This window comes from Streptomyces sp. NPDC102274 (assembly GCF_044766385.1).
Lineage (GTDB): Bacteria > Actinomycetota > Actinomycetes > Streptomycetales > Streptomycetaceae > Streptomyces.
This window is the reverse complement of record NZ_JBIWLW010000037.1, coordinates 1-83,392: the sequence shown is the minus strand read 5'-3', so window position 1 is coordinate 83,392 and position 83,392 is coordinate 1. Positions and strand designations below refer to the sequence as shown.

Here is an 83,392-nt window from a genome sequence, read left to right as displayed (position 1 = left end):
TCCGCGATCCTGGAGGCCGCCGAGGAGCACCGGGCGGATGTCATCGGCATGTCCGGTCTGCTGGTGAAGTCGACCGTGATCATGAAGGAGAACCTGGAAGAGCTCAATCAGCGGCAGATGGCCGCCGACTACCCGGTGATCCTCGGTGGCGCGGCGCTGACCCGGGCCTATGTCGAGCAGGATCTGCACGAGATCTACGAGGGCGAAGTCCGCTACGCGCGCGACGCGTTCGAGGGTCTGCGGCTGATGGACGCCCTGATCTCCGTCAAGCGCGGCGTCCCCGGCGCCGTCCTGCCCGAGCTGAAGCAGCGCCGGGTCAAGGCCAGGCCCCGGACCGAGGTCGAGGAGCGGCCGGAGGAGGGCGCGGCCCGCTCGGACGTCGCCGTCGACAACCCCGTCCCGACGCCGCCGTTCTGGGGCACGCGCGTGGTCAAGGGCATCCAGCTCAAGGAGTACGCCTCCTGGCTGGACGAGGGTGCGCTCTTCAAGGGCCAGTGGGGGCTGAAGGAGGCCCGCAAGGGCGGCCCCAGCTACGAGGAGCTGGTGGAGAGCGAGGGCCGGCCCCGGCTGCGCGGCTGGCTGGAGCAGCTGCACACCCAGAACATGCTGGAAGCCGCCGTCGTTTACGGCTACTTCCCCTGCGTGTCCAAGGGCGACGATCTGATCCTGCTGAACGACGACGGTTCCGAGCGCACCCGCTTCACCTTCCCCCGCCAGCGCCGCGGCCGCCGTCTCTGCCTGGCGGACTTCTTCCGCCCGGAGGATTCCGGCGAGACGGATGTGGTCGGCCTCCAGGTCGTCACCGTCGGCTCGAAGATCGGTGAGGCGACCGCGGAGCTCTTCGAGGCCAACGCCTACCGCGACTATCTGGAGCTGCACGGGCTCTCCGTCCAGCTCGCCGAAGCGCTCGCCGAGTACTGGCACGCCCGGGTCCGCTCCGAGCTGGGCTTCGCCGGCGAGGACCCGGCCGAGGTCGAGGACATGTTCGCCCTGAAGTACCGGGGCGCCCGCTTCTCGCTCGGCTACGGCGCCTGCCCGGATCTGGAGGACCGCGCGAAGATCGCGGAGCTGCTGGAGCCGGAGCGGATCGGTGTCCAGCTCTCCGAGGAGTTCCAGCTCCACCCCGAGCAGTCCACCGACGCCATCGTGATCCACCACCCCGAGGCGAAGTACTTCAACGCGCGCTGAGGCCCCGGGCGCCGCGGCCCGCGCCGGGCCCCCGGATCCCCTCCGGGGGAACCGACCGGCGCGAGCGGCGGACGAGTCGTACACTTATCGGTCCAGTGCAGGCCGGTCGCCTGTCCCGGAGGGGCAACCCCGCGGGCAAGGTGACCGGCCTTCTCGTCCCTCATGGAGGTGTGCCGGATGACCAGTACGGTCCCCGCGTCCCTGACCCGAACGGCCGAAGGCTCCGCGCTTCAGGCCGTCCTTCTCGACATGGACGGCACCCTGGTCGACACCGAGGGATTCTGGTGGGAAGCCGAGGTGGAGGTCTTCAAGGCCCTCGGCCACGTCCTCGACGAGACCTGGCGCGAAGTGGTGGTCGGCGGGCCCATGACCCGCAGCGCGAGCTTCCTCATCGAGGCGACCGGCGCCGCCATCACCCTCAGCGAGCTCACCGTGCTGCTCAATGACAGCTTCGAGGACCGGATCGGGCGCGATCTGCCCCTGATGCCCGGCGCGACCCGGCTGCTCACCGAGCTGGCCGCCCACGAGGTGCCCACCGCCCTGGTCTCGGCCTCGCACCGGCGCATCATCGACCGGGTGCTGGCCTCCCTCGGGCCCGAGAATTTCGGGCTCACCGTGGCGGGCGACGAGGTGCCCCGTACCAAGCCGCACCCCGACCCGTATCTGCTCGCCGCGCGGGGCCTGGGCGCCGATCCGGCGCGCTGCGCCGTCATCGAGGACACGGCCACCGGTGTGGCCGCCGCCGAGGCCGCCGGATGCCGGGTGGTCGCCGTACCCTCCGTCGCACCGATCGCCCCGGCGGCCGGCCGCACGATCGTCGGCTCGCTCGAAGAGGTCGATCTGGTATTTCTGCGCGGTTTGATGACACAGGGGCACTGAAGCGCGTACTGAGAGTGGTGCCGAAATACCGAACGGAAACTCTCGGCATTGGCGCGGATATTTTCCGTGACCTTCGCCGACCGCGATCCGGGCACCCTCAAACACCGTGGAAGTGACCTTTATCACTCGCCTGTGCGTCGACAGGGGAGGGTGAGGGTGATCCATGCCGGTCTGAGGTGGGACTGCCTGTGACCTTGTGTCCCGGTTTATGGGTCGGTGTGTGAATCATTCCGCGGCCCGGATATCCACGCGCCGCTATTTCCGATCACTGTGTGATTACGTTTCAGATCGGGCCCGGTCCGGCATTCCCGGAGCCTCCGACTAATCTCATCGCGAGCACTTCGCCGCTTCAACGACGTGTCCCGACGACCCACCAAGTCGCCATGCACACAGGACCGATCGCCCTGTATCCCGGCCCGATCGCCTCTGCCCCGAACGGGTGGGCGCGGCGGAGTCTCCCATGTGCACCGCTGTATCTCAGTGCCGGATGAGGGAGTACGTCCAGGATGAACCGCAAGACTTTGGCGCTGTCGGCCGTGATCGGCCTGCTTGCGCCCGTGCTCGCCGGTTGCGGTGGCTCGGACGGTGGCTCCGGCGGCGAGGCCATTGTCGTGGGCACCACGGACCAGTACATCGCGACGAAAGAGGCCATCGCCCCGCTGGACCCGGCCGCCGCGTACGACACCGGTTCCTGGAATGTCCTGCGTCAGACCATCCAGACGCTGACGCACGTCCCGCGCGGTGGCGGCAAGCCGGTCCCGGACGCCGCCTCCAACTGCACGTTCACGGACCGGGCGAACGAGAGCTACCGCTGCACCCTGCGCGAGGGGCTGAAGTTCGCCGGCGGCGACCCCATCACGGCCGATGATGTGAAGTACTCCTTCGAGCGGGTCCTGAAGATCAACGACCCCAGCGGTGTGGCCGGTCTGCTGACCAACATCGACACGATGGAGAGCGACGGCGCCCGCGAGATCATTTTCCATCTCAAGACGCCCGACGCGACCTTCCCGTACAAGCTGTCCACGCCGCCGGCCGGCATCGTCAGCAAGAAGGACTACGAGCCGACGAAGCTCCGCAAGGGCTTCGACGTGTCCGGCTCCGGCCCGTACATCTTCAAGCCGGAGATCAAGGGCGACACCGTCACCAAGGCGACCTTCACCAAGAACCCCGATTACAAGGGCGATCTGCACATCCAGAACGACAAGGTCGAGCTGCGGCCCTTCACGGACGCGGACGACATGGGCAAGGCCCTCGACAGCGGCGACATCGATGTGATGACCCGCGCGATGACGCCCGAGCAGGTGCAGGCGATGGTCGAGAAGCCCAAGGAGGGCATCCAGCTCACCGAGATGCCGGGTCTGGAGATCCGTTACCTCGGCTTCGACACCGACGCCCCGACCGTCAAGGAGAAGGCGGTGCGCCAGGCGATGGCGTACACCATCGACCGCGGCGACCTGGTCAGCAAGGTGTACGGCGCGATGGCCGAGCCGCTGTACTCGCTCATCCCGTCGAGCATCGCCACGCACACCAACTCGTTCTTCAACAAGTACGGCGACCGCAACCTGACCAAGGCCGCCGCCCTGCTGGAGGGTGCCGGGATCGACACCCCCGTGAAGCTTGAGCTGAACTACACCACCGACCACTACGGCGAGGCGACGGCCAAGGAGTTCGAGACCCTCAAGGCCCAGCTCAACAGCAGCAAGCTCTTCGACGTCTCCATCAAGGGCACGGAGTGGAAGACCTTCCGCCCGAACCAGATCAAGGGTGACTACTCGGTCTACGGCATGGGCTGGTTCCCCGACTTCCCGGACCCGGACAGCTATGTCGCGCCGTTCCTGGACAAGGACAACTTCCTCAACACGCCCTACGACAACGCCAAACTGCGTGGCGAGCTGATCCCGCAGTCGCGCCGCGAGGCCGACCGCAGCGCCGCCACGCAGACCTTCAGTCAGATCCAGGACATCGTCGCCGACGACGTACCGGTGCTGCCGCTCTGGCAGGGCAAGCAGTACGTCGCCTCGCACGATGACATCGCGGGCGTGGAGTGGGCGGTCAACTCCTCGGCGGAACTGCTCCTCTGGGAGCTGCGCCGCGGCCCCGGAGCGTCCTGACCCTTCCGTACCCCCGGGAGACTCCCGGAACTTCCTGAACAGCGGTCCGGCCGCGTGGGCGAGGCCCACGCGGCCGGACATGTCCGGGGCGGCGATCCGCCGTCGTCACTGGGCGCCGGGGCGCACCAGCCCGCTCTCGTACGCGTACACCGCGGCCTGTACCCGGTCGCGCAGCCCCAGCTTGGTCAGCACATGGCCCACATGCGTCTTGACCGTGGTCTCACTGACGAAGAGGTCCGCCGCGATCTCCGCGTTGGACAGCCCCCGGGCGACCAGCTTGAGCACCTCGACCTCGCGCTCGGTCAGCGTGTGCAGCGTGTCGGGCATCGGCTCCTCGCCGGACGGCAGATGATCCGCGTACTTGTCGAGCAGCCGGCGCGTGATGCTCGGCGCCAGCATCGCCTCGCCCGCCGCGACCACCCGGATCGCCTGCACCAGCTCATTGGCGGGCGCGTCCTTGAGCAGAAAGCCGCTGGCCCCCGCGCGCAGCGCCTCCACCACGTACTCGTCGAGATCGAAGGTCGTCAGGACCAGCACCTTCGCCGGACCGTCCCGGCCGGGGCCGGTGATCTGGCGGGTCGCCTCCACCCCGTCCATCCGGGGCATCCGGATGTCCATCAGCACCACATCGGGCTGCAGGGCGCGGACCTGGTCGATGGCCTGGAGGCCGTCCCCGGCCTCGCCGACGACCGCGATGTCCTGTTCGGCCTCCAGGATCATCCGGAAGCCGGTGCGCAGCAGCGGCTGGTCATCGACCAGTAGGACGCGGACAGTCACAGGGAACTCCTTCACTAGACCGGCCCCATTCTGCCCTGACCACCCCACCGCGACTCCGCCGGGCGCGGCGGGTGCCTACACGCTCCCCGGCACGCCGACCGTCAGCGGATAGACGGGAGGCGTACCGCCGAATTCCGGACAGACCGCCTGGTGGTCGCACCAGCCGCACAGCTTCGTGGGGCGCGGCCGCCAGTCACCCGTCTCGGTGGCCAGTCTGATCGCCTGCCACAGCGCGAGCAGTTTGCGCTCCACCCGCTCCAGATCGGCCTCCACCGGGTCGTACGTGACGACCTCCCCGCTGCCCAGATACACCAGTTGGAGCCGGCGCGGCACCACCCGCTTCAGCCGCCAGATCACCAGCGCGTAGAACGACATCTGGAACCGCGCCCCGTCCGCGTACTCGGGACGGGGGGCCTTGCCCGTCTTGTAGTCGACGATCCGCACCTCGCCCGTGGGCGCCACATCGACGCGGTCGATCACCCCGCGCAGCCGCAGCCCCGACTCCAGCTCGGTCTCGACGAACAGCTCCCGCTCGGCCGGTTCCAGCCGGGTCGGGTCCTCCAGCGAGAACCACCGCTCGACCAGTTGCTCCGCCTCCGCCAGCCAGCGCGCCAACCGCTCGCCGTCCGCGTCCTCCGCGAACAGCGCGGCCAACTCGGGACGGGACTCCAGCAGCCGGTCCCACTGGCCGGGGACCAGCGCCTTCGCCCGGGGCGCCGTACGCTCCACGGCCGGCGCGTCGAAGAGCCGCTCCAGCACCGCGTGGACGAGCGTGCCGCGGGTCGCCGCCTCGCTGGGCTTCTCCGGCAGCTTGTCGATCACCCGGAACCGGTACAGCAGAGGGCACTGCATGAAGTCGCTCGCACGCGACGGCGACAGCGACGTCGGAGGCCCGCTCGGAGACGCGACGGGCGTCGGGACCGGAGAAGTGGGCGGCAGGCTCGTACTCATGACGCAGACCCTATGACCCGACACTGACAGCGATCCGAATACCATCGACTACAGAGCCTCTCGCACTGCATGATCGAGCGAGCGACGCTGCCGACGAAGGGAACCCGTGAAAGAGGACGACGAGCGCGGCGAGAGCAAGCCGTCGCAGCCCGGCAAGGGGGATACGGGCCCCGGCGACAAGCCACCGCGCCGCGAAGACCCAGGCGGTGGCATTCTCATGGGCCGCCCCTTCGGCGTGCCGGTCTACGTCGCCCCGAGCTGGTTCCTGGTGGCCGCGCTCATCACCTGGATCTTCGGAGGCCAGCTGGAGCGGGTCCTCCCGCAGCTGGGCGGTCTCCGCTATCTGCTGGCGCTCTTCTTCGCCGTCGCCTTCTACGCCTCCGTACTCGTCCATGAACTGGCCCACACGGTCGCCGCGCTGCGCTTCAAGCTGCCGGTGCGCCGGATCCAGCTCCAGTTCTTCGGCGGCGTCTCCGAGATCGAGAAGGAGTCCGAGACCCCGGGCCGTGAATTCGTCCTGGCCTTTGTCGGGCCGCTGCTCTCGCTGGTGCTCTCCGGGATCTTCTACCTCGGCCTGCTGGCCGTCGAGCCCGGTACGGTCCCGGGTGTCCTGCTCGCGGGGCTGATGGTCTCCAATCTGATCGTCGCCGCCTTCAACCTGCTTCCCGGTCTTCCGCTGGACGGCGGCCGGATGCTGCGCGCGGTCGTCTGGAAGATCACCGGCAAGCCGATGAGCGGCACCGTCGCCGCCGCCTGGGTCGGCCGGGCGCTCGCCGTCGCCGTGCTGATCGGCCTGCCGCTCCTCACCCGTACGGGCGCCCTGGGTACCTCGGCGAGGAACGTCAGCGGCATGGAGACCGTCACCGACGCGCTGCTCGCCGCCATCCTCGCCGCGATCATCTGGACCGGCGCCGGCAACAGCCTGCGGATGGCCAGGCTCCGCGAACACCTCCCCGAACTCCAGGCCCGCACCCTCACCCGGCGCGCGGTGCCGGTCGAGTCCTCCACCCCGCTCTCCGAGGCGCTGCGCCGGGCCAACGAGGCGGGCGCCCGTGCCCTGGTCGTCGTCGACGGCCACGGCGACCCGACGGCCCTGGTCAGGGAATCCGCGATCGTCGGCGTACCGCAGCACCGCCGCCCCTGGGTCGCGGTCAGCGGCCTCGCCCAGGACCTCACGGAAGGTATGAAGGTCCCCGCGGACCTTGCGGGCGAGGCCCTGCTCGAGCGGCTCAGGGCCAGCCCCGCGACGGAGTACCTGGTGCTGGAGGAGACGGGCGAGATCTACGGGGTCCTGTCGACCGCCGATGTCGAGCGCGCCTTTGTCGCGGCGATGGCCCGCCCGCAGGGGGACTGAGCGCCGCGAGGGGCCGCCCACCGGGCGAACCGAGCCCCCGGAAAAAGCGGCTAAGCTTCAAACATGTCCGAACCGACCGGTGCCGCCCGTCGTCGCGGCCCCTTCAAGGTCGGGGACCAGGTTCAGCTCACCGACCCCAAGGGACGCCACTACACCTTCACGCTCGAAGCCGGGAAGAATTTCCACACCCACAAAGGGTCCTTCCCGCACGACGAGCTGATCGGTGCTCCCGAGGGCAGTGTTGTCCGTACCACGGGAAACGTCGCCTATCTCGCGCTGCGCCCCCTGCTCCCCGACTATGTCCTGTCCATGCCCCGCGGCGCCGCGGTGGTCTACCCGAAGGACGCCGGCCAGATCCTGGCCTTCGCCGACATCTTTCCCGGCGCACGCGTTGTCGAGGCGGGCGTGGGCTCCGGCTCGCTCAGCAGTTTCCTGCTGCGCGTCATCGGGGACCAGGGCATGCTGCACTCCTACGAGCGCCGTCAGGACTTCGCCGACATCGCCCGGCAGAACGTGGAGCGCTACTTCGGCGAACCGCACCCCGCCTGGCAGCTGACGGTCGGTGACCTTCAGGACAATCTGTCCGACACGGACGTCGACCGCGTGATCCTCGACATGCTCGCCCCCTGGGAGTGCGTCGAGGCCGTCTCCAAGGCGCTGGTGCCCGGCGGCATCCTCTGCGCGTATGTCGCGACGACCACTCAACTCGCCCGTACCGTCGAGACGATCAGGGAGTTCGGCACGTTCAACGAGCCGGCCGCCTGGGAGTCGATGATCCGCAACTGGCACGTCGAGGGCCTCGCCGTACGCCCGGACCACCGGATGATCGGCCACACCGGCTTCCTGGTGACCGCCCGGCGGCTCGCGGACGGCGTCGAGCCGCCGCTGCGCCGCCGCCGTCCCGCCAAGGGCGCGTACGGCGACGACTACGACGGCCCCGGCAGCGGCTCGCGCGGCTGACCGGACGACCGGGGCTCCTTCTCGCCACGGAGACCGTCAACACGGCGACAGCGCCGCCGAGTTCCCGTCAGGAACGGGAGAACTCGGCGGCGCTTCCTTTACGTTGATCTTACGGACCCCGCTGTTCCGCCGCACTGTGACGTGTGGCACGATGCTGTCTCCCTCACACCGTTGGTTATTCGCCGGCACCGCCTTCACAGGAGACACTCCGCGTGCAGCTCTCCGACGTCCCGGACCTCGCGCACACCCGGCCGCGCCCCGTGCACTGGCTCGCGACGGCCACCGCGATGGCCGCTGTCGTGGCCCTGGCGGGCCTGCTCCAGCCCGGCGCCGCCACGGCGTCCCAGTCGGGCTCGGGATCCCCGAAGGCCGCGGCCCCCGGCCGAGCACCGCTGCCCGCCCCCGACCCTTCAGGCGTGGACTTCCCGCTGGAATGCGGGGGAGTGGGCACGACCGTCGCGAAGAAGTCCTCGGGCGACCTCGACGGGGACGGCAACCCCGAAACCGTGGCGGTCGTACGCTGCGCGGCCGGCTCGGGCACCCCGCCCAACGGCGTGTACGTACTGACCAGGACCGGCGGCGAGGTCGAGCGGGCCAGGATCGTGGCGACGCTGGTGGACCCCAAGGACAAGCTCACCGTCGGCCCCGACTTCGCGGTACGCGACGGGGAGATCATCGCGACCCTGCTCGGCTACTCGGGACCCGCGGTCCCCAGCTGCTGTCCCGACGAGGAAGAGCGGGTCTCCTGGCGGTGGCGGAACGGCGCGTTCGTACGCGGTGAGCGGCGGCCCGTCGCGCGAAGTGTGTGAAAGATCACCACTGATGGCGCCATGCGACGGGCCGTGACAGGGAGTTACGCCGCGTCGGGGCCGTAGACCTCGACACGGTCCGTCACGCGGCGTACATGAATGCAGTCACCGGGACACTCCTTGGCGGAGTCCACCACATCGCGCAGCAGCGGCAGCGGTACGCGCGTGGTCGCGCCCGGGGCCTGCAGCAGTTCGTCGTCCGGGCTCTTCACATAGGCCAGGCCGTCGATGTCCAGCTCGAACACATCAGGGGCGTACTGCGCACAGATCCCGTCCCCGGTGCAGAGGTCCTGGTCGATCCAGACCTCCAGCGGCTCACCGGTCTCGGTGACGCCTTCGGTGGGAGCCTCCTGCTGCACGGTCATCTCTCCTGCCGTTTACTGTGCCGGGCAGCGCATTATGGAGTAAGTCGCGGCGGCCCTGACGGGTGTTGAACGCCTCGACGATACAACCGACAGCTTTCCGATGTTCCTGGGTGGGTATTCCCCTGGCGTGAGGGAGGGCGCAAGGGTGAAGATCGGAACTACCCCGACAGTCTTTGTGATCTAGGGGTTTCAATCATCACCCACCCAGGTAGGGTCAGGAAGCGTCCAGCTCCCCTTGGAGGAGGTGAGGACCGTGGCAGCCCACGACGACGACATCAACCGCGGCATCCGGCCCGGGCGGGGGTCCGAAGACCCAGCCGGCCAGGTTGCCTATCTCGAGCAGGAAATCGCCGTCCTGCGACGTAAGCTCGCCGACTCTCCGCGGCACACGAGGATTCTCGAAGAGCGGATCGTCGAGTTGCAGACGAATCTTGCGGGTGTGTCCGCACAGAACGAGCGGCTCGCCAATACGCTGCGTGAGGCCCGCGATCAGATCGTGGCCCTCAAGGAGGAGGTCGACCGGCTCGCACAGCCGCCGGCCGGCTTCGGTGTCTTTCTGCAGGCCAATGAGGACGGTACGGCCGATATCTTCACCGGGGGCCGCAAGCTCCGGGTGAATGTCAGCCCCGGCGTCGAGCTCGACGAGCTCAGGCGCGGCCAGGAAGTCATGCTCAATGAAGCGCTGAATGTGGTCGAGGCCATGGAGTACGAGCGCGCCGGGGACATCGTCACCCTCAAGGAGATCCTTGAGGACGGCGAGCGCGCCCTGGTGATCGGGCACACCGACGAGGAACGGGTGGTGCGGCTCGCCGAGCCGCTGCTGGACATCACCGTCCGTCCCGGCGACGCCCTCCTGCTCGAACCCCGCTCCGGCTATGTCTACGAAGTGGTTCCCAAGAGCGAGGTCGAGGAGCTTGTCCTCGAAGAGGTTCCGGACGTCGATTACAACAAGATCGGCGGTCTGGGCGGCCAGATCGAGATGATCCGCGACGCGGTCGAGCTTCCGTACCTCCACCCGGACCTCTTCAAGGAGCACGAGCTGCGACCGCCGAAGGGCATCCTGCTCTACGGCCCTCCCGGCTGCGGCAAGACACTGATCGCCAAGGCCGTGGCGAACTCCCTCGCCAAGAAGGTCGCCGAGGCGACCGGCCGGCCCGCGGGGAAGAGCTACTTCCTCAACATCAAGGGTCCCGAGCTCCTCAACAAGTACGTCGGTGAGACCGAGCGCCACATTCGCCTGGTCTTCCAGCGTGCCCGGGAGAAGGCGAGCGAGGGCACGCCCGTCATCGTCTTCTTCGACGAGATGGAATCCCTCTTCCGCACCCGCGGATCCGGTGTCAGCTCGGACGTGGAGAACACCATCGTCCCCCAGCTGCTCGCCGAGATCGACGGTGTGGAGGGCCTGGAGAACGTCATCGTCATCGGCGCCTCCAACCGCGAGGACATGATCGACCCCGCGATCCTGCGGCCCGGCCGCCTCGATGTGAAGATCAAGATCGAGCGTCCGGACGCGGAGGCGGCGAAGGACATCTTCGCGAAGTATCTGACGTCCTCGCTGCCGCTGCACGTGGACGACGTCTCCGAGCACAACGGCTCCAAGGAGGCCGCGGCCCACGGGATGATCCAGTCCGTCGTGGAGCAGATGTACGCGGAGTCCGAGGAGAACCGCTTCCTTGAGGTCACGTACGCGAACGGCGACAAAGAAGTCCTGTATTTCAAGGACTTCAACTCCGGCGCGATGATCCAGAACATTGTCGACCGGGCCAAGAAGATGGCCATCAAGGCATTCCTCGACCATGACCAGAAGGGCCTTCGGGTCTCCCATCTCCTCCAGGCTTGCGTGGATGAGTTCAAGGAGAACGAGGACCTGCCGAACACCACGAACCCGGACGACTGGGCCCGTATCTCCGGTAAGAAGGGCGAGCGGATTGTCTTCATCCGTACCCTGGTGACCGGAAAGCAGGGCGCCGACACCGGACGCTCCATCGACACGGTGGCGAACACCGGTCAGTACCTGTAGAGCGCGGACCGGCTGCGGATGTCCGGAAGGGCATCCGCAGCCGGTTGCTTTCCATGTACCTTCCACCACACCAGGCCAATGACGGAAATGATCTCCCCACCGGCGCAGAGGCGTTCTAGGCTCTTTCGTACCGCCGCGTCGCGCAGTGCGGGGCCGGGCACCGCACACGCATACGCGACGGAGAGAGAGCGGTACTTGAGCGGCGCTTCCGGAGGGGAGCGCCGCCGGGCAAGGAGGGCCGCATGACCGTACGGCGAGTAATGGGCATCGAGACGGAGTACGGCATCTCCGTTCCGGGCCACCCGAACGCCAATGCCATGCTCACCTCGTCCCAGATCGTCAACGCTTACGCGGCGGCGATGCACCGGGCGCGACGTGCCCGCTGGGATTTCGAGGAGGAGAATCCGCTGCGGGACGCCCGTGGCTTCGACCTCGCCCGCGAGACGGCCGATTCCAGCCAGCTCACGGACGAGGACATCGGGCTGGCCAATGTGATTCTCACGAATGGCGCGCGGCTGTACGTCGACCACGCTCACCCGGAATACAGCTCTCCCGAGATCACCAATCCGCGCGACGCCGTTCTCTGGGACAAGGCGGGCGAGCGCATCATGGCCGAGGCCGCGGAACGCGCGGCACAGTTGCCGGGCGCCCAGCCGATCCATCTGTACAAGAACAACACCGACAACAAGGGCGCGTCCTACGGCACGCACGAGAACTATCTGATGAAGCGCGAGACTCCGTTCTCGGACATCGTGCGCCATCTGACGCCGTTCTTCGTCTCCCGGCAGGTCGTCACCGGTGCGGGCCGGGTCGGCATCGGCCAGGACGGGCACGAGCACGGCTTCCAGATCAGCCAGCGCGCGGACTATTTCGAGGTCGAGGTCGGCCTGGAGACCACGCTCAAGCGCCCCATCATCAATACCCGTGACGAACCGCATTCCGACGCGGAGAAATACCGCCGGCTGCATGTGATCATCGGCGACGCGAATCTGTCGGAGATCTCGACCTATCTCAAGCTCGGCACGACCTCGCTCGTTCTCTCCATGATCGAGGACGGCTTCATCAACGTCGATCTCGCTGTCGACCAGCCGGTCCGCACTCTGCACCAGGTCTCGCACGACCCGGACCTGGGCCGGCTGGTCACGCTCCGCAGCGGACGGACACTCACGGCTGTCCAGCTCCAGATGGAGTACTACGAGCTGGCCAGGAAGTACGTGGAGGAGCGCTACGGCGTCGACGCCGACGAGCAGACCAAGGACGTCCTGGGCCGCTGGGAGGACACTCTCAACCGGCTGGAGAACAATCCGATGAGCCTGTCGGGAGAGCTCGACTGGATCACCAAGCGGGAGATCCTGGAGGGCTACCGGCGCCGGGACAACCTGGACTGGGACGCGGCCCGGCTGCACCTCGTGGACCTCCAGTACGCCGACGTACGCCCCGCCAAGGGCCTCTACAACCGTCTGGTGGCCCGCGGCAAGATGCAGCGTCTCCTGGACGACCAGGACGTCGAGCGGGCCAGGACGAAGCCCCCGGAGGACACCAGGGCGTATTTCCGGGGACGGTGCCTGGAGCAGTACGCGGAGGACGTGGCGGCCGCCTCGTGGGATTCGGTCATCTTCGACCTGCCCGGCCGCGACTCGCTCCAGCGCGTACCCACCCTGGAGCCGCTGCGGGGCACCCGGAACCACGTCAAGGAGCTGCTCGACCGGTGCCGTACGGCGGAGGAGCTGGTCCGGGTGCTGTCCGGAGGCTGAAATGGTCCCTGTCCGGGAATGATCGAGGTGGTGCCCGGACGTTGTCACAAGTGCGGGGCCGATGTCGGACCCTCCTTGTAGGGTCTGATCTTGTAGGTCACATCGAGCGGGGCGAACCGAGCGGGGTGAGGGTTATGGCGACCAAGGACACCGGCGGCGGACAGCAGAAGGCGACGCGTTCCACCGAGGAGACCGAGGAGCAGGCGCAGGAGGCGCAGGCGTCCGAGGACCTCAAGGAACGCCAGGAGAAATTGTCCGACGACGTGGACTCCGTCCTGGACGAGATCGACGACGTCCTTGAGGAGAACGCCGAGGACTTCGTGCGCTCCTTCGTCCAAAAGGGCGGCCAGTAGCAGCGGTTGTCCGTTCCGGTGCGCCGGTGAAAGCCGGTCGCACCGGGACGGATGACACGCGGCGGCGCGGGTAAGGTCCGTGCACAGTTCTTAAGATCGGCCCGGCGCGAGCGGCGGGCCGCCGCCCATCCGGAAGGAAACGCGTGGAAGCCAACCCTCGTAGCACCGGGCGTCTGCCGGCGGCCTTCCTGACGCCCGGCTCGTCCTCGTTCATGGACTTCCTGTCCCACCAATCGCCGGACATGCTGCCCGGCAAGCGCTCGCTGCCGCCCCTCCAGGGCGCCATCGAGGCGCCGCACGGGACGACGATCGTCGCGGTCAGCTTCCCCGGTGGCGTGGTGCTCGCCGGTGACCGGCGCGCGACGATGGGCAACATGATCGCCCAGCGCGACATCGAGAAGGTCTTCCCGGCCGACGAGTACTCGGCCGTCGGCATCGCCGGCACTGCGGGTCTCGCCGTGGAGATGGTCAAGCTCTTCCAGCTGGAGCTGGAGCACTTCGAGAAGGTCGAAGGAGCGCAGCTCTCCCTTGAGGGCAAGGCCAACCGGCTCTCCACGATGATCCGCAGCAATCTGGCCATGGCCATGCAGGGCCTGGCCGTCGTCCCGCTCTTCGCGGGCTGGGACGTGGAGCGCGAGAAGGGCCGCATCTTCTCGTACGACGTGACGGGTGGCCGTTCCGAGGAGGTGGGCTTCGCGTCCACCGGCTCCGGCTCGATCTTCGCCCGTGGCGCGATGAAGAAGCTCTATCGCGAGGATCTGACCGAGGAGCAGGCCACCACCCTGGTCATCCAGGCGCTCTACGACGCCGCGGACGACGACTCGGCGACCGGCGGCCCGGATGTAGCCCGCCGGATCTATCCGATCGTCACCGTCATCACCGAACAGGGCTTCCGGAAGCTGACCGACGCGGAATCCGCCGAGATCGCCCGCTCGATCCTGGAGCACCGGCTGGAGCAGCCCGACGGCCCGCGCGCCGCGCTGCTCTGATGCCGCTCTCTTCTGAATAAACATGCCACTGACAGAAAGGGACGGATAGCCGGTGTCGACGCCGTTCTATGTCTCACCCCAGCAGGCCATGGCCGACCGGGCGGAATACGCCCGCAAGGGCATCGCACGCGGTCGCAGCCTGGTCGTGCTGCAGTACGCCGACGGCATTGTCTTCGTCGGCGAGAACCCGTCCCGCGCACTCCACAAGTTCAGCGAGATCTACGACCGGATCGGCTTCGCGGCCGCCGGCAAGTACAACGAGTACGAGAATCTGCGCATCGGCGGGGTGCGCTACGCGGATCTGCGCGGATATACCTACGACCGCGACGATGTGACCGCCCGCGGTCTCGCGAATGTCTATGCCCAGACGCTCGGCACGATCTTCTCCAGCGCCGGTGAGAAGCCGTACGAGGTGGAATTGGTGGTCGCCGAGGTGGGCGCCACACCGGACGGCGACCAGATCTACCGCCTGCCCCACGACGGCTCGATCGTGGACGAGCACGGCTCGGTCGCGGTCGGCGGCAGCTCGGAGCAGATCAGCTCCTATCTGGACCAGCGGCACCGCGACGGCATGTCGCTCGCCGAGGCCCTGAAGCTGGCCGTGCAGGCGCTCTCCAGGGACACCAACGGCGGCGAGCGGGAGATCCCCGCCGAGCGGCTGGAGGTGGCGGTCCTGGACCGTACGCGACCGCAGCAGCGCAAGTTCAAGCGGATCGTCGGCCGCCAGCTCTCCCGGCTGCTGGAGGCGGACGGCGCGGCCTCCACGCCCACGGACGCGCCCTCGGACACCGAGGAGCCGGACGGCGCGTCGTCCGCCCCGGCCGAGACGCCCTCGGAGACCCCTGAGGCGTCGGAGACCACCGAGAAGCCGGAGTCCAAGGGCTCTGACGGCGAGGACAGCGGCTCGGCGGACGAGAAGGACACCGACAAGTAGCCCCGGCGGAAACGTCTCGGCATGCCCCGGCGCGCTCGCACGCGCCGGGGCATCGTCATGTCACCGGTCGTGTCACTCGGTCGTGCCGCCTGGTCGTGTCACAGGGCGGGGCGTGCGGGCGGCGGGGGGCGCCGTGGAGCCCCGGACCACCAGCGTGACCGGGAGGTCGCCGGTCTCCGGCCGGCGACCGTCCAGGACCGCAAGCAGGGCCGACATCCCGCGCTCGCCCACCCGTTCGGCGGGCAGCCGTACCGTCGTCAGCTCCGGCTCGACCGCCGTCGCGAGCGCCAGATCGTCGAAGCCGCTGACCGAGATGTCCTCCGGCACCCGCAGACCGAGCCGCCGTACGGCCTTGCAGGCGCCCGCGGCCAGGATGTCGTCGTCGCACACCAGCGCCGTCGGCCGGGGCCCGGGGCGGGTGAGGGCGCGCTCGGTGGCCACCCGCGCGGCGTCCACCTCCAGCGGCGCGGAGACCGTGCCCAGGACGGCGTCGGGCACCTCCCGTACCGTCTCGGCCAGTGCCGCGGCCCTTACGTCGAAGGTCCAGGAGGCGACGGCGGAGGAGAGATGGACCAGCCGCCGGTGGCCAAGGGCCAGCAGATGCCCGGCGATCTGCCGCATGCCGTCGGCGATGTCGAGATTCACCCGAGCGGCGGCTCCGGGCGCCGCCGGATCGCTGTCGAGCATCACCAGCGGCAGATCCGAGCCGTCCGAGCCGCGGATCGCGTCCAGCGCGCCGGTCGCCATCGAGGAGGCGATCACCCCGTCCAGCGCGGCCCGTGCCGAGGCGAAGGGGTCCTTGGCGGGGCCGACCCCGGCCGGTGAGGGGTAGAGGACGACTCCGAAACCGTGCTCCGCCGCGACCCCGGCCGCTCCCGTGTAGACACGGGCGAAGAACTCGTTGGTGAGCGCGGGAACGACCAGGAGCGCGGTTCTGGTGGTGCCGAGCCGCAGATTGCGGGCCGCGAGATTGGGCCGATAGCCCAGGGCGCGCGCGGCGTCCCGCACCAGCCCGGCGGTCCGCTCCGAGACCCTGCCCCGCCACTTGTCGCCGAGGACGAGGGAGACCGTGGCCTGGGACACGCCCGCGGCGCGCGCCACGTCCTTGCTGGTGGGCCTGGCGGACTGCTCTGTCATGACTGCCGTTCTCCGTCGCGCGGTAAGGATCGCGGTGGACCCGCGGACTGCGCACATGGTACGTATGGCGCTGCACGTTATACGTAAAACCCCGGACGGGACCGGAACGGACCGGCGCCGCGCGGTACGGGGACGAGCTGAGGGAATGAGGGGGCGACATGGCCACGGGGTATCTCGACATACTCAAGGCACCGCACGCCGCACGGCTGCTCACCGGCACGCTGGTGGGCCGCCTGCCGAACGCCACGGGCCATATCGCGATCGTCCTGTTCATCCGCGCAGAGGGCGGCAGCTACACCCTGGCCGGGGTGTTCGCGGCGCTCTACGGCATCGCCACGGCTGTCGGCCAGCCCTTGCTGGGCCGGGCCGTGGACCTGTTCGGCCAGCCCCGCGTACAGCTCCCCGCGGCGCTGGTCTCTGCCCTCGGCATGGTGCTCTTCGCGGCCGTCGGAACGGGCGCGCCGGCCCTCGCGTACCCGGCCGTGGCGATCGCGGGCCTCTTCACCCCGCCGCTGGAGGGCGGGCTCAGGGCGCTGTGGCCGAGTGTGCTGGGCAGCGAGGACCGGGTGCACCGGGCGTACGCCATGGACGCCGTGGCCCAGGAGGTCATGTTCACGATCGGCCCGCTCTTCGTCACCCTGCTGGTCGCGCTCTGGTCCCCGGGCGCCGCGCTGCTCGTCATCAACGTCATCGGCGTGCTCGGCGCGCTCTGCGTCGTCCTGTCCGAGCCCTCCCGGGCCTGGCGCTCCGCGCCCCGTGAGGCGCACTGGCTCGGCGCCCTGCGCTCGCCGGGGCTGCTCGCCCTGCTCGGCGCGTTCCTCTTCATCGGCATGGCCCTCGGCTCCATCACCGTCGCGGGCGTCGCCTACGCCGACGACCACGGCGACGAGTCCGTGTACGGCTGGCTGATGGCCGCTCTCGGTCTCGGGGCGCTGATCGGTGGCGCGGTGTACGGATCGCGGCAGTGGGCCGGGGTCCACGAGCGCCGTCTGCGGGGCATCGTCGCCCTGCTGGCCCTCTGCTATCTGCCGCTGACGCTCACCCCCGGTGTGGTCGCGATGACCGCGCTGTCCGCCCTCGCCGGTGTCTTTCTGGCGCCGGCGCTGGCCTGTGCCTTCATGGTCGTCGACCGGCACGCCCCGCGCGGCACGGTCACCGAGGCGTTCTCCTGGCTCGTCACCACGTTCGGCGTCGGCGCCGCGCTCGGCACCGCCGCCGCGGGCCCCGCCGTGGAGCTCGGCGGCACCGCGGCGGGCTTCGCCGTGGCGGGTGCCGGCGGCATCGCAGCGCTACTGGTACTGCTGGCCACCCAGCGGGTCCTCAAGGCTCCCACCGGCCCTTCGGATGCCACCATCCGGACGGAAAATGATCGAAGCGGTGCGGTCCAACCCGGTTTCAGCTCTGGCCATCAGGCGTAATGTTCAGACATGGACCGCCGCATTTTCGGGCTGGAGAACGAGTACGGCGTCACGTGCACGTTCAGGGGACAGCGCCGACTGTCACCTGACGAAGTGGCGCGCTACCTCTTCCGCCGTGTTGTCTCATGGGGCCGCAGCAGCAATGTCTTCCTGCGGAACGGCGCCCGTCTCTACCTCGACGTGGGTTCGCATCCGGAATACGCAACTCCCGAATGCGACAACATCTCCGAGCTGGTCACGCACGACAAGGCGGGCGAGCGCATTCTGGAGGGGCTGCTCGTCGACGCCGAACGCCGCCTGCACGAGGAGGGAATCGCGGGCGACGTCTATCTCTTCAAGAACAACACCGATTCTGCGGGAAACTCCTACGGCTGCCACGAGAACTATCTCGTCGCCCGCCACGGGGAGTTCTCCCGGCTCGCGGACATCCTCATCCCCTTCCTCGTCACCCGTCAGCTGCTCTGCGGCGCCGGCAAGGTACTCCAGACCCCGCGGGGTGCGGTCTACTGCGTCAGCCAGCGCGCCGAGCACATCTGGGAGGGTGTCAGCTCCGCCACCACCCGTTCCCGTCCGATCATCAACACCCGTGACGAACCGCACGCGGACGCGGAGCGCTACCGCAGGCTCCATGTCATCGTCGGCGACTCGAACATGTCCGAGACGACCATGCTGCTCAAGGTCGGTGCCACCGATCTCGTGCTGCGCATGATCGAGGCGGGCACGGTGATGCGCGATCTGACCCTGGAGAACCCGATCCGGGCGATCCGTGAGGTCAGCCATGACCTCACCGGCCAGCGCAAGGTACGCCTGGCGAGCGGTCGCGAGGCCTCCGCCCTGGAGGTCCAGCGCGAGTACTACGAGAAGGCCGTCGACTTCGTGGAGCGCCGGGGCATCCGCACCGGCACCGTCGAGCAGGTCCTGGAACTCTGGGGCCGCACGCTCGACGCGATCGAGGCCGAGGATCTCGACCGTATCGGCACCGAGATCGACTGGGTCATGAAGTACCAGCTCATCGAGCGGTACCGGGCCAAGCACAATATGACGATGTCGCATCCGAGGGTCGCTCAGATAGACCTCGCCTATCACGACATCCACCGCCGCCGTGGTCTCTACTACCTGCTGGAGAAGAGGGGCCAGGCCGCCCGTATCTGCAACGACATGAAGATCTTCGAGGGCAAGTCGGTGCCCCCGCAGACCACCAGGGCGCGGCTGCGCGGCGACTTCATCCGCCGTGCCCAGGAACAGCGCAGGGACTTCACCGTCGACTGGGTGCATCTCAAGCTCAATGACCAGGCACAGCGCACGGTGCTCTGCAAAGACCCGTTCCGCTCGGTGGACGAGCGTGTGGAGAAACTGATCGCCGGTATGTGAGCGGGCCGGGGACACACGCATTGGTGGAATGCGCGGAAGGCCTCGTACGTATCGCGTACGGGGCCCTCGGCACGCCCTAAGGGCTGTCCCGTAATCCCTGGCGGGCTCGCGACGACGGATGCGGCACCTCGCCGCGTTGTCGGAACGCCCCCATACGCCCAGTATGGGGACGCTCCTCCGCCTTGCGATGTACCGCATCCGACGCCGCTCGCTGACCCGCCACGGATTACGGGACAGCCCTTAGAGTGGCGGGCAACTACTGTGCCGTCTGAGATCTGAGGAACACGTGCGCCGACTTGCCGGCCTCATCGTCGTCCCGTTGCTGCTGTTGTCGACAGCGGCCTGTGGCAGCGATGGAGGCTCCGACTCCACCTCGTCCAAGAACGGGCTTCCCGCGATCAGCTCGGGTGCCAAGTTCGGTCAGAAGCCGACCCTCGACAAGGGGGAGGGCACGCCGCCCAAGGAGCTGAAGACCGATGTCCTCAGCAAGGGTGACGGAGCGACGGTCAAAAAGGGCGATGCGATCCAGGTCAACTATCTGGGCCAGAGCTGGGACTCCGACAAGCCGTTCGACAACAGCTTCGACCGTAAGCAGCCGTTCGATCTGACCGTCGGGGCCGGCATGGTCATCAAGGGCTGGGACCAGGGTCTGGAAGGCCAGAAGGTCGGCAGCCGTGTCGAACTGAGCATCCCGCCGGAGCTGGGCTACGGCGCCCAGGGCCAGGGCGACATCAAGCCCAACTCCACGCTGGTCTTCGTCGTCGACATCCTGAAGGCCACCCAGGTCCCGGTCTCCGCCAAGGGGACCGCGGTCGCGCAGGACAACATCGACCTGCCCAAGGTCGGGACGAACGACAACGGCAAGGAGCCGACCGTCACCGTCCCGAAGAGCGACCCGCCCAAGAAGCTGGTCTCCAATTACGTGCTGGAGAGCGACGGCGAGGCCGTCAAGGACTCGGACACCGTCGTGCTGAACTACGCGGCGTACATCTGGAAGGACCGCAAGCAGTTCGACAGCACGTACAAGACCGGCCGCACGCAGACCTTCCCGCTGCCGCAGCTCACGCTGAAGGGCCTCAAGACGGGCATCGTCGGCAAGAAGGTGGGCAGCCGGGTCCTCATCGTGATCCCGCCGGACCAGGCCTTCGGCAACCAGGAGCAGCAGGGCATCCCGAAGAACTCCACGCTGGTCTTCGCGGTGGACATCCTGGCGAAGGTGTAAGACTGTCCCGGTTGCCCCGTTCATCATTTAGAGGAGCAGTTCAGTGAGCATCGACAAGCCCGAGGTCGACTTCCCGGGTGGCGAGCCGCCGGCCGATCTGGAGATCAAGGACATCATCGAAGGCGACGGCGCGGTGGCCAAGGCGGGCGACTCCGTGTCCGTCCACTACGTGGGTGTGGCGTTCTCCACCGGTGAGGAGTTCGACTCCTCGTGGAACCGCGGTACCCCGCTCCAGTTCCAGCTCGGCGCCGGCCAGGTCATCAAGGGCTGGGACGAGGGCGTGCAGGGCATGAAGGTCGGCGGCCGTCGCCAGCTGATCATCCCCTCGCACCTGGCGTACGGCGAGCGCGGCGCCGGCGGCGGCCGTATCGCCCCCGGTGAGGCGCTGATCTTCGTCTGCGACCTGGTCGCTGTCTGATCACATCCGGACACCCGAGGGCCCATGCTGTCCGGCATGGGCCCTCGGCTTTTACCGCGACACCCTGGGGCGGTACGGTCAGCGGGGTGAGCGCGACACGATCAAAGCGCGGCACGATCAAGAGGGGTGCGAGGCGTCGATGGCCATTGCCAAGGCCGAGCGGCTGATGAATCTGGCGCTGTGTCTGCTCGGGACCCGGCGTCCGCTCAGCAAGCGTGAGCTGAGGGGCTCCATCGAGGCCTATCTGGAGGCCGGTACCGACGACTCGTTCAACCGGATGTTCGAGCGGGACAAGGACGATCTGCGCGAACTCGGACTGGTCATCGAGACGGTGGAGAACCTCGACGGCGACACCGGCTATCTCGCCCGGCGAGACAGCAACCGGCTGCCCGCCATCACCCTCGACGCCGAGGAGGCCGCCGCCCTCGGTCTCGCCGCCAAGGTCTGGCAGCAGGCGCGGCTGGCCGGCGCGGCGAGCGGCGCCCTGCAGAAGCTGCGCGCCGCCGGGATGCCGGAGGCGGAGGACACCTACGAGGCGCACCACGGCGCGCTCGAACCGCGTATCCCCGTCCACGAGGCCGCCTTCGAACCGCTGATGCTCGCCTGCCGGGACCGGCGTCCCGTCGCCTTCGACTACCGCAAGGCCACCGCCGCCCGCCCGGAGCAGCGCCAGGTCGAGCCATGGACGCTGGAGTGCTGGCGCGGCCACTGGTATCTGGCCGGCTGGGACCGGGACCGCGGCGCCGAGCGGGTCTTCCGGCTCTCCCGGATCACCGGCCGGGTCCGCTCCCGCGCGGGCGTCTTCAGCGCGCCCGTACCGGATGTCGTCACCGTACGGGAGACCGTCGAGACCTGGGCGGGGGAGACCGCGACCCGCTCCGCGCTGATCAAGCTGCGCTCCGGGTGCGGCTATCCGCTGCGCGCCAAGGCGCTGTCGTCACGGGAACTGGGCGACGGCTGGGACGAACTGGAGGTCCCGTACGGGCACGGGCTGGACGCCTGGCTGGTGGAGTTCGGCCCGGACGTGGTCGTACTGGAGCCCGCGGATCTGCGGGCCGACGTCCTGGACCGGCTGCGCGCCGTGGCCAAGGGCTGAGGGGGACTCGTACAACCATGGCAGCCAACGCCATCGACCAGACCCGGCGGATGCTCTCGCTGGTGACCTATCTGCGGGAGCGCCCCGGCGCGCATGTCAGCGATGTCGCGCGCGCCTTCGGCATCACCGAGGACGAGCTGATCTCCGACCTCGATGTGCTGCCCATGTGCGGCACCAGCTTCCGCGGCGGCGATCTGCTCGACATCGACACCGACGGCGACCGCATCTGGTGGCACAACCCCGACGATGTCGCCGAGCCGCTGCGGCTCGCCGCCGACGAGGCGACGGCGCTGCTCGTCGCCGCCCGCGCCGTCGCCACCCTCCCGGGGCTGCGCGAGGGCGACCGGCAGGCGCTGCTGCGCGCCACCGCCAAGCTGGAGACCGCCGCCGGTGAGGTCGCGGGGGCCAGCTCCCGGCTCTCGGTGACCTTCGAGTCCGAGGGCGGGGTGTTCGCCGAGGTCGACCGGGCCATCTCGGAGCGTCGCCGGCTGTGGCTGCGCTACTACTCCCCGGCGCGTGACGAGCTGACGGAGCGCGAGGTCGACCCGATCCGGCTGTTCGCCGTGGGGCACACCTATATGGAGGCATGGTGCCGGCTCTCCGAGGCGCGGCGTACGTTCCGCCTCGACCGGGTCGCCGAGATCAAACTGCTCGACGCGCCGGCCGCGCCTCCGGAGCTGGAGCTGAGGGATCTGTCGGAAGGGCTGGTGCAGCCCGCGGCCGAGGACCCCGAGGTGGTGATCGAGGTCGGGCCCGGCGGCCGGTGGGTGGCGGAGTACTACCCGCACGACAGCGCGGTCGAACTCCCCGACGGCGGGCTGCGGATCACTCTGCGTACCCCCGCTCCCGCCTCGCTCAGACGGCTGGCGCTGCGGCTCGGCGGGGACGGACGGATCGTCTCCCCGCGGGAGCTGGCGGACAGCGCGCGGCTGGCGGCGGGCGAGGCCCTCGCGGCCTACGACGACCACCGGTGAACGGCTGAGGACGAGGACAAGGAGAACCACGCGCAATGTCGACCATAGCTGGGCTGTCCGGACTTTCGACGGTCGTTCCGGTCCTCTTCAGGGCGGCCTGTCCCGAGTGCCGCGCCCGCTTCGAACTCTCCGCGGGCGCCCTGCGCCTGGCGATCGGCGCCAGCGCGAAGACCACCTTCTACTCCTTCACCTGCCCCGAATGCGAGGCCATGGTGCGCAAGCCCGCCGGGGAGCGCATCGTGGAACTCCTCACCGGCGGCGGGGTACGCACCCTTCGCCTCCACTCCACTCCCTGAATCGCCCCCGCATCACTCCCCTGAACCCACTTCCTGGAACGGTCTAGGCTCTGCCCATGTTCTGGCCCATGCTCGCCATCGCCCTGGGTTTCTGTGGTATTGCCGTGCTCGGTGTGCTGGCCGTCCGCGTCTTCGTGGAAGCCCAGCGGCTCGGCCGCCAGGTCGCCGCCACCACGGAGACGATCAACCGGGCCGCCGAGGATCTGGAGCGCGCGGCCACCCGGCTGGCCGCCACAGGTGAGACCTTGAGGTAGCGACGGAGGTGGTGACGCCCCCTGCTCACCAGCGAAATAGCGGGGTACGCTGCTGAGCGCGGCCCTGGCAGCGAGGCGCGGGCCGCCGACGGAAGTACGCACAGGGATTGCCCCGTGTTCACCCCTGCGCGTTACGATCGCTGCGCAACCACGTCGGACACACGTCCGGCCGAATCTGCGCAGGCCCCTCCCATGCCGCCTCGGTGAGAAGGTAAAAGCTTATGTTCGGAAGGCTCGGTCCCACCGAGATCATTCTCATCCTCGTCGTGATCGTCCTGCTGTTCGGCGCGAAGAAGCTTCCGGACATGGCGCGTTCGCTCGGCAAGTCGGCGCGCATCCTCAAGAGCGAGGCCAAGGCGATGAAGTCAGAGGGCCAGCAGACGGCCCCGGCGGAGCCGAAGGGCGACGAGACCGCCCAGGACCACGTCGTGCCGCGTACGATCCAGGCCGCGCCCGGTGACGTGACCAGCGCGCGTCCGGTGACCGAGCCGACGGACTCGACCACCAAGCGCTGAGACCTGGGCCGAAGCGGGTGCCGCTGCCGCGGGCCGCCCGCCGCACGAGATGAGGACGTGGGTTGCTTAAGTCTGCCCGCAAGAAGGAGACCGATCCCGAGGGGCGGATGCCTCTGGTGGAGCACCTGCGTGAGCTGCGCAACCGGCTCGCCAAGGCGCTGGTGGCGATCGTCGTCGTGACGCTCGTCTCCGCGTTCTTCTACAAGGACATCATCGAGTTCTTCACCGACCCCATCCTGAAGTCGGTCGGTTGCGAAGCGAGCTTCACGGATCTAGCCAAGCAGCAGGGCGGCCCCTGTGCCCGCATTGTCCTGAACGGTCTGCTGACGCCCTTCACCCTCGCGCTCAAGGTCTCCTTGACGGCCGGTGTCGTGGTCTCCTCACCGATCTGGCTCTACCAGCTGTGGGCCTTCGTCGCCCCGGGGCTGCACAAGGCGGAGAAGAAGTACTCGCTCGCCTTCGTGGCGGCGGGCTTCCCGCTCTTCCTGGCCGGCGGCTTCTTCGCGTACAAGACGCTGCCGACGATGGCGGTCGTCCTGCTGGACTTCTCGCCCGCCAACCTGGACAACCAGCTTCCGCTCGACGACCTGCTCGATCTGATCACCCGCATGGTCGTCGTCTTCGGTCTCGCCTTCGAGCTGCCCCTGCTGCTGGTGATGCTCAACCTCGGCGGGGTCATCACCGGCAAGCGGATGGCCGGCTGGTGGCGCGGCATGATCATGGGCATCACGGTCTTCGCCGCGGTGGCCACGCCCAGCACCGACCCGCTGACCATGATGGGCCTGGCCGTGCCGATCTGGGTGCTGTACTTCGTCGCCACGGCGATCTCGCTCCTGAACGACCGCCGCAAGACGCGGCGCGACGCCATGGGACCCTCCGACGACGAGGCCTCGGATCTGGATCTGACCCCGGAGGCCGTCGGGGAGATCGAACCCGTCACGACGCCGCCCGCTCTTCCCGGACAGTCGGACAGCGGCGGTACGAAGCGACTGAACGGTTACGACGACGTCACCTGACCTCGCGGGGTCCGCCGGGCGAGCGGCGAGATCACCCCGCTCGTTCAATCCCACCGCGGCGAGCGGCCGGGGCGCGCATACCGCGCGGCCGGCCGCTTCCGCGTTCCTGGACACGGGAGCGCGACCGCGCCATCCCCGGGTGCCCGCGCTCCCTATGGCGCGGATCACGCACGCCCTGTCGGGGCTGTCCAAGGGCGATTAAAGATCGGGCTGACTGTCAGAGGTGGCGGGTAGGCTCGACTTCAAGATGACTGAGGACCTCTCACCAGCCGAGCGCTACGCCGCTTCCCGGATCCGCGCCGTCGAGCAGGCCACGGCGCTCGCTCCCTTCCGCGAGATGTACGACTTCGGTCTGGATCCTTTCCAGATCGAGGCATGCCAGGCCCTGGAGGCGGGAAAGGGCGTGCTGGTCGCCGCGCCCACCGGCTCGGGCAAGACGATCGTCGGCGAGTTCGCCGTGCACCTGGCTCTGGCCGAGGGCCGCAAGTGCTTCTACACCACGCCCATCAAGGCGCTCTCCAACCAGAAGTACGCCGATCTGGCCAAGCGCTACGGCGCCGCCAAGGTCGGCCTGCTGACCGGGGACAACAGCGTCAACGCGGACGCTCCGGTGGTTGTCATGACCACCGAGGTGCTGCGCAACATGCTCTACGCGGGCTCCCAGGCCCTCACCGGGCTCGGCTATGTGGTGATGGACGAGGTGCACTACCTCTCCGACCGCTTCCGGGGCGCCGTCTGGGAAGAGGTGATCATCCATCTCCCCGAGTCGGTCACGCTGGTCTCGCTCTCGGCGACGGTCTCCAACGCCGAGGAGTTCGGTGACTGGCTGGACACCGTCCGTGGTGACACGGAAGTGATCGTCTCCGAGCACCGGCCCGTGCCGCTCTGGCAGCATGTGATGGCCGGGCGCCGGTTGTACGACCTCTTCGAGGAGGAGACCGACCACGGCGGCCGTGGCGCGGGCAAGCGCGAGGTCAGCCCGGATCTGGTCCGGCTGGCCCGGATGGAGAACCAGCGCACGTACAACCCGCGTGAACGCCGGCGCGGGAAGATGATCCGCGAGGCGGACCGGGAGCGCGAGCGCCGCCAGCGCTCCCGGATCTGGACGCCCGGCAGACCCGAGGTCATCGAGCGCCTCGATGCCGAGGGGCTGCTGCCCGCGATCACCTTCATCTTCAGCCGGGCCGGCTGCGAGGCCGCCGTACAGCAGTGCATGTACGCGGGGCTGCGGCTCAACAACGACGAGGCGCGGCGGCGGGTCCGCGAGATCGTCGAGGAGCGCACGGCCTCGATCCCCGGTGAGGACCTCCATGTCCTCGGCTACTACGAGTGGCTGGAGGGCCTGGAGCGTGGCATCGCCGCGCACCACGCCGGGATGCTGCCGACCTTCAAGGAGGTCGTGGAGGAGCTGTTCGTCCGCGGTCTGGTCAAGGCGGTCTTCGCCACCGAGACCCTGGCGCTCGGCATCAATATGCCGGCCAGGTCCGTGGTGCTGGAGAAGCTCGTCAAGTGGAACGGCGAGCAGCACGCCGACATCACCCCCGGTGAGTACACGCAGCTGACCGGGCGGGCGGGGCGGCGCGGGATCGATATCGAGGGCCACGCCGTGGTGCTCTGGCAGCGAGGTATGGACCCGGGCGCGCTGGCCGGGCTCGCCGGGACGCGGACCTATCCGCTGCGCTCCAGCTTCCGGCCCTCGTACAACATGGCCGTCAATCTCGTGCAGCAGTTCGGCAGGCACCGCTCGCGCGAGCTGCTGGAGACGTCCTTCGCCCAGTTCCAGGCCGACAAGTCGGTCGTCGGCATCTCCCGGCAGGTCCAGCGCAACGAGGAGGGGCTCGACGGCTACCGGGAGGGCATGACCTGCCATCTCGGGGACTTCGAGGAGTACGCGCGCATGCGGCGCGACCTCAAGGACCGTGAGACCGAGCTGGCCAAGCAGGGGGCCGCGCAGCGCCGGGCCGCCGCCGCCTCGTCGCTGGAGAAGCTCAAGCCGGGCGATGTCATTCATGTGCCGACCGGGAAGTTCTCCGGTCTCGCGCTGGTGCTCGACCCCGGGCTGCCGGCCGGACGCGCCAACGGCCACCGCGGGCTGGAATATCAGGACGGGCCACGTCCGCTCGTGCTGACCGCCGAGCGGCAGGTCAAGCGGCTGGCCTCGATGGACTTCCCGGTTCCGGTGGAGGCGCTGGAACGGATGCGCATCCCGAAGTCGTTCAACGCGCGCTCCCAGCAGTCGCGGCGCGATCTGGCGTCCGCGCTGCGTACGAAGGCCGGGCACATCGTGCCCGAGCGGCACCGCAAGCAGCGCGCCGCCGCCGCGGACGACCGGGAGATCGCCCGGCTCCGTACGGAGCTGCGCGCCCACCCCTGCCATGGCTGCGACGAGCGGGAGGACCACGCCCGCTGGGCCGAGCGCTACCACCGGCTCCAGCGGGACACCCGGCAGCTGGAGCGCAGGATCGAGGGTCGGACGAACACCATCGCCCGTACCTTCGACCGGATCGTCGCGCTCCTCACCGAGCTGGACTATCTGCGCGGGGACGAGGTCACGCAGCACGGAAGGCGGCTGGCCAGGCTCTACGGCGAGCTCGATCTCCTGGCGAGCGAGTGCCTGCGCGACCAGGTGTGGGAAGGGCTCTCCCCGGCCGAGCTGGCCGCCTGCGTCTCGGCGCTGGTGTACGAGGCCAGGCAGTCGGACGACGCGGTGGCGCCCAAGGTCCCCTCGGGCGCGGCGAAGGCCGCGCTGGGCGAGATGGTCCGTATCTGGGGCCGGCTCGACGCACTGGAGGAGGACCTGAAGATCAGTCAGGCGGAGGGCGTCGGACAGCGCGAGCCCGATCTCGGCTTCGCCTGGGCGGTCTATATGTGGGCCTCGGGCAAGGGGCTGGACGAGGTGCTGCGCGAGGCGGAGATGCCGGCCGGTGACTTCGTGCGCTGGTGCAAGCAGGTCATCGACGTGCTCGGCCAGATCGCGGCCGCCGCGCCGCGCGAGAACAGCACGGTCGCGAAGAACGCCCGCAAGGCGGTCGAGTCGGTGCTGCGCGGGGTGGTGGCGTACAGCTCGGTCGGCTGACGGCACACTGACGGCGGCATGCGTATGGGCCCCGCCAGGATCCCGGCGGGGCCCGTACGCGTTCGGGTCAGCGGGCCAGGTAGGCGCGCCAGCCGCCGTACGCGGTGATGTCGACGGCGTCCTCCAGGGCGGCCGGCTCACAGAGGAAGCCCGCGGCGGTGGTGGAGTCGGCCAACTCCACCCGTCCGATCCCCATGGGGCGGGGGAGCGCGGCGGCGAGCGCCCCGAGCCCCTCGGCCGGCAGCTCCCAGAGCTCGGCCTCGATCGCGGCCCCCGCCCGGCCGGGAGGCACACGGACGAGACCCGGTTTGGGCGGATCGGTGCGCAGGGCGTACAGGCGGTAGACCGGGGCGGTGGTGGTCGTACGGAGCAGCCTGGCCCCCAGCGCCAGTAGCCGCGGGTTGAGCGGCTCCCCGTCCAGATGCGCCCCGACGACGACCAGCGTGTGTCCGGCGGGGGCCGTGAGCAGTCCGGCGACGGCGGCCAGCCGGTCGTCCGTACCGGCTGGGCCGACGAGCATGACGCCGAAGGGGCGCCCGTCCACCTCGTCGCCGGGGACCGCGACAGCGGCCAGATCGAAGAGATTGGTGGAGTTGGTGAACCGGCCGAGCCGGGCATTGGCGCCCAGCGGATCGGCCGCCACCTCCGCGAGCGTCGGGTGGCCGGGAGCCGTGGGCAGAAGCAGCGCGTCCGCGTCCCCCAGCGCGGACATCGCAGCCGCGCGCAGGGCCGTGAGGCGCGCCTGGTCGGCGTAGAGCCGATGGGCCGGGATGTCACGGGCCCGGCGGATGATCCCGGCGACCGTGGGATCGAGACCGGCTTCGGTGTCGGCGTCAGGAGCCAGCTTGTCGATAAAGCTACCGACGGCGGTGTAGCGCTCGGCGACGAAGGCCCCCTCGTACAGCATGGGGGCGGCTTCCAGGAACGGCGTCGGATCGATGGGCACCAGCCGCGCCCCCGCCGCTTTGAGCCGGGCCGCCGCCGCCTCGTACGCCTTCGCCCAGCCGTCGTCCAGCGGACCGAGGTACGCGAGCGGCGGGACCGCCACCCGCCACGGGCCCGGCGTACGGTGCGGTGCCTCACGGCCGGGCGGTACGGACATGAGCGCGAGGGCGGAGCGGGCCTCGGGGAGCGTACGGGCGAAGACGCTGACGCAGTCGAGGCTCGCGCAGGCGGGCACCACCCCGGCGGTGGGCACCAGCCCCCGGGACGGCTTCAGCCCGACGATGCCGTTGAAGGCGGCGGGCACCCGGCCGGAGCCCGCGGTGTCCGTGCCCAGCGCCAGATCCACGAGTCCGAGCGCGACGGCGACGGCGGAACCGGAACTGGATCCTCCGGAGATCCGCTCAGGATCCCGGGCTCCCCGTACCGCACCGTACGGGGAGCGGGTCCCGACCAGACCCGTGGCGAACTGGTCCATGTTGGTCGTGCCGAGGACCAGCGCGCCGGCCTCCCTGAGCCGCGCCACGACGGGCGCGTCCCGCTCGGGGAAGTAGGCGTACGAAGGACAGCCGGCCGTGGTGGGAAGCCCGGCCACATCGATATTGCCCTTGACGGCCAGCAGCCTGCCGGCGAGCGGAAGCGGTTCCTCCGCGGAGGCGCGGCGCGCGTCGAGGGCGTGGGCCTCGGCCTCCACCTCGGCCTGTGGGCGCAGCGTGATCCAGATCTCGGGGCGGTCCACCCGCGCGATCCGCCGGTAGGCGGCGCGTACCCGGTCGACCGCGGAGAAGGAGGAGGACGGAGGGGACGAAGGAGATGGAGGGGACGGAGGGGACGAAGGGGACGGAGGGGATGTGGGCGAGGGGGACATCGGGGTCGGGGCTCCTTACGCCGGGGACAACGCCGGGGACAGCACCAGCAGCGGAGTGCCCGCTTCGACCTGGGCGCCGGGGGACGTCAGGATCTCGGTCACCACCCCGTCCGCCGGTGCGTGGACCCGTGATTCCATCTTCATCGCCTCCAGCGCGAGCAGCGGCTGCCCCGCGCGCACCGTATCGCCGGGAACCACGTTCAACTGCCAGACCGAGGCCGCGAACTCGGCTTCCAGCAGCCGCCCGCCCGGCGGGACGGTGATCTCGGCGCGCGGTACGGCGGGCGCGGCCACGGCCTCCGCGCGGGCGAACTCGCCCCCCGCCTCCCAGGCCGCGCGCTCGGCGCCGAACGCCGCCGTCTGCCGCGCCCTGAAGGACGCGATCGACGCCGCGTTCCCGGCGAGGAAGCGCTCATGGTCGGCGAGCGAGAAGGTGCCCTCCTCGACACGCGGTACGAAGCGGCCCGCCGCCATGTCGGCGCGCAGCGCGAGCAGTTCGTCCGCCTCGACCGGATACCACTTGATCCGGTCGAAGAAGCGCAGCAGCCACGGTTTGCCCTCCTCGAACGCGCCGCGCTGCTGCCAGCCCGACCACACCTGGGTCGTACGGCCCACGAACTGATAGCCGCCGGGTCCCTCCATCCCGTAGATACAGAGATATGCGCCGCCGATTCCTACGGAGTTCTCGGCGGTCCAGGTGCGGGCCGGGTTGTATTTGGTGGTGACCAGCCGGTGCCGGGGGTCCAGCGGGGTGGCGACCGGCGCGCCCAGATAGACATCGCCCAGGCCCAGGACCAGATACTCGGCGTCGAAGACCGTGCGGTAGACGTCGTCCGGCGAGTCCAGGCCATTGATCCGGCGGATGAACTCGATGTTCCACGGGCACCAGGGCGCGTCGTCCCGTACCCCCGCCATATAGCGGGCGATGGCCTCGCGGGTGGCCGGATCGTCCCAGGACAGCGGCAGATGGACGGTACGGGACGGGACCACCAGCTCGTCCGTGGGCGGCAGTCCGGCCTCGATCCGGGTGAGGGCGGCAAGCAGCGCTTCCTGGGAGAGAACGTCCGGGTTCAGCTGGATCTGGAGCGAGCGGATGCCCGGCGTGAGATCGGTGATGCCCGGCAGGCCCCCGGCGGTGACCGCCTCGGCGAGCGCGTGGACGCGCATCCGCAGCGCCAGATCGAGCCGCATCTCGCCGTACTCGATCAGTACGTTGTCGTCCCCGGCGCGGCGGTAGGTGACGGACGGGCCGCGTCCCAGGACCCCGCCGTCGCGGACGACGGGACGGTCCGCGACCGGCGCGGTGGCGGGGGAGCGGCGCAGGGCGGCCGCCGCGCCGGTCGTCACCGGGACGAAGCGGACCGTGTCGCCGGGGCGCAGCTGGCCGAGTTTCCAGCGCTGGCCCACGACGACCGTCGCCGGGCAGACGAACCCGCCGAGCGAGGGCCCGTCGGGGCCGAGCAGCACGGGCATGTCGCCGGTGTAGTCGACGGCGCCGACCGCGTACGGCGTGTCATGGATGTTGGAGGGGTGGAGTCCCGCCTCCCCGCCGTCCGTTCGGGCCCAGCGGGGCTTGGGGCCGATCAGCCGTACGCCGGTGCGCGCCGAGTTGAAGTGGACCTTCCACTCCGCCTCGTAGAACGCGTGGATGTCCTCCTCGGTGAAGAACTCCGGTGCCGCGTGCGGCCCTTCGCTGACACCCACCCGCCAGCTCCGGGGGAAGTCGGGCCGTTCGCCGTGGGGGACGGGCGTTCCCGCGCCGGAAGCGGTCCCGCTGTCGCGGGAGACCGTTCCGCCGTGCAGGACATCGCCGGTGCGCAGTGCCCGCCCGCCATGGCCGCCGAAGCGGCCGAGGGTGAAGGTGGCCGCGCTGCCCAGGAAGCCGGGGACGTCCAGGCCGCCGCCCGCGAACAGGACGTACGTACGCAGCCCGTGCGCGGCCGGCGCGCCGACGGCGAGGGTCGCTCCGGCCGGGACGGTGAAGGGCTCCCACTGCGGGACCGGCGCGCCGTCCACGGTCACCGGCGCGGGGGCGCCCGTTACACAGAGCGTGGTGGCACGGCTGAACCGGAGCGTGGGGCCCTGGAGGGTGCACTCCAGGCCGGGGGCGCCCTCGTCGTTGCCGAGCGCCCGGTTGCCCAGCCGGAAGGAGAGGCTGTCCATCGGCCCCGACGGCGGGACCCCCACCTGCCAGTAGCCCGTGCGGCCGGGCCAGTCCTGCACGGTGGTGAGCGTGCCGCCGGAGGTCACCTCGATGCGCGGCGTCGGATCGGTGACGGTCGCGAGCGTGGCCGTCGAGTGCGTGGCGGCGGCGACCGCCGGGGCGCGCAGCGCGGCGCGCAGCAGCCCGAGATTGGTCTCGATGCCGTCGATACGGGTGGCGGCGAGGGCCCGGTCGAGCGCGGCGAGCGCCTGCGCGCGGTCCTCGCCGTGCGCGATGACCTTGGCCAGCATCGGATCGTAGGACGTGGTCACTTCCGTGCCCGTCTCGATCCAGGAGTCGACGCGTATGCCCCCTGCCTCCGCGGCCCCCTCCATGGCCCGCTGCGGAGGAAACGAGACATGGGTCAGCAGCCCGGCGCCGGGGCGGTGGTCCCGGGTGGGGTCCTCGGCGTACACGCGCGCCTCGACGGCATGGCCGCGCGGCGCGTCCGGTGCCCGTACGACGGACGTCTCGCCCTGGGCGAGGCGCAGCATCCACTCGACGAGATCGACGCCGTAGATCGCTTCGGTGACCGGGTGTTCCACCTGGAGACGGGTGTTGACCTCCAGGAACGACGCCTCCTCGCGGGCGGCGTCGTACACGAACTCGACCGTACCGGCGGAGCGGTAGCCGACCGAGGCGCACAAATCCCGTGCGGATTCGGCCAGCTGGCGCCGTACGGGGTCCGGGAGGCCGGGCGCGGGGGCCTCTTCGAGCACCTTCTGATTGCGGCGCTGGAGCGAGCAGTCGCGGTCGCCGAAGGTGACCACCCGGCCCTCGCCGTCGCCGAAGACCTGCACCTCGACATGGCGTGCCCGCTCGATCAGGCGCTCCAGGAAGACCCCGGCGGAGGAGAAGGAGGCCGCGGCCACACGCTGCACCGCCTCCCAGGCGTCCGCGAGTCCGGCGGCGTCGTACACCGCCCGCATCCCGATTCCGCCACCGCCGCCCGTCGCCTTGAGTATCACCGGGTAGCCGATCCGCTCCGCCGCCTCCAGCGCGGTGGCGAGATCCGGCAGCAGTCCGGTGCCGGGGGCGAGCGGGACGCCCGCGGCCTCCGCGGCGGCGCGCGCGGTGTGTTTGGCGCCGAAGACTTCGAGCTGTCCGGGGGTCGGGCCGACGAAGACGATCCCGGCCTCTTCGCAGCGCCGCGCGAACCCCGCGTCCTCGGAGAGAAAGCCGTAACCGGGGTGGATCGCGCCCGCTCCGGTGTCCTTGGCCGCTCTCAGGATCAGCTCGGCGTCGAGATAGGACTCCTTGGCGGGCGCCGGGCCGAGCCGTACCGCCTCGTCCGCGAGCCGCACATGCGGAGCCGGACGGTCCGGATCCGAGAAGACCGCGACGGTACGGAGCCCGAGCCGGCGGGCCGTGCGGATGATCCGTACGGCGATCTCGCCCCGGTTGGCGACGAGCAGCGTGTCGTACGTCATGCGCCCGTCCCGTCGGTGAGCGTCGCCTCGACGGCGGTGGGGTCGAAGCCGTTGCAGGGGTTGTTGATCTGGGGGCAGTTGGAGATCAGGACCAGGACATCGGTCTCGGCGCGGAGCGTGACCCGCAGGCCGGGGGCGGACAGGCCGTCGACGATGCCCAGCGTGCCGTCCTTCTCCACCGGCACGTTCATGTACCAGTTGATGTTGGGGACCAGATCGCGCGGGCCGAGGCCGTAACGGGCCCCCTCGATCAGGAAGTTGTCCATGCACGCGTGCTGCGACCAGGTGTGATGGCCGTAGCGCAGGGTGTTGGACTCCTTCGAGCAGGCGCCGCCCAGGGTGTCGTGCCGGCCGCAGGTGTCCTCGGTGACGGTCATCAGCGGTGTGTACTCGTTCGACATCAGCACACTGCCGGTGGTGAGGAAGACATTGCCCTGGGCGTGGATCGTGTCGGGGGCGCTGTAGCGGACGGCGGTGTCGTGCGCGTCGTACACCAGGAAGTCCACGGCCTGATTGCCGTGCAGATCGGTCAGCGTGAGCGACTCGCCCTCGTGGACGACGGCGGACCACGGGGCGCGGGCGGGGACAGCGACGGTGACGGAGGTCATCGGATCCCCCTCGCCGCGAGGAACTCGGCGGTGTTGAGGAAGGCGCGGCGGCCCTCCGGGGTGGCCTCCCTGAGCGGATCGTCCGGGGCCGTGGGGTCCGCGGTCCAGGCCAGTACCTCCAGCGGGGTGCTGGTGTACGCGGGGCGCGGATCGAGCGGATGCGGCACGTTCGCCAGCAGTACGGTCAGATCCCGCTCGGCCCGGAGGGTCACGGAGCCGCCCGGACCGACGGAGCCGGTGAACGCCAGGGCCCCGTCCTCCCGTACCTCCACCCCCTGGAAGAAGGAGACGGAGGGCGGCAGATCGCGCGGCTCCAGCCCGTTCTTGAGCGCGGCGAGCTTCAGCAGCTCGCGGCCGGCGGGGGAGGCGGAGTGCGGGGCGCCGTCGCCGTAGCGCGCGGTGTTCCTGGCGAGGGTGGAGGTGCCGCAGAGGGCATCGTGGCGGCCGTCGGTCGTATCGGTGACGAGGGTGGCGAGAACGCGCCCCTGGCCGGACAGCAGCAGCCGGCCCGTCCCGAGATAGGCGTTCCACTGGACCTTGACCGTGTCGGCCGTGTTCAGCCGCTCCCAGGAGCGGCCGTCGGCGTAGAGCAGCAGATGGGCGCAGGCGTCGCCATGGGGGTCCGTGAGCCGGATCTCGGTGCCGCGGGCCACGGCCCGGTGGGTGTAGCCACCGCCGGCCACGGTCTCCGCCCACACCAACTGCCCGGCCTCGCAGGGCGGGTCCGGCCAGTCGGTGGCGGGCACCACGGGCATGGCCTCGGCCTTCGCGCCCGCCTGGGCGCGGGCGTGGTCCCTGGCCCCGTATGTCGTCGCTGTCGCCATGGCCCGACCTCCGGATCCTCGATTTCTGTCGCTCGACAGAAATTAAGGGCGGGGGGCTTCCGGGCCGTTGCCCGTCGGTTGCGCGAGGGTTACCGGATGCTCACGGCGCTCGGCGGGCGCTCGGCGCGCTCGGGTGGGGCACTCATCGGGCACTCGCGGGGATCGCGGGGATCGCGGAGATCGCGGCGGTCGGGGCGGTCGGGGCCGTCGCGCGGTGTGCGACGATCGGGCGCATGGGCACCACGGGACGACGGGTCGGACGGCCGCGGGCCGATCGGCGGCCGGACAGCGGCCTGTCCGCGCGGGACGAACTGCTGTGCGCGGCGGCCGAGTTGTTCACCACGCTGGGGTACGCGGCGACCACCACGCGCGCGGTGGCCGAGCGCGCGGGGATGCGGCAGGCCACGATGTACCACTACTTCGGCGGCAAGGAGGACCTGCTCGCCGAGCTGCTCGAATCGACCGTGGCGCCCTCGCTGGCCCTCGCCCGTGAGCTGCTCGCCGACGAGGAGAGGCCGGCCGAGACGCTGCTGTGGGAGCTGTGCCGCTCGGACGTCGAGCTGCTCTGCGGGGGACCGCGCAATCTGGGCGTGCTGTATCTGCTGCCCGAGGTCGGGGCGGAGCGGTTCGCGGGCTTCCGGACGGTACGGGCGGAGCTGAAGGACGCGTACGGGACGCTGCTCGCCGCGACGGGGCCGGGCGCGGAGCTGGACAAGGCCGAACTCGCGCTCCGTACGGACCTGGTGTTCGGGCTGATCGAGGGCGTGATCCTGGTCCATCGGTCCGACCCGGACCGGCCGGTGGAGGCGTTCGCGGGGGCGACGGCGGATGCGGCGCTGCGGATCGTGGGGGTGGGCGGCGGCTGAGGCGGTGCGGTGTCCTCAACCGCCGGACTGGCTGCCCGCCACGCGACGAGCTGACACACCGTCGTGCGCGGCCGATGGAGAAGGCGTGTCCCCCCCGTGCCGGCGCGCCCCGCACGTCGTACGGGGTCGAGCGGCTCAACCCCGGTCGTGGATCGGCTCTCTGACGGGCCATTGTCAGTGGCATGGTCTAACTTCAACGCGCTGGCTGGGAATCACTCATCACGGGTGATCACTCATCCGTTCACCCGCGCAGAGAGGTAACAGGATTTGCGTACTCGAAGAGTCACCGCTCGCACGGCCCTGGCGGCCGTGATCTGTACCGTCGCGCTGATCGGCGGCACAACCACTCCGGCCTCGGCGGCCAGCGGCACCGCGCTGCCCAGCGCCTCATACCGGGACCTCGTGGTCGACGACGTACACGACCGCGTGTTCATCAGCGATCCGTCCGGAAGCAGCGTCGTCGTGACCGACTACGCGGGACAGGTCCTGAAGCAGATCACCTTGGAGAACGGGGCAGCGGGACTCGCGATCTCGCCCGACTCCAGCACGGTGTACGTCGCCCTCTCGTCGGCCGACGCGATATCCGCGATCGACACCGGCACGCTGACCGAGACCAACCGCTACCAGACGGGCGCGGGCACATCACCCCAGAGCCTGGCGCTTGCCGACGGCAAGATCTGGTTCAGCCATGGGGCGACCGGCCAAGCGGGGATCGGCTCACTGGAGCTCTCCGGATCCGGCCCGGTGATCACACTCAACCAGTCCTCCGGCTGGTACTACGCCCCGGCGCTCGCATCGTCGCCGGCCGATCCGAACATGCTGGTGGCGGGAGACCATGGCCTCAGCCCGGCCACCCTCGCGGTGTATGACGCGAATGCGGATGGTCTGCAGCAGCGGGTCCAGCGTACGTTCTACGACGCTCCGTCCATGTCGGATCTGAACGACTTCGCCGTGACTCCTGATGGCCGGAACATCGTCACGGCGAACGGGACCCCCTACCGTCACCAGGTCGTCAGCACTTCCGACCTGACGGAGAACGGCAGCTACCCCACCGACGCCTACCCCAACGCGGTAGCCATCGCCCCCGACGGCACGGTCGCGGCAGGCGGCAACGGCTCGCTGTTGTACGTTTTCCGCGCCGGCGCCAGTGCACCACTGCGGACCTACTCCCCGGGGCTCCAGTTCGCCGCCGGACTCGCCTGGGCGGCGGACGACAACCTGCTGTTCGCCGTCACCGGCGACTACCTCGGCGCCCAGCCGACCCTGCATGTGCTGGTAGACGCGGGCAAGGCGCAGAGCGCCCTCACCCTCCAGGCGCCGTCGACGGCCGTCAAGGGCAACCCCTTGCACGTTACGGGCACGCTGAGCGCCAACGACCCGTTCGGGAGTGGCACCACCGTGGAGGTGACGGCCACCGACGCCCGCACACCGGGCGGCGTGTCCATCGGCAGCTTCCCCGTCGCGGCGGACGGCACCTTCCAGTTCACCGCACGGCCTCGGGTCACCGGTCAGGTGACGTACACCGTCCGCTACACGGGCGATGACCAGCACACCGGCGCGACCGCCCAGGTCACTGTCGAGGTCACCAAGTAGGGCCCCCGCCCGGCCAATTCGGGCCCCAAGGCCGGAGGCCCCGAGGCGCGTGGAGCGCCCCGGGGTCTCCGTTGCCCGGCCCCCAGATCCCGTGGCCGGTCCATGGCCGTGGAGCGGCCGACCCGCTCGGCGGCGGGCGCCGAAGTTCGCGATCATGTCGCGGCCGGGAACGTTTTCCACCGGATCCTCCGCCGGACCACCGCCGATACCCGGCAGCGCGTCGTCGGCCGGAACAACACCTACGCGGCAGAGAGCGCCCGCCGAACCCAATAATTCATAGTTTCCTGAATTCAGGATTCGATGTACTCTCGCGGAGTGCTGACTCTCGCTGCTGACATCGAGGTGCTGGCGCGGTTCGGCCGCGCCCTCGCCGACCCCATCCGCTGCCGTGTCCTGCTCGCCCTGCGCCGGGCCCCGGCCTACCCGGCCGACCTCGCCGACTCCCTGGAGATCTCTCGCACCCGGCTGTCGAACCATCTGGCGTGCCTGCGCGACTGCGGCCTGGTCGTCACCGTGCCCGACGGTCGGCGCACCCGCTACGAGCTCGCCGACGAACGCCTCGGCCACGCGCTGGACGCCCTGCGCACGGCCGTGGTCGCCGTCGAGGCGGACAAGACCTGCCCGGACGCGGATGAGCGGGGGTGCTGCTGAATGGCCGCGATATCCCTCGGACCGAGCCCTGCCCGCCGTGACGCGCTGACCCGGCGCGTACGTCTGCTGGTCGCCGCCACGATCATCTACAACGTCATCGAGGCGGTGGCCGCGATCACCGCCGGTGCCCTCGCGTCCTCCACCGCGCTGGTCGGCTTCGGACTCGACTCCGTGATCGAGGTGTCCTCCGCCGCGGCGGTCGCCTGGCAGTTCTCCGCCCGGGACCACGCCACTCGCGAGGCCCGCGAGAAGAGGACGCTGCGGATCATCGCCGTCTCCTTCTACACCCTCGCGTTCTACGTCGTCGTGGACTCCGTCCGCGCGCTGACCGGATCCGGCGAAGCCCACCACTCGGTGCCCGGGATCGTACTCGCCGCGCTCTCGCTGGTGATCATGCCCTTCCTGTCGACCGCCCAGCGCCGAGCCGGCCGCGAACTCGGCTCCGCCTCCGCCGTCGCCGACTCCAAGCAGACCCTGCTCTGCACCTACCTCTCCGCCGTCCTCCTGATCGGCCTGCTGGCCAACCTGCTGCTCGGCTGGTCCTGGGCCGACTCCATCGCCGCCCTCGTCATCGCCGCCCTCGCGGTCAAGGAAGGCCGCGACGCCTGGCAGGGCGAGGGCTGCTGCGCGGCCCACGCCGCCGCGGCGACGGCGCCCGGCAGCGAGGCGGAGACGAGCGGTTGCCGGCCCGGATGCGGCTGAGGCTGCCGCACCTGATCCTGATCCCCGCGTCCGAGTTCCGATGAGAGCGATCCTGGAGACATGAACATCGAGCTGCTGGTCGTGCCCGACTGCCCGAACGCCGAGCCCGCGACCGAACGACTGCGTCAGGCGCTCGCCGACCTGGGCCTGCACGACGTCACGGTCACCACGCGCGTGATCGCCGACCAGGCCGAGGCCGAGCGGACAGGATTCACCGGCTCGCCGACCATCCTGATCGACGGACATGACCCCTTCGCCCGGCCAGGCCAAGCGCCCGGACTGACGTGCCGGGTTTACCCGACCCCGCACGGCCCGGCCGGTGCCCCCGGAGCCGACCAGCTGCGGCAGGCCCTGGTCAGCTCCCTTTTAGGCTGTCCGGGCTGTCCGGCGCCTGTGGCCGGTGGACGTGGACAGAACGGCGGCGGCTAGCGAGCCGATTCCGGGAGAGCCGGAGCCGCGGCCGGAACAGGATCACTGGCTATGTGTCCTCGATGTGCCCTCCACGCCTGGTACAGGCCCCCGAGCCCAAGGGTGGCGAGGAGAAAGAGCACCGTGAACCACTGGAAATACCAGTGCCCGCCGGCCGGGTCGTAGACGGCCGCCCGCGGCCAGGCCAGGTTGACCGTCATCGCCGCGCCGTACACGCAGGCCAGGACGTTGACGGGCAGACCCCAGCGACCCAGTGAGAACAGGGGCTCGCCCGTCTCGTCGACGCTCTCCGACGTGGCGTAGCGGCCGCGCAGCCTGCGGATCAGCATCGGGCCCGTGACCATCACGTACGCGAGATAGAGCATCGCGATACAGGTCGTACCGATCGCCAGAAAGGCTTCCGGAGAGGCCAGGTTGAGCAGGCAGAGCGCCGCTGCCGCCGCGCCCACCACCAGTGCGGGACCGGCCGGCATGCCCGTACGCGGGGAGACCTTCGCGAGGGGGCGCGAGGCGGGCAGGACGCCGTCGCGTGCCATCGAGAAGAGCATGCGCGAACCCGAGGTCTGGATGGCGAGCGTGGCCACGGCGATGGCGAGCGCCACATCGGCGAGCAGCGCCCGGCCCACACCGTCGCCGAGTGTGCTGGTCAGTACGTACGAGAGACCCTCCGTGCCGAGCCGGCCGTCGGTGAGGCTCGGCGCGGCCAGGATGCCGCCGAGCAGCAGCAGTCCGCCGAGGACCCCGGCGGCGGCGAGGGCGAGCAGGATCGTGCGCGGTGCGGTGCGCCGGGGGCTGTGGGTCTCCTCGCTCAGTTCACCGGCGCTGTCGAATCCGATCAGTACGTACGCCGCGGTGAAGGAGCCCACCAGCAGCGCGCCGATCGCGCCGCCCTGGCCACCATTGTGCAGCGTGATGCCGGGACCGCGTTCGGCGTGGGTGAACAGCAGGACCACGATCAGTACGGCGCCGATGATCTCGGCGGTGACACCGACGCGGTTGACCAGGGACATCACGCGGTTGTCGACGAGGTTCACGGCCGTGGTCAGGACCAGCAGGATGACGGCGAGCAGAGCCGCGTTGGCCGCGCCGCTCGCGGTGGTGGGCGCCGGATCGCCGCCGACCAGCTGGAACCCGCTCCAGATCGCGGGCAGTACGACCTGGAGCGCGAGCGCCGCCGCGGCCACCACGACCATCTGCCCGATGACCATGATCCAGCCGGCGAACCAGCCGAAGACCGGGGTGCTGAGCCGTGTCGACCACTGGTAGATCGCCCCGGACAGCGGGTAGCGGGCGGCGAGTTCGGCGAAGCAGGCGGCTACCAGCAGCTGTCCGAGGAGCACCGCGGGCCAGGTCCAGAAGAAGGCGGCGCCGCCGAAGGAGAAGCCGAACGCGAAGAACTGGAACACGGTGGTGAGGACGGAGATGAAGGAGAACCCGGCGGCGAACGACGCGTACCGCCCCATGCTGCGGTGCAGCTCCTGCCGATAGCCGAAACCGGCCAAGGCGACCGAGTCGCGCGGGCCGGTCCCGGCCGGTTCCTGCCGTACGTCCGTGGATGCGGTGGCGGTCATGGCGGCCCCTGTCGCTGATTCCTGTCGATTGACAGAAATTAAGGAGAGGCTGTTTCACCGGCGTGACGCGTCCGTGTCCGTGCGGCGCCCGATTCCTCACCCCGCGGGGCGTCACGGCGGTACAGCCGCCGTTACGGGACAGCCCGCCGCCGTTACTGGACAGCCCTCAGACGAGACCCCGGGCCCGGAAGAAGCGGTCCCGGCCCTCGGCGAGATCCACGATCGGGTCCGGATAGCCGAGCCGGGCCCGGTCCCGGGCGTCGAGAAGCCACGGCTGGTGGACGGCGGACCCGTCCACCCCGGCCAACTCCGGTACCCAGCGCCGTACGTAGTCGCCGTGGGGATCGAACCGCCTGGCCTGGGTGAGCGGATTGAGGACGCGGTGCGGCCGGGTGTCCGTGCCGGTGCCCGCCGTCCACTGCCAGTTGAGCTGGTTGTTGGCGAGATCGCCGTCCACCAGCAGATCCAGGAAGTGCCGCGCGCCGACGCGCCAGTCCGCGTACAGCGTCTTGGTCAGGAAGCTCGCCACCAGCAGCCGCCCACGATTGTGCATCCAGCCCTCGTACGACAGTTGGCGCATGGCCGCGTCGACGACCGGGCAGCCGGTGCGGCCCTCCCGCCAGGCACAGATCTCCCGCTCGTCCGTGCGCCAGTGATCCCCGCGCGGCCGGTAGTCCGACCACGCCGACGCGGGGCGCGCCGCCAGTACCTGGTGGTGGAAGTCCCGCCAGGCCAGCTGCCGTACGAAGGCCGCCGCCCCCGCGCCGCGCTCGCACCGTGCCCGGTGCACCAGCTCCACCGGTGAGAGACAGCCGAAGTGGAGGTATGGCGAGAGCCGGGAGGTCGCGTCGCCGGCCAGGTCGTCGTGGCGGTCCTCGTACGACTCGATCCCGTCGGCCAGCCAGGCCGCCAGCCGCTTGCGCGCCACCTCCTCGCCGCCCTCGGCCAGACCGGGCGAGACCCCCTCGACCGCACCGCGTGCGGGCAGCGGTTCGCCGCCGACCCGTGGCACCCGTACGCTCCTGGGCGCGTCCGTCACCGCGCGCCGGCCCGTCTCGTCCCAGCGGCGGAAGTACGGGGTGAAGACCGCGAAATGGTCCCTGCCCGCCGGGGTGATCTGTCCCGGCGGCACGGCCGTGACCACCGCGTCGTGCACGGTCAGGCCGGCTCCGGCGGTCGGCAGCTCCCTACGCAACCGCTCCTCCCGGCGCGCCGCGTACCGGCTCACCCCGCCCGCCACATGGACCTGCACGGCGCCGCTCTCGCGCACCACCCGGCAGACCTGCTCGACGGGATCGCCCGAACGGATGACCAGCCGGCCGCCGCGCTCGCGCAGGGCGGTGTCCAGCGAGGCCAGGCAGTCGGCCAGGAAGGCGCGGCGGTTGGGGGCGTCGAAGCCCGCCGCCGCCATCCCCGGATCGCGGACGAAGAGCGGTACCACCTCCTCGGCGCCGTCCACGGCGGCGCGGAGCACCGGCTGGTCGTGCACCCGCAGATCGGAGGTGAAGAGCACCACCGCGACGCTCATGTCCCTGTCCCTCGCTGCCTCTCGTCCACTTCGCTCACCGTCCGTTCGCGAGCGCCCTGTCTGTGCTGTCTACGTGCTCTACGCGCCTTACCTGTCTACGTGCTCTGCGAGCCCTACGCAGCCGGGAAGTTCAACAGATTCCTTGATTTACGATGTATCGCGATTGACGACCTCAGGGAATTCACGATATGTTCGCAGCCGAGTATTTGGGATGGAGTAATGGAGAACGGGGTGGTCGCGATGGGGGCGAAGCGGCGCAAGCTGAGCAATCCGCTGGCGCTCGCGGTGATGGCGCTGCTCTCGGAGCGGCCGATGCACCCGTATCAGATCGCGCAGACGCTGCGGCAGCGCGGCAAGGAGAACAGCGTCAAGATCAACTTCGGATCGCTCTACACCGTCGTCCAGAACCTGGAGAAGCACGGCTTCGTCGAGGTGGCGGAGGTGCAGCGGCAGGGCAACCGGCCTGAGCGCACGCTGTACGGCCTCACCTCCGCCGGGCACGAGGAGATGCTGGAGTGGATGGCGGATCTGCTGGCCGTCCCCGCCCGTGAGTTCCCGCTGTTCGAGACGGGCCTCTCCCTGATGGGTGTCCTGCCGCCGGACGAGGTGACCTCGCTGCTGGAGGACCGGGTCTCGGCGCTGCGCGTCCGGGCCGCCGGTATGCGGGGCGTGCTGGAGCAGCTCTACGAGACGCTGCCGCGGCTCTTCGTCGTGGAGACCGAGTTCCAGCTGCACATGATCGAGGCCGAGGAGGCCTGGATCCAGGGGTTCCTCAAGGAGATCGGCGAGGGATCGCTCTCCGGTCTCGACGGCTGGCGGACCCTGCACGAAACCGGCCGGACGCCGCCGGAGTGGCAGGAGCTGGAACATGAACGGCCGTCGGACACCGCGGGGGAGGAGGACCGCTCCCCGAATCCCTGACCCGGCCGACTCCGGCCCTCAACGGAAACGACCCCGGCGGTCGCTGTTGCAGCAGCTCCCACCGGGGTCTCTCACCCCGGACCGGACCACCGTGAAGGCGCCCCGGCGATCGAGGCGCGGCATGCCCAGGATAGCCCGGCGCTCTTCGCGTGGACCGGCTCGGCCAACCCCGAGCAACCCGCTCATCCACAGGAGAGCTCAGCCATGAGTACCCGAACCATGAGGACCGGATCGCCGAACACCGGGTCGCCGAATACCGGATCGACGAGTACCGGAACGCCCGTCGTACGGGCGGACGATCTGGTCAAGACCTATCCCGGCGGAGTCACCGCCCTGAACGGCCTGGGCCTCACCGTCGAGGCCGGCACCGTCCTCGGACTGCTCGGCCCCAACGGCGCCGGCAAGTCCACCACCGTCAAGATCCTCACCACCCTCGCCCGCCCCGACAGCGGCACGGCCACGGTCGCCGGCCACGATGTGCTGCGCCACCCCGGCCGCGTACGCCGCGCGATCGGTGTCGTCGCCCAGAAGTCCGGCGCCGATCCCGCCGCCACCGGCCGCGAGAACCTCGTCCTCCAGGGCAGGCTGTACGGCCTGAGGGGGACGGAACTGAACCGGCGCGTCGATGAACTGCTGGACCGGTTCGCTCTCACCGATGCCGCGCGGCGGCTGGTCAAGGGGTACTCCGGCGGTATGCGGCGGCGGCTCGATGTGGCGCTCGGCCTGGTCCACAGGCCCGAGGTGCTCTTCCTGGACGAGCCGACGACCGGACTCGACCCGGAGGCCCGTACCGCCATGTGGGACGAGATCACCCGTCTCGCCGGTGACGAGGGTCTGACCATCCTGCTCACCACGCACTATCTGGAGGAGGCCGACCGGCTCGCCGAACGCATCGCGATCGTCGACCGCGGCCGGATCGTGGTCGAGGGCACCCCCGACGCGCTCAAGGGTGAACTGCGCGGCGACGCCGTCCATCTGGAGCTGCGTGCCGACGGCGACCGGGCGGCCCTCACCGCCGTACTCGCCGGGCTGGCCGGTCTGCACGATCTGGCGGTCGACGGCCACCGGGTCAGCGTCCGCGCCGACGACGGCGCCGCCGCCGTGCCCGTGCTGCTCGCCGCGCTGGAGCGCGCCGGAGCCGCCGTGGCCGCCGCCACTGTGGCCCGCCCCTCCCTGGACGATGTCTATCTGCGGTACGCGGGGCGCCGGTTCTCCGAGGCCGAGGCCGAGGCTGACGGCGCCGGTGCGGGCACACCCGTCCAGGCCACCGCCGGAGGTGCCCGGTGAGTACCGAAACCCTCGCCCACACCTGGTATATGACGCAGCGTCAGCTGATGGTGATCGTGCGCCAGCCCGTCTTTCTGCTGATCTCGCTGATCCAGCCGGTGATCTGGCTGTTCCTCTTCGGCAATCTCTTCAAGAGAGTCGTCGAACTGGGCGGCTTCGGCACCACGACCTATCTGGACTATCTGGTCCCGGGCATCGTCGTGATGAGCGCGCTCGGCTCCAGCATGTGGGCCGGGATGGGGACGCTGGAGGAGATCGAACGCGGCACACTCAACCGCTTCCTGACCACCCCGGTGAGCCGCAGCGCCCTGATGCACGCCAATGTCGTGCAGAACGGCATCAGCACGGCCGGTCAGTCGGTGATCATCGTGCTGCTCGGTCTGCTCGGCGGGGCCCGCTACCCGGGCGGCGCGGGTGGGCTGATCGTGCTGGTCGCCGCCTCGATCCTGCTCGGTACGGTCTTCGGGGCGCTCTCCAACGCGCTGGGCATGCTGGTGCGCGAGCGAGAGTCGATCATCGGCATCAACACGTTTCTGCTGCTGCCGCTGACGTTTCTCTCCTCAGCCTTCATGGCGCCCGCCCAGATGCCGTCCTGGATGGCCACGATCGCGGACTTCAATCCGGTCAACTGGGCGATGGTCGCGGGACGTTCCGCGCTGGCGGCCGAGCCCGACTGGGGCGACGTACTGACCAGGGGCGGCGCGCTGCTGGCTCTGGCGGTGGTGGCGGTCTGGCTGTCAACCCGTACGTTCCGCTCGTACCAGAAGTCCGTTTAGAGCCCTGGGGCCTGTCTTCAAAGGTTCAAAGTCCCGCCTGCCCGGCGGGCGGACGGCGCTACATTGAAGACAGGCCCCAGCCTGGCCCTTCCCCTCGGTCCCTGTTCGCACGCGCGGCGTTGGTCGAGGGCCGAGGGCCGAGGGCCGGGGGCGCGCTCAGGCGGCCGGGGTCTCCTGCTCGCGCTCCACCCGCTCGTTCCACTCGCGCTTGACCGCCCGCCAGGCCTCGTCCGTCTGGCCGAGCCGCCAGTACCCCGAGACCGAAAGCCGCTCGCGCGGGACGTTCCGCTCCAGCCGCAGATGGCGGCGCAGCTCCTTCACGAAGCCCGCCTCGCCGTGTACGAACGCGTGGACGTCCCCGGCGGGGAAGTCGAGGCCGCGGACGGCGGCGATCAGCGCCTCGCCCACCGGACGCTCCCCGCGGTGCAGCCAGGTGATGCCGGTCCCGTCGGGCGTCGTGATCTTCTGCTCCTCCTCGGCGCCCGGGACCTCGACGAAGGCATGGACGAGAGCGCCGACCGGTACCCGCTCCATCGACGCGGCGATCGCGGGCAGGGTGCTCTCGTCCCCCACCAGCAGATGCCAGCCCGCCGCCGGGTCCGGTACGTAGAGACCGCCGGGGCCGAGGAAACGTACCGTCTCGCCCGGCCGCACGCGCGCGGCCCACGGCCCCGCCAGCCCCTCGTCGCCGTGCACGACGAAGTCGATGGCCATCTCGCGCGCCGCCGGGTCCCAACTGCGCACCGTATACGTGCGGTTGGTGGGCCACTGGTCGCGCGGGAACTCCGCGCGGATGCGCTCCATGTCGAACGGCTCGGGGTAGTTCACCCCCTCGGGGGTGAACAGCACCTTGACGTAGTGGTCGCTGAATTCGCCGCACTCCAGCGCGGCCAGCCCGTCACCGCCCACGACCACGCGCACCATGTGCGGGGTGAGCCACTCGGTGCGTACGACCTGCCCCTCATGGGCCTTCGGCGACGTGCGGGCCGGCTTTTCTGCCACGGCGGTCTCCCTGACGGTTGTGCTGCTTAGGTTTACCTAAGCTAACACTCACGGCTGGAGGGTGGCGAGCAGTCGCCGCAGCGCGCCACCCAGCCCCCACCGGGTGGCGAGCGCGTCGACCATGGCCGGATCGCGCGGACCGGCGGGCAGCGCCGGGTCGAACTCCGGCAGCGGTACGTCGCCGGCCACCCGGACCACCGTGGGCGCGACCGCCACATAGTCCCGGGCTTCGTCCAGCCGCTTGCGCTGGGACGGGGTGAGCTTCGAACGCGGATCGTCGACCGCCGCCATGATCCCGGCCAGATCACCGAAGGCGTCGAGCAGCTTGGCCGCGGTCTTCTCGCCGATCCCCGGCACCCCGGGCAGTCCGTCGCTCGGGTCCCCGCGCAGCAGCGCCAGATCGACATAACCGGGGCCGTCGACCCCGTACTTCTCCCGCAGCGCCGCCTCGTCCGTGAGGTGCAGCGACCCCACGCCCTTGAGGGGGTAGAGCACCCGCACACCGCGCTTGTCGTCGATCAGCTGATAGAGATCGCGGTCGCCCGTGACGATGTCCACCGGGCCCGTCGCCCGGCCGGCGAGCGTGCCGATCACATCGTCCGCCTCGTATCCCGCGACGCCCACCCTGGCGATGCCGAGCGCGTCGAGCACCGCCTCGATGATCGGGACCTGTGGCGCCAGCGTGTCCGGGGTGTCTTCCTCGTCGGGCCCCTCCTCATGCGGCCGGGCCACGCGGTGGGCCTTGTAGGAGGGGATCAGCTCCACCCGCCACGCGGGCCGCCAGTCGGCGTCCATGCAGGCCACCAGCTCGTCCGGGCGGTGGTCCTGGACCAGGCGGCCGATGAAGTCGAGCAGACCGCGCACCGCGTTGACCGGGGTGCCGTCGGGGGCCCGTACGGAGTCGGGGACCCCGAAGTAGGCCCGGTAGTAGAGGGAGGCGGTGTCGAGGAGCATCAGGCGTCGCGTCACACCCCGATGATGCCCCAGCCCACTGACAACGCCGCCGTACGGAGCTCCGGTCACCCCACGCGGGCGGATGGGCGCCCACGGTGACCGGCGGTGATCAGGAGGTCTCGGAAAGGGCCTTTCACGCCGAAGTGTTCCCTCATGGGAGTGACCTGGGACACTTTTCTGTTTGGTCCGTGTAAGTGCGGGCAGGCGCGCCCCCGGAGCGAACCAGATCGCAATTTCACACGCTGCGTCCGGTAAGCGGACGGAATCCGCCCGCTCCACGGCCCGCCCGCGGGGGTGACGGGCCGTTTTCCGTTCGACGCGTGAGGTGTATGTGTCCAGGCTGCAAGCCGAACACCTGTACAAGGTATTCGGCAGACGACCAGACGAAGCCGTGACGAAGCTCGAAAGCGGTACGGACCGCGACGAGCTTCGCGCCGACGGTACGACCGCGGCGGTGATCGACGCCTCGTTCTCGGTCGAGCCCGGCCAGATATTCGTCGTGATGGGTCTCTCCGGATCCGGCAAGTCCACGCTGCTGCGCATGCTCAACGGACTGCTGGACCCCACTTCGGGCCGGGTGCTCTTCGACGGCCAGGACCTGACCGCCCTGAGCCCGCAGGAGCTGCGCCGCGTCCGCTCCACCAAGATCAGCATGGTCTTCCAGCACTTCGCGCTCTTCCCGCACCGCAGCGTTCTGGAGAACGCCGGGTACGGCCTCGAAGTGCAGGGCGTGCCCCGGGCGGAACGCGAGAAACGCGCCGCCGAGGCGCTGGAACTCACCGGCCTGGGCGGCTGGGAGGCGTCCTGGCCCGATGAGCTCTCCGGCGGTATGCAGCAGCGCGTCGGCCTCGCCCGCGCGCTCGCCACCGACGCCGATCTGCTGCTGATGGACGAGTCCTTCAGCGCTCTCGACCCGCTGATCCGCCGCGATATGCAGGATCAGCTGCTCCAGCTCCAGAAGCGGCTCAAGAAGACCATCGTGTTCATCACCCACGACCTCAACGAGGCCATGCGCCTCGGCGACCGGATCGCGGTCATGCGCGACGGCGAGATCGTCCAGCTGGGCAGCGCCGAGGACATCCTCGTCACCCCGGCCAACGACTATGTCGCCTCCTTCACCCAAGACGTCGACCGCTCCCGGGTGCTCACCGCCGGTGCGATCATGGCCGACCCGGAGACCGCCTTCGGCGCCCGTACGGACGGTGGCAAGGAGCTGCGTACCGCGCGGGAGGTGCTCGACGCGGCGCCCGCCAGCGTGGTCGAGTCCACCCCGATCATCGAGCTGTTCACGCCCTGCTCCACCAGCGCGATCCCCGTCGCCGTCACCGACGGCACGGGCAAGCTCGTCGGAGTCGTCCCGCGCGCCAGGCTGCTGGCCGTCCTCGGTGAGCCGATGACGCCCTCGGTCCCCCTGGACGCGCCCGCCGCGACCGTGGTCCCGAAGGCCACGACCGACAAGGCGGTAGCCAGTGCCTAGGCTCCCTCTCGGCGACTGGGTCAACGACGCGGTCGACTTTCTCCAGAATCACCTCGCCTGGCTGTTCGATGCGATCGGCTCGGTCGTCTCGGGCATGTACGACGGCATCAACGCGGTGCTCTCCGCCCCTGAGCCGCTGCTTCTCGCGGGCATTCTGGCCGTGCTCGCGTGGTGGCTGCGCAGCCTGGTCGCGGGTGTTCTCACCTTCGCGGGTTTCGCGCTGATCGACTCGATCGAGCTGTGGAACGAGTCGATGGAGACTCTCTCGCTGGTGCTCGTGGCGACCATCGTGGTGCTGGTCATCTCGATACCGCTGGGCATCTGGGCCGCGCGCTCCAAGACGATCAGCTCTATCATCCGGCCGGTGCTCGACCTGATGCAGACCATGCCCGCCATGGTCTATCTGATCCCGGGCGTCGTCTTCTTCGGGATCGGCGTGGTGCCCGGCATCATCGCCACGATCATCTTCGCCCTGCCGCCCGGCGTCCGGATGACCGAGCTGGGTATCCGGCAGGTCGACGGGGAACTGGTCGAGGCCGCGGAGGCGTTCGGCACCACCCCCCGTAACACCCTGCTGCGGGTCCAGCTGCCGCTGGCCCTCCAGACGATCATGGCGGGTATCAACCAGGTCATCATGCTGGGCCTGTCCATGGTGGTCATCGCCGGCATGGTCGGCGGCGGCGGCCTCGGTGGCGCCGTCTACCGCGCGCTGGGCAACATCGACATCGGTCTCGGCTTCGAGGCGGGTCTCTCCGTCGTCATCCTGGCCGTGTACCTGGACCGGATCACCGGCTCGCTCAGCCTCCAGGTCTCCCCGGTCGGCCGCCGCGCACTGGCCAAGGCGAAGGAACTGACCGGCGGACTGAAGATCTGGAACCACCGCCCCCAGCCCGTCGTCGCGATCGCCGGTGTGGTCGTCCTCGCGCTCGTCGCGGGCGGCATCGGCCTGTTCGGCGGCTCCACGTCCGGCAGCACCACCGTCGACGCGAAGAACGTCGGCCAGGGCAAGAAGATCAGCATGGGGTACATCCCCTGGGACGAGGGCATCGCCTCCACCTTCCTCTGGAAGGAGCTGCTGGAGCAGCGCGGTTACGAGGTCGACGCGCGGCAGTACGAGGCCGGCTCGCTCTACACCGGCCAGGCGGCCGGTCAGATCGACATCCAGACCGACTCCTGGCTGCCGACCACTCACGCCACCTACTGGGCCAAGTACAAGGACAAGCTGGAGGACCTCGGGTCCTGGTACGACAAGACCTCCCTGGAGATCTCCGTGCCCTCGTACGTCAAGGGCATCAACTCCCTGGCCGATCTGAAGGGCAAGTCCTCCACCTTCAAGGGCCGGATCGTCGGCATCGAGCCCAGCGCGGGCGAGATGGGCCTGCTCAAGGACAAGGTTCTCAAGGCGTACGGCCTCGACACCGAGTACAAGCTCATCGACGGCTCCACGTCCGGCATGCTCGCCGAGCTGAAGCGGGCGTACGCGAAGAAGGAGCCGATCGCGGTCGTGCTCTGGTCCCCCCACTGGGCCTACAACGACTACGAGCTGACCAAGCTGGCGGACCCCAGGAAGTCCTTCGGAGCGGAGAGCGACGGCGTCCACACCCTGGCCCGCAAGGGGTTCTCGACCGACAACCCACAGGTGGCCAAGTGGCTCGAGGACTTCTCGATGAGCGAGAAGCAGCTCACCAGCCTGGAGGCCAAGATCCAGGTCACCGGCAAGGGTAAGGAGCAGGAGGCCGTCCGCGCCTGGCTCAAGGAGAACCCGGGCGTCGCCGACAAGTGGACCCCGGTCGCCCAGGCCGGGAACGCCGCCAAGGCCGCGAACGGCAAGGACGAACGCGAGCGTCCGCTGCAGGTCGCGTGGTTCCCGTGGGAGGAGGACATCGCCGCCACCTATCTGTGGAAGGCGGTCCTGGAGGAGCGCGGGTACACGATGAACCTCAAGCAGTTCGAGGTCGGTCCGATGTACGCGGCGATGTCCCGCGGCCAGATCGATGTCCAGTTCGACGGCTGGCTGCCCAACACGCAGAAGAGATACTGGGACAAGTACCACGACAGTCTGCACAACCTCGGCTCCTGGTACGGTCCGACGTCGTTGGAGATCGCCGTCCCCTCGTATGTCAAGGGTGTCGATTCCCTCGATGACCTCAAGGGCCGCGAGGACGAGTTCAAGGGCCGTATCGTCGGGATCGAGGCCGGCACGGAGACCATGAACATCCTCAAGGACAAGGTCCTGCCGGAGTACGGGCTCGACAAGTCCTACGAGGTCGTCGACAGCTCCACGCCCAGCATGCTCGCCGAGCTGAAGCGGGCGTACGCGAAGAAGGAGCCGATCGCGGTCATGCTCTGGACCCCGCACTGGGCCTACAACGAGTACGACCTGACCAAGCTGAAGGACCCGAAGAAGGCCTTCGGCGAGGGCGACCAGCTCACCACCGTCACCAACAAGGACTTCCCCGAGAACTACCCGCAGCTGACCAAGTGGTTCAAGGACTTCAAGCTGAGCGAGCAGCAGCTCGCCGGGCTGGAGAACGAGATCCAGAAGCGCGGCACGGGACACGAGGAAGAGGCCGTCAGGGCCTGGATGGCGGATAATCCGGGAATCGCGGAAACTATGGCCCCGCAGTAGCGGGAACGGTTCGCGGGGACGTGTATACGGAACCGCGCTCGTAGGACTCGTAGGAGGGGTGGGCGTCGCCCGGTGCGAAGCCCACCCCTTCCGCACGTTTCGGTTCGGCCCGCTCGCGCGCATCATTGATCCAGGGGCAACACGTCCCTTTTCGCTCGTGTGTACGCCACGGACGGCGGATTCGCCGGGTCCGGCACCGGGTGAGGCAGGACAGCTCTTGTCCGGGCGTCAACTCTGAGAGGATGACGATCCGGGCGGGAGGGAGCCAGTCATGGACGACAAGGAAGCGCTCAGGGTGGGCGCGGCCGTCCGCAGGAGGCGCAGGTCCCTGGGCCTGACGCTGGCGGCGGTCGCCGGCCGAAGCGGACTGTCCGTGCCGTTCCTCAGCCAGATCGAGAATGAGCGCGCCAGGCCGAGTACCCGCTCACTGGAGCGGGTGGCGGACGCCCTGGAGACGACCCCCGCCCAGCTGCACGCCGCCGCCGACTCGGCCCGTACCGTCGATGTCGTACGAGCCGCACCCGGACCCGGGGTCCGCCGCGTGGTGCGCGGCGGCCACCAGCTGAACGCCAAGGAATTCACCGGAGAGCAGGACACCGGCAGGGAGTACCAGCACCGCAACGACGAGGTGATGTACATCGCCGACGGCGCCGCGGAGGTCGAGGCCGAGGGCCGGGCGTACCGGCTGGAGCGCGGTGACACGCTGTATCTGTCCGGTGGCGTACGGCACCGCTGGCGCGCCACCGAACCCGGCACCCGCATCCTGGTCGTCGCCGTCGCGGAACACATCGACGCGACCATCGACCCGCCACGCTGAGGGACAGGGCGTGTCCGCCGGACGCGAGCGCGGTCCGCGCGTCGTCTCGCTCGTCCCCTCGCTCACCGAAGCGATCGCCGTCAGCGCGCCCGGTCCGCTGGTGGGTGCCACCGACTGGTGCCACCTCACGTGGTACGGGCCCTCGCCGGCTGGGGCGCCCGCGGCGCTGCGGGCAGCGCTCCGCTGAACACCCCGCGCAGCGTGTACCACCCGGCCGCGCACCAGGCCGCCACCAGCAGCGCGAACAGCGCCACCGTCAGCCACTCCAGGGCCACCAGACCGGTGTGCCGGCTCAGCCCCGCCGCGCCCGTCACGCACGTACCGAGCGGGAAGGTGAAGGCCCACCATGTCATCGTGAACCGCATCCCGCACCGGGCGGCCCGCACCACCAGTGCCGCCGACAGCGCCAGCCACAGCAGGGCGAACCCCATCACCGGCACCCCGTACACCACGGCGAAGGCGCCCAGCGCACCCGCGTACGGAGCGCCGATCGCCCCGGGCGCCACATCGGCCAGCTGGTTGACCGCGGTGGTCGACTGCCCCAGCGGGCCGAGCACCAGAAAGAGCAGCGGGGTCAGCGCGAGCGGGAGCAGACCGTGCGCCACCAGCCGGCCGAAGATCAGCGGCAGGATCGTCAGCGTCGCGAGCAGACTCATCCCGAACAGCGCGTAGCAGCCGAGCACCAGCGCCTCGCGTGCCTGGCCCGCCGCCAGATGCGGCACCAGCAGCGGGCCGACCGCCGCCGAGACCATGGGGGACACCACCGGCAGCAGCCAGGCGGGCGAGGCGTCCGCCGGGCCGATGCGATGGCGTACGACCATCAGATACGGGATCGCCACGGCGATCACGAGACCGAGCAGCGTCCCCGCGCCGAACAGCACCGCGTCCACGGCGACCGCCGCCCGCTCCCCCAGCACATCGCGCCCCACCAGCAGCGTGGCGCCGCCGACGGCCAGCAGCGCCATGGCCGCGCAGCCGTAGAACGGCGCCACGGCCGGATCGAGCAGCTCGGCCCGCGCCTGGTCGCGGTGGTACAGCCAGTGCCCGGCGCGGGCGGCCAGGACCACGGCGAGCAGCACCGCCGACAGCGCCCACACCACGACACAGGCGGCCCGCAGCCCCGGTATCTCCAGCGGGAGCCCGGCACCCGCGCTCGCCACGATCGCCGTGCCCATCACCGTCGCGTACCAATTGGGCCCGAGATACCGGAGCGCCGTCAGCCGTACGCGCGCGGAGGCGCGGGCGGCGGGTGCCGCGGGGTGCGTGAGAGTGGTCATGGCTTCCACCCTCGCGGTCGTGTACGGCCCCCACCAGCCCCTTTCTCTCTATGAGGCCATAACCTGGGCTTATGGCCGATGTACCGCTCGCCGACCCTTCCCCCGAACCGACCCCCGCGCTCTCGCCCGCCGCTCGGCTCGCGCACCGGGTGCCCGATCTCGGTGCGCTGGAACTGCTGCTCGCCGTCGCCAGGCTCGGCAGTCTGGGCCGGGCCGGCCGCGAGCTCGGGATCTCCCAGCCCGCCGCCAGCAGCCGGATCCGGGCCATGGAGCGGCTGCTCGGGGTCGCGCTGGTGGACCGTTCACCGCGCGGTTCCCGGCTCACCGACGCCGGCACTCTCGTCACCGACTGGGCCCGGCGCGTGGTGGAGGCCGCCGAGGCCTTCGACGCGGGGGCGCAGGCGCTGCGCGGTCGCCGGGACTCACGGCTGCGTGTCGCCGCCTCCATGACGATCGCGGAGTATCTGCTGCCCGGCTGGCTGATAGCGCTCCGCCGGGCCTGGCCCGACACCGCCGTCTCGCTGCACGCGGGCAACTCCGTCGCGGTCGCCGAGCGGCTGCTCAGCCATGAGGCGGACCTCGGTTTCGTCGAGGGCGTGGCCGCGCCGGAGGGGCTCGACTCCGCCGTCATCGGCCATGACCGGCTGCTGGTGGTCGCGGCACCCGGCCATCCCTGGGCCCGCCGCCGTACCCCGCTCGACCCGGCGGAGCTGGCCGCGACCCCGCTGATCTTGCGCGAACCGGGCTCGGGCACCCGGCAGGTGCTGGACGTCGGGCTCAGCGCGTACGGCGGTCCCGCCGAGCCGCTGCTCGAACTGGCCTCCACCACCGCGCTGAAGGCCGCCGCGGTGAGCGGGGCCGGTCCCTGCGTGCTGAGCGAACTCGCGGTCGGCGAGGAACTGGCGGCCCGCCGGCTCGTCAGGGTGCCGGTCGAGGGCATCCGGCTCCGCCGCGATCTGCGCGCGGTCTGGCCGGTCGGCAACCGTCCGACGGGACCGGCCCGCGATCTGCTGTCCCTGACGCGCGGAGCTACGGACTGACGGGCTGACGGAGAGACGGGCTGACCGGCTGACGGGCCGGTCCTCCTGCCGCTGCCGTCAGGAGATGCCGTCAGGAGCCGGCGCCCGCGCCCGGGGCGCCCGCCGCTTCGACCAGCGCGGTCATGACGCGGGTGTCCTCGGCCATCTCGGGATGCCACTGAACGCCCAGGACCCAGCGCGGACCGGGCAGTTCGACGGCCTCGACCGTGCCGTCCGCCGCGACCGCCGAGACGGTCAGTCCCTCCCCGAGCCGGTCCACCGTCTGGTGATGGTGGGCCGGTACGGCGAACTCCTCCGGCACCAGGAACGCGTAGCGGGTGCCCGCCACCGGCGTCACCGGATGCTCGCCGAAGGTGCCGGCCAGCGGTGAGGTATGGCCGTCCACATGCTGACGGAGCGTCCCGCCGAGCGCCACATTGAGCAGCTGCATCCCCCGGCAGATCCCCAGCAGGGGGGTGTCGGAGGCCAGCGCCGCCTCGATCAGGGCCAGTTCCCAGGCGTCCCGCTCCCGGGCGGGCGGTCCGGTACGAGGATCCGGCTCGGCTCCGTACCGTACGGGCTCCACATCAGGACCGCCCGCGATCACCACCCCGTCGAGCCGCGCCACCATCCGGGCCGCGGTCGACGGATCGTCCGGCGGCAGCATCGCGGCCAGTCCGCCCGCGCGCTGGACGAGCCGGGGATACCCGGCCGGCAGCAGCGCCGCGGGCAGGTCCCAGACGCCCCACGAGGCGGACTCCTCCAGATAGGTGCTCACGCCGATGAGCGGCTTCATGGATCCGGCCTCCGTCGTTCGTCTCTTTCGTACGCGCCTTTTCGTACGCGTTCGTGTACACGCCCGAGTACACGCCCGAGTTCAGTCTCGTTCGAGCTCGGCCTCGGCCGCGGCCAGCGCCGCGAACTCCTCTTCCGGGGCCGCGGCGACCAGCCGGTGCCGACTGTAGAAGGTGAAGTAGGCGAGGGCGACGACATAGACGCCCAGCGCGATGAACGCCGCGTCCTTGTCCACCAGGAACGTCGCGACCAGCGCCGACAGCGCGAGGACGAAGGCGACACCGGAGGTGAGCATGCCGCCGGGCGTGCTGTACGGGCGGGGCAGCTCCGGCTCGCGACGGCGCAGCACGAGATGGGACAGCGCCATCAGCGCGTACGAGATCGTCGCGCCGAACACCGCGACATTGAGCATCCGGCCGCCGTCGCCGGTGCCCGCCGCGAGGGCGAAACCGATCGCGCCCGGGATCAGCAGACCCAGATAGGGGGCTTTGCGGCCGCTCGTGAGGGACAGGAAACGGGGCAGATAGCCCGCGCGGGAGAGCGCGAACAGCTGCCGGGACCCGGCGTAGATGAGGGAGAAGAAGGAGGCGACGAGACCCGCGAGACCCGCGTAGTTGACGAACCGGCTCAACGCGGTCGGATCCCCGTCCCCCTGGAGCGCCACCACCAGCGGATTGCCCGCGTCCTGGACGGCGGCCGAACCGCGGGCACCCGTCGCCGCGAAGAAGGTGATCAGCGCGAGAAGTACGAGCACACCCATGGCGATCGACAGTGCCTTCGGCATCGACCGGACCGGATCCTTGGCCTCCTCGGCGGCCAGCGGTACGCCCTCCACCCCCAGGAAGAACCACATACCGAAGGGGAAGGCCGCCCAGATACCCAGGACTCCGTACGGCAGCCAGGAGCCGGAGCCGAACGCGTTCCGGTCGACGGGGATGTCATTGAGACCACTGGCGTCGAATTCGGCGAAGGCCCCCACCGCGAAGATCAGCAGCGCGGCCACCGCGATGGCCGTCACCACCAGGCTGAAGCGCAGCGCCTCGCCCACACCCCAGAGATGGATTCCGATGAAGATCACGAAGCAGGCGAGATAGACCGGCCAGCCGGCCGTCAGACCGAAGAGATTGAGGGACTCGACGTATTCGCCGATGAAGATGGAGATGGCGGCCGGCGCGAGAATGTACTCGATGAGGATGGCCGTACCGGTCAGGAACCCGCCCCAGGTGCCGAGCGCGCGCCGGGCGAAGCCATAACCGCCGCCCGCGGTGGGCAGGATGGCGGACAGTTCGGCGAGCGAGAAGACCAGACAGGCATACATCACCCCCATCAGCAGCGTGGCGATCGCGAGACCGCCGAAGCCCCCCTCGGAGAGTCCGATGTTCCACCCCGAGAAGTCCCCGGAGACGACATAGGCGACCCCGAGGCCGGTGAGCAGCAGCCAGCCCGCGCTGCCCCGGCGCAGTGTGCGCCGTCGCAGATACTCGGCGTCCCCCTGGGGCGTGTCCCGCTCGGCGGCGCCGTCGGCCGCGGCGGCCGGTGGGACGCGCGAGTCCGTGCCTTCGGACATGATCCGCTCCTGCCTCGGAGTAATGGTGTGGGGCCATACCATTGCTCTATGAGCGGCCCGGCGCAAGACCCGTGCGTTAAACGGCTGTTACGGATCGGGAAAGCCCCCGGCGCCGGTCGGCGGGCTCCAGGCCCCGGGCGGCGGGCCGCCGGTTCAGGCCAGGAAGCCGCGCAGCAGTGCCGCCGTGCCGCCGCAGTGCTCGCGCGCGATCTCGCGCGCCCCGTCCGGGTCGCCGTCGAGCACCGCCTCGACCAGCGCCGTGTGCTGCTGCTGCGAGTGCTCCAGATTCCTCACCAGCAGCGGGATGCAGTCCAGCAGATCATTCACCGTCGCCCGCACGGCGGCGTACTGCGCGGTCAGGGTCGCGGAGCCGGACAGCTCGGCGAGCGCGAGATGCAGCATCGTGTCCAGCCTGCGGTACTCCGTCAGCGGCGCGTCCCGCGTCGCGGCCAGCGCGGAGCGCAGTCGCTCCGGCTGTTCGCCGGTGAGTCCGTGCGCCGCGCACAGCCCCGCCGCGCCGACCTCAAGCACCTCACGGAAGCGCAGTACGTCCTCGATGTCCACGCCCGCCACCCGGCGCCGCAGCTCCTCCTCCGCCCCTTGGGCCGGTGCGTCGGGCCGGTGCCGTACGAACGTGCCGCCGTATCTGCCGCGCCGGCTCTCCAGCAGCCCCTGGTCCTGGAGAACCTTGAGAACATCGCGCAGGGTGACCCGGCTGATCCGCAGCCGCTCCGCCAGTTCCCGCTCGGCGGGCAGCCGTTCACCACCCGCCACCAGCCCGAGCCGCACCACCTGGAGGATCTGCTCCAGCGCCTCCTCGAAACCGTTCCCCGCCCGCACGGGCCGCAGCACCGGTGTCAACGGGTCCGCGTCCGGCGGGTCCATCGGCTCGTTCGTCTTCGCCACGTGGCCGCTTCCCCTTCCCAACCAAAGGTCTACAGGAATACCTTATGGCTTCCGGCTGACCGAAGGAGGAGTAATCCCGTGGCAGACCGCACACCCCCGCTCCGCGTCGAGGAGCTGCGCGTCCTCGTGGAGGGCGGCGAGATCGACACGGTCGTCCTGGCCTTCCCCGATATGCAGGGCCGACTCCAGGGAAAGCGGTTCGCCGCACGGTTCTTCCTTGACGACGTCCTGGAGCACGGCACCGAGGGCTGCAACTATCTCCTCGCCGTCGACACCGAGATGAACACCGTCGACGGATACGCGATGTCCTCCTGGGACCGCGGCTACGGTGACTTCGCGATGCGCCCCGACCTCTCCACCCTGCGCCGCGTGCCCTGGAACGAGGGCACGGCCATGGTCATCGCCGACCTCACCTGGAACGACGGCACACCCGTCGTCGCCGCGCCCCGCCAGATCCTCCGCCGCCAGCTGGAGCGCCTCGCCGGACACGGTTTCACCGCCCACGCCGGCACGGAACTGGAGTTCATCGTCTTCAAGGACACCTACGAGCAGGCCTGGGACAGCCACTACCGCGGACTGACCCCCGTCAACCAGTACAACGTCGACTACTCCGTCCTCGGCACCGGACGCGTCGAACCGCTGCTGCGCCGGATCCGCAAGGAGATGGCCGCGGCCGGACTGACCGTCGAGTCCGCCAAGGGCGAGTGCAACCCCGGCCAGCACGAGATCACCTTCAAGTACGACGAAGCCCTCGTCACCTGCGACCAGCACGCCATCTACAAGAACGGCGCCAAGGAGATCGCCTCCCAGGAGGGTGTCTCGCTCACCTTCATGGCCAAGTACAACGAGCGCGAGGGCAACTCCTGCCATATCCATCTCTCGCTCCAGGACGAGCACGGCACCAATGTCATGGCCGGGGACGGACCGGGCGGGATGTCGCCCGTGATGCGCCACTTCCTGGCGGGCCAGCTCGCCGCGCTCCGGGACTTCTCCCTGCTGTACGCGCCCACCATCAACGCCTACAAGCGCTTCCAGCCGGGATCATTCGCCCCCACCGCCGTCGCCTGGGGCTATGACAACCGCACCTGTTCGCTGCGGGTAGTCGGCCATGGCCGGTCCCTGCGCTTCGAGAACCGGCTCCCCGGTGGCGACGTCAATCCGCATCTCGCCGTCGCGGGCCTGGTCGCCGCCGGTCTGTACGGCATCGAGAACGAGCTGGAACTCCCCGAACCCTGCGCGGGCAACGCCTACGCGTCCGCCTACGCACAGGTCCCGACCACCCTGCGCGAAGCCGCCGAGCTCTGGGAGAACAGCCCCATCGCCCGCGCGGCCTTCGGCGAGGAGGTCGTGGCGCACTACCGCAACATGGCGCGTGTCGAGGTCGAGGCCTTCGACGCCGCGGTGACCGACTGGGAGCTTCGCCGCTCCTTCGAACGTCTGTGAGGAACGACGTGCACGAACATCACGCCGCCGGACATCAGATCCTCAACCCCGCCACCGGCGAGACCATCGCCACGGTCGCCGCGACGACCGCCGCGGAGGTCGACACGGCGGTACGCCGGGCCGCGGCGGCCCGACGCGGCTGGGCGGCGACCGCCCCCGCCGACCGCGCGCGGCTGCTGCGCCGCTTCGCCGTCGTCGTCGACGAACACAACGAGGAACTGGCCCGGCTGGAGGTCCGCGAGGCGGGCCACACCCTCGGCAACGCCCGCTGGGAGGCGGGCAACGTCCGCGATCTCCTGGACTACTGCGCCGGGGGAGTGGAGCGGCTGACCGGCCGGCAGATCCCGGTCGCCGGCGGACTCGACATCACCCTCCTGGAACCCCTCGGCGTCGTCGGCGTGATCGCCCCGTGGAACTTCCCCATGCCGATCGCCGCCTGGGGCACCGCCCCCGCACTCGCGGCCGGTAACGCGGTGCTGCTCAAGCCCGCCGAGACCACCCCGCTCACCGCGCTGCGGCTGGCCGAACTCGCCCTGGAAGCAGGGCTTCCCGAGCATCTCTTCCAGGTACTGCCCGGAGCGGGCGACATCGCGGGCAACGCGCTGGTCGAACATCCTGGCGTCGCCAAGATCGTCTTCACCGGATCCACCCGCGTCGGCAAGCAGATCATGGCGAAGGGCAGCGCGCTGCTGAAGCGTGTGACCCTCGAACTCGGCGGCAAGAGCCCCAATATCGTCTTCGCCGACTCCGATCTGGACCGGGCCGCCGCGACCGCCCCGATGGCCTTCCTGGACAACTCCGGACAGGACTGCTGCGCCCGCACCCGCATCCTCGTCCAGCGCGAGGTCCACGACCGGTTCCTGGAACTGCTCGCCCCCGCCATCGAGTCGGTCGTCGTCGGCGACCCGTCCGACGAGAAGACCCAGATGGGCCCGCTGATCTCGGCGGTCCAGCTGGAGCGCGTACGGTCGTATGTCCCCGACGTCGCGAAGGGCATCCGCGGCACCGCGCCCGAGGGACCCGGGTTCTGGTACGCGCCGACCGTCCTCACCGATGCCACCGCCGACTCCCCGGTGGCCACGGAGGAGGTCTTCGGCCCGGTCGCGGTCGTCCTGCCCTTCGAGGACGAGGAGGACGCCGTCCGGCTCGCCAACGCCACCGACTACGGGCTCGCCGGGTCGATCTGGACCCGCGACGTGGGCCGCGCCCTGCGAGTCTCGCGCGCCGTCGCCGCCGGCAATCTCTCCGTCAACTCGCACAGCGCCGTCCGGTACGGGACACCGTTCGGCGGCTACAAACAGTCCGGACTCGGCCGCGAACTGGGCCCCGACGCCCTGGCCGCCTTCACCGAAACCAAGAACGTCTTCATCAGCACGGAGGCCTGAGCCATCATGACCGCCCCCACCCATGACGCCATCTGCCGCCGGCTTGTCGGCCGCACCGCCGTGATCACCGGAGCCGGCAGCGGCATCGGCCTGGCCACCGCCCGCCGACTCGCCGCCGAGGGCGCGCATATCGTCTGCGGCGACATCGACGAGACCGCGGGCAAGGCCGCGGCCGAACAGGTCGACGGCACCTTCGTACGCGTCGATGTGACCAACGCCGACGAGGTCGATGCCCTGTTCCGGATCGCCCACGAGACCTACGGCAGCGTCGACATCGCCTTCAACAACGCGGGCATCTCGCCCCCCGAGGACGACTCGATCCTCACCACCGGCCTGGACGCCTGGCGGAAGGTCCAGGAGGTCAACCTCACCTCCGTATATCTGTGCTGCAAGGCGGCCATCCCCTATATGCGGCGGCAGGGCCGGGGCTCGATCATCAACACCGCCTCCTTTGTGGCGCGCATGGGCGCGGCGACCTCCCAGATCTCGTACACCGCGTCCAAGGGAGGGGTGCTCGCGATGTCCCGTGAGCTGGGCGTGCAGTTCGCCCGCGAGGGGATCCGGGTGAACGCGCTGTGCCCGGGGCCCGTCAACACCCCGCTGCTGCAGGAGCTGTTCGCCAAGGACCCGGAGCGTGCCGCACGCCGGCTCGTGCACATTCCGGTCGGCCGGTTCGCCGAGGCCGACGAGATCGCGGCGGCCGTCGCCTTCCTCGCCAGTGACGACTCCTCGTTCGTGAACGCCACGGACTTCCTCGTCGACGGAGGTATCTCGGGGGCGTACGTCACACCCGTCTGAGGCGTGTCCTCAAAGCAGCGCCGGGCGTCGCCGGGCAGGCGGGACTTTGAAGACACGCCCTGGGACATGTGGCGAAAGTCCCGGCTGCCCCACGACGCCCTTCGGGCGGACGGCGCTCCTTTCGCCGCACGCCCTAAGGTGGACGGATGAGCATGACAACCCCGCCGGGCTGGTATCCCGATCCAGGTGGCCCCACCACCGAACGCTGGTGGGACGGGACTTCCTGGACCGGGCATACCCGACCGCTCGGCGTCGGCGGCCCGGCTGACGGCGGCGGCGTCGGAAGTGCCGGCGTCGGAAGTGCCGGGACCGGAAGTGGCGGAGCCGGAAGCGGCGCCCCGCGTGGTAGTGGCGGGCGGGGCGGCCTCGTGGCCGTCCTCGTCGCGGGGGTCGTCCTCGTGGTGGCCGTCGCCGCCGGAGTCGTCCTGCTCGGCGACGACGAACAGGCGGCCCGGCCGCAGGCCACGGGTGGCGGCACGCCCGAGCCCTCCACGACGCGGGCGAAGAGCAGCGACACCCCCGACCCGACACCCAGTGCGGACCCCAGGGTCCTGGTCGACCAGCTGAACGGCATCACACTGCCGATCCCGGAGGGCTGGGAGCGGCCCGAGTCCACGGTCGACGACGCCGTCACCATGACGACCGTGGACACGTACGACTGCCCGCACGACTCAGGGCCGTTCTGCCACTGGGGCACGGTCACATCCCACACCACCAATGAGAGCGATGGCCTCTCCGCCGAAGCCCTGGCCAAGAGGGACATCTCCAGGGCGGCCGACGCCACCTATGAGGAGACCTCCGTCGGCGAGCGCCACTACGGCGGTATCACCTCCCACAAGGTGCTCGCGTCCGAGTCCGCCGTGGTCGCGGGACGCACCGGATATCTGGTGCGGTGGCAGGTCACCACCGGCGCGGGCCCCGGTGGCTACGTCCAGTCGCTGGCCTTTCCGTCGACCACCGGGACCGAGTCCCTGATCGTGGTGCGCTTCGCCTTCGACAAGGGCGCGCAGGGGCCGCCGCTCGCCCTGATGGACACGATCACCGGGGGGATCCGCCCGATCGGAGATGCCTCGGGCGGCGTGGGCAGCTCCATCGGCCCCTGACGTGTGCCCTGGGGGGCGCACCTTCATGAGGAGCATCCTCAGAGGAACGTGCGGCCCTCACCCCGGTATGTCGGCACGGACGCCACCACCTGGTCGCCCTCCACCAGCCGCAAGGTGTCGAAGCGCTCGCACAGTTCACCCGCCTTGGCATGCCGGAACCACACCTTGTCGCCGAGCAGCAGATCGTCGGCGGCCGGTCCGAGCAGCGGGGTCTGCACCTCGCCGGCCCCTTCCTGCCCGTCGTAGCGCAGCCCTTCGGGCAGATACGGCACGGGCAGCCGGTCCGCACCCGGCGCCCCCGACGCCGGATAGCCGCCGCCGAGCACGGTCACCACTCCGACACCCGGCCTGCGCACCACGGGCTGGGCGAAGAGCGCCGCCGGACGGCCCGTGAACGATGTGTAGTTGTCAAAGAGCCGTGGTACATAGAGCCCCGAGCCCGCGGCGATCTCCGTCACCGCCTCTTCGGCTGCCGTGTGCTGGACGCTGCCCGTGCCGCCGCCGTTGACGAACTCCAGCTCCGGCGCGACGGCCCGCACCGCGCGCACCACCGCGGCGCGCCGCTCCGCCAGCTCCTTGCGGGCCGCGGACTGCATCAGCCGGATCGCTCGCGACCGCAGCGGCCGTCCTGCCAGGGCGTCCCCTACCCCGGCCACATGTCCTTCGTATGCCATGAGCCCGACCAGCCGGAATCCGGGGCGTCGGGCTATCGATCTGGCGAACTCGGCCAGTTGGGCCGGCTCGCGCAGCGGGGAGCGCAGTGCGCCAATCCTGACCCGCCCGCCGAACAGCCGCAAGGCCGTGTCCAGTTCAAGACAGATCCGGAATTCCTCACGTCCGCCGTCCCGCGCCGCGTCGATGAGGTCCAGCTGAGCCGGGTCGTCGATCATCACGGTGACGGCCGCGGCGAGCTTGGGATCGGCGGCCAGCTCCGCGTAGGCGGCGCGGTCCGCCGACGGATAGGCGAGGAGCACGTCCTCGAACCCGGACCGCGCCAGCCACAGCGACTCGGCCAGCGTGAACGACATGATCCCCGCGAAGCCGTCGCGCCCCAGCGCACGTTCCAGCAGCGCCCTGCAGCGCACCGACTTGCTCGCCACGCGGATCGGCTTGCCCGCCGCCCGCCGGACGAGATCGTCCGCGTTGGCGTCGAACGCTTCGAGATCGACGAGGGCGAGCGGGGCGTCGAGATGAGCGGTGGCACGGTCGTACCGTGCCCGGTCAGTGGCGCGCGGAGTCATGGACCGAGCCTGCCAGACGGGATTACCGCACGGTAGGGGGATGATCTGGGCAGATCACCACGGGCCTTCGCGGTCATTCCCGCCGGGCCCGCCGCACCCCGTAGAGTGGCGCACACGCCGCGTCGAACGGGCCCGTCCCGTACGGCGATCGGCATGCGGTGGGACCGGTCTGCACAGCTGGCACAGGGGGACGGATGAGTACTGAAGCGCGACGCGCTCCCGTACCGCCCCGCCCGGCGACACCACCGCCCGCGCCGGAGGCCGAGGCGGCAAAGACCGGGGAGGACGCGTCGGCCGACGCCCCACGCACGCCGAGATCGCGGATCTCCGACGCGCTGCTGCCCCCGCCCGAGCCGGTGCGGATACCACCACCGCCGTCCCGGCCCCCCGCTCCACCCGCGGCCAAGTCCCCTGCCCCGGCGGCGAGTCCGGCCCCGGTCGCGGCCGGCCCCCCGCCGCCGACGGTGGCCCCGGCCCCGCCGCCACAGCCGACGGCGGCCCCGGCTCCGCCCACCGCCACAGCCCCCACTCCCGTGGAGATCACCACCCGCCTCCGGCCGGTGCCCCCGGCCCCCGCCGGAGCGGTGCCGCGCGTGCCGCCCCCGCCCTCCGCGCCGCCGACGCCGCCCGTACCCGCCGGGCCACCCCCGCGCCCGCCCGGCTCCCTGCCCCCGCCGCCGTACCCCCGCCCCTGGGGCGGGCAGCGTCCCGAGACGCCGCAGGAGACCACCACCCGGCTGCGCCCCGTGCCCTCCCGGCAGCATCCCTTCAGGGTCGCCGCAGCCCTGGCCTGCGTCGTGCTCGGGCTCGGGCTGATCGGCGGCGCCGCCACCGGGAGCTGGCTGACCGGGGACTCGGCCGCCGAGCCCGCCGCCCGGGACACCTTCGCCACCGCGCGCGGCCTCTGGCACAACGTGCCCGTCGACACCCTCTTCCCCCGCACCCTCGCGGGGGACGGCGCGGGGCCCGGCGGAGCGGACCGTGACTGGACCAGGATCGGCGTCGCTCCCGACAGCGGCTGTACCGGCACCCTCGACCCGCTGCTGCTCGGAGCGCTGCGTCCGGTCGGCTGCGTGCGCGTGCTGCGTGCCACCTACGTCGACGCCACGTCCAGCAGTGTCACGACCGTCGGTCTGGTCTTCACCCAGGCCGACGCCCTCGCGATGGACACCCTGCGCACCCGGTTCCGTGACGAGCGCCTCGCTGAACGCGCCGATCTGATGCCCCGTACGTTCCCCGTCGAGGGCACCGTCGCGGGCGGGTTCGGTGACGCCCAGCGCGCGAGCTGGACGGTGAATGTGCTCACCGAGGCGCCTGTCGTCGTGTTCGCGGTCTCCGGCTTCACCGACGGACGGCAGGTCACCGCTCCCCAGCCCGTCGACAAGGCCATGGCAAAGGGCGCCACGACCGCACCCGCGCAGGCCGGTCTCGGCCACGAGGCCAAGGGCATCGCGGACCGGACAGAACGAGGGCTGCGCAAGACCGTCAGCGCCCGAACGGCGGTTCCTCAATGACCCCGAGCCCTCCCGGCCCCTCGAAGCCCTCCGGCCGTCCGGCGCGCCGCCACCGCCTCGCCGCCACCCTCGCCGCCGCGTCCGTCCTGCTGATCGTCGCCGCCCCTCCGGCGCACGCCGACGCGATCCGGGCGCAGCAGTGGGGCCTCGACGCCATGCACACCGAGGAGGCGTGGCGCACCTCGCAGGGCAAGGGCATCACCGTCGCCGTCCTGGACACCGGCGTCGACGGCACCCATCCCGACCTGGAAGGCCAGGTGCTGCCCGGCCGGGATCTGATCGGTTTCGGGGCGCGCAGCGGCGACCGCGCCTGGGCCCGTCACGGCACCGCCATGGGCGGCATCATCGCCGGACACGGCCATGGCCCCGACCGCTCGGAGGGGGTCCTCGGGATCGCGCCCGAGGCGAAGATCCTCCCGGTCCGCGTCATCCTCGAAGGCACCGACCCCGCCCGCGCCAAGGCCCGTTCCTCCAAGGGCGGGGCCCTCGCCGAAGGCATCCGCTGGGCCGCCGATCACGGCGCCGACGTCATCAATCTCTCCCTCGGTGACGACAGCGAGTCCGCCCATCCGGAACCGGGGGAGGACGCGGCCGTCCAGTACGCCCTGGCCAAGGGCGCCGTCGTCGTCGCCTCGGCGGGCAACGGAGGCGAGAAGGGCGACCACGTCTCGTACCCCGCGGCCTATCCAGGGGTGATCGCGGTGACGGCCGTGGACGAGTACGGGACGCGCGCCGCGTTCTCCACCCGCAGCTGGTACGCCACCGTCAGCGCGCCCGGCGTCAATGTGGTCATCGCCGATCCGGACCGCCGCTACTACGAGGGCTGGGGCACCAGCGCCGCCGCCGCGTTCGTCTCCGGCGCCGTCGCGCTCGTACGCTCCGCCCACCCCGATCTCACCCCGGCGCAGGTCAAGAAGCTCCTCGCGGACACCGCCCGGGACGCGCCGAAGGACGGCCATGACGACGCCCGTGGGCACGGTCTCGTCGATCCCGCCGCCGCGATCAAGGCCGGGGCGAAGCTGACCCGTACGGATCTGAAGAGCGAGGCCGCGGGCGCCGGCGGGTACGACAAGCAGTACTTCGGCGGCGGCCCCGACGCCCCGCACGCGGACTCGGAACCCGCCGCCTGGCTCGCCCCCCTGGTGGGCGGGGCCGGGGCCCTGCTGCTGGCCTGCGCGGTCCTGCTGTGGCGCGGCGGCCTCAGACGAATCGGTGTACGGCGCTGACGGCAGCCTCCTCGACCCGCGCGATCCCCGCGTCCTTTGTCGTATGCCCGTCGGACAGTACGGCGACCAGACAGTCCCGTACCCGCCCGACCGAGTGGATGACCCAGAGACCGCTGTCGCCTCGCGGCAGCCAGCCGTTCTTCAGCGCCCAGTCGCCGTCCGTCGCCGCCGCGGAGACGCCCCAGTCCTGTCCGGGCACCACCCGCCCCATCAGCCTCGCCAGATAGAGGCGCGATCTGTCGTCCAGCCCAGCGGGCGCCGCCGGGTCCGCGCCGGCGAACACCGCCTTCAGAAGCGTCAGCTGATCGCGCGCGGTGGTGTGGGTGAGCCCCCAGGCGGGCGCCGCCGACGTCCGGGCCATCCCGAGCCGGGCATGCGCCGCGTCCAGTCCCGCCACACCCCCGGCCGCCGCCCGCAGCGCCGTCGCCGCCTCGTTGTCGCTGCGCTCGATCATGGCCTCCGCGAGGCTCTCCTCGCCGGCCGTCAGCCACCGCCCCGAGTCCCGCGCCCGCAGCAGCAGCGCCGCCAGGACCGCGACCTTGACCACGCTCGCCGTGACATACGTCCGGTCCTCGCCGGACGTCCACTCGCCTCCGCCCGCGAGGTCGTACACCGCGACCGAGAGATCCACCCGACGACCGTACGTCCCGCCGGGCCCCTTAGGCTCTTCCCGTGGCCCTCAAGAACATCCCCGACTCCGGTTTCTCCGACGACGACGGCACCGCCGCGCCCGAGCTGACGGCCGCCCTCGCAGCCTGGGCCGGGGACCGGTCGGCGGAACCGCGCGTCCTGGCGGCGCTCAAGGCCGCCCGGCTGCTGGTTCCCGTGGTCGCCATGCTCGGAGAGACGGAGGAGGACGAGGAGACCGGCCTGCGCCGCGAGAAGACCAGTGACATGGCCGTCCCGACGCTTCAGGCGGGCGACCGCCGCGCGCTGCCCGCCTTCACCTCCGTCGCGGCGCTGGCCCGCTGGAATCCGGAGGCCCGGCCCGTCGCCGTACCGCTGCACCAGGCGCTCCAGGCAGCCGCGCACGAGCGGGCGGACACGGTGGTGATCGACCTCGCGGGCCCCGTCACGTACCAGCTCACCGGACCCGCGCTGCTCGCTCTCGCCGAGGGCCGCACCAGTACCGACCCGCTCGCCGATCCGGCCGTCGGCGCGGCGGTACGGTCCGTCGTCGCCGCCGAGCCCGCCGTGCTCCGCGCGCATCTCGGCCCCGGCAGCGCGGATGGCACGCTCGCGCTCGTGCTGGACCCGTCCGCGCGTCCGGCCGAGGCCGCCCGCAGGGTCGCCGAGGCGCTCGCGGCCGATGACGTACTGAGGGCCCGCCTGGTACGGGGGCTCGACCTGGCCCTGCTGCCGGCCGAGGCCACACCACCCGGCGAACCCCTCTTCGTGCGCGCGTGAATCTTCGTACGCGCGTGAAGCGGCCGAGCCGCGTGTGAAGCGACGGAGCCGGATCAGCCGTAGACCGGACCCGTGTACTTCTCGCCGGGGCCCTTGCCCGCCTCGTCCGGCACGAAAGACGCCTCGCGGAACGCCAGCTGGAGCGACTTCAGCCCGTCACGCAGCGGAGCCGCGTGGAAGGAGCTGATCTCCGTCGCGCTCGCGTCCATCAGCCCGGCCAGCGCGTGGACCAGCTTGCGCGCCTCGTCCAGGTCCTTGTGCTCGTCGCCCTCCTCGGTCAGACCGAGCTTGACCGCGGCCGCGCTCATCAGATTCACGGCGACCGTGACGATCACCTCGACGGCGGGGACTTCCGCGATGTCGCGGGCCATGGCGTCATAGCCGGGGGTTTCCTGGGAAGAGGTCTCGTCGCTCATGGCCCACACGATAGGCGTACGTCTCAGTGGCCCCGGCCGCGGGAGCGGAGCGGTACACGGGGTTCGCACCACACCCGAGGAGCTGCTAACCTTGTGTAACGACCGGTCGGACACGTGTGTGCCCGGCCCACAAGTGGAGGCTCCGATCTCCCACCTGGCTGCTCCTCAGGAGCGGCGGGTCACCGGTCAGGTGGTGCCCATCGTTCCGTACGGACGATGGAACCGCCCGATGCGCCCCGTGGCATACGCGCGGCGGTGCTCCGGTATTCGAGGAGCTCCTGCCTGTGTGCCGTCCGGGGCATTTTTGATGTTCCGCCGCGGTTGGTCCGCATACACAGACGTAACGCGTCTGTCTGCCAGACAGTCGTGTGGTGCTACCGAGGAGGATCCATCAGCGCCGAGCCCCGCATCAACGACCGGATTCGCGTTCCCGAAGTGCGACTTGTCGGTCCCAGTGGCGAGCAGGTGGGAATCGTCCCGCTCGCCAAGGCCCTAGAGCTTGCGCAGGAGTACGACCTGGACCTGGTCGAGGTCGCGGCGAACGCCCGTCCGCCCGTGTGCAAGCTCATGGACTACGGGAAGTTCAAGTACGAGTCGGCCATGAAGGCCCGTGAGGCGCGCAAGAACCAGGCGCACACGGTCATCAAGGAGATGAAGCTCCGGCCGAAGATCGACCCGCACGACTATGACACCAAGAAGGGTCACGTCGTCCGGTTTCTCAAGCAGGGTGACAAGGTCAAGATCACGATCATGTTCCGTGGTCGTGAGCAGTCCCGCCCCGAGCTGGGCTTCAGGCTGCTCCAGCGTCTCGCTTCGGATGTCGAGGAGCTCGGCTTCATCGAGTCGAACCCGAAGCAGGACGGCCGGAACATGATCATGGTTCTTGGCCCGCACAAGAAGAAGACCGAGGCCATGGCCGAGGCCCGTGAGGCGCAGGCCGCCCGCAAGGCGGAGCGCCAGGGGTACGCGAACGAGGATTCCGCGGACACCGCGGCCGAGGCTCCGGCCGAGGCACCTTCCGAAGCGTGATCCGGGGGGCGCCGACAGGCGGCGCCTCGGATCCGGTCCGGAACCACACACCAGAGATATGACGCTCCCGAGCGCCGGCCGACCGGCCGGCTGGGAGCGCCACTGACGAGGAGAGAGCGGCGCCATGCCGAAGAACAAGACGCACAGCGGTGCAAAGAAGCGCTTCCGCGTGACCGGCTCGGGCAAGGTGCTTCGGCAGCGCGCCGGCCGTCGCCACTACCTGGAGCACAAGCCCTCGACGCTGACGCGCCGCCTCGCCGGCACCGTCGAGCTCGCGCCGGGCGACGCCGCCAAGGCGAAGAAGCTTCTCGGCCTGTAGTCCGCGCGTCCTGCCGCAGCGCGGGGCCGGGACACCTACAGGAACCATGCCGTTCTTGGGTCACGCCACCACCCGTGACCCAGCTACAAGGAGTTAACACGTGGCACGCGTCAAGCGGGCAGTCAACGCCCACAAGAAGCGCCGGGCAATCCTCGAGGCGGCCAGCGGTTACCGCGGCCAGCGCTCGCGTCTGTACCGGAAGGCGAAGGAGCAGGTCACTCACTCCCTCGTTTACAACTACAACGACCGCAAGAAGCGCAAGGGCGACTTCCGTCAGCTGTGGATCCAGCGGATCAACGCCGCTGCCCGCGCCAACGGCATCACCTACAACCGCTTCATCCAGGGTCTGAAGGCCGCCAACGTCGAGGTGGACCGCAAGATCCTCGCCGAGCTGGCCGTCAACGACTCCCGCGCGTTCGCGGCGCTTGTCGAGGTCGCCCAGAAGGCCCTCCCGAGCGACGTCAACGCCCCGAAGGCCGCCGCCTGATCCCGTCAGGCCGCCGTACTTCCCGCCGGACCCGTAGGCATCGCGCCTGCGGGTCCGGCGCGTTCCGCGGCCACCCCGTGCCCGCACGTACCGCCGTGTCCGCACGTACGTACCCCCGTGTCCGCACGTCCCCATACGAGAAGTGAGAACCGCCGTCCATGGGCACCCCCGAGCTGATCTCCCCGCGTTCCCCGCGCGTCACGGCCGCCAGGAGACTCGCCAAGCGCGCCTTCCGCGGCAAGGAACGCCGGTTCATCGCCGAGGGGCCGCAGGCCGTACGGGAAGCGGTGGCCCATCGCGGTGACGGCGGGGAGCCCACGCTCATCGAGCTGTTCACCACCGTCGAGGCCGCCGAGCGGTACGCCGATATCGTCGGCGACGCCCGCGCCACCGGGGCCCGGGTGCACTTCGCGCCGGACGCGGTGCTCGCCGAGGTGTCCCAGACCGTCACCCCGCAGGGACTGCTCGGGGTGTGCCGGTTCCTCGACTCGCCCTTCGAGGCGATCCTGGACGCCAGGCCCCGGCTCGTCGCCGTACTGGCGCATGTCCGCGACCCCGGGAACGCGGGTACGGTGCTGCGCTGCGCCGACGCGGCAGGCGCCGACGCCGTGGTCCTCACCGACGCCTCCGTCGACCTCTACAACCCCAAATCGGTCCGGGCGTCCGTCGGCTCGCTCTTCCACCTGCCCGTCGCCGTCGGCGTCCCCGTCGAGCAGGCCGTCCAGGGGCTGCGGGACGCGGGCGTACGGATCCTCGCCGCCGACGGCGCGGGCGAGAACGACCTGGACGACGAGTTGGACGCGGGCACTATGGGCGGGCCCACCGCCTGGATCTTCGGCAACGAGGCCTGGGGGCTGCCGGCCGAGACCCGCGCCCTCGCGGACGCGGTGGTACGGGTGCCGATCCATGGAAAGGCCGAGAGTCTGAACCTCGCGACGGCCGCGGCCGTATGTCTCTATGCCTCGGCGCGCGCCCAGCGCGCGCGCGGTACGTGCTGAGGGGGTCCCGCTCCGTCACGTTCAGCTAGTACTGTTGCGCTTTCTGGGGCCCACTGAACTACGCGGAAGAGGTGGGATGCGGAGATGAGTGTCGGGGCGAGCGGACCCGCCGCGGTCCAGGGAGCCTTACCGCCCCCGTACGGGACCGGCGCGGGTGAGCCACCCGGCGCGGACGGGCGGACCGGTGGGGATGAGCAGCCGGGCCGGGATGAGCGGATCGGCACGGGCGACGGGGGGATCCACCCCGACGAGCTGCCGGACGGGCTGGTCGTCGCCGACGAGACCGGACGGGTGATCTGCTTCAATGCCGCCGCCGCCCGGATCACCGCCGTCCCGTGTGCCGACGCTCTCGGCCGCCCGCTGGAACGGGCGCTGCCGCTGGAGGATCTGAAGGGCCGCCGCTGGTGGGCGCTGACCGATCCGTACGGCGGGCTCGCGACCCGAGTCGGCCAGCCCGAGCGGAATCTGCTGCTGCCGGGCGGCCGGGAGGTCCTGGTCGCCGCCCGCTACGTACGCGCGTACCCGACCGGACCCGTACGCCGGCTGGTCATCTCGATCCGGGGCACGGAGGCGCGGCGCCGTACCGAACTGAGCCACGCCGAACTGATCGCGACCGTCGCCCATGAACTGCGCTCCCCGCTCACCTCCGTGAAGGGGTTCACGGCGACGCTGCTCGCCAAGTGGGAGCGGTTCACCGACGACCAGAAGCGGCTGATGCTGGAGACCGTCGACGCCGACGCCAACCGGGTCACCCGGCTGATCGCGGAGCTGCTGGACATCTCCAGGATCGATTCGGGCCGGCTGGAGGTGCGCCGCCAGCCGGTGGACATCGGCGCGGCCGTGGGGCGCCATGTCCAGTCGCACACCGCCGCGGGCCAGTCTCCGGACCGGTTCCTCGTACGGATACAGCAGCCGCTGCCCGACCTGTGGGCGGACCCCGACAAGATCGATCAGGTGCTCGGCAATCTGCTGGAAAACGCGGTGCGCCACGGGGAGGGAACCGTCACCATCGAGGTGGCCGCCGCGACGCTCAGCCACGCGGCGCGACCGGAAACCGCGACGGACGCGGAGAAGGGAACGGCCGTCACCGTGTGCGACGAGGGCCCCGGTATCCCCGAGGAGTCGATGGGCCGTGTCTTCACCCGCTTCTGGCGGGGGAGCAAGCGCGGCGGGACCGGCCTGGGCCTGTATATCGTCAAGGGCATCGTCGAGGCGCACGGCGGGACGATCACCGTCGGCCGCGGACCCGGCGGCGGTGCCAAGTTCCGATTTATCCTGCCCGTCGGCGCTCCGGCCTACCTGTCCTGAGCGGCCACGGGCTTCTTCACCTTCGTACGACCTTTAGACTCGACTTTTGGCACCTTCGCGCCTTCGCGCTCCCCAGTGATCGAGCAGGGTCGTTTCGCCAGCCAAACGGAAGTACGGAAGAGATGTCGGCACCCAACAAGTCGTACGACCCAGTCGAGGTCGAGGCACTGAAACCGGAAGAGATCGAGCGGATGCGGGACGAGGCGCTCGCCGCCTTCGCCGCCGCCGGTGATCTCGACGCGCTCGCCCACGCGAAGACCGCGCACACCGGAGGTACCTCACCGCTTTCCCTCGCCAACCGGGAGATCGGCGCCCTGCCCCCACAGGCCAAGGCCGAGGCGGGCAAGCGCGTGGGCCAGGCCCGCAGCGCCGTCAACAAAGCCCTGGCCGCCCGCCAGAGCGAGCTGGAGGCGGAGCGGGACGCCAGGGTGCTGGTCGAGGAGGCGGTGGATGTCACGCTGCCGTACGACCGCACCCCGCCCGGCGCCCGCCACCCGCTGACCGGCTTCATGGAACGGGTCGCGGATGTCTTCGTGGCCATGGGCTACGAGGTCGCCGAGGGCCCCGAGGCCGAGGCGGAGTGGTTCAACTTCGACGCGCTCAACTTCGTGCCCGACCACCCGGCGCGCCAGATGCAGGACACCTTCTTCGTCCAGGGCCCCGAAGCTGTCTCCGACAGCGGCTCCGCCGCGGGCTCGGGCGATGAATCGGGTGTGGTGCTCCGCACCCACACCTCCCCGGTCCAGGCGCGTGCTCTGCTCGACCGCGAGCCGCCCGTGTACGTCGTCTGCCCGGGGCGGGTCTACCGCACCGACGAGCTGGACGCCACGCACACCCCGGTCTTCCACCAGATCGAGCTGCTCGCCGTCGACGAGGGCCTGACCATGGCCGACCTCAAGGGCACCCTGGACCACATGGTCCAGGCGCTCTTCGGCGCGGACATGAAGACCCGGCTGCGCCCGAACTACTTCCCCTTCACCGAGCCGTCCGCCGAGATGGACATGGTCTGTTACGTGTGCCGGGGCGCCTCGGTCGGCAACCCCGACCGGCCCTGCCGCACGTGTGGCAGCGAGGGCTGGATCGAGCTGGGCGGCTGCGGCATGGTCAACCCCAAGGTGCTCATCGCCTGCGGCGTCGACCCCGAGAAGTACAGCGGATTCGCCTTCGGGTTCGGGATCGAACGGATGCTGATGTTCCGCCACAACGTCGAAGACATGCGAGACATGGTCGAGGGTGACGTCCGGTTCACCCGGCCGTTCGGGATGGAGATCTGATGCGCGTCCCGCTTTCCTGGCTGCGGGAGTACGTCGACCTGCCGGCGACGGAGACCGGCCGTGACGTTCAGGCCAAGCTCGTCTCCGCGGGTCTGGAGGTCGAGACCGTCGATCAGCTCGGCGCGGGCCTCAAGGGCCCCCTCGTCGTCGGCAAGGTGCTCACGATCGAGGAGCTGGAGGGCTTCAAGAAGCCCATCCGCTTCTGCACGGTGGATGTCGGCACGGCCAACGGCACCGGCGAGCCGCAGGAGATCGTCTGCGGCGCGCGGAACTTCTCCGTCGGCGACAAGGTCGTCGTGGTCCTCCCCGGCGCCGTCCTCCCCGGTGACTTCGCGATCTCCGCGCGCACGACATACGGCAGGAACTCGCACGGAATGATCTGTTCCGCCGACGAGCTGGGCATGGGCGGCAATTCTGGCTGGGGCGAGGACGGCATCGTGGTGCTCCCGCCCGAGTACGAGGTCGGCACCGACGCCATCGCGCTCCTGGAGCTGGTCGACGAGGTCCTCGACATCGCCGTCACCCCCGACCGCGGCTACTGCCTCTCGCTGCGCGGAGTCGCCCGCGAGACCGCCATCGCGTACGGACTGACCCTGCGCGACCCCGCGCTGCTCGACGTGCCCGCGCCGAACTCGTACGGCCACTCCGTGAAGATCGCCGACCCGAGGGGCTGCGACCGCTTCACGGCCCGTACGGTCACCGGCCTCGACCCGGAGGCGCACAGCCCCATCTGGCTGCGCCGTCGGCTCCAGAAGGCCGGGATGCGGCCGATCTCGCTCGCGGTCGACATCACCAACTACGTGATGCTGGAGCTCGGCCAGCCGCTGCACGCGTACGACCGCTCCCGGCTGGAGGGCGCGATCGGCGTCCGCCGTGCCCACGCCGGGGAGAAGATCACCACGCTCGACGGCGTCCAGCGGGTGCTGGACGCCCAGGACCTGGTCATCATCGACGACCGCGGGCCCATCGGCCTCGCGGGCGTGATGGGCGGCGCGCACACCGAGATCGCCGACACCACGCCCGCTGTGTCCGATTCCCTCGGGTCGACGGGCGAGGCCCAGGGCACCACCGACGTGGTGATCGAGGCCGCGCACTTCGACGCGATCTCCATCGCCCGTACCGCGCGCCGCCACAAGCTGGCCTCCGAGGCGTCCAAGCGCTTCGAGCGCGGGGTCGATCCGGAGGCCGCGTCCGCCGCCGCGCAGCGGTCCGTGGACCTGCTGGTGCTCCTCGCCGGCGGCTCCGCCGGGGCCGGCGTCACGGAGATCATCGCGCCCTCGGCGCCGCACACCATCGCCATGCCCGCCGACCACCCCGACCGGGTCGCCGGTGTCGAGTACGGCAGGGAGACGGTCGTACGGCGGCTCCAGCAGATCGGCTGCGACGTCTACGGCCAGGACGAGCTGGTCGTCACCGTCCCGTCCTGGCGCCCCGACCTCGGCGAGCCCAATGACCTCGCCGAGGAGGTCATCCGGCTGGAGGGGTACGAGAACCTCCCGTCGACGCTGCCCACCCCGCCGTCCGGCCGCGGTCTCACCGAGCGCCAGCGGCTGCACCGCCGTGTCGGGCGCGCCCTGGCCGGCGCCGGTTATGTCGAGGCGCTGAACTACCCGTTCGTCGGCGACGCGGTGCTCGACGCCCTCGGGCTGTCGGCCGACGACGACCGGCGCCGTACGGTCACACTCGTCAACCCGCTGTCCGACGAGGAGCCCGCGCTGCGCACCACGCTGCTGGCGGGCCTGCTCACGGCGCTGCGGCGCAACGACGGCCGGGGCTCGCACGATCTGGCGCTCTTCGAGACCGGACTGGTCTTCCTGCCCACCGGCCACGAGAGCGTGCCGGTACGGCTGCCCGTCGACCGGCGGCCGACCGACGAGGAAGTGGCCACGCTCGACGCCGCGCTGCCGCGCCAGCCGCGGCACGCCGCCGTCGTGCTGGCCGGGGCGCGCGAGCAGGCCGGCTGGTGGGGTGAGGGACGTCCCGCGGAGTGGGCGGACGCCGTCGAGGCGGCCCGTACCGTCGCCCGCGAGGCCGGGGCCGAACTGACCGTACGGGCCGAGCAGTACGAGCCGTGGCACCCCGGCCGCTGCGCGGCGCTGTTCGCCGCCGTGGACGGTGAGGAGACGCTCCTCGGGCACGCCGGAGAGCTGCATCCGCGCGTCGTGAAGGCGCTCGGGCTGCCGGAGCGGACCTGCGCCATGGAGATCGATCTCGATCTGCTGGAGCGCGCGGGCACCGGCGTGATCGAGGCGCCGCGGATTTCCACCTATCCGGTGGCCACGCAGGATGTTGCGCTTGTCGTACCGAGCGAGGTCCCGGCCGCGGAGGTGGAGCGGGCGCTGCGCGAGGGCGCCGGGGAACTCCTGGAGTCGCTGCGGCTGTTCGATGTCTTCGCCGGCGAGCAGATCGGCGAGGGACACAAGTCCCTTGCCTACGCCCTGCGTTTCCGCGCCGCCGACCGCACACTGACGGTCGACGAGGCCACGGCGGCCCGTGACGCGGCCGTCGCGCTCGCCGCCGAACGGACCGGGGCGGTCCTGCGCGGCGCGTGACCACCCTGCCGCGCGCCGTCGTTGTACTGGCTCTCGGCCTGTGAGGGGCGCATCCGGATCACCGGATGCGCCCCTCACTCATTCGGGTGAGAAGTCCTGGCGTGTCACGTCATGGGGCTTCCGTGATCGACACAATCGATCCGGCCGAGACGGTCGATGTACGCCCCACGGCTTAGCGGCCGGGCGGCCGAGGGAGGCCGACGGATGAATCGGACCAAGGCAACAGAGGACGCGCAGGCGGAAGCGTCGGCCTCCTGGGGCCTTGTCGAATGCGCGATCCCGGGCGGTCTGCTCACAGCGGTGATCACCTGGGAGCTGACCCGCCCGGCGGCGGACCGCGACGACCTGCTCTCGCGCATCGTGACCTGTGTCGTCTTCCTGCTGGTGGTGGCGTATCTGCTGATCCGCGTACGGCGGCGGGCGGCGCGGGAGCTGCGGGAGGTCAAGGCCGTGGCGCGGGCCGCCCAGGAGGTGCTGATCAGGACCCTGCCGCCCCGGCTGGACGGTCTCGCGCTCTCCGCACGCCAGCTCTCCGCCTCGCGCGGCGCCGATGTCGGCGGCGATCTGTACGAGGCGGTGGCCACGGCCTACGGGGTGCGGGTCGTCATCGGGGATGTGCGCGGCCACGGACTGCCCGCCATCGGGGCGGTGGCCGCGGTCCTCGGCAGCTTCCGGGAAGCGGCCCACGACGAGGCCGAGCTCGACGGCGTCCTGCGCCGGCTCGACCGGGCCCACCAGCGCCATCTGCGGGACCTGGCGCGTCAGGAGCCGCCCACCGCCGCGGGCCAGGAGCCGGACTCCCTGTCGGCGGAGGAGTTCGTCACCGTACTGCTGCTGGAGATCGGGGCGGACGCGGAGGTACGGGCCCTCAACTGCGGCCATCCCTGGCCCTATCGGCTCGGCCGGGGCGCCGCCCGGCTGGCCTCCGGCGAGCCGCTGCCGCCGCTGGGCGCCTTTCCGCTGCCCGTCGATCTGCTGCCGTATCACTGCGGTCCGCTGCTGCCCGGTGAGGCGCTGTTCCTGCACACCGACGGGGCGGAGGACGCCAGGGACTCCGCGGGGCGGTTCTTCGCACTGGAGGAAGCGCTGGCGGAGACCGCCGCGGGCCCGCCCCTGGCGCCCGCCGTCGTGGTGCGCCAGGTCCACGCGGCGCTGCTGCGGCACACCGGCGGGCGGATCGCCGACGACATGGCGCTGCTCGTGCTGCGCAACGACCGCCCACCGGTGGGCGATTCCTCACGCGTTCCGGCGCAGCCCGGCGGACCGGGCCTGTGCCGTACGTGGGTCCCCGCGAGGGAACCCACCACCCACGCACCCGGCCCGAGATGACCGGCGACCACCCCCCGTCGAACGACCCCTGCCGGAGGGCCCCGACGGATGCCCGGCTTCCCCGCCTCGTACACGTGCCGTCCGCCCTGCCGCGGAGTGTCGGGCAGGTCGACAGGGCGGACGGCGCGGTTGCGGGCCACCGCACTGTACGAGGGGGAGCCGGCGGCCCGGCGCCTCTTTTGCGAGGCGATTCAGTCAACCGGTCACGCGATCCCGGTGGGAGGGTGCACGGGGCCCGTTTCCGGGCATTACGTTCACACCCCGTGCGTTTCCCGTTCCATTACGCTGGTTCGGCCGAGCCACCGGAGGGGCACTCATGCACCCCAATTCTCTGCTCGATTCTCTGCTCGACGAGGCGGGTATCTCCCATGCCGGTCTCGCCGCCCGGGTCAACCAGGCGGGCCGGGCCAGAGGTCTCGCCCTGCGCTACGAACACACCGCCGTCTCACGGTGGCTGAAAGGACAGCGGCCACGCGGCCAAGTGCCCGACCTGATCTGCGCGGTGCTGGGCGAGCGGCTGCACCGCTCGCTCACGCTGGACGACATCGGGCTCGGGGTGACGGGGGAGTCGCTCGTACCGCACGGCACGCCGCTCTCCGGTTTCGTGGAGCGGGCCACCGCGCTGTGGCGCTGCGACGAACAGCAACGTCCGCACATAGTGGGCGCCCCCACCGTCACCGGCACGCCCGCCGTGATGCCCGTCTGGGAGTGGGAGAATCCTCCCGAGGACGCCGATGTCTCCCGCAGTGGCCGCAACAAGGTCGGCCCGGCCGACATCAAGCTGCTGCGGTCGGCCAGGGCGCACTACGAGCTGATGTACCGGCGGGCGGGCGGAGTCGCCACCCGCGCCAGGATCGTCCGCTTCCTCAACGCCGAGACCGCTCCGCTGCTGCGCGGCGGGTACAGCGACGAGCTGGGACGCCAACTGCACCGCGCCACCGGCGGTCTGGTCGCGGTGGCCGGTATCTGCGCCTACGACTCGGACGCCCATGGGCTCGCCCAGCGCTACTTCCATCAGGCGCTGCGGCTGGCCAAGGCGAGTGGCGACCGGGGCCTCGGCGCGTATGTGATCGCGCTGTTGGTCAACCAGTCGCTGCACATGGGGGAGTACCGCCAGGCCGTGGCGTTCGCCGAGGCGGCGCTGCGGACGGCCGGGCGCCAGATCACCCCGGCGCTCGCCGCCGATCTGCACGCGATGCAGGCCAAGTCGTATGCGCATCTCGGTGACAGCAGCGGGGCGCTCGGCTGTATCCGGCGCGCCGAGACGGAGGCGGAGCGCATCCGGCCGGGCCACGAGCCGGACGAGACGGGCTACGTACAGCCGGGCCTGGTGAATGTACAGGTGGCGGAGGCGCTGCTCAGCCTCGGGGATCTGGCGGCCGCGCGGGCGCACGCGGCGGCGGCCGTGGACACCCCGGCGCACGATCGCGGCCGGGTCCACCGGCTCGCGATGCTCAGCCATATCGAGTTACGGCAGGGCGAGGCCGACCGCGCCGCCAGAACAGCGGCCGAAATGGCCGAGCGCGCACGGGGGATGGAGTCCCAGCGCCTGCGAGACCGGTTGCGCGCCGTACGGGAACAGTTGGTGGCCAGCGGATCCACGGACGCGGAGGAGACGGCGGAACTCATCGAAGGCGCGCTGCGCGTTCCTCTGTGAGCCCCTTTATGAGCCCCCAGCACGTTCCCGTTCGCCGAGACTGCTGCTGCGATATTGCCATCAACTTGTCGGAAGGTGGCAGAAACGTGCAGTGGACGAAACTTAGCGAACAGACCGTCTACGAGAACCGCTGGTTCCGCGTCAATCTCGCGGACGTCGAACTCCCTGACGGCCGGCATCTGGACCACTTCCTCATCCGGCTCCGCCCGGTCGCCGTGGCGACCGCGGTCAACTCCGCCAACGAGGTGCTGATGCTCTGGCGGCACCGCTTCATCACCGACAGCTGGGGCTGGGAGCTGGCCGCGGGGGTCGTCGAGGACGGCGAGGACATCGAGACCGCGGCCGCCAGGGAGATGGAGGAGGAGACCGGGTGGCGCCCGGGACCGCTCCGGCATCTGCTCACGGTCGAGCCGTCCAACGGTCTGTCCGACGCCAGGCACCATCTCTACTGGGCGGAGGACGCCACGTACATCGGGCATCCCGAGGACGACTTCGAGTCCTCGCGCCGGGAGTGGATCCCGCTCAAGCTGGTGCCCGACATGATCGCCCGGGGTGAGATCCCGGCCGCCAATATGACGGCCGGGCTGCTGATGCTCCATCACTTGAGGCTGGGGTAGGTGTTCTGTGCCTGCCTTCACGCCCTAGGGTCCTAGCGGCCCAGGAGCTGCCAGACCGCCACCGCCAGCGCTCCGAGCGAGCAGAGCGCCGCCACGGCGGGCAGCGGCCACCTGGCGTGCTCCAGGGCCGCGACGCGCGCGGCCAGATCGGTCACATCCTTGTCGGTCTGGTCGTTGCGCTGGGCCAGTAACGCCAGCCTGCCGTCGGTTCTGGCGAGACCGACGTCGAGGCTGCGCCGTAACTCGGCGCACTCTTCGCCGACCACGGAGTGGTCAGAGGAGGTGGTCACGAATCCGCTCCTGTTCGGGAAAGTCGTGCAACGGTTCTTCGCCCGGTCCCGGCGATGCCGGGACCAAGCGGAACCGAGTCAACTCCCCTTGTGCGCGGGGCAGCAGGGTGTGTGAATCGCATATGCGAGCACCCTTCGCACACGCCGTGCGAATTTCGCCACCCTCCGTAACCGTCACCCGTAGGAGTAGAAGCCCGCGCCCGTCTTGCGGCCCAGCCTGCCCGCGTCCACCATGCGCTGGAGCAGCGGGGACGCCGCGTACAGCGGCTCCTTGAACTCCGCGTACATCGAATCGGCGACCGACGCGACGGTGTCCAGACCGATCAGATCCGAGAGTTTGAGCGGGCCCATCGGATGGGCACAGCCCAGCTCCATCCCGTTGTCGATGTCCTCGCGGCTCGCGATCCCCGATTCGAACATCCGGATCGCGGCGAGGAGATACGGAATCAGCAGCGCGTTCACCACGAACCCCGAGCGGTCCTGGGCGCGGATCGCGTGCTTCCCCAGCACCCCCTGGACCACACTCTCGGCGCGCTTGATCGTCTCGTCGGAGGTCGTGAGCGCGGGGATCAGCTCCACCAGCTTCTGCACCGGCGCCGGGTTGAAGAAGTGGATGCCGATGACCTGGTCGGGACGTGAGGTCGCGACGGCCAGCTTGACCAGCGGAATGGAGGAGGTGTTGGAGGCCAGGATCGCGTCGGGACGCGTCACGACCTGATCGAGCACCTGGAAGATCTCCGTCTTGACCTGCTCGTTCTCGACGACGGCCTCGATGACGAGATCGCGGTCGGCGAACTCCCCGAGGTCCGTGGTGAAGCTGAGCCTGCCGAGCGCCTCGTCCCGCTCCGCCTCGGTGATCTTGCCGCGTTCCGCGGCCTTCGAGAGGGAGTTCTGCAGCCGGGTACGGCCGATCTCCAGGGCCTCGCCGGTGGTCTCGGCGACCTTGACCTCCAGGCCGCTGCGCGCGGCGACCTCCGCGATGCCTGCGCCCATCTGGCCGCAGCCCACCACTCCGACGCGGGCGATATCGGTCAGGGTGTCGGTCACATCGTGCCTTTCGCTGGTCTCCGTGTCCCGGCAGGTCCCCCGTGCGATTCCGGCGCCCGCCTCGGGACAGGACGTTACTCCGCCGGAGTGTGTGGACGGGGTGCCGGGGCGGGCATGCTGAGCCCGTACGGCGGGCCGGGTTCGGGTGCCCCGGCCGCGCGGACCGGACGCAGGGGACGGCGCATGGGGCAGATCGGCAGAAGAGAGTTCGTGGCGGCGGCCACGGGGGTGGTGACCTCCCTGGTCGCGGCCGGGGACGTGGCGGCCGTCGCCGCGTCCGTACCGCGGCGGCACGCTCCGCGCCGGGAGCTGCGCGGGATGTGGATCGCGACCGTCGTCAACCGCGACTGGCCCTCCGTGCCGGGGCTCACCGCCGACCGGCAGAAGGCCGAGCTGCTCCGGCATCTGGACACGGCGGTCGCCCGCGGACTGAACGCCGTGGTCTTTCAGGTACGGCCCACGGCGGACGCGCTGTGGCCCTCGCCGTACGAGCCCTGGGCGCAGTACCTCACCGGCACCCAGGGCAAGGATCCCGGCTGGGACCCGCTGGGCACGGCGGTACGGGAGGCACACGCGCGCGGACTGGAGCTGCACGCCTGGTTCAACCCGTACCGGGTCGCCAACCACACCGACCCCTCGCGGCTCATCGCGACACATCCGGCCCGGGTCCACCCGGACTGGGTGCTGCCGTACGGCGGGAAGCTCTACTACAACCCCGGGCTGCCCGAGGTCAGGACGTTCGTCCAGGACGCGATGCTCGACGCGGTCAGCCGGTACGACATCGACGCCGTGCACTGGGACGACTACTTCTATCCGTATCCCGTCGCCGGACAGGTCTTCGAGGACGACGCGGAGTACGAGCGGTACGGCGCCGGCTTCCCGGACAAGGCGGCCTGGCGGCGGGACAACACCGACCGACTGGTGCGGGAGACGGCCGGGCGGATCAAGAAGATCAAGAAGCGGGTGCGGTTCGGGATCAGCCCGTTCGGGGTGTGGCGCAACGCCGCCACGGACCCGCTCGGCTCCGACACCCGGGCCGGGGTGCAGACGTACGACGATCTGCACGCCGACACCCGAGGTTGGGTCAAGAAGGGCTGGATCGACTACATCGTCCCGCAGCTCTACTGGTTGGCGCAACCGCTTGACCTGCAGGTTCCTGCGAACTACACGGTCTTGGTCGACTGGTGGGCGGACGTTGTGAGGGGTACGGGCGTCGACCTCTACGTGGGCGAAGCGCTCTACAAGGTGGGCGATCCAGCGCAGCCAAAGGGCTGGCAGAACCCTACCGAACTATCCCGACACCTCGACATCTGCATGAAGTACCCAGAGGTGAAGGGAAATATCTACTTCTCGGCGACGGAGATCGCTAACGATCCTCTGGGGGCAGTGGCCATAATTGCTGAGCGCTACCGGCGAGAGGGATAACGGGGTGACGACGGCTCAGATCCAATGAGATCCGATGGTGGCTGATGACAGGGTTTGCTGACAGCTAGGGTCGAATGCGACCACCGACACGGGGAGCGGCATGGCCAACCTGGTCTACAAGGGGGTGTCGACCGACCAGCAGTCGACCGACCGTCAGAACCTCGTCCTGGACGAGGCCGGGATCGAGGACCCGGTCGTCTTCGAGGAGGAGCCCGGCACCTCCAGCCGCCTCCACCCGCTCCAGCGCCCGAAGTTCGCCGAGCTGCTGACGTACGCGCGGCCGGGCGACGCCGTGGACATCTCCGAGATGTTCCGCCTCGTACGCGGCACCCAGCACATCCTTGACGTGCTCGACGTCCTGCACCGCGACCGTCTCGCCCTGCGCATCCACGACGGCGCGTTCTCCGCGATCCCAAGTCCGTGGTTGCACCAGGGAGACATGATCACCCCGGCAGATTCCACGTAACTTTTAAGAAGATCATGAGGCAGCTCTACGGCCGAGCAGGATTCGAACTTCTACCTGTTGACTGAACTACTTGGGGTATTTCCGCAGTCAGTGACCTGATGGCGGATTCGTCGTTGGGCTGGCCGTGGAAGCGTCTAGAGACCTGGCGTCGCTGTCTGTGCCCCTGGCCGGCGAGCTTGTGG

At 70.4% G+C, this 83,392-nt stretch carries 72 protein-coding genes and 3 pseudogenes; 54 read left to right on the top strand and 21 right to left on the bottom strand.

What is annotated here, in order from left to right:
- From ACIRQP_RS34825 to ACIRQP_RS34815, 3 genes are all read left to right on the top strand, one after another.
- Positions 1 to 1,188, top strand: a 1,188-nt coding sequence (locus ACIRQP_RS34825) for a vitamin B12 dependent-methionine synthase activation domain-containing protein (protein WP_403897594.1), incomplete at its 5' end; no start/stop codon positions are given.
- 177 nt (positions 1,189 to 1,365) lie between these two features.
- Positions 1,366 to 2,067 carry an HAD family hydrolase gene (locus ACIRQP_RS34820; RefSeq protein ID WP_403897591.1) on the top strand — a complete coding sequence of 234 codons (702 nt, stop codon included), beginning with the start codon at positions 1,366 to 1,368 and terminating at the stop codon, positions 2,065 to 2,067.
- A 506-nt stretch (positions 2,068 to 2,573) separates the two neighbouring features.
- Positions 2,574 to 4,178, top strand: coding sequence for an ABC transporter substrate-binding protein (locus tag ACIRQP_RS34815; RefSeq protein ID WP_403897589.1), 1,605 nt, complete (start codon positions 2,574 to 2,576; stop codon positions 4,176 to 4,178).
- A gap of 105 nt (positions 4,179 to 4,283) precedes the next feature.
- On the opposite strand, the gene ACIRQP_RS34810 is transcribed toward ACIRQP_RS34815, so the two are convergent.
- Together ACIRQP_RS34810 and ACIRQP_RS34805 are read right to left on the bottom strand one after the other, a co-directional pair.
- On the bottom strand, positions 4,284 to 4,955 hold the full coding sequence (locus ACIRQP_RS34810) for a response regulator (protein WP_401883508.1): 672 nt from the start codon (positions 4,953 to 4,955) through the stop codon (positions 4,284 to 4,286).
- 75 nt (positions 4,956 to 5,030) lie between these two features.
- Complete coding sequence (locus ACIRQP_RS34805) at positions 5,031 to 5,906, bottom strand: RecB family exonuclease (RefSeq protein WP_403897586.1); 876 nt, start codon at positions 5,904 to 5,906, stop codon at positions 5,031 to 5,033.
- 106 nt (positions 5,907 to 6,012) lie between these two features.
- On the opposite strand from ACIRQP_RS34805, the gene ACIRQP_RS34800 reads away from it, so the two are divergent.
- The 3 genes from ACIRQP_RS34800 (at position 6,013) to ACIRQP_RS34790 (ending at position 9,029) form a co-directional block, all read left to right on the top strand.
- On the top strand, positions 6,013 to 7,260 hold the full coding sequence (locus ACIRQP_RS34800; RefSeq protein ID WP_403897583.1) for a site-2 protease family protein: 1,248 nt from the start codon (positions 6,013 to 6,015) through the stop codon (positions 7,258 to 7,260).
- 63 nt (positions 7,261 to 7,323) lie between these two features.
- Entirely contained in the window at positions 7,324 to 8,220 is an 897-nt protein-coding gene (locus tag ACIRQP_RS34795; protein WP_403897581.1) for a tRNA (adenine-N1)-methyltransferase, read from the top strand.
- A gap of 212 nt (positions 8,221 to 8,432) precedes the next feature.
- On the top strand, positions 8,433 to 9,029 hold the full coding sequence (locus ACIRQP_RS34790; RefSeq protein ID WP_403897578.1) for a hypothetical protein: 597 nt from the start codon (positions 8,433 to 8,435) through the stop codon (positions 9,027 to 9,029).
- Positions 9,030 to 9,073: 44 nt separating this feature from the next.
- On the opposite strand, the gene ACIRQP_RS34785 is transcribed toward ACIRQP_RS34790, so the two are convergent.
- Positions 9,074 to 9,394, bottom strand: coding sequence for a ferredoxin (locus ACIRQP_RS34785; RefSeq protein ID WP_403897576.1), 321 nt, complete (start codon positions 9,392 to 9,394; stop codon positions 9,074 to 9,076).
- A gap of 253 nt (positions 9,395 to 9,647) precedes the next feature.
- Here ACIRQP_RS34785 and arc point away from each other — a divergent pair, with 253 nt between their 5' ends.
- The 5 genes from arc to prcA all read left to right on the top strand — a co-directional run bounded on the left by arc (position 9,648) and on the right by prcA (position 15,444).
- Positions 9,648 to 11,414 (top strand): proteasome ATPase, encoded by a 1,767-nt coding sequence (arc, locus tag ACIRQP_RS34780; protein ID WP_403897573.1) that lies wholly within the window; start codon positions 9,648 to 9,650, stop codon positions 11,412 to 11,414.
- 242 nt (positions 11,415 to 11,656) lie between these two features.
- Positions 11,657 to 13,168, top strand: coding sequence for a depupylase/deamidase Dop (gene dop / locus ACIRQP_RS34775; protein WP_403897570.1), 1,512 nt, complete (start codon positions 11,657 to 11,659; stop codon positions 13,166 to 13,168).
- Positions 13,169 to 13,302: 134 nt separating this feature from the next.
- On the top strand, positions 13,303 to 13,521 hold the full coding sequence (locus tag ACIRQP_RS34770) for a ubiquitin-like protein Pup (protein ID WP_030754525.1): 219 nt from the start codon (positions 13,303 to 13,305) through the stop codon (positions 13,519 to 13,521).
- Between the two features lie 143 nt (positions 13,522 to 13,664).
- Positions 13,665 to 14,510, top strand: a complete 846-nt coding sequence (gene prcB / locus ACIRQP_RS34765; RefSeq protein ID WP_403897567.1) for a proteasome subunit beta — start codon at positions 13,665 to 13,667, stop codon at positions 14,508 to 14,510.
- A gap of 52 nt (positions 14,511 to 14,562) precedes the next feature.
- A complete protein-coding gene (gene prcA / locus ACIRQP_RS34760) occupies positions 14,563 to 15,444 on the top strand; it encodes a proteasome subunit alpha (RefSeq protein ID WP_403897564.1) in 882 nt (293 codons plus the stop codon).
- Between the two features lie 72 nt (positions 15,445 to 15,516).
- On the opposite strand, the gene ACIRQP_RS34755 is transcribed toward prcA, so the two are convergent.
- The gene (locus ACIRQP_RS34755) at positions 15,517 to 16,581 is read right to left on the bottom strand and encodes a LacI family DNA-binding transcriptional regulator (protein WP_403897561.1); all 1,065 of its coding nucleotides are present in this window, start codon (positions 16,579 to 16,581) and stop codon (positions 15,517 to 15,519) included.
- Between the two features lie 158 nt (positions 16,582 to 16,739).
- Here ACIRQP_RS34755 and ACIRQP_RS34750 point away from each other — a divergent pair, with 158 nt between their 5' ends.
- The 11 genes from ACIRQP_RS34750 (at position 16,740) to ACIRQP_RS34700 (ending at position 28,237) form a co-directional block, all read left to right on the top strand.
- On the top strand, positions 16,740 to 17,999 hold the full coding sequence (locus ACIRQP_RS34750; RefSeq protein ID WP_403897558.1) for an MFS transporter: 1,260 nt from the start codon (positions 16,740 to 16,742) through the stop codon (positions 17,997 to 17,999).
- 9 nt (positions 18,000 to 18,008) lie between these two features.
- A complete protein-coding gene (pafA, locus tag ACIRQP_RS34745; RefSeq protein WP_403897556.1) occupies positions 18,009 to 19,370 on the top strand; it encodes a Pup--protein ligase in 1,362 nt (453 codons plus the stop codon).
- Between the two features lie 286 nt (positions 19,371 to 19,656).
- Entirely contained in the window at positions 19,657 to 20,592 is a 936-nt protein-coding gene (locus ACIRQP_RS34740; RefSeq protein WP_403897553.1) for an FKBP-type peptidyl-prolyl cis-trans isomerase, read from the top strand.
- 43 nt (positions 20,593 to 20,635) lie between these two features.
- Complete coding sequence (locus ACIRQP_RS34735; RefSeq protein WP_403897550.1) at positions 20,636 to 21,010, top strand: FKBP-type peptidyl-prolyl cis-trans isomerase; 375 nt, start codon at positions 20,636 to 20,638, stop codon at positions 21,008 to 21,010.
- A gap of 139 nt (positions 21,011 to 21,149) precedes the next feature.
- A complete protein-coding gene (locus ACIRQP_RS34730) occupies positions 21,150 to 22,106 on the top strand; it encodes a helix-turn-helix transcriptional regulator (RefSeq protein ID WP_403897549.1) in 957 nt (318 codons plus the stop codon).
- Positions 22,107 to 22,123: 17 nt separating this feature from the next.
- Entirely contained in the window at positions 22,124 to 23,080 is a 957-nt protein-coding gene (locus ACIRQP_RS34725; RefSeq protein ID WP_403897547.1) for a helix-turn-helix transcriptional regulator, read from the top strand.
- A 35-nt stretch (positions 23,081 to 23,115) separates the two neighbouring features.
- On the top strand, positions 23,116 to 23,376 hold the full coding sequence (locus ACIRQP_RS34720; RefSeq protein ID WP_403897544.1) for a hypothetical protein: 261 nt from the start codon (positions 23,116 to 23,118) through the stop codon (positions 23,374 to 23,376).
- A 56-nt stretch (positions 23,377 to 23,432) separates the two neighbouring features.
- Positions 23,433 to 23,630, top strand: a complete 198-nt coding sequence (locus ACIRQP_RS34715) for a hypothetical protein (RefSeq protein ID WP_382520040.1) — start codon at positions 23,433 to 23,435, stop codon at positions 23,628 to 23,630.
- 221 nt (positions 23,631 to 23,851) lie between these two features.
- The gene (gene tatA, locus ACIRQP_RS34710; protein WP_129772623.1) at positions 23,852 to 24,145 is read left to right on the top strand and encodes a Sec-independent protein translocase subunit TatA; all 294 of its coding nucleotides are present in this window, start codon (positions 23,852 to 23,854) and stop codon (positions 24,143 to 24,145) included.
- 62 nt (positions 24,146 to 24,207) lie between these two features.
- Positions 24,208 to 25,161 (top strand): twin-arginine translocase subunit TatC, encoded by a 954-nt coding sequence (gene tatC / locus ACIRQP_RS34705; protein ID WP_403897541.1) that lies wholly within the window; start codon positions 24,208 to 24,210, stop codon positions 25,159 to 25,161.
- A 247-nt stretch (positions 25,162 to 25,408) separates the two neighbouring features.
- Positions 25,409 to 28,237 carry a DEAD/DEAH box helicase gene (locus ACIRQP_RS34700; RefSeq protein ID WP_403897538.1) on the top strand — a complete coding sequence of 943 codons (2,829 nt, stop codon included), beginning with the start codon at positions 25,409 to 25,411 and terminating at the stop codon, positions 28,235 to 28,237.
- A gap of 67 nt (positions 28,238 to 28,304) precedes the next feature.
- Here ACIRQP_RS34700 and atzF read toward each other — a convergent pair.
- The 4 genes and pseudogenes from atzF to ACIRQP_RS34680 all read right to left on the bottom strand — a co-directional run.
- Positions 28,305 to 29,957, bottom strand: a pseudogene (gene atzF, locus ACIRQP_RS34695) (allophanate hydrolase); the annotation flags it as partial.
- 105 nt (positions 29,958 to 30,062) lie between these two features.
- Positions 30,063 to 33,680, bottom strand: coding sequence for an urea carboxylase (gene uca, locus ACIRQP_RS34690; protein WP_403897535.1), 3,618 nt, complete (start codon positions 33,678 to 33,680; stop codon positions 30,063 to 30,065).
- Complete coding sequence (locus ACIRQP_RS34685) at positions 33,677 to 34,288, bottom strand: urea amidolyase associated protein UAAP2 (protein ID WP_403897533.1); 612 nt, start codon at positions 34,286 to 34,288, stop codon at positions 33,677 to 33,679. Before ACIRQP_RS34685 ends, uca begins: the two co-directional genes overlap by 4 nt.
- Positions 34,285 to 35,112: an urea amidolyase associated protein UAAP1 gene (locus ACIRQP_RS34680; RefSeq protein WP_403897531.1), complete on the bottom strand. Its 828-nt coding sequence runs from the start codon at positions 35,110 to 35,112 to the stop codon at positions 34,285 to 34,287. The genes ACIRQP_RS34685 and ACIRQP_RS34680 overlap by 4 nt, the downstream gene beginning before the upstream one ends.
- Positions 35,113 to 35,345: 233 nt before the next feature.
- Here ACIRQP_RS34680 and ACIRQP_RS34675 point away from each other — a divergent pair, with 233 nt between their 5' ends.
- The 5 genes from ACIRQP_RS34675 (at position 35,346) to ACIRQP_RS34655 (ending at position 39,353) form a co-directional block, all read left to right on the top strand.
- Positions 35,346 to 35,978, top strand: a complete 633-nt coding sequence (locus ACIRQP_RS34675) for a TetR/AcrR family transcriptional regulator (protein ID WP_403897528.1) — start codon at positions 35,346 to 35,348, stop codon at positions 35,976 to 35,978.
- A 267-nt stretch (positions 35,979 to 36,245) separates the two neighbouring features.
- A complete protein-coding gene (locus tag ACIRQP_RS34670) occupies positions 36,246 to 37,571 on the top strand; it encodes a YncE family protein (RefSeq protein ID WP_403897526.1) in 1,326 nt (441 codons plus the stop codon).
- A 315-nt stretch (positions 37,572 to 37,886) separates the two neighbouring features.
- A complete protein-coding gene (locus ACIRQP_RS34665) occupies positions 37,887 to 38,222 on the top strand; it encodes an ArsR/SmtB family transcription factor (protein ID WP_403897523.1) in 336 nt (111 codons plus the stop codon).
- Positions 38,223 to 38,924 (top strand): cation transporter, encoded by a 702-nt coding sequence (locus ACIRQP_RS34660; RefSeq protein WP_403897520.1) that lies wholly within the window; start codon positions 38,223 to 38,225, stop codon positions 38,922 to 38,924. It begins immediately after the preceding gene.
- Between the two features lie 60 nt (positions 38,925 to 38,984).
- Positions 38,985 to 39,353, top strand: a complete 369-nt coding sequence (locus ACIRQP_RS34655; protein ID WP_403897518.1) for a DsbA family protein — start codon at positions 38,985 to 38,987, stop codon at positions 39,351 to 39,353.
- Here ACIRQP_RS34655 and ACIRQP_RS34650 read toward each other — a convergent pair.
- Both ACIRQP_RS34650 and ACIRQP_RS34645 read right to left on the bottom strand, forming a co-directional pair.
- Entirely contained in the window at positions 39,350 to 40,924 is a 1,575-nt protein-coding gene (locus ACIRQP_RS34650) for an amino acid permease (RefSeq protein ID WP_403897515.1), read from the bottom strand. The two genes, ACIRQP_RS34655 and ACIRQP_RS34650, sit on opposite strands and share 4 nt — an antisense overlap.
- A 166-nt stretch (positions 40,925 to 41,090) precedes the next feature.
- Positions 41,091 to 42,452 (bottom strand): cryptochrome/photolyase family protein, encoded by a 1,362-nt coding sequence (locus ACIRQP_RS34645; protein WP_403897512.1) that lies wholly within the window; start codon positions 42,450 to 42,452, stop codon positions 41,091 to 41,093.
- Between the two features lie 240 nt (positions 42,453 to 42,692).
- On the opposite strand from ACIRQP_RS34645, the gene ACIRQP_RS34640 reads away from it, so the two are divergent.
- The 3 genes from ACIRQP_RS34640 (at position 42,693) to ACIRQP_RS34630 (ending at position 45,436) form a co-directional block, all read left to right on the top strand.
- On the top strand, positions 42,693 to 43,373 hold the full coding sequence (locus tag ACIRQP_RS34640; protein ID WP_403897611.1) for a PadR family transcriptional regulator: 681 nt from the start codon (positions 42,693 to 42,695) through the stop codon (positions 43,371 to 43,373).
- 219 nt (positions 43,374 to 43,592) lie between these two features.
- Positions 43,593 to 44,660, top strand: coding sequence for an ATP-binding cassette domain-containing protein (locus ACIRQP_RS34635; protein ID WP_403897608.1), 1,068 nt, complete (start codon positions 43,593 to 43,595; stop codon positions 44,658 to 44,660).
- 29 nt (positions 44,661 to 44,689) lie between these two features.
- On the top strand, positions 44,690 to 45,436 hold the full coding sequence (locus ACIRQP_RS34630; protein ID WP_403897605.1) for an ABC transporter permease: 747 nt from the start codon (positions 44,690 to 44,692) through the stop codon (positions 45,434 to 45,436).
- A 156-nt stretch (positions 45,437 to 45,592) separates the two neighbouring features.
- On the opposite strand, the gene ACIRQP_RS34625 is transcribed toward ACIRQP_RS34630, so the two are convergent.
- Both ACIRQP_RS34625 and ACIRQP_RS34620 read right to left on the bottom strand, forming a co-directional pair.
- A complete protein-coding gene (locus tag ACIRQP_RS34625; RefSeq protein ID WP_403897510.1) occupies positions 45,593 to 46,438 on the bottom strand; it encodes a siderophore-interacting protein in 846 nt (281 codons plus the stop codon).
- A 48-nt stretch (positions 46,439 to 46,486) separates the two neighbouring features.
- The gene (locus ACIRQP_RS34620) at positions 46,487 to 47,392 is read right to left on the bottom strand and encodes a 5'-3' exonuclease H3TH domain-containing protein (RefSeq protein WP_403897603.1); all 906 of its coding nucleotides are present in this window, start codon (positions 47,390 to 47,392) and stop codon (positions 46,487 to 46,489) included.
- Positions 47,393 to 47,723: 331 nt separating this feature from the next.
- Here ACIRQP_RS34620 and ACIRQP_RS34615 point away from each other — a divergent pair, with 331 nt between their 5' ends.
- The 4 genes and pseudogenes from ACIRQP_RS34615 to ACIRQP_RS34600 all read left to right on the top strand — a co-directional run.
- The gene (locus tag ACIRQP_RS34615) at positions 47,724 to 48,869 is read left to right on the top strand and encodes a glycine betaine/L-proline ABC transporter ATP-binding protein (RefSeq protein ID WP_403897507.1); all 1,146 of its coding nucleotides are present in this window, start codon (positions 47,724 to 47,726) and stop codon (positions 48,867 to 48,869) included.
- Positions 48,862 to 51,498, top strand: coding sequence for an ABC transporter permease/substrate binding protein (locus ACIRQP_RS34610; protein ID WP_403897504.1), 2,637 nt, complete (start codon positions 48,862 to 48,864; stop codon positions 51,496 to 51,498). The genes ACIRQP_RS34615 and ACIRQP_RS34610 overlap by 8 nt, the downstream gene beginning before the upstream one ends.
- Positions 51,499 to 51,769: 271 nt before the next feature.
- Entirely contained in the window at positions 51,770 to 52,315 is a 546-nt protein-coding gene (locus ACIRQP_RS34605; RefSeq protein ID WP_382877374.1) for a helix-turn-helix domain-containing protein, read from the top strand.
- A pseudogene (locus ACIRQP_RS34600) lies at positions 52,206 to 52,436 on the top strand (helical backbone metal receptor); the annotation flags it as partial. The gene ACIRQP_RS34605 and the pseudogene ACIRQP_RS34600, both read left to right, overlap by 110 nt.
- Positions 52,437 to 52,440: 4 nt before the next feature.
- On the opposite strand, the gene ACIRQP_RS34595 reads toward ACIRQP_RS34600, so the two are convergent.
- Positions 52,441 to 53,592: a TDT family transporter gene (locus ACIRQP_RS34595; RefSeq protein ID WP_403897500.1), complete on the bottom strand. Its 1,152-nt coding sequence runs from the start codon at positions 53,590 to 53,592 to the stop codon at positions 52,441 to 52,443.
- Positions 53,593 to 53,663: 71 nt separating this feature from the next.
- Here ACIRQP_RS34595 and ACIRQP_RS34590 point away from each other — a divergent pair, with 71 nt between their 5' ends.
- The gene (locus ACIRQP_RS34590; protein WP_403897498.1) at positions 53,664 to 54,632 is read left to right on the top strand and encodes a LysR family transcriptional regulator; all 969 of its coding nucleotides are present in this window, start codon (positions 53,664 to 53,666) and stop codon (positions 54,630 to 54,632) included.
- A gap of 70 nt (positions 54,633 to 54,702) precedes the next feature.
- Here the strand turns inward: ACIRQP_RS34590 and ACIRQP_RS34585 are convergent, their stop codons facing one another.
- The 3 genes from ACIRQP_RS34585 to ACIRQP_RS34575 form a co-directional block, all read right to left on the bottom strand.
- Positions 54,703 to 55,407: a gamma-glutamyl-gamma-aminobutyrate hydrolase family protein gene (locus ACIRQP_RS34585; RefSeq protein ID WP_403897495.1), complete on the bottom strand. Its 705-nt coding sequence runs from the start codon at positions 55,405 to 55,407 to the stop codon at positions 54,703 to 54,705.
- Between the two features lie 81 nt (positions 55,408 to 55,488).
- Complete coding sequence (eat, locus tag ACIRQP_RS34580) at positions 55,489 to 56,973, bottom strand: ethanolamine permease (protein ID WP_403897492.1); 1,485 nt, start codon at positions 56,971 to 56,973, stop codon at positions 55,489 to 55,491.
- A 153-nt stretch (positions 56,974 to 57,126) separates the two neighbouring features.
- On the bottom strand, positions 57,127 to 57,858 hold the full coding sequence (locus ACIRQP_RS34575; RefSeq protein WP_403897600.1) for a FadR/GntR family transcriptional regulator: 732 nt from the start codon (positions 57,856 to 57,858) through the stop codon (positions 57,127 to 57,129).
- Positions 57,859 to 57,957: 99 nt separating this feature from the next.
- Between ACIRQP_RS34575 and ACIRQP_RS34570 the strand changes: the two genes are divergently transcribed.
- The 4 genes from ACIRQP_RS34570 to ACIRQP_RS34555 all read left to right on the top strand — a co-directional run bounded on the left by ACIRQP_RS34570 (position 57,958) and on the right by ACIRQP_RS34555 (position 62,608).
- Positions 57,958 to 59,322 carry a glutamine synthetase family protein gene (locus ACIRQP_RS34570; protein WP_403897490.1) on the top strand — a complete coding sequence of 455 codons (1,365 nt, stop codon included), beginning with the start codon at positions 57,958 to 57,960 and terminating at the stop codon, positions 59,320 to 59,322.
- A gap of 8 nt (positions 59,323 to 59,330) precedes the next feature.
- Complete coding sequence (locus ACIRQP_RS34565; RefSeq protein WP_403897487.1) at positions 59,331 to 60,707, top strand: aldehyde dehydrogenase family protein; 1,377 nt, start codon at positions 59,331 to 59,333, stop codon at positions 60,705 to 60,707.
- 6 nt (positions 60,708 to 60,713) lie between these two features.
- On the top strand, positions 60,714 to 61,505 hold the full coding sequence (locus ACIRQP_RS34560; protein WP_403897484.1) for a 3-oxoacyl-ACP reductase: 792 nt from the start codon (positions 60,714 to 60,716) through the stop codon (positions 61,503 to 61,505).
- 146 nt (positions 61,506 to 61,651) lie between these two features.
- Positions 61,652 to 62,608, top strand: coding sequence for a DUF2510 domain-containing protein (locus ACIRQP_RS34555; RefSeq protein ID WP_403897481.1), 957 nt, complete (start codon positions 61,652 to 61,654; stop codon positions 62,606 to 62,608).
- A gap of 38 nt (positions 62,609 to 62,646) precedes the next feature.
- Here the strand turns inward: ACIRQP_RS34555 and ACIRQP_RS34550 are convergent, their stop codons facing one another.
- On the bottom strand, positions 62,647 to 63,849 hold the full coding sequence (locus ACIRQP_RS34550) for an amino acid deaminase/aldolase (RefSeq protein ID WP_403897478.1): 1,203 nt from the start codon (positions 63,847 to 63,849) through the stop codon (positions 62,647 to 62,649).
- Positions 63,850 to 64,043: 194 nt separating this feature from the next.
- On the opposite strand from ACIRQP_RS34550, the gene ACIRQP_RS34545 reads away from it, so the two are divergent.
- Both ACIRQP_RS34545 and mycP read left to right on the top strand, forming a co-directional pair.
- A complete protein-coding gene (locus ACIRQP_RS34545) occupies positions 64,044 to 65,363 on the top strand; it encodes a hypothetical protein (RefSeq protein WP_403897475.1) in 1,320 nt (439 codons plus the stop codon).
- Positions 65,360 to 66,589: a type VII secretion-associated serine protease mycosin gene (gene mycP, locus ACIRQP_RS34540; protein ID WP_403897472.1), complete on the top strand. Its 1,230-nt coding sequence runs from the start codon at positions 65,360 to 65,362 to the stop codon at positions 66,587 to 66,589. Before ACIRQP_RS34545 ends, mycP begins: the two co-directional genes overlap by 4 nt.
- On the opposite strand, the gene ACIRQP_RS34535 is transcribed toward mycP, so the two are convergent.
- Positions 66,564 to 67,220, bottom strand: a complete 657-nt coding sequence (locus ACIRQP_RS34535; protein WP_403897469.1) for a serine hydrolase — start codon at positions 67,218 to 67,220, stop codon at positions 66,564 to 66,566. The genes mycP and ACIRQP_RS34535 overlap by 26 nt on opposite strands.
- A 41-nt stretch (positions 67,221 to 67,261) precedes the next feature.
- Here ACIRQP_RS34535 and ACIRQP_RS34530 point away from each other — a divergent pair, with 41 nt between their 5' ends.
- Entirely contained in the window at positions 67,262 to 67,996 is a 735-nt protein-coding gene (locus ACIRQP_RS34530; protein ID WP_403897466.1) for an SseB family protein, read from the top strand.
- A 53-nt stretch (positions 67,997 to 68,049) separates the two neighbouring features.
- On the opposite strand, the gene ACIRQP_RS34525 is transcribed toward ACIRQP_RS34530, so the two are convergent.
- Entirely contained in the window at positions 68,050 to 68,412 is a 363-nt protein-coding gene (locus tag ACIRQP_RS34525; protein WP_403897463.1) for a DUF1844 domain-containing protein, read from the bottom strand.
- Positions 68,413 to 68,778: 366 nt separating this feature from the next.
- Here ACIRQP_RS34525 and infC point away from each other — a divergent pair, with 366 nt between their 5' ends.
- The 10 genes from infC (at position 68,779) to ACIRQP_RS34475 (ending at position 79,982) form a co-directional block, all read left to right on the top strand.
- A complete protein-coding gene (gene infC / locus ACIRQP_RS34520; RefSeq protein WP_403897460.1) occupies positions 68,779 to 69,441 on the top strand; it encodes a translation initiation factor IF-3 in 663 nt (220 codons plus the stop codon).
- A 124-nt stretch (positions 69,442 to 69,565) separates the two neighbouring features.
- Positions 69,566 to 69,760 (top strand): 50S ribosomal protein L35, encoded by a 195-nt coding sequence (gene rpmI / locus ACIRQP_RS34515; RefSeq protein ID WP_030355333.1) that lies wholly within the window; start codon positions 69,566 to 69,568, stop codon positions 69,758 to 69,760.
- A gap of 100 nt (positions 69,761 to 69,860) precedes the next feature.
- A complete protein-coding gene (rplT, locus tag ACIRQP_RS34510; RefSeq protein WP_403897458.1) occupies positions 69,861 to 70,247 on the top strand; it encodes a 50S ribosomal protein L20 in 387 nt (128 codons plus the stop codon).
- Between the two features lie 158 nt (positions 70,248 to 70,405).
- Positions 70,406 to 71,245, top strand: coding sequence for a TrmH family RNA methyltransferase (locus ACIRQP_RS34505; RefSeq protein ID WP_403897455.1), 840 nt, complete (start codon positions 70,406 to 70,408; stop codon positions 71,243 to 71,245).
- An 84-nt stretch (positions 71,246 to 71,329) separates the two neighbouring features.
- Positions 71,330 to 72,553: an ATP-binding protein gene (locus ACIRQP_RS34500; RefSeq protein WP_403897452.1), complete on the top strand. Its 1,224-nt coding sequence runs from the start codon at positions 71,330 to 71,332 to the stop codon at positions 72,551 to 72,553.
- Between the two features lie 122 nt (positions 72,554 to 72,675).
- Positions 72,676 to 73,827: a phenylalanine--tRNA ligase subunit alpha gene (pheS, locus tag ACIRQP_RS34495; protein ID WP_403897449.1), complete on the top strand. Its 1,152-nt coding sequence runs from the start codon at positions 72,676 to 72,678 to the stop codon at positions 73,825 to 73,827.
- Positions 73,827 to 76,379, top strand: coding sequence for a phenylalanine--tRNA ligase subunit beta (pheT, locus tag ACIRQP_RS34490; RefSeq protein WP_403897446.1), 2,553 nt, complete (start codon positions 73,827 to 73,829; stop codon positions 76,377 to 76,379). Before pheS ends, pheT begins: the two co-directional genes overlap by 1 nt.
- A gap of 204 nt (positions 76,380 to 76,583) precedes the next feature.
- Positions 76,584 to 77,708: a PP2C family protein-serine/threonine phosphatase gene (locus ACIRQP_RS34485; protein WP_403897443.1), complete on the top strand. Its 1,125-nt coding sequence runs from the start codon at positions 76,584 to 76,586 to the stop codon at positions 77,706 to 77,708.
- A 316-nt stretch (positions 77,709 to 78,024) separates the two neighbouring features.
- Positions 78,025 to 79,365, top strand: coding sequence for a transcriptional regulator (locus ACIRQP_RS34480; RefSeq protein WP_403897441.1), 1,341 nt, complete (start codon positions 78,025 to 78,027; stop codon positions 79,363 to 79,365).
- Positions 79,366 to 79,451: 86 nt separating this feature from the next.
- Positions 79,452 to 79,982, top strand: coding sequence for an NUDIX hydrolase (locus ACIRQP_RS34475; protein ID WP_403897438.1), 531 nt, complete (start codon positions 79,452 to 79,454; stop codon positions 79,980 to 79,982).
- Positions 79,983 to 80,014: 32 nt separating this feature from the next.
- Here ACIRQP_RS34475 and ACIRQP_RS34470 read toward each other — a convergent pair whose 3' ends face one another.
- On the bottom strand, positions 80,015 to 80,272 hold the full coding sequence (locus ACIRQP_RS34470) for a hypothetical protein (RefSeq protein ID WP_403897435.1): 258 nt from the start codon (positions 80,270 to 80,272) through the stop codon (positions 80,015 to 80,017).
- Between the two features lie 174 nt (positions 80,273 to 80,446).
- Positions 80,447 to 81,307, bottom strand: a complete 861-nt coding sequence (locus tag ACIRQP_RS34465; protein WP_403897597.1) for a 3-hydroxybutyryl-CoA dehydrogenase — start codon at positions 81,305 to 81,307, stop codon at positions 80,447 to 80,449.
- Between the two features lie 195 nt (positions 81,308 to 81,502).
- Between ACIRQP_RS34465 and ACIRQP_RS34460 the strand changes: the two genes are divergently transcribed.
- Positions 81,503 to 82,744 (top strand): glycoside hydrolase family 10 protein, encoded by a 1,242-nt coding sequence (locus tag ACIRQP_RS34460; RefSeq protein ID WP_403897433.1) that lies wholly within the window; start codon positions 81,503 to 81,505, stop codon positions 82,742 to 82,744.
- 100 nt (positions 82,745 to 82,844) lie between these two features.
- A pseudogene (locus tag ACIRQP_RS34455) lies at positions 82,845 to 83,156 on the top strand (recombinase family protein); the annotation flags it as partial.
- Between the last annotated feature and the right edge of the window lie 236 nt (positions 83,157 to 83,392).

What these genes read in the sequence shown, in the direction of transcription:
- ACIRQP_RS34820 (WP_403897591.1), top strand. Translation starts at nt 1,366, where the DNA reads ATGACCAGTACGGTCCCCGCGTCCCTGACCCGAACGGCCGAAGGCTCC.
- ACIRQP_RS34815 (WP_403897589.1), top strand. Translation starts at nt 2,574, where the DNA reads ATGAACCGCAAGACTTTGGCGCTGTCGGCCGTGATCGGCCTGCTTGCG.
- ACIRQP_RS34805 (WP_403897586.1), bottom strand. Translation starts at nt 5,906, where the DNA reads ATGAGTACGAGCCTGCCGCCCACTTCTCCGGTCCCGACGCCCGTCGCG.
- ACIRQP_RS34795 (WP_403897581.1), top strand. Translation starts at nt 7,324, where the DNA reads ATGTCCGAACCGACCGGTGCCGCCCGTCGTCGCGGCCCCTTCAAGGTC.
- ACIRQP_RS34785 (WP_403897576.1), bottom strand. Translation starts at nt 9,394, where the DNA reads ATGACCGTGCAGCAGGAGGCTCCCACCGAAGGCGTCACCGAGACCGGT.
- dop (WP_403897570.1), top strand. Translation starts at nt 11,657, where the DNA reads ATGACCGTACGGCGAGTAATGGGCATCGAGACGGAGTACGGCATCTCC.
- ACIRQP_RS34770 (WP_030754525.1), top strand. Translation starts at nt 13,303, where the DNA reads ATGGCGACCAAGGACACCGGCGGCGGACAGCAGAAGGCGACGCGTTCC.
- ACIRQP_RS34755 (WP_403897561.1), bottom strand. Translation starts at nt 16,581, where the DNA reads ATGACAGAGCAGTCCGCCAGGCCCACCAGCAAGGACGTGGCGCGCGCC.
- ACIRQP_RS34750 (WP_403897558.1), top strand. Translation starts at nt 16,740, where the DNA reads ATGGCCACGGGGTATCTCGACATACTCAAGGCACCGCACGCCGCACGG.
- pafA (WP_403897556.1), top strand. Translation starts at nt 18,009, where the DNA reads ATGGACCGCCGCATTTTCGGGCTGGAGAACGAGTACGGCGTCACGTGC.
- ACIRQP_RS34730 (WP_403897549.1), top strand. Translation starts at nt 21,150, where the DNA reads ATGGCCATTGCCAAGGCCGAGCGGCTGATGAATCTGGCGCTGTGTCTG.
- ACIRQP_RS34725 (WP_403897547.1), top strand. Translation starts at nt 22,124, where the DNA reads ATGGCAGCCAACGCCATCGACCAGACCCGGCGGATGCTCTCGCTGGTG.
- ACIRQP_RS34720 (WP_403897544.1), top strand. Translation starts at nt 23,116, where the DNA reads ATGTCGACCATAGCTGGGCTGTCCGGACTTTCGACGGTCGTTCCGGTC.
- ACIRQP_RS34715 (WP_382520040.1), top strand. Translation starts at nt 23,433, where the DNA reads ATGTTCTGGCCCATGCTCGCCATCGCCCTGGGTTTCTGTGGTATTGCC.
- tatA (WP_129772623.1), top strand. Translation starts at nt 23,852, where the DNA reads ATGTTCGGAAGGCTCGGTCCCACCGAGATCATTCTCATCCTCGTCGTG.
- ACIRQP_RS34700 (WP_403897538.1), top strand. Translation starts at nt 25,409, where the DNA reads ATGACTGAGGACCTCTCACCAGCCGAGCGCTACGCCGCTTCCCGGATC.
- uca (WP_403897535.1), bottom strand. Translation starts at nt 33,680, where the DNA reads ATGACGTACGACACGCTGCTCGTCGCCAACCGGGGCGAGATCGCCGTA.
- ACIRQP_RS34685 (WP_403897533.1), bottom strand. Translation starts at nt 34,288, where the DNA reads ATGACCTCCGTCACCGTCGCTGTCCCCGCCCGCGCCCCGTGGTCCGCC.
- ACIRQP_RS34680 (WP_403897531.1), bottom strand. Translation starts at nt 35,112, where the DNA reads ATGGCGACAGCGACGACATACGGGGCCAGGGACCACGCCCGCGCCCAG.
- ACIRQP_RS34675 (WP_403897528.1), top strand. Translation starts at nt 35,346, where the DNA reads ATGGGCACCACGGGACGACGGGTCGGACGGCCGCGGGCCGATCGGCGG.
- ACIRQP_RS34660 (WP_403897520.1), top strand. Translation starts at nt 38,223, where the DNA reads ATGGCCGCGATATCCCTCGGACCGAGCCCTGCCCGCCGTGACGCGCTG.
- ACIRQP_RS34655 (WP_403897518.1), top strand. Translation starts at nt 38,985, where the DNA reads ATGAACATCGAGCTGCTGGTCGTGCCCGACTGCCCGAACGCCGAGCCC.
- ACIRQP_RS34650 (WP_403897515.1), bottom strand. Translation starts at nt 40,924, where the DNA reads ATGACCGCCACCGCATCCACGGACGTACGGCAGGAACCGGCCGGGACC.
- ACIRQP_RS34645 (WP_403897512.1), bottom strand. Translation starts at nt 42,452, where the DNA reads ATGAGCGTCGCGGTGGTGCTCTTCACCTCCGATCTGCGGGTGCACGAC.
- ACIRQP_RS34640 (WP_403897611.1), top strand. Translation starts at nt 42,693, where the DNA reads ATGGGGGCGAAGCGGCGCAAGCTGAGCAATCCGCTGGCGCTCGCGGTG.
- ACIRQP_RS34635 (WP_403897608.1), top strand. Translation starts at nt 43,593, where the DNA reads ATGAGGACCGGATCGCCGAACACCGGGTCGCCGAATACCGGATCGACG.
- ACIRQP_RS34630 (WP_403897605.1), top strand. Translation starts at nt 44,690, where the DNA reads ATGACGCAGCGTCAGCTGATGGTGATCGTGCGCCAGCCCGTCTTTCTG.
- ACIRQP_RS34620 (WP_403897603.1), bottom strand. Translation starts at nt 47,392, where the DNA reads ATGCTCCTCGACACCGCCTCCCTCTACTACCGGGCCTACTTCGGGGTC.
- ACIRQP_RS34605 (WP_382877374.1), top strand. Translation starts at nt 51,770, where the DNA reads ATGGACGACAAGGAAGCGCTCAGGGTGGGCGCGGCCGTCCGCAGGAGG.
- ACIRQP_RS34595 (WP_403897500.1), bottom strand. Translation starts at nt 53,592, where the DNA reads ATGACCACTCTCACGCACCCCGCGGCACCCGCCGCCCGCGCCTCCGCG.
- ACIRQP_RS34590 (WP_403897498.1), top strand. Translation starts at nt 53,664, where the DNA reads ATGGCCGATGTACCGCTCGCCGACCCTTCCCCCGAACCGACCCCCGCG.
- ACIRQP_RS34585 (WP_403897495.1), bottom strand. Translation starts at nt 55,407, where the DNA reads ATGAAGCCGCTCATCGGCGTGAGCACCTATCTGGAGGAGTCCGCCTCG.
- eat (WP_403897492.1), bottom strand. Translation starts at nt 56,973, where the DNA reads ATGTCCGAAGGCACGGACTCGCGCGTCCCACCGGCCGCCGCGGCCGAC.
- ACIRQP_RS34575 (WP_403897600.1), bottom strand. Translation starts at nt 57,858, where the DNA reads ATGGACCCGCCGGACGCGGACCCGTTGACACCGGTGCTGCGGCCCGTG.
- ACIRQP_RS34560 (WP_403897484.1), top strand. Translation starts at nt 60,714, where the DNA reads ATGACCGCCCCCACCCATGACGCCATCTGCCGCCGGCTTGTCGGCCGC.
- ACIRQP_RS34555 (WP_403897481.1), top strand. Translation starts at nt 61,652, where the DNA reads ATGAGCATGACAACCCCGCCGGGCTGGTATCCCGATCCAGGTGGCCCC.
- ACIRQP_RS34550 (WP_403897478.1), bottom strand. Translation starts at nt 63,849, where the DNA reads ATGACTCCGCGCGCCACTGACCGGGCACGGTACGACCGTGCCACCGCT.
- ACIRQP_RS34545 (WP_403897475.1), top strand. Translation starts at nt 64,044, where the DNA reads ATGAGTACTGAAGCGCGACGCGCTCCCGTACCGCCCCGCCCGGCGACA.
- mycP (WP_403897472.1), top strand. Translation starts at nt 65,360, where the DNA reads ATGACCCCGAGCCCTCCCGGCCCCTCGAAGCCCTCCGGCCGTCCGGCG.
- ACIRQP_RS34525 (WP_403897463.1), bottom strand. Translation starts at nt 68,412, where the DNA reads ATGAGCGACGAGACCTCTTCCCAGGAAACCCCCGGCTATGACGCCATG.
- rpmI (WP_030355333.1), top strand. Translation starts at nt 69,566, where the DNA reads ATGCCGAAGAACAAGACGCACAGCGGTGCAAAGAAGCGCTTCCGCGTG.
- ACIRQP_RS34505 (WP_403897455.1), top strand. Translation starts at nt 70,406, where the DNA reads ATGGGCACCCCCGAGCTGATCTCCCCGCGTTCCCCGCGCGTCACGGCC.
- ACIRQP_RS34500 (WP_403897452.1), top strand. Translation starts at nt 71,330, where the DNA reads ATGAGTGTCGGGGCGAGCGGACCCGCCGCGGTCCAGGGAGCCTTACCG.
- pheS (WP_403897449.1), top strand. Translation starts at nt 72,676, where the DNA reads ATGTCGGCACCCAACAAGTCGTACGACCCAGTCGAGGTCGAGGCACTG.
- pheT (WP_403897446.1), top strand. Translation starts at nt 73,827, where the DNA reads ATGCGCGTCCCGCTTTCCTGGCTGCGGGAGTACGTCGACCTGCCGGCG.
- ACIRQP_RS34485 (WP_403897443.1), top strand. Translation starts at nt 76,584, where the DNA reads ATGAATCGGACCAAGGCAACAGAGGACGCGCAGGCGGAAGCGTCGGCC.
- ACIRQP_RS34480 (WP_403897441.1), top strand. Translation starts at nt 78,025, where the DNA reads ATGCACCCCAATTCTCTGCTCGATTCTCTGCTCGACGAGGCGGGTATC.
- ACIRQP_RS34460 (WP_403897433.1), top strand. Translation starts at nt 81,503, where the DNA reads ATGGGGCAGATCGGCAGAAGAGAGTTCGTGGCGGCGGCCACGGGGGTG.